General features: G+C 36.3%; 113 protein-coding genes, 4 pseudogenes and 1 riboswitch (1 of these 118 running past the window's edge). Of the genes and pseudogenes, 83 read left to right on the top strand and 34 right to left on the bottom strand.

Annotated features, from left to right (window positions below):
* The first annotated feature begins 195 nt into the window (after nucleotides 1-195).
* Nucleotides 196-849 (top strand): recombinase family protein, encoded by a 654-nt coding sequence (locus RK02_RS11195; RefSeq protein ID WP_016184354.1) that lies wholly within the window; start codon nucleotides 196-198, stop codon nucleotides 847-849.
* Here RK02_RS11195 and RK02_RS12190 read toward each other — a convergent pair.
* Complete coding sequence (locus tag RK02_RS12190) at nucleotides 811-1,509, bottom strand: prepilin peptidase (protein WP_016184353.1); 699 nt, start codon at nucleotides 1,507-1,509, stop codon at nucleotides 811-813. The two genes, RK02_RS11195 and RK02_RS12190, sit on opposite strands and share 39 nt — an antisense overlap.
* 242 nt (nucleotides 1,510-1,751) lie before the next feature.
* Between RK02_RS12190 and RK02_RS11190 the strand changes: the two genes are divergently transcribed.
* Nucleotides 1,752-2,237, top strand: a complete 486-nt coding sequence (locus RK02_RS11190; protein ID WP_016184352.1) for a Dps family protein — start codon at nucleotides 1,752-1,754, stop codon at nucleotides 2,235-2,237.
* A gap of 95 nt (nucleotides 2,238-2,332) precedes the next feature.
* On the opposite strand, the gene RK02_RS11185 is transcribed toward RK02_RS11190, so the two are convergent.
* Nucleotides 2,333-3,628, bottom strand: coding sequence for an ISL3 family transposase (locus tag RK02_RS11185; protein WP_016184099.1), 1,296 nt, complete (start codon nucleotides 3,626-3,628; stop codon nucleotides 2,333-2,335).
* Between the two features lie 231 nt (nucleotides 3,629-3,859).
* Nucleotides 3,860-3,967, top strand: a riboswitch (TPP riboswitch).
* A gap of 73 nt (nucleotides 3,968-4,040) precedes the next feature.
* Here RK02_RS11185 and cytX point away from each other — a divergent pair.
* Genes cytX through thiD form a run of 4 tightly spaced genes read left to right on the top strand, consistent with a single transcriptional unit; the run spans nucleotide 4,041 to nucleotide 7,469 of the window.
* Nucleotides 4,041-5,231, top strand: coding sequence for a putative hydroxymethylpyrimidine transporter CytX (gene cytX, locus RK02_RS11180; protein WP_016184351.1), 1,191 nt, complete (start codon nucleotides 4,041-4,043; stop codon nucleotides 5,229-5,231).
* Nucleotides 5,209-6,033, top strand: a complete 825-nt coding sequence (gene thiM / locus RK02_RS11175) for a hydroxyethylthiazole kinase (RefSeq protein ID WP_018451714.1) — start codon at nucleotides 5,209-5,211, stop codon at nucleotides 6,031-6,033. Before cytX ends, thiM begins: the two co-directional genes overlap by 23 nt.
* Nucleotides 6,017-6,652, top strand: a complete 636-nt coding sequence (gene thiE, locus RK02_RS11170; RefSeq protein WP_016184349.1) for a thiamine phosphate synthase — start codon at nucleotides 6,017-6,019, stop codon at nucleotides 6,650-6,652. Before thiM ends, thiE begins: the two co-directional genes overlap by 17 nt.
* A gap of 34 nt (nucleotides 6,653-6,686) precedes the next feature.
* Entirely contained in the window at nucleotides 6,687-7,469 is a 783-nt protein-coding gene (gene thiD / locus RK02_RS11165; protein WP_016184348.1) for a bifunctional hydroxymethylpyrimidine kinase/phosphomethylpyrimidine kinase, read from the top strand.
* 130 nt (nucleotides 7,470-7,599) lie between these two features.
* Here thiD and argH read toward each other — a convergent pair whose 3' ends face one another.
* Together argH and RK02_RS11155 are read right to left on the bottom strand one after the other, a co-directional pair.
* Complete coding sequence (argH, locus tag RK02_RS11160; protein WP_016184347.1) at nucleotides 7,600-8,979, bottom strand: argininosuccinate lyase; 1,380 nt, start codon at nucleotides 8,977-8,979, stop codon at nucleotides 7,600-7,602.
* Nucleotides 8,980-9,113: 134 nt separating this feature from the next.
* Entirely contained in the window at nucleotides 9,114-10,316 is a 1,203-nt protein-coding gene (locus tag RK02_RS11155; protein WP_016184346.1) for an argininosuccinate synthase, read from the bottom strand.
* A 417-nt stretch (nucleotides 10,317-10,733) separates the two neighbouring features.
* Here RK02_RS11155 and rplM point away from each other — a divergent pair, with 417 nt between their 5' ends.
* From rplM to RK02_RS12400, 31 genes and pseudogenes are all read left to right on the top strand, one after another.
* On the top strand, nucleotides 10,734-11,162 hold the full coding sequence (gene rplM, locus RK02_RS11150) for a 50S ribosomal protein L13 (protein WP_306298625.1): 429 nt from the start codon (nucleotides 10,734-10,736) through the stop codon (nucleotides 11,160-11,162).
* 15 nt (nucleotides 11,163-11,177) lie between these two features.
* Entirely contained in the window at nucleotides 11,178-11,570 is a 393-nt protein-coding gene (gene rpsI / locus RK02_RS11145) for a 30S ribosomal protein S9 (protein ID WP_016184344.1), read from the top strand.
* A 681-nt stretch (nucleotides 11,571-12,251) separates the two neighbouring features.
* Nucleotides 12,252-12,545, top strand: a complete 294-nt coding sequence (locus RK02_RS11135) for a WXG100 family type VII secretion target (protein WP_016184343.1) — start codon at nucleotides 12,252-12,254, stop codon at nucleotides 12,543-12,545.
* A 70-nt stretch (nucleotides 12,546-12,615) separates the two neighbouring features.
* On the top strand, nucleotides 12,616-15,702 hold the full coding sequence (gene esaA, locus RK02_RS11130; RefSeq protein WP_245555641.1) for a type VII secretion protein EsaA: 3,087 nt from the start codon (nucleotides 12,616-12,618) through the stop codon (nucleotides 15,700-15,702).
* A gap of 2 nt (nucleotides 15,703-15,704) precedes the next feature.
* On the top strand, nucleotides 15,705-16,175 hold the full coding sequence (essA, locus tag RK02_RS11125; protein WP_016184341.1) for a type VII secretion protein EssA: 471 nt from the start codon (nucleotides 15,705-15,707) through the stop codon (nucleotides 16,173-16,175).
* Nucleotides 16,175-16,417: an EsaB/YukD family protein gene (locus RK02_RS11120; RefSeq protein ID WP_016184340.1), complete on the top strand. Its 243-nt coding sequence runs from the start codon at nucleotides 16,175-16,177 to the stop codon at nucleotides 16,415-16,417. The genes essA and RK02_RS11120 overlap by 1 nt, the downstream gene beginning before the upstream one ends.
* Complete coding sequence (essB, locus tag RK02_RS11115; RefSeq protein ID WP_016184339.1) at nucleotides 16,417-17,673, top strand: type VII secretion protein EssB; 1,257 nt, start codon at nucleotides 16,417-16,419, stop codon at nucleotides 17,671-17,673. Before RK02_RS11120 ends, essB begins: the two co-directional genes overlap by 1 nt.
* A 13-nt stretch (nucleotides 17,674-17,686) precedes the next feature.
* Nucleotides 17,687-22,102 (top strand): type VII secretion protein EssC, encoded by a 4,416-nt coding sequence (gene essC, locus RK02_RS11110; RefSeq protein WP_016184338.1) that lies wholly within the window; start codon nucleotides 17,687-17,689, stop codon nucleotides 22,100-22,102.
* Nucleotides 22,103-22,111: 9 nt separating this feature from the next.
* Nucleotides 22,112-22,597, top strand: coding sequence for an MFS transporter (locus tag RK02_RS11105; RefSeq protein ID WP_016184337.1), 486 nt, complete (start codon nucleotides 22,112-22,114; stop codon nucleotides 22,595-22,597).
* Nucleotides 22,590-22,979, top strand: coding sequence for a hypothetical protein (locus tag RK02_RS11100; RefSeq protein ID WP_016184336.1), 390 nt, complete (start codon nucleotides 22,590-22,592; stop codon nucleotides 22,977-22,979). The genes RK02_RS11105 and RK02_RS11100 overlap by 8 nt, the downstream gene beginning before the upstream one ends.
* A gap of 12 nt (nucleotides 22,980-22,991) precedes the next feature.
* Nucleotides 22,992-23,324 carry a hypothetical protein gene (locus RK02_RS11095; protein WP_016184335.1) on the top strand — a complete coding sequence of 111 codons (333 nt, stop codon included), beginning with the start codon at nucleotides 22,992-22,994 and terminating at the stop codon, nucleotides 23,322-23,324.
* On the top strand, nucleotides 23,321-23,977 hold the full coding sequence (locus RK02_RS11090; RefSeq protein WP_016184334.1) for a hypothetical protein: 657 nt from the start codon (nucleotides 23,321-23,323) through the stop codon (nucleotides 23,975-23,977). Before RK02_RS11095 ends, RK02_RS11090 begins: the two co-directional genes overlap by 4 nt.
* Nucleotides 23,978-23,979: 2 nt before the next feature.
* The gene (locus tag RK02_RS11085) at nucleotides 23,980-24,399 is read left to right on the top strand and encodes a hypothetical protein (RefSeq protein WP_016184333.1); all 420 of its coding nucleotides are present in this window, start codon (nucleotides 23,980-23,982) and stop codon (nucleotides 24,397-24,399) included.
* Between the two features lie 11 nt (nucleotides 24,400-24,410).
* Entirely contained in the window at nucleotides 24,411-26,645 is a 2,235-nt protein-coding gene (locus RK02_RS11080) for a glycohydrolase toxin TNT-related protein (RefSeq protein WP_016184332.1), read from the top strand.
* Nucleotides 26,645-27,289, top strand: a complete 645-nt coding sequence (locus tag RK02_RS11075; protein ID WP_016184331.1) for an Imm59 family immunity protein — start codon at nucleotides 26,645-26,647, stop codon at nucleotides 27,287-27,289. The genes RK02_RS11080 and RK02_RS11075 overlap by 1 nt, the downstream gene beginning before the upstream one ends.
* A 115-nt stretch (nucleotides 27,290-27,404) precedes the next feature.
* A complete protein-coding gene (locus RK02_RS11070; protein ID WP_248623575.1) occupies nucleotides 27,405-28,097 on the top strand; it encodes a hypothetical protein in 693 nt (230 codons plus the stop codon).
* Nucleotides 28,094-28,798, top strand: a complete 705-nt coding sequence (locus RK02_RS11065) for a hypothetical protein (RefSeq protein ID WP_016184329.1) — start codon at nucleotides 28,094-28,096, stop codon at nucleotides 28,796-28,798. Before RK02_RS11070 ends, RK02_RS11065 begins: the two co-directional genes overlap by 4 nt.
* A gap of 275 nt (nucleotides 28,799-29,073) precedes the next feature.
* A complete protein-coding gene (locus tag RK02_RS11060; RefSeq protein ID WP_016184327.1) occupies nucleotides 29,074-29,328 on the top strand; it encodes a hypothetical protein in 255 nt (84 codons plus the stop codon).
* A 249-nt stretch (nucleotides 29,329-29,577) separates the two neighbouring features.
* Nucleotides 29,578-30,483, top strand: a complete 906-nt coding sequence (locus RK02_RS11055; RefSeq protein ID WP_016184325.1) for a hypothetical protein — start codon at nucleotides 29,578-29,580, stop codon at nucleotides 30,481-30,483.
* A 2-nt stretch (nucleotides 30,484-30,485) separates the two neighbouring features.
* Entirely contained in the window at nucleotides 30,486-31,100 is a 615-nt protein-coding gene (locus tag RK02_RS11050) for a hypothetical protein (RefSeq protein ID WP_016184324.1), read from the top strand.
* 187 nt (nucleotides 31,101-31,287) lie between these two features.
* Nucleotides 31,288-31,575 carry a hypothetical protein gene (locus tag RK02_RS11045; protein ID WP_018451719.1) on the top strand — a complete coding sequence of 96 codons (288 nt, stop codon included), beginning with the start codon at nucleotides 31,288-31,290 and terminating at the stop codon, nucleotides 31,573-31,575.
* A 2-nt stretch (nucleotides 31,576-31,577) separates the two neighbouring features.
* Nucleotides 31,578-32,273, top strand: coding sequence for a hypothetical protein (locus RK02_RS11040; protein WP_016184322.1), 696 nt, complete (start codon nucleotides 31,578-31,580; stop codon nucleotides 32,271-32,273).
* A 314-nt stretch (nucleotides 32,274-32,587) separates the two neighbouring features.
* The gene (locus RK02_RS11035; RefSeq protein WP_016184321.1) at nucleotides 32,588-33,232 is read left to right on the top strand and encodes a hypothetical protein; all 645 of its coding nucleotides are present in this window, start codon (nucleotides 32,588-32,590) and stop codon (nucleotides 33,230-33,232) included.
* A gap of 6 nt (nucleotides 33,233-33,238) precedes the next feature.
* Nucleotides 33,239-33,715 carry a hypothetical protein gene (locus RK02_RS11030; RefSeq protein ID WP_016184320.1) on the top strand — a complete coding sequence of 159 codons (477 nt, stop codon included), beginning with the start codon at nucleotides 33,239-33,241 and terminating at the stop codon, nucleotides 33,713-33,715.
* Nucleotides 33,716-33,717: 2 nt separating this feature from the next.
* Nucleotides 33,718-34,173: a DUF5085 family protein gene (locus RK02_RS11025; protein ID WP_016184319.1), complete on the top strand. Its 456-nt coding sequence runs from the start codon at nucleotides 33,718-33,720 to the stop codon at nucleotides 34,171-34,173.
* A 457-nt stretch (nucleotides 34,174-34,630) separates the two neighbouring features.
* Nucleotides 34,631-35,473, top strand: coding sequence for a hypothetical protein (locus RK02_RS11020; protein WP_016184318.1), 843 nt, complete (start codon nucleotides 34,631-34,633; stop codon nucleotides 35,471-35,473).
* A 21-nt stretch (nucleotides 35,474-35,494) separates the two neighbouring features.
* Nucleotides 35,495-36,301, top strand: a complete 807-nt coding sequence (locus RK02_RS11015; RefSeq protein WP_016184317.1) for a hypothetical protein — start codon at nucleotides 35,495-35,497, stop codon at nucleotides 36,299-36,301.
* 156 nt (nucleotides 36,302-36,457) lie between these two features.
* A complete protein-coding gene (locus tag RK02_RS11010; protein WP_248620861.1) occupies nucleotides 36,458-37,207 on the top strand; it encodes a hypothetical protein in 750 nt (249 codons plus the stop codon).
* Between the two features lie 2 nt (nucleotides 37,208-37,209).
* Complete coding sequence (locus tag RK02_RS11005; protein ID WP_016184315.1) at nucleotides 37,210-38,112, top strand: hypothetical protein; 903 nt, start codon at nucleotides 37,210-37,212, stop codon at nucleotides 38,110-38,112.
* Nucleotides 38,105-38,414 (top strand): annotated as a pseudogene (locus RK02_RS11000) (DUF4176 domain-containing protein). Before RK02_RS11005 ends, RK02_RS11000 begins: the two are co-directional and overlap by 8 nt.
* A gap of 258 nt (nucleotides 38,415-38,672) precedes the next feature.
* Entirely contained in the window at nucleotides 38,673-38,846 is a 174-nt protein-coding gene (locus RK02_RS12400; protein ID WP_016184313.1) for a hypothetical protein, read from the top strand.
* 205 nt (nucleotides 38,847-39,051) lie between these two features.
* Here RK02_RS12400 and RK02_RS10995 read toward each other — a convergent pair whose 3' ends face one another.
* Nucleotides 39,052-40,656, bottom strand: a complete 1,605-nt coding sequence (locus RK02_RS10995; protein ID WP_016184312.1) for an IS1182 family transposase — start codon at nucleotides 40,654-40,656, stop codon at nucleotides 39,052-39,054.
* Between the two features lie 755 nt (nucleotides 40,657-41,411).
* On the opposite strand from RK02_RS10995, the gene RK02_RS10990 reads away from it, so the two are divergent.
* From RK02_RS10990 to RK02_RS10975, 4 genes are all read left to right on the top strand, one after another.
* Nucleotides 41,412-42,350 carry a PRD domain-containing protein gene (locus tag RK02_RS10990; RefSeq protein WP_018451722.1) on the top strand — a complete coding sequence of 313 codons (939 nt, stop codon included), beginning with the start codon at nucleotides 41,412-41,414 and terminating at the stop codon, nucleotides 42,348-42,350.
* An 83-nt stretch (nucleotides 42,351-42,433) separates the two neighbouring features.
* A complete protein-coding gene (locus tag RK02_RS10985) occupies nucleotides 42,434-43,795 on the top strand; it encodes a PTS transporter subunit EIIC (RefSeq protein ID WP_016184310.1) in 1,362 nt (453 codons plus the stop codon).
* Nucleotides 43,792-45,204 (top strand): glycoside hydrolase family 1 protein, encoded by a 1,413-nt coding sequence (locus tag RK02_RS10980; protein ID WP_016184309.1) that lies wholly within the window; start codon nucleotides 43,792-43,794, stop codon nucleotides 45,202-45,204. Before RK02_RS10985 ends, RK02_RS10980 begins: the two co-directional genes overlap by 4 nt.
* Nucleotides 45,205-45,657 carry a PTS sugar transporter subunit IIA gene (locus tag RK02_RS10975; protein WP_016184308.1) on the top strand — a complete coding sequence of 151 codons (453 nt, stop codon included), beginning with the start codon at nucleotides 45,205-45,207 and terminating at the stop codon, nucleotides 45,655-45,657.
* A gap of 98 nt (nucleotides 45,658-45,755) precedes the next feature.
* On the opposite strand, the gene RK02_RS12175 is transcribed toward RK02_RS10975, so the two are convergent.
* The 3 genes and pseudogenes from RK02_RS12175 to RK02_RS12605 all read right to left on the bottom strand — a co-directional run bounded on the left by RK02_RS12175 (nucleotide 45,756) and on the right by RK02_RS12605 (nucleotide 48,752).
* Nucleotides 45,756-47,176 (bottom strand): IS3 family transposase gene (locus RK02_RS12175; RefSeq protein ID WP_143139393.1). Its coding sequence is split into 2 segments (ribosomal slippage): nucleotides 45,756-46,609 and nucleotides 46,609-47,176, totalling 1,422 coding nucleotides; the frame shifts between segments, so codons are not numbered across the junction.
* Between the two features lie 527 nt (nucleotides 47,177-47,703).
* A pseudogene (locus RK02_RS12610) lies at nucleotides 47,704-48,198 on the bottom strand (IS630 family transposase).
* 59 nt (nucleotides 48,199-48,257) lie between these two features.
* Entirely contained in the window at nucleotides 48,258-48,752 is a 495-nt protein-coding gene (locus tag RK02_RS12605) for a helix-turn-helix domain-containing protein (RefSeq protein ID WP_016184307.1), read from the bottom strand.
* A gap of 754 nt (nucleotides 48,753-49,506) precedes the next feature.
* Between RK02_RS12605 and RK02_RS12395 the strand changes: the two genes are divergently transcribed.
* Together RK02_RS12395 and RK02_RS10945 are read left to right on the top strand one after the other, a co-directional pair.
* Entirely contained in the window at nucleotides 49,507-49,680 is a 174-nt protein-coding gene (locus RK02_RS12395) for a hypothetical protein (protein WP_016184306.1), read from the top strand.
* 217 nt (nucleotides 49,681-49,897) lie between these two features.
* The gene (locus RK02_RS10945; RefSeq protein WP_016184305.1) at nucleotides 49,898-50,317 is read left to right on the top strand and encodes a hypothetical protein; all 420 of its coding nucleotides are present in this window, start codon (nucleotides 49,898-49,900) and stop codon (nucleotides 50,315-50,317) included.
* A gap of 55 nt (nucleotides 50,318-50,372) precedes the next feature.
* On the opposite strand, the gene RK02_RS10940 is transcribed toward RK02_RS10945, so the two are convergent.
* Complete coding sequence (locus RK02_RS10940; RefSeq protein ID WP_016184304.1) at nucleotides 50,373-50,918, bottom strand: biotin transporter BioY; 546 nt, start codon at nucleotides 50,916-50,918, stop codon at nucleotides 50,373-50,375.
* Between the two features lie 321 nt (nucleotides 50,919-51,239).
* On the opposite strand from RK02_RS10940, the gene RK02_RS10935 reads away from it, so the two are divergent.
* The 5 genes from RK02_RS10935 (at nucleotide 51,240) to RK02_RS10915 (ending at nucleotide 55,704) form a co-directional block, all read left to right on the top strand.
* Entirely contained in the window at nucleotides 51,240-52,991 is a 1,752-nt protein-coding gene (locus tag RK02_RS10935) for a sensor histidine kinase (RefSeq protein ID WP_016184303.1), read from the top strand.
* A 7-nt stretch (nucleotides 52,992-52,998) separates the two neighbouring features.
* Entirely contained in the window at nucleotides 52,999-53,739 is a 741-nt protein-coding gene (locus tag RK02_RS10930; protein WP_016184302.1) for a LytR/AlgR family response regulator transcription factor, read from the top strand.
* A gap of 153 nt (nucleotides 53,740-53,892) precedes the next feature.
* Complete coding sequence (gene lrgA / locus RK02_RS10925; RefSeq protein ID WP_016184301.1) at nucleotides 53,893-54,327, top strand: antiholin-like murein hydrolase modulator LrgA; 435 nt, start codon at nucleotides 53,893-53,895, stop codon at nucleotides 54,325-54,327.
* Complete coding sequence (gene lrgB / locus RK02_RS10920; protein WP_016184300.1) at nucleotides 54,324-55,007, top strand: antiholin-like protein LrgB; 684 nt, start codon at nucleotides 54,324-54,326, stop codon at nucleotides 55,005-55,007. Before lrgA ends, lrgB begins: the two co-directional genes overlap by 4 nt.
* Nucleotides 55,008-55,089: 82 nt before the next feature.
* Nucleotides 55,090-55,704, top strand: a complete 615-nt coding sequence (locus RK02_RS10915; RefSeq protein WP_016184299.1) for a hypothetical protein — start codon at nucleotides 55,090-55,092, stop codon at nucleotides 55,702-55,704.
* Between the two features lie 65 nt (nucleotides 55,705-55,769).
* Here the strand turns inward: RK02_RS10915 and RK02_RS10910 are convergent, their stop codons facing one another.
* Entirely contained in the window at nucleotides 55,770-56,408 is a 639-nt protein-coding gene (locus RK02_RS10910; RefSeq protein WP_016184298.1) for a YczE/YyaS/YitT family protein, read from the bottom strand.
* 132 nt (nucleotides 56,409-56,540) lie between these two features.
* Between RK02_RS10910 and RK02_RS10905 the strand changes: the two genes are divergently transcribed.
* Nucleotides 56,541-56,876, top strand: coding sequence for a nucleotide pyrophosphohydrolase (locus RK02_RS10905; RefSeq protein WP_016184297.1), 336 nt, complete (start codon nucleotides 56,541-56,543; stop codon nucleotides 56,874-56,876).
* Between the two features lie 58 nt (nucleotides 56,877-56,934).
* Here the strand turns inward: RK02_RS10905 and RK02_RS10900 are convergent, their stop codons facing one another.
* The 3 genes from RK02_RS10900 to RK02_RS10890 are packed head-to-tail and all read right to left on the bottom strand — an operon-like array spanning nucleotide 56,935 to nucleotide 59,079.
* The gene (locus RK02_RS10900; RefSeq protein ID WP_016184296.1) at nucleotides 56,935-57,603 is read right to left on the bottom strand and encodes a GDSL-type esterase/lipase family protein; all 669 of its coding nucleotides are present in this window, start codon (nucleotides 57,601-57,603) and stop codon (nucleotides 56,935-56,937) included.
* 15 nt (nucleotides 57,604-57,618) lie between these two features.
* Complete coding sequence (locus RK02_RS10895; RefSeq protein ID WP_016184295.1) at nucleotides 57,619-58,188, bottom strand: GNAT family N-acetyltransferase; 570 nt, start codon at nucleotides 58,186-58,188, stop codon at nucleotides 57,619-57,621.
* Between the two features lie 15 nt (nucleotides 58,189-58,203).
* Nucleotides 58,204-59,079 (bottom strand): DMT family transporter, encoded by an 876-nt coding sequence (locus RK02_RS10890; RefSeq protein WP_016184294.1) that lies wholly within the window; start codon nucleotides 59,077-59,079, stop codon nucleotides 58,204-58,206.
* Nucleotides 59,080-59,198: 119 nt separating this feature from the next.
* Here RK02_RS10890 and RK02_RS10885 point away from each other — a divergent pair, with 119 nt between their 5' ends.
* A complete protein-coding gene (locus tag RK02_RS10885) occupies nucleotides 59,199-59,912 on the top strand; it encodes an HAD family hydrolase (protein WP_016184293.1) in 714 nt (237 codons plus the stop codon).
* Nucleotides 59,913-59,989: 77 nt separating this feature from the next.
* On the top strand, nucleotides 59,990-60,703 hold the full coding sequence (gene treR / locus RK02_RS10880; RefSeq protein WP_016184292.1) for a trehalose operon repressor: 714 nt from the start codon (nucleotides 59,990-59,992) through the stop codon (nucleotides 60,701-60,703).
* A 149-nt stretch (nucleotides 60,704-60,852) separates the two neighbouring features.
* Here the strand turns inward: treR and pgmB are convergent, their stop codons facing one another.
* The 4 genes from pgmB to RK02_RS10860 form a co-directional block, all read right to left on the bottom strand.
* A complete protein-coding gene (gene pgmB / locus RK02_RS10875; RefSeq protein ID WP_016184291.1) occupies nucleotides 60,853-61,500 on the bottom strand; it encodes a beta-phosphoglucomutase in 648 nt (215 codons plus the stop codon).
* Nucleotides 61,501-61,511: 11 nt separating this feature from the next.
* Complete coding sequence (locus tag RK02_RS10870) at nucleotides 61,512-64,151, bottom strand: glycoside hydrolase family 65 protein (RefSeq protein WP_016184290.1); 2,640 nt, start codon at nucleotides 64,149-64,151, stop codon at nucleotides 61,512-61,514.
* Between the two features lie 220 nt (nucleotides 64,152-64,371).
* Complete coding sequence (locus RK02_RS10865) at nucleotides 64,372-64,863, bottom strand: glutathione peroxidase (RefSeq protein ID WP_018451709.1); 492 nt, start codon at nucleotides 64,861-64,863, stop codon at nucleotides 64,372-64,374.
* 61 nt (nucleotides 64,864-64,924) lie between these two features.
* Nucleotides 64,925-66,124 (bottom strand): murein hydrolase activator EnvC family protein, encoded by a 1,200-nt coding sequence (locus tag RK02_RS10860; RefSeq protein WP_016184288.1) that lies wholly within the window; start codon nucleotides 66,122-66,124, stop codon nucleotides 64,925-64,927.
* Nucleotides 66,125-66,460: 336 nt separating this feature from the next.
* Between RK02_RS10860 and RK02_RS10855 the strand changes: the two genes are divergently transcribed.
* The 4 genes from RK02_RS10855 to RK02_RS10840 are packed head-to-tail and all read left to right on the top strand — an operon-like array spanning nucleotide 66,461 to nucleotide 70,127.
* Entirely contained in the window at nucleotides 66,461-66,979 is a 519-nt protein-coding gene (locus tag RK02_RS10855) for a hypothetical protein (protein ID WP_016184287.1), read from the top strand.
* A 24-nt stretch (nucleotides 66,980-67,003) separates the two neighbouring features.
* Nucleotides 67,004-68,224, top strand: coding sequence for an efflux RND transporter periplasmic adaptor subunit (locus RK02_RS10850; RefSeq protein WP_245555644.1), 1,221 nt, complete (start codon nucleotides 67,004-67,006; stop codon nucleotides 68,222-68,224).
* Nucleotides 68,221-68,907: an ABC transporter ATP-binding protein gene (locus RK02_RS10845; protein WP_016184285.1), complete on the top strand. Its 687-nt coding sequence runs from the start codon at nucleotides 68,221-68,223 to the stop codon at nucleotides 68,905-68,907. The genes RK02_RS10850 and RK02_RS10845 overlap by 4 nt, the downstream gene beginning before the upstream one ends.
* Nucleotides 68,904-70,127 (top strand): ABC transporter permease, encoded by a 1,224-nt coding sequence (locus RK02_RS10840; protein WP_016184284.1) that lies wholly within the window; start codon nucleotides 68,904-68,906, stop codon nucleotides 70,125-70,127. Before RK02_RS10845 ends, RK02_RS10840 begins: the two co-directional genes overlap by 4 nt.
* Before the next feature lie 179 nt (nucleotides 70,128-70,306).
* On the opposite strand, the gene bsh is transcribed toward RK02_RS10840, so the two are convergent.
* From bsh to RK02_RS10825, 3 genes are all read right to left on the bottom strand, one after another.
* Nucleotides 70,307-71,284, bottom strand: coding sequence for a choloylglycine hydrolase (bsh, locus tag RK02_RS10835; RefSeq protein ID WP_016184283.1), 978 nt, complete (start codon nucleotides 71,282-71,284; stop codon nucleotides 70,307-70,309).
* A 27-nt stretch (nucleotides 71,285-71,311) separates the two neighbouring features.
* A complete protein-coding gene (locus RK02_RS10830) occupies nucleotides 71,312-72,610 on the bottom strand; it encodes a conjugated bile salt MFS transporter (protein WP_016184282.1) in 1,299 nt (432 codons plus the stop codon).
* A 382-nt stretch (nucleotides 72,611-72,992) separates the two neighbouring features.
* Entirely contained in the window at nucleotides 72,993-73,967 is a 975-nt protein-coding gene (locus tag RK02_RS10825) for a polyprenyl synthetase family protein (RefSeq protein WP_016184281.1), read from the bottom strand.
* A 97-nt stretch (nucleotides 73,968-74,064) separates the two neighbouring features.
* On the opposite strand from RK02_RS10825, the gene RK02_RS10820 reads away from it, so the two are divergent.
* The gene (locus tag RK02_RS10820; protein ID WP_016184280.1) at nucleotides 74,065-74,967 is read left to right on the top strand and encodes a prenyltransferase; all 903 of its coding nucleotides are present in this window, start codon (nucleotides 74,065-74,067) and stop codon (nucleotides 74,965-74,967) included.
* A gap of 112 nt (nucleotides 74,968-75,079) precedes the next feature.
* On the opposite strand, the gene RK02_RS10815 is transcribed toward RK02_RS10820, so the two are convergent.
* The 3 genes from RK02_RS10815 to RK02_RS10805 form a co-directional block, all read right to left on the bottom strand.
* A complete protein-coding gene (locus tag RK02_RS10815) occupies nucleotides 75,080-75,970 on the bottom strand; it encodes a hypothetical protein (protein WP_016184279.1) in 891 nt (296 codons plus the stop codon).
* Between the two features lie 443 nt (nucleotides 75,971-76,413).
* Complete coding sequence (locus RK02_RS10810) at nucleotides 76,414-77,361, bottom strand: alpha/beta hydrolase (protein ID WP_345917005.1); 948 nt, start codon at nucleotides 77,359-77,361, stop codon at nucleotides 76,414-76,416.
* Between the two features lie 51 nt (nucleotides 77,362-77,412).
* A complete protein-coding gene (locus tag RK02_RS10805; RefSeq protein WP_016184277.1) occupies nucleotides 77,413-78,135 on the bottom strand; it encodes a GntR family transcriptional regulator in 723 nt (240 codons plus the stop codon).
* Nucleotides 78,136-78,816: 681 nt separating this feature from the next.
* Here RK02_RS10805 and RK02_RS10800 point away from each other — a divergent pair.
* The 10 genes and pseudogenes from RK02_RS10800 to RK02_RS10755 all read left to right on the top strand — a co-directional run bounded on the left by RK02_RS10800 (nucleotide 78,817) and on the right by RK02_RS10755 (nucleotide 89,075).
* Nucleotides 78,817-79,377, top strand: a complete 561-nt coding sequence (locus RK02_RS10800; protein ID WP_016184276.1) for a chromate transporter — start codon at nucleotides 78,817-78,819, stop codon at nucleotides 79,375-79,377.
* Nucleotides 79,374-79,940, top strand: a complete 567-nt coding sequence (locus RK02_RS10795) for a chromate transporter (RefSeq protein ID WP_016184275.1) — start codon at nucleotides 79,374-79,376, stop codon at nucleotides 79,938-79,940. Before RK02_RS10800 ends, RK02_RS10795 begins: the two co-directional genes overlap by 4 nt.
* Before the next feature lie 303 nt (nucleotides 79,941-80,243).
* Nucleotides 80,244-81,671: pseudogene (locus tag RK02_RS10790) on the top strand (PTS mannitol transporter subunit IIBC); the annotation flags it as partial.
* Between the two features lie 164 nt (nucleotides 81,672-81,835).
* Nucleotides 81,836-83,911 carry a BglG family transcription antiterminator gene (locus RK02_RS10785; RefSeq protein ID WP_016184273.1) on the top strand — a complete coding sequence of 692 codons (2,076 nt, stop codon included), beginning with the start codon at nucleotides 81,836-81,838 and terminating at the stop codon, nucleotides 83,909-83,911.
* Nucleotides 83,912-83,964: 53 nt separating this feature from the next.
* A complete protein-coding gene (locus RK02_RS10780; RefSeq protein WP_016184272.1) occupies nucleotides 83,965-84,402 on the top strand; it encodes a PTS mannitol transporter subunit IIA in 438 nt (145 codons plus the stop codon).
* A 1-nt stretch (nucleotide 84,403) separates the two neighbouring features.
* Nucleotides 84,404-85,552 (top strand): mannitol-1-phosphate 5-dehydrogenase, encoded by a 1,149-nt coding sequence (locus RK02_RS10775; RefSeq protein ID WP_016184271.1) that lies wholly within the window; start codon nucleotides 84,404-84,406, stop codon nucleotides 85,550-85,552.
* Between the two features lie 130 nt (nucleotides 85,553-85,682).
* Complete coding sequence (gene nagB / locus RK02_RS10770) at nucleotides 85,683-86,390, top strand: glucosamine-6-phosphate deaminase (protein ID WP_016184270.1); 708 nt, start codon at nucleotides 85,683-85,685, stop codon at nucleotides 86,388-86,390.
* 122 nt (nucleotides 86,391-86,512) lie between these two features.
* A complete protein-coding gene (locus tag RK02_RS10765; RefSeq protein WP_016184269.1) occupies nucleotides 86,513-87,220 on the top strand; it encodes a Crp/Fnr family transcriptional regulator in 708 nt (235 codons plus the stop codon).
* A 71-nt stretch (nucleotides 87,221-87,291) separates the two neighbouring features.
* Nucleotides 87,292-88,284 (top strand): adenosine deaminase, encoded by a 993-nt coding sequence (add, locus tag RK02_RS10760; protein ID WP_016184268.1) that lies wholly within the window; start codon nucleotides 87,292-87,294, stop codon nucleotides 88,282-88,284.
* A 170-nt stretch (nucleotides 88,285-88,454) separates the two neighbouring features.
* Nucleotides 88,455-89,075, top strand: coding sequence for a YczE/YyaS/YitT family protein (locus tag RK02_RS10755; protein ID WP_016184267.1), 621 nt, complete (start codon nucleotides 88,455-88,457; stop codon nucleotides 89,073-89,075).
* Nucleotides 89,076-89,256: 181 nt separating this feature from the next.
* On the opposite strand, the gene RK02_RS10750 is transcribed toward RK02_RS10755, so the two are convergent.
* Together RK02_RS10750 and RK02_RS10745 are read right to left on the bottom strand one after the other, a co-directional pair.
* Complete coding sequence (locus tag RK02_RS10750; protein WP_016184266.1) at nucleotides 89,257-89,853, bottom strand: TetR/AcrR family transcriptional regulator; 597 nt, start codon at nucleotides 89,851-89,853, stop codon at nucleotides 89,257-89,259.
* 713 nt (nucleotides 89,854-90,566) lie between these two features.
* The gene (locus RK02_RS10745; protein WP_016184264.1) at nucleotides 90,567-90,782 is read right to left on the bottom strand and encodes a hypothetical protein; all 216 of its coding nucleotides are present in this window, start codon (nucleotides 90,780-90,782) and stop codon (nucleotides 90,567-90,569) included.
* A 228-nt stretch (nucleotides 90,783-91,010) separates the two neighbouring features.
* Here RK02_RS10745 and tnpA point away from each other — a divergent pair, with 228 nt between their 5' ends.
* The 4 genes from tnpA (at nucleotide 91,011) to RK02_RS10725 (ending at nucleotide 93,936) form a co-directional block, all read left to right on the top strand.
* Nucleotides 91,011-91,415 carry an IS200/IS605 family transposase gene (gene tnpA, locus RK02_RS10740; protein ID WP_016182587.1) on the top strand — a complete coding sequence of 135 codons (405 nt, stop codon included), beginning with the start codon at nucleotides 91,011-91,013 and terminating at the stop codon, nucleotides 91,413-91,415.
* Nucleotides 91,416-91,431: 16 nt separating this feature from the next.
* Entirely contained in the window at nucleotides 91,432-92,574 is a 1,143-nt protein-coding gene (gene tnpB / locus RK02_RS10735; RefSeq protein WP_016184263.1) for an IS200/IS605 family element RNA-guided endonuclease TnpB, read from the top strand.
* Between the two features lie 206 nt (nucleotides 92,575-92,780).
* The gene (locus RK02_RS10730; RefSeq protein ID WP_018451681.1) at nucleotides 92,781-93,035 is read left to right on the top strand and encodes a hypothetical protein; all 255 of its coding nucleotides are present in this window, start codon (nucleotides 92,781-92,783) and stop codon (nucleotides 93,033-93,035) included.
* Between the two features lie 142 nt (nucleotides 93,036-93,177).
* Nucleotides 93,178-93,936, top strand: a complete 759-nt coding sequence (locus RK02_RS10725) for a tRNA 2-thiocytidine biosynthesis TtcA family protein (protein ID WP_016184262.1) — start codon at nucleotides 93,178-93,180, stop codon at nucleotides 93,934-93,936.
* Nucleotides 93,937-93,998: 62 nt separating this feature from the next.
* On the opposite strand, the gene RK02_RS12540 is transcribed toward RK02_RS10725, so the two are convergent.
* The 3 genes and pseudogenes from RK02_RS12540 to RK02_RS10715 all read right to left on the bottom strand — a co-directional run bounded on the left by RK02_RS12540 (nucleotide 93,999) and on the right by RK02_RS10715 (nucleotide 95,496).
* Nucleotides 93,999-94,424 (bottom strand): DUF1905 domain-containing protein, encoded by a 426-nt coding sequence (locus RK02_RS12540; RefSeq protein ID WP_342662312.1) that lies wholly within the window; start codon nucleotides 94,422-94,424, stop codon nucleotides 93,999-94,001.
* Nucleotides 94,404-94,751: pseudogene (locus RK02_RS12535) on the bottom strand (DUF2200 domain-containing protein); the annotation flags it as partial. The pseudogene RK02_RS12535 and the gene RK02_RS12540, both read right to left, overlap by 21 nt.
* A 10-nt stretch (nucleotides 94,752-94,761) precedes the next feature.
* On the bottom strand, nucleotides 94,762-95,496 hold the full coding sequence (locus tag RK02_RS10715; protein ID WP_016184260.1) for a hypothetical protein: 735 nt from the start codon (nucleotides 95,494-95,496) through the stop codon (nucleotides 94,762-94,764).
* Nucleotides 95,497-95,673: 177 nt separating this feature from the next.
* On the opposite strand from RK02_RS10715, the gene RK02_RS10710 reads away from it, so the two are divergent.
* Nucleotides 95,674-96,585 (top strand): DMT family transporter, encoded by a 912-nt coding sequence (locus tag RK02_RS10710; RefSeq protein ID WP_016184259.1) that lies wholly within the window; start codon nucleotides 95,674-95,676, stop codon nucleotides 96,583-96,585.
* Entirely contained in the window at nucleotides 96,560-97,474 is a 915-nt protein-coding gene (locus RK02_RS10705; RefSeq protein WP_016184258.1) for a bifunctional helix-turn-helix transcriptional regulator/GNAT family N-acetyltransferase, read from the top strand. The genes RK02_RS10710 and RK02_RS10705 overlap by 26 nt, the downstream gene beginning before the upstream one ends.
* A gap of 59 nt (nucleotides 97,475-97,533) precedes the next feature.
* On the opposite strand, the gene RK02_RS10700 is transcribed toward RK02_RS10705, so the two are convergent.
* Complete coding sequence (locus RK02_RS10700; RefSeq protein ID WP_016184257.1) at nucleotides 97,534-98,556, bottom strand: NAD(P)/FAD-dependent oxidoreductase; 1,023 nt, start codon at nucleotides 98,554-98,556, stop codon at nucleotides 97,534-97,536.
* 310 nt (nucleotides 98,557-98,866) lie between these two features.
* On the opposite strand from RK02_RS10700, the gene RK02_RS10695 reads away from it, so the two are divergent.
* Nucleotides 98,867-99,397, top strand: coding sequence for a hypothetical protein (locus RK02_RS10695; protein WP_016184256.1), 531 nt, complete (start codon nucleotides 98,867-98,869; stop codon nucleotides 99,395-99,397).
* A gap of 130 nt (nucleotides 99,398-99,527) precedes the next feature.
* Here the strand turns inward: RK02_RS10695 and RK02_RS10690 are convergent, their stop codons facing one another.
* The 5 genes from RK02_RS10690 to coaA form a co-directional block, all read right to left on the bottom strand.
* Nucleotides 99,528-100,313, bottom strand: coding sequence for a MerR family transcriptional regulator (locus tag RK02_RS10690; protein WP_016184255.1), 786 nt, complete (start codon nucleotides 100,311-100,313; stop codon nucleotides 99,528-99,530).
* 605 nt (nucleotides 100,314-100,918) lie between these two features.
* Entirely contained in the window at nucleotides 100,919-101,218 is a 300-nt protein-coding gene (locus RK02_RS10685; protein WP_016184254.1) for a type II toxin-antitoxin system RelE/ParE family toxin, read from the bottom strand.
* Nucleotide 101,219: 1 nt separating this feature from the next.
* The gene (locus RK02_RS10680; protein ID WP_016184253.1) at nucleotides 101,220-101,468 is read right to left on the bottom strand and encodes a type II toxin-antitoxin system prevent-host-death family antitoxin; all 249 of its coding nucleotides are present in this window, start codon (nucleotides 101,466-101,468) and stop codon (nucleotides 101,220-101,222) included.
* 313 nt (nucleotides 101,469-101,781) lie between these two features.
* Complete coding sequence (guaA, locus tag RK02_RS10675) at nucleotides 101,782-103,347, bottom strand: glutamine-hydrolyzing GMP synthase (RefSeq protein WP_016184252.1); 1,566 nt, start codon at nucleotides 103,345-103,347, stop codon at nucleotides 101,782-101,784.
* A gap of 209 nt (nucleotides 103,348-103,556) precedes the next feature.
* Nucleotides 103,557-104,480 carry a type I pantothenate kinase gene (coaA, locus tag RK02_RS10670; RefSeq protein WP_016184251.1) on the bottom strand — a complete coding sequence of 308 codons (924 nt, stop codon included), beginning with the start codon at nucleotides 104,478-104,480 and terminating at the stop codon, nucleotides 103,557-103,559.
* A 212-nt stretch (nucleotides 104,481-104,692) separates the two neighbouring features.
* Between coaA and RK02_RS10665 the strand changes: the two genes are divergently transcribed.
* The 10 genes from RK02_RS10665 to deoB all read left to right on the top strand — a co-directional run.
* A complete protein-coding gene (locus RK02_RS10665) occupies nucleotides 104,693-105,301 on the top strand; it encodes a class I SAM-dependent methyltransferase (protein WP_016184250.1) in 609 nt (202 codons plus the stop codon).
* A gap of 247 nt (nucleotides 105,302-105,548) precedes the next feature.
* Complete coding sequence (locus RK02_RS10660; protein ID WP_016184249.1) at nucleotides 105,549-106,574, top strand: LacI family DNA-binding transcriptional regulator; 1,026 nt, start codon at nucleotides 105,549-105,551, stop codon at nucleotides 106,572-106,574.
* Between the two features lie 123 nt (nucleotides 106,575-106,697).
* Entirely contained in the window at nucleotides 106,698-108,005 is a 1,308-nt protein-coding gene (locus RK02_RS10655; RefSeq protein ID WP_016184248.1) for a pyrimidine-nucleoside phosphorylase, read from the top strand.
* A 14-nt stretch (nucleotides 108,006-108,019) separates the two neighbouring features.
* Nucleotides 108,020-108,682: a deoxyribose-phosphate aldolase gene (gene deoC / locus RK02_RS10650; protein ID WP_016184247.1), complete on the top strand. Its 663-nt coding sequence runs from the start codon at nucleotides 108,020-108,022 to the stop codon at nucleotides 108,680-108,682.
* 21 nt (nucleotides 108,683-108,703) lie between these two features.
* On the top strand, nucleotides 108,704-109,102 hold the full coding sequence (locus RK02_RS10645) for a cytidine deaminase (RefSeq protein ID WP_016184246.1): 399 nt from the start codon (nucleotides 108,704-108,706) through the stop codon (nucleotides 109,100-109,102).
* A gap of 67 nt (nucleotides 109,103-109,169) precedes the next feature.
* Nucleotides 109,170-110,267 carry a BMP family lipoprotein gene (locus RK02_RS10640; RefSeq protein WP_016184245.1) on the top strand — a complete coding sequence of 366 codons (1,098 nt, stop codon included), beginning with the start codon at nucleotides 109,170-109,172 and terminating at the stop codon, nucleotides 110,265-110,267.
* Nucleotides 110,268-110,454: 187 nt separating this feature from the next.
* The gene (locus RK02_RS10635) at nucleotides 110,455-111,996 is read left to right on the top strand and encodes an ABC transporter ATP-binding protein (RefSeq protein WP_211211281.1); all 1,542 of its coding nucleotides are present in this window, start codon (nucleotides 110,455-110,457) and stop codon (nucleotides 111,994-111,996) included.
* The gene (locus RK02_RS10630; protein WP_016184243.1) at nucleotides 111,989-113,137 is read left to right on the top strand and encodes an ABC transporter permease; all 1,149 of its coding nucleotides are present in this window, start codon (nucleotides 111,989-111,991) and stop codon (nucleotides 113,135-113,137) included. Before RK02_RS10635 ends, RK02_RS10630 begins: the two co-directional genes overlap by 8 nt.
* A complete protein-coding gene (locus RK02_RS10625; protein WP_016184242.1) occupies nucleotides 113,137-114,090 on the top strand; it encodes an ABC transporter permease in 954 nt (317 codons plus the stop codon). The genes RK02_RS10630 and RK02_RS10625 overlap by 1 nt, the downstream gene beginning before the upstream one ends.
* A 194-nt stretch (nucleotides 114,091-114,284) precedes the next feature.
* A protein-coding gene (gene deoB / locus RK02_RS10620; protein ID WP_016184241.1) for a phosphopentomutase crosses the window boundary here: on the top strand, nucleotides 114,285-115,343 show its 5' portion. 108 nt of this gene lie beyond the right edge of the window; 1,059 of the gene's 1,167 nt are visible here — the first part of the coding sequence; it begins with the start codon at nucleotides 114,285-114,287; its stop codon lies off the right edge, out of view.

Genomic DNA, 115,343 nt, shown 5'->3' with positions numbered 1-115,343 from the left:
CAAATAGTAATTATTACGTTTTACAATTTTGTATCTTAGCAAAGATTTTACTGGTTGTCAATCGGAAAAGTTACGATTTATATCGAAACGTGTGCTTCTTGCAATTTGCTATCAAGGTTGATGGTTACGAAGTTGTAGACTTAAAACAAGATAGGTTATTTAACTCATCTAATATAAAAGAAAAAGGTGAAAATTTTGAGAGTCGCTTATGCTAGAGTATCAACAAAAGAGCAGAATTTACAACGACAAATTGCAGAATTGAAGAAATTTGGAGCAGAGAAAATTTTTATTGAAAAAGGATCAGGGGCATCGATTGAAAATAGAATTGTTTTTCAAGAAGCTCTGCAATTTATCCAAGCAAAGGATATTTTCATTGTTGAAGCGATTGATCGCTTAGGGCGAAATTATAATGAAATTATCGAAACGGTTCATTTTTTAAAAGAAAAAGAGGTAAATTTAATCATCACTAGCTTACCAATGATGAGTGAGGTAATTGGCCATCCATTGCTCGATCGTTTTATTAAAGACTTAATCATTCAAATTTTGGCGATGATTGCCGAACAAGAGCGGATGGAATCTAAGCGTCGACAGGCACAGGGGATTAAGCTGGCCAAGGAAAAAGGTATTTATAAAGGTAGAGGTAGAATTTATCGTCCGGATGCTGAAGATAAAAGCTATCGCAGGATTTATTTAGCGATTGTTGAAGATTTAAAAATGGGCAAACGCATCTCTGATATCGCTCGAAAACGTGGGGTCACTCGCCAAACCATTTATCGCATTCGTGAGGATATTTGTGTAAAACCTAAAAAATTAACTAAGAAAGTACACCCAAAACAGACCAAGACTTAAAAAGGGAATAAAGGGTAGTCGCAAATCAAGGCGCCGATTATTTAAAAAGCATAGTCCATAGCCGATTAAACCCAATCCGCTGGCGATAAGTAATAATAAATTGATTTGCTGATAGCTTAGCCACGGGAACCAAGCGCAAGCTAATAATAAATCACCATTACCTAAATAGGTTTGTTTGAGCAGTAAGCTAATTAGTAAAGCTGCACTGCAAACCAGCAGATGGGAGAGAAAAAAGGGTTGTTGTAAGGAAAATAGCACGAACCATAAGAGCAGATGGGTATAAAAGAATAGCTGTAAATCAATACTTAAATATAAACAATCAGCGACACTTAGGATAAGGGCTAATGAAAGCCAAACTAAGGCGAGACATTTCTGCGATAGACTTGCTGGATAACCGTAAAAGACATAGCTAAACATAATCCCACTAAGTATTTCGGTGATAAGACTACTGACAGGGATTTTTTGATGACAAGTATGGCAACGAAACCGTAGACAGCAAATAGAAAGAATAGGAATCAGTTCCCAAATAGTTAAACGATGTTGACAATACGGACAATGTGATGCAGGAAAAAGAATCGATTGTCCTAGCTGTCTTCTAGTAATAATTAAATAGAAAAAAGAACCAAAACAGGCCCCCAGCATAAAGATGATGATAAACATTTTAAACCTCAATTTTTTTATTTTATTAAGCCGCTCATCTATTAAATACGTAAATTTTTTCCAATAAGCTGAAAAAAATAAGAAATAGTTTTTTGTTTGATTATATAGACATTTTTATTTTACTTTTCACTCTTTTTGACTTATCCTTAATACTGTAAGAGGTTTAAGAAAGAGGCATTATCGATTAGCTGTTTGTTATTACTTTAAGCAATCGATAGTAGCGCTAAAGGAGGAATTTGTTTATGGTACTAGAAAAGACAAAAGATGTGTTAAATCAATTGGTGGCAGATTTAAGTCAGTTTTCAGTTGTGATTCATCAAGTGCATTGGTACATGAGAGGTCCTGAGTTCTTAACTTTACACCCATTAATGGATGAATATATGGATGAAATGAACGAACAATTAGATGAAGTCGCTGAACGCTTGATTACATTAGGTGGTGCTCCTTATTCTACATTGAAGGAGTTTGCCGAAAATACTGGGATTAAAGATGAAATCGGCAGCTATGAATTAACCATTCCTCAACAAATGGAAAAATTAGTCGCTGGTTATCGTTACTTAGCAGATCTTTATCAAGAAGGGATTGATGTAGCTGGTGAAGAAGGCGATGATGTAACCCAAGATATGTTTATCGCTTTTAAAGGCGCTATTGAAAAGAAAATCTGGATGGTTCAAGCTAAGCTTGGTCGTGCGCCAGAGCTTCATTTACATGATACTGTTCATCACTAAAATAGATTTTAAGGCTCTTTGTCAAATTGGACTGATGAGTTTTACAAAAGGAATAGGCAGAGATAGACAGCTATTTGCTATCTCTGCTCTTTTTGTTATTTCGATTCAATTAAACCATTCATCAGAAATAGTCTTAATTTCATGTTCACAAATGATCGAAAACCATAACTAACCCGTTTTAAAGTTTTAATATGTGTATTCTTGGCTTCTATTTTTCCGTTAGAATAAGGATAAATCAGTGCATTTCTTATTCCTTCTTCATAGTTTATTAAGTTTTGTAACTTCTCTTTCAGTACTTCATCTAGTGTATCTGGTAACGTTTTTAATATCTCAAAAAATGTATCTGGATCTTTATTATCAAAAGCTTCTAATAAATCATGGACATACTGATAGCCTAATTTGAGTTTAGGAGAAAAAGCCAATAACCGGTCAACCATCATTTCTTCTGTTAAAAGTGGAAATTTAGGTTGGCGAAAACTGCGCCAGGATTTATATTCTGTAACATCTAAGTTTGCTCTTTTCTTTAGGATATAGCGCCAATTACTTTTTAATTTTGCAGCTTGGCTTCTTTTTTTCTCTTTGATTAATCCTTTCATTTCGCGTACGCGACAGTCATTGAGTGCTTGATTGATATGTTTGACAATATGAAAGCGATCAATGATTAATTGGGCATTAGGAAAGTGACTCGCAATCAATTGCATATAACTCGCGTTCATATCTGAAACTAAAAATTGTACGTCTTCCTTATTTTTGGCGTTTTGAAAATAGTTTTTCAAATAAGGTAATTTACGAGTGGGTAAAACATCCAACAATTTCCCTGTTTCACCATCTACACAAATAAAACTCATTTTATCTTCTAAAGAAGTATGTGAGCGGAATTCATCTACTAGTAAAACTTTCGGTAAGTATAACTGTTTTGCTTTAGGCAACTGAGGTTTAAATGAGCGCAAGACACGAATAACCGTAGAAATAGAAACCTGACATTGTTTAGCGATAAAAGTAAGCGACACTTTTTCTTTTAATAAATCCATCATTTTAAATCGCACCTGCTCAGAGATAGCATGATGGGGGCGAATAAAATAGCTTTGGGCAGTCCAATAGTGTCTACACTTTTTACATACATAGCGTTGCTTATTTAAATGCATGACCATTGGTAAGTGGTTGAAAGCTTCTAAGCGTACAGTGACTGTTTTCTTGCCGTTTTTGACTACAGCGAACTTTCCATCATCATCTATCACATTGGCACCACAACATTTACAAGGTGAAGGTTGAGGGGAAAGATTCGCTTTAATGACAAGAGTCATCTGATGGTTGATTTTCTCCTGAGTAATTTCAAGAATTGTTAAATTTGGGTCTATTAATCGTAACATTTTTTTGATAGAATGATTCATATAGCATACCGTCCTCTCTTGGGTTATTTGTGGTAATTTAATCATATCAGAGAACGGTATGTTTTTTTATACCTAAAATGAAAAATTGGACTGAAGAATCGATTTTGATTCATCAGTCCAATTTATTATAGAGCCGATTTTAAAGGGACCAAGGTGACTTGGCTCCTTTTTTATTTGCATTTTGGCCTATCATTTGTTGAAATTTGTGATAGAATGAAGGTGAAAAAATAAAAGAATGTACAGGGGAGCTCATAATGGTGGGCTGAGAGGAAGTCATCAACTTCGACCCTTCAACCTGATTTGGATAATGCCAACGAAGGGAGTATGCGCAAAACTTCATTATGACCTTTTGTGGAGAGTACCTCGTTGCTTGAGGACTCTCCTTTTTTTGTACATTAGAGAGGAGTTATAGATGGCAAATAAAGAAACATCGGTGTGGGCTAATGGTTTTATTTGGTTTGGAGCAGCGGTATCGATTGCCGAAATTCTAACGGGAACATTGATTGCTCCATTAGGCTTGAAAAAGGGAGTGCTGGCCATTTTGCTAGGGCATTTTTTAGGAGGCGTTTTACTCTATCTAGCCGGGCTAATTGGTGCTGATACGAAAAAAAGCGCCATGGAAACAGTCAAGCGGACCTTTGGCGAATATGGAGGACGTTTTTTCGCTGGTCTGAATGTTTTGCAGTTAATTGGTTGGACCGCAGTGATGTTAGTTAGTGGTGCACAAGCTGCTGAAGCCCTTTTTCCGTTAGGGCATTTATGGATTTGGATCGTTCTTATTACGGGTTTAATGATGCTATGGATTAGTCTAGGGATTACAAATTTGGGCAAAATAAATAGTGTGGCAATGGTTGCGTTATTGCTTTTGTCGATTGTTTTAAGTGTAACGATTTTTAATCAGGCAAAGCCAATGACGCTTCCTCCGACGCTTAGCTTTGGGGCGGCAGTGGAATTAAGTGTGGCGATGCCGCTTTCTTGGTTACCGTTGATTGCTGATTATACCCGCTATGCTAAGAAAAAACGAGCGAGTGTTGCTGTAAGCACGCTTGCTTATAGTTTAGGGAGTAGCTGGATGTTTTTTATTGGCTTAGGCATGGTTTTATTTTCAGGACAGTCTGATTTTTCACAAATCTTAGCACACGCTAAATTAGGCGTGCTAGGCTTAATCATTGTTATTGGCTCAACGGTGACTACTACGTTTATGGATGCTTATTCAGCTGGCGTGAGTGTAGTCAGTATTTACAAGCACATAAGTGAAAAGCTTTGGGCATTACTGGCTTGCGTGCTAGGGATGCTTCTAGCGATTTTTGCAGCAAATCAGCATTATGAAAGCTTTTTGTATTTAATCGGTTCGGTTTTTGCACCGATGATTGCCATTCAAATCGTTTCGTATTTTATCTTAAAACAAGATTTTTCAAACGAAAGCTTTGTTGGGCTAACTAGTTTTTGTTGGTTAGTTGGTTTTATCTGTTATCGTATATTGCTAGCTCAATCGACTATCTTTGGCATTACCTTCCCAGTGATGCTCTTTACCGGTCTTTTTTATTGGGGATTACAAAAAATTTTAGGAGGAAAAAATGATGTTTCAAGTTCTAATAAATGAAGTCAAAGCCAAAAAGCCATTAATCCATAATATAACCAATTATGTGACGGTCAATGATTGTGCCAATATTTTACTTGCTTGTGGGGCTTCTCCGATTATGGCAGATGAAATCAAAGAAGTAGCTGAGATTACTAGCTTATGTGCAGGGTTAAATCTAAATATCGGTACGTTAAATCAACGGACGATTGAGACGATGCTAGTAGCCGGTCAACAAGCCAATCAATTAAATTTGCCAGTTGTGCTTGATCCAGTGGGGGTGGGCGCTTCTAGTCTTAGAAATCAAACGGCTCAACGTTTACTTGATACGCTACATTTTACAGTAATTAAGGGCAACATTTCTGAAATAAAGGCCTTAGCTTTGAAAAGTCAAACAACCCAAGGAGTGGATGCGGCCACTTTGGATTTAGTGACAAAAGAAAATTTACATGAGGTGGTAGCTTTTGCTAAAAAATATGCACAAGCGTTGCAAACTATTTTAGTCATTACTGGCCCCATTGATTTGGTGGTGGATGCTAATCGAGCTTTTGCGGTTTACAATGGGCATCCAATGATGGCAAAGATTACCGGAACAGGCTGTATGCTTAATGCCTTAATTACGGCTTACTTAGCGAGCTATCCACAAGATTATTTGTTAGCTACGCTCAATGCGGTTTGTCTGATGGGTTTAGCGGGTGAATTAGCTGCTAAACGATTACAGTCTTTTGAAGGCAATGCTAGTTTTCGGACCTATTTGATTGATGCCGTTGATTTGATGACACCAGAAGTGTTGGCTGGAGGCATACGATATGAAGAAATTGAATGATCAGTTGAAATTTTATGCGGTTACGGATAGTCGTTGGCTAGGTGAACAAACCTTATATCAACAAGTCCAAGCGGCTTTAGAAGGTGGGGTGACCTGTGTTCAGCTTAGAGAAAAACATATGGATAAGATGAAGCTTTTGCAAATAGCTCAGGAAATTCACCAATTATGTCAAAGCTATCAGGTACCCTTTATTATGAATGATTATGTTGATTTGGCGATTGCTTGCAAGGCAGAGGGGATTCATGTTGGGCAAAAGGATATGCAGGCAATGCAAGTCAGAGCACAAATTCCTAAAGACTGCCTTTTAGGTGTATCTGTACAAACCGTTGAGCAGGCTAAGCTCGCACAAGCACAAGGCGCAGATTACTTAGGAGTTGGTACGATTTTTCCAACTATGACTAAAAGTGATGCGCTGACGGTCTCCAAGCAGACGCTTACAGCAATTTGTCAAGCAGTACAGATTCCAGTAGTGGCAATCGGTGGGATTGAGCAAACTAATATACAACAATTAGCTGGTACAGGAATCGTTGGTGTTGCTTTAGTCAGCAGTATTTTCGCTCAAGAAGATATTACGCAAAGCTGTATCCAGTTAAAAAAAGAAATTTGGCGACATTTATAAACGGATTCATTAATTGAAAGGAGTGGTAGCTAGTATGAAAACTGTTTTAACGATTGCAGGTTCAGATTCAAGTGGAGGAGCGGGCATTCAAGCGGATATTAAAACGATTACGATGCATGGCCTTTATGCAACAAGTACGATTACAGCCCTTACAGCCCAAAATACATTAGGGGTGACGGCGATTTTGGAATGTACGCCCGAGGTATTAAAAGAGCAATTGGACTGCATTTTTACTGATATTTATCCAGATGCTGTCAAAATAGGGATGGTAGCCAATAGTCGTTTGATTGAGGTGATTGCTGAACGACTGCTTCATTATCAAGCTAAAAATATTGTCTTAGATCCGGTAATGGTAGCGACAAGTGGTGCACGTTTGCTAAGTGAAGAAGCTCAGCTTACTTTACGTGAGGTGTTAATGCCGATTGCCCAAGTGATTACGCCGAATATCCCGGAAGCTAGTCTGCTTAGTGGCGAACACATTACAGATAAAGCGAGCATGCTAACTGCTGCTAAAAAAATTGCGCAGGACTATTCTGGAGCGATTTTATTAAAGGGAGGTCATTTAATAGAGGATGCGACGGATTTGTTGTTTGCTAATCAACAGGCTTCATGGTTTGTCGGTCAGCGTATTTTAACGGATAATACGCATGGTACAGGCTGCACACTTTCCTCTGCTATTGCTTGTCACTTAGCTAAGGGAGAAAGCTTGGCTAATAGCATTCAGCAAGCCAAGGCCTATCTGTCACAAGCATTAGCTTATGGGTTGAATTTAGGACAAGGTAGTGGGCCGATGAATCACATGTTTGCCTTAAAATAAAAAAATAAACTAGCAAAAAAAAAAAGACTGAGAGAACTCAGTCTTTTTTAGCTCTAGGCTGTTGGTTAACTAGCGCTAGATTATCATCAACTGACTGGCTAAACAGGGGATTAAACCAATTAAGTTGCAGTTAAGAGTGTTTTAAGGTCTGCTTAGCCAGTTCAATTTGATTGCTAACTTGATCAAAACCTGTGCCACCTAGTGAGTGACGGCGTTTGACTGCGGTATAGGCATCTAATTTTTCGTAGATATCTTCCTCAATTAACGGGGTAATCGCTTGATAGTCGCTTAAAGCAATATCCTGTAAATAATGCCCATTTTGGATACATTGTAAGACCAATTTACCTACGATTTCGTGGGCTTGTCTAAAGGGTAGGCCCTTACTTGCTAAATAATCTGCCAGTTCGGTGGCATTAGAAAAGTCTTTTTGGGTGGACTCTAGCATCCGGTCTTTATTGACCTTCATCGTTGCAATCATCCCACTCATAATATCCAAGCTCGCTAAAATCGTTTCAGCTGTATCAAACATGCCTTCCTTATCTTCTTGTAAATCCTTGTTATAAGCTAAAGGCAAGCCCTTCATCACCGTAAGCAAGCCAAATAAATCTCCGTAGACGCGTCCTGTTTTTCCACGAATCAATTCAGCCATATCGGGATTTTTCTTTTGAGGCATAATCGAGCTACCCGTTGAAAAAGTATCCGTCAATTCCACAAATTGATATTCATGACTACACCATAAAATGATTTCCTCACAAAAACGAGATAAGTGCATCATTAAAATAGACGCATTACTTAAAAATTCCAAGATAAAATCACGATCGCTAACGGCATCCAAGCTATTTTGATATACTTGAGCAAAGCCTAATTCTTTAGCGGCAAACACACGATCAATTGGGAAAGTGGTACCAGCTAGAGCCGCAGCTCCTTGGGGTGAAATGTCTGTTCGCTGGATATTTTCACTAAAGCGTTGTTCATCACGCGTTAACATTTGATAATAAGCCATTAAATGATGAGCAAAGGAAATCGGTTGGGCATGCTGCAGGTGCGTATATCCTGGCGCAATCGTTTCGATGTGTTCCTGCGCTTTTTCAACCAATACCTCTCTAAAATGATGGATTTTTTCAATGACTTCGGTTAATACTTCTTTTAAATATAAATGCATATCGGTGGCGACTTGGTCATTTCGACTGCGAGCGGTGTGCAGCTTGCCAGCTACCGGCCCAATTTCTTCGTGTAAGAAGGTTTCCATATTCAAATGAATATCTTCATTTTGTACGGTAAAGGTTAAGGCATTTGCCGCTAATTTTTGTTGTAGCTGCTCTAGGCCCTGTATGATTGTTTGTCCTTCTTCTGCTGAAAGAATGCCGGTTTTAATCAACATTTTTACATGAGCAAGGCTGCCAATTAAATCGTGTTTTGCTAATTTTTGGTCAAAAGCAATCGATGCGCCAAATGCATCAATCCATTCTTCGTTTTTACCGTCAAAACGGCCTCCCCATAATTTTGCCATAATTTTGTTCTTCCTTTTAAATTAATCTTTACAAGAAAGGATCGCGCCAAAAGCTTGTAGTAAGCTTTAGCGCTAGCTTTCTTATTTACCAAGCAAAAGAACCTTTTTCCTTTTTTCGCTAGGACTAGAGCCACTTATTTTTCAGCTAAGCTAGCTTGAACTTCGGCATGAACTTTACTTGGTAAGCCCCAAAGTTTGATAAAGCCGATTGCCGCATGCTGATCAAAGGTATCTGCTGAAGTATAGGTTGCTAAGTTTTCATCGTATAAGCTATTGGTTGATTTACGTCCTTCGACAATGATATTGCCCTTAAATAATTTCACTCGCACCACACCATTGACATAGACTTGGGTACTCTTGATGAATGCTTTTAAGGCATCGGTTAATGGATTAAACCATAGGCCATCATAGATAACTTGGGCTAATTGCTGTTCGACAATGGGCTTGAAGTGAGCTAGTTCACGTACGAAAACCAAATCCTCTAATTCCTTATGGGCTTGCATTAAGGTTAGGGCAGCCGGACATTCATAAACCTCACGAGATTTAATGCCGACCAAACGATTTTCGATATGGTCAATTCGACCTACCCCATGTTCGCCAGCAATATGATTTAATTCCATAATTAAATCAGCTAGGCTGTAAGCTTTACCGTCTAAGGCGACTGGTTTCCCTTGTTCAAAGGTAATCTCAATAATCGTTGGGGTATCAGGCGTATCTTCCAACTCTTTCGTTAAGGCATAAGCCCCTTTAGGCGGAGCAGCCCAAGGATCCTCTAACACGCCACATTCACAGGCACGTCCCCACAAGTTCTGGTCGATAGAATAAGGATTATCCAAATTCATCGGAATAGGAATATTATTTTTGGCTGCATATTCGATTTCTTCTTCACGAGACCATTTCCATTCACGAACAGGCGCTACAACCTTCAAATTAGGATCTAAGGATTGAATAGCAACTTCAAAACGAACCTGATCATTTCCTTTACCCGTACAACCATGGGCCACAGTAGTAGCGCCAACCTGATGCGCTAATTCGACCAATTTTTTAGAAATTAATGGACGAGACAAAGCAGAAACTAATGGATAAGAGCCTTCATAGAAAGTGTTGCCTTGTAAAGCAATTAAAGCAAACTCCTCAGCGAATTCTTCTTTCGCATCGATTGCATAAGACTCAACAGCGCCCACCTGTAAAGCTTTTTCTTTGATTGCCTCAATATCTTTTTTCTCACCCACATCTAAACAACAAGCAACCACATCATAACCTGCATCAGTTAACCATTTAATTGAAACAGAGGTATCTAAACCTCCAGAATAAGCTAATACTAATTTTTCTCTCATCATTCAAAGTCCTTTCTGAGTATTCTCAAATTTCTTGCATTCATCTTAACAAATAAAATTTCAATTTTCAACCCCTAAATTAAATATTTATGCAAAAATATATCAAAAAAACTAAAAATATACAAAATCAACAAACGAAAAATTTATTAGAAAAGTTATTTGATTGATGAAAAAATAAGCTAAAAGACCTGTCTAAACCAAAAACATTAATGGATAAAATTTATTTTTACTGGTTACAGTGTGAATGAACATTTTTTTACAAGAAAAATGCATTTTTCGATGAGTTGTTGTTGACAAGGCTTGAATTTACCGATATTATATTAAATGGTATTGTTTGCCCCACGAGAGCCCCGGAAACTCAAGTGTATGTCAAACATTCAAATCGAATTGGAGGAAAAATAAGTGCGTACAACATATATGGCCAAACCAGGCGAAGTAGAACGTAAATGGTATGTAGTAGATGCTACAGATGTTCCTTTAGGACGTCTTTCAACAGTGGTAGCTTCAATCTTACGTGGTAAAAATAAACCAACATTCACACCACATGTGGATACAGGTGATTTTGTAATTGTTATCAATGCTGATCAAGTGAAATTAACTGGTAAAAAAGCAACTGACAAAGTTTATTACCGTCATTCAAACTACCCAGGAGGATTAAAATCAATCACTGCTGGTGAATTACGTGCGAAAAACTCTCGTCGTCTAGTTGAAACTTCTATTAAAGGTATGTTACCTAAGAACACTTTAGGTCGCAAACAAGGCATGAAATTACATGTTTATGCAGGTGCTGAACATCCACATGCTGCACAACAACCAGAAGTACTAGATATCACTAACTTAATTTAATAGGAGGGAATTTCATTGGCACAAGCACAATATATCGGCACTGGCCGTCGTAAAAACGCAGTTGCTCGCGTACGTTTAGTACCAGGAACTGGTAAAATTACTGTTAACAAAAAAGATGTTGAAGAATATATTCCACACGCTGACTTGCGTGAAGTAATCAACCAACCATTCGCTGTAACTGAAACAAAAGGCGCTTACGATGTATTCGTAAACGTTAATGGTGGTGGTTACGCAGGACAATCAGGTGCTATCCGTCATGGTATCGCACGTGCATTGTTACAAGTAGATCCTGACTTCCGTTCAGCATTAAAACAAGCTGGCTTACTTACTCGTGACGCTCGTATGGTTGAACGTAAAAAACCAGGTCTTAAGAAAGCTCGTAAAGCTTCACAATTCTCAAAACGTTAATGTTGGAATCGTTGCGAATTTATTCGCTTACGAATCCAATATGGGACGGAGATTTTTCAAAAATCGAGTACCATACCTTACAACGTTTCAAGGCACTTTGCAGTTTTGCAAGGTGTCTTTTTTTTATCTTTTGACCATGACTTTGACCAAGAGTCTAAAAATTAACATAACAAGCGAATTTATCGGCTGTTTGATTTTTGGCTCTTTCAGTAACATGAGCATAAATATCCATCGTAGTTTTGCTTTGTTTGTGGGGATAGAGTTGTTGGTGTGTTTTTTGGTGTCGATAAAAGTGTTAAGTAGTTTGTTGGGACTTTTGTTGAAGAATCGGATGAAAAACTTTGAAAAACAAACTATTTTTTTGTTTTTTAAAAATATATGTAAATATATTAAATATATTCTTTTTAAAAACAAATACAAATATATTTTATTGGGTATTTTTTATCAAAAAGAACAAGATAAAAAAGGGTGAATATGATAAAAACGATTTATTTTCATTTGTTTTCCTTTTTTATAGCTTTTTTAAGTGGTTTATATTATAACTGAAAAACAAATTTTTTATCAATTGATATGTATTTTAGTTATTTATTTAAGATTATTTTTTAAAAAAATACACTTGTTGTATTTGTCTGTTTGTGATAGAATCTTAACAAAATTAGTTTTAAAAAGGAGAATTATTTTATGGCACAAATTAAATTGACACCAGATGAGCTTCGTACGCAAGCACAAAGTTATACAGAAGGAGCAACTTCAGTTCGTGATGTTTTAGCTCGTTTGACTAATACACAAGCAGAGATTGATGCTAACTGGGATGGTAACGCGTTTGATAGTTTTGAACAACAGTTTAATGAATTGTCTCCAAAAGTAAGTCAATTTGCTGATTTATTGGACGAAATTAATCAACAGTTGAATCAAGTGGCTAATACACTAGAAGAAACAGATGCGCAAATTGCGTCACAAATTGGGTTTAAGTAAAGTAGATGAATGAAACATCAAAGCGGGTTGATTGCCCGCTTTACTATTTGAGGGTTTAAATATTAGAAATATGAAAAAGTTAATAAAATATATTGTCAGTATAGGTGCGGTTGTTTTGTTACTGGTGGCTGTCGCGGGATTAAATATAGCTATTCAGGATAATAATGAAACAGCAGCAACATCATCATCAGAAAAGGCAACACGTCTTAATGTTGCTATTGTTAATGAGGATAAAGCTGTTGTCTCTGGCGATCATACCTATAGCTTAGGAGATAGTTATATTCAGAAATTAGAAAAAGACGATCGACAAAACTGGTCTGTTGTTACTCGTGGCACAGCAGATAGTGGTAAGTATCAGTTAATTGTCATTATTCCAAGTGATTTTTCATCTAAAATTCTTGATTTAAATAGCTTAAATGCTGAAAAAGCGACTATTAGTTATGAAGTAAAGGCCAATGGTAATCAACAAATTGAAACAGAAGCTACTAAGGTTGGGAAAGATATTGTTTCAGATTTGAGTAATCAGTTGGTGGATATGTATATGGCTAGTATTTTAAGCAATCTTTATACAGCTCAACAAAATGTGCAAGTTATTGCTAACCGCCAATCAGATAATATTTACAATTATCGCACAAATTTACTTGGCTCAGCGATTGATTTTGAAAATAATTTGCCTACATTAGTAACAACTGCAAATGGAAGTTTAACCGCTAATGATGCACTAAAGCAATCGTTGTCGGGCTTCTCCTCTACATATCACACATTGGATTCATCCCAACAATCGTTCAGTACTGATTTGATGCGTTTAGTTGAAAAGCGCGCTAATGATAGCCTAAGTTATGATGACTTTGTGAGTGCATTGATGGCTGTGGATACTGATGACTTGGCGACTGATTTGACTACAATGACAGAATTGTTGCATGACGTACAAGGTCAATTAAAAACGACGCTTTCTAACGTATCTTCATCTGCTGATAGCGCAGTAACTGATGAGGTTCAAAACCAAGTTGATTCACTAACTGAGCAAATTAATGTTTTAGAGAATCAATTTTCTCAACAATTCAAAGGTTTGCAGAAACAAACAGATAATATTGAGCGATTTGCAGCAAAAGAAGTTTCAAAGTTTTATAAAGACAAGGCAAATTTAACGGTAGCAGATTTGTTGAGTAAGAAAAAAGCTCGTAGCGGCAAGGCTTATCTTGCTGTGACGGGGGAAGATTATCGCAAGAATTTAGCGTTAGCAACGTCGATAGCTCTCAATCAATTACCAGCGATTAATCAAAGCGATATTAATGAGCTTGCTAATCAGATGACTGATTTAGATGCCAATGCGGCAAATAGTCTTTCAAATTTTCGTACGGATTTAGCGGCTAAATTCAGTTCCCAAGTTCCCTATACACCATCTGCGCTTTCAAGTGATTTGGTAGCGGCTAAATTAGCTTTAGAAAAAGCTAAAAATGATTTTGAAACTGAAAAGCAGATTTATACTCATTCAATGGATTCAGTAGCAACAGTTAAAGCAAAGGTGAATTTGATTTTACCGAGTCGTGCAGGCTTTGTGTTGGACTCTTGGTCGTATAACGGAGTGAATTATAGTGGGAATGATACCGAAAATGTAACCATCACGTTAGCTGATTCATCGTCTTCAGATAATCGTTTTAACTTTACCTATCACTATGTTACAGATGCTGCAGATACAACTAATCACAGTTCAGCTAGCGATAGTATTTCTGTGAATATTAATGGTGTGACGGTTACATCTGCCGCAACCATATCTGATATGACCGATTATCAGAATAAAGCACAAGCTTATCGTACGGCGGAATCGGCTTATTCAGCTAAGGTTCAAGAGATAAAAGATGTTTATAAAAATGCACAAACGCTACTTAACCAATACTATACAACAGATGAATTTCTTAACCAATCTGTAGGTGACTTGTTAACGGATATTGTGACGGCAGCTATTATGGATAATCTAACCGGTTATACCAATGATAATTCGTCTATGCCGAAGTTAATCCAACAGCAGATTGAAAAGCTAAAAGCCACACGCGATAACCTTGCTAATCAGTTGGCAAGCCTTCAAAGTTCAAATGAAGCTATGATGAATAGTTTGAATGCTGAACTTGATAGTGTTCAAGCATTACAAGAGCAGATTTCAAATTTGAAAACTCAAGAGAATTCAGTTTCCTCTACCCTTAAAGAGTCTGATTCAAACTTGAAAGCCTTAAGTTCAACCTTTTCTGATTTGATAGCATCCACATCAGAATTGAAAGCAACATCAGAATCGAATGCTGATAAAGCGAACCAAGTGAACACACTGTTAACTTCTTTTAATAGTGATGTAGAAAGTGCTCGGAGCAATAGTAGTAAATTAGCCAAAGATGCCCAAGATTTAATGACGCAGTTTGATAAAGAATTATCAGAAAGTGGCGATTTTGTAGGTTCGTTTGTTAAAGTATTGAACAATGCTTATAACAACGGCGTTCCTAATGCAGCCCTACTTGATTTTCTATCCAATCCAGTAACCGAATCAGCTTCGTCTGTAAAAGGCACAGTCAATGTCTATCGTCCATTTACTTGGATCCTTCTTTTAGAGGTTGTGACACTTTTTGCCGCGTATATTTTTTCAACTTATAACGTTATTCAAAGATTGAAAAATAAATTTAGTATGAATAAACTTCAAAAAACAGATATTTTAAATACGACGGTTATCGCATTCTTAGCAATGGCTATCGGTGTAGTTCTAGGCAGTATTTCAGCATCTAGATTATCAGTTGAACGTGAGTTAATACCATCATGGGTACTTGTCATTACCATGTTTAGCTTAGCCTTAACGCAAGGACAGTACTTATTGATGAAGAATTTTAAAGCTGTTGGTATGGGATTAAATCTCTTTATGACAATCAGCTTTGTCTATCTTTCAAATGCGATTGGGACAACAGCGACTTTATCAGGAATACCTGCTGTTCTTAAAAAAATGAATGTACTTTCTACCTTAGAAGGGACTTTATCGGCTTATTTTGATGGTCGATCAGCTAGTGTATTTTTATTGGTTGTTGTCTTTGTAGTCATTCTTTTATTGAGTGTAGTCAATGTTTTTATAACAATGAATTGGCAAAAATTGCTTCAACCAGCATCTAAAATTGAGGGTTAGTTATGAAGAAATATTTCGTTTTTATCATTGGTGTATTGGCTTGCTTTTCTTTGAATGTTTCAGCAGACGAAGAGATCAAGGATAATCGTTTACAAATTGACAGCAGTCTTTTAGAAGAAAACAAGACGGCTGAGGTCAATAATTCTTTAGAGTTGACCAACAATTTATTTTCAAATAAAGATAGAATGCTCTTGGAAAAAAATCAAAAAAATGTTGCCAAGAATTTTAAAAAGCAACAAGATCAACTTTTTAAGCAAAAAACAATGGCAACAGATCCTTACCATGTAGATGCTTTGTTTTCTGCGCAAACAACAGTTGGTCAATATACAACCAAAGTTAATACGAGTGTAGATACAACTAGCCAGACAAATAATTTTAGTGGTTTCTTAGCAATCTTATATGGATTAGCTAGCCTGCTACTTATTTGTGGGGCTAGTTTTGCTACCTACGTAATAAGCAGAGGTGAAGAATAGTGGATAATCATATTAATGTTACGCTGATTTTTAAAGGAAAAGAAATGGATGTATGTATTCCTATAAAAATTGAAGTTCGTAAATTCATACGAGAGCTTGATAACATTTTTGAAAATGGCGATTTACGCTACAAGTATCAGCTACGAGTTGTGAATAAAGGTCTAGTACTAGATGAAGGAAAATGGTTAGCACATTATCCAGTAACGACAGGTGATGTGATTGAGGTAGAGGAGATAATTTAGTGAGTGATGTAAAGATAACATTTTCAAATCAAGATTTTATATATAAGAAAAATGAATTAAATTGGGAAGTTCATTTAAAACGTTCAGATGTCGCTACGCAAGATATTGATCGTTTACGAGTGCTTAATCTGCATCATCCTATGTTTTTAGAGCAAAGCATGTCTTTTGATGATGACACGATACAATTTAACTATGAGTTAGAAGCAGACGGTCTTAATTTGGCTACTATTAAGGCACGTTCTTTTTCAGAACAGCTTCGTTTGGCATTAAACGTATTGGATTTGGAACAATGCTTACAATTACCAGTAACTTTTTTCTTGCATCCTGAAAATCTTTTTATAACAAAAGATGAGCGCGTAAAAATCGCTTATCGAGCAGTGCCGGATATTATGGTACCTGCTAGCATGGATAGCGAAGAATTTTTAAAACAAGCTAAATGCTATATCATTGCTATTTTTACGAAGCATTCGTTTGCTAGTTTGTACGAGGGTGCATTGGCTATTGTCGAAGTTCCTGAATTTCTTGATAATATCCGTAATTTATCAAGTGTTGAAGAAGTTAGAGAAAGCTTGACGATATACTATCGTGAAAAATGTAAGCAAGAATCTGCTAGTCTGGCGATTGTCAAGAAAAATCGTTATAAGCTTTACAAATTTGCCTCTATTTGGTTATCTACGCTGTTGGTGTTTTTATTGATTCCATTAATTTATTTAGTATTTATTCGTAGTCCTTTTAAAGAGAAAATGTTAGATGCAGATACGGCATTTATCAAAGTTGATTATTCAGCAGTCATTAGCGAATTAAAAAATATTGATGTGGAGGAGTTACCCTATACCCAAAAGTATGAATTAGCTTATTCTTACATCAAAAGTTTGGATTTTTCAAAGGATAAAGAAGAAGTGATTATGAATAATATTACTTTAAAAACGGAGGATCTTTATCTAGAATATTGGATTAAAATTGGTCGCGATAATGCAGCGGATGCTTTGGATATCGCCAAACGTTTAAACGATTCGGATTTGATTTTATACGCGATTGCCCAAGAAATGGAAAATGTTCGCAATAACGACTCCATATCTGGTAGCAATCGTGAAAATCGATTAGATAAATTACAGAGTGAATATGATAAATATTGGAAGGATCGTACGAATGCCTTGACGGATGCTTCAGGTAAAACAGAGGATTCGTCAGATAAAAGCTTAGGTAGTAAATCTACTAGCACAGCTACTAGTACATCTAGATCAAGCGATAATTAAGGGAAGATAAAAAATGAGCAAAGATTTAGCAATTTATAAACAAGGGTTGCGTTATCAGCTGTCGTTATCAGAAGATAGGCCGCAATTCCTTTCTGATACTGATAAAGCTACCTTTCATATTCGAGGCTTATCATCTGCTATTCAATTGAATTTACAGGACGATCAGATTACTTATGAACATAATGGATTGACAGGATATATAAGCGATGGAATGGAGCTAGAGGGAGTATCTTTTTATCATTTAGCAAAGACTTATCAGATTTTTGATTTGTTAGATAAAAAAGAAATTTACATTAGCCCTAAACAGGGAAGTGATTGCTACTTGGAGCATGCTCAAGTTGAAGTAATTCTGCAAAAAGTAGCGTCAAATTGGTATCTTACACTTCTAGATGGTTCGATTTATGTGAATAATATTCAATTAGCTCAAAAAAGTATTTCGCTGGCTTTTGGCGATGAATTGAGTTTTGGCAATGTCTGGTTTAAGTTTTTTGGTGATGAAATTTGGGTTAAAGGGCCAGTTGTTGTTACATCAGCATTCATTGCAAAGGTAGAATCTAACCATACTTTTTACGAGGGGTATCCTGATTATCATCGCTCACCTCGAATGATTTATAGGAGCTCAGAAGATACAATTACCATCAATGCACCTGCAAAAGAGCCAAATAAACCGCAAGATGGAATTTGGCGCATGATTGTACCACCCCTTGTCATGGTGGCGGTAACGATTCTTATTTCTTTGATTCAACCACGAGGTATTTATATCTTAGTTACTATGGCGATGTCAGTAGTGACTATTATCTTTTCAATCGTCACTTATATAAAAAATCGTAAACAATATAAGGCTGACTTGCGTGAACGGATAGCCTCTTATCGCCACTATCTATCAGATAAGGCGATTGCGCTTCATGCATTGGCACAAGACCAAAAGCAGGGGCAGTTGTATCATTATCCTGCGATTGAGACTTTGGATGAGTTATCTGCTCATTACAATCATCGGATTTATGAAAAAACACCGCTACACTTTGACTTTCTTTACTATCGGTTGGGTTTGGGAAAGGTTCCCACGACATATACGTTAAAGTATACGCAAACCGAACGTAGTGGACAGACAGATCCCTTGGAAGCACAAGGCTATGCACTTTATCGCCGTGAACGCGAAATCTCAGGGATGCCAATTGTTGCCAATCTGGCGCATGGTCCGGTTGGGTATATTGGTCCCCGTCCGTTGGTTTTAGAACAGTTACAATTGATGGTCAATCAGCTAGCCTTTTTCCATTCTTATCATGATGTGCAATTCATTACCATTATGCCGGAAGAAGAATTATCACAATGGGAATGGATGCGTTGGTTGCCGCATGCCACTTTGCAGGGTATAAATGTGCGAGGCTTTGTCTATAATCAACGTACAAGAGATCAGGTGTTAAATAGTTTGACGCAAATTTTAAAACTGCGTCGTAGCCAACAAGAGTCAAAAGAAAGTGCAGAGAGTACCTTATTTAGTCCGCATTATGTGGTGATTGTGACCGATGAAAAATTGATTTTAGACCATGTTATCATGGAATTCTTTACGGAAGATCCGACCACTCTTGGTTGTTCGATTATCTTTGTGGAGGACGTGTTGAGTTCGCTGTCGGAAAATATCAAGACGATTATCAACATCAAAGACCGTAATCATGGGCAATTGGTCATGGAAGAAGGGGAGCTAAGAGAAGTTGACTTTGCCTTAGACCATTTTCCAGCAGACTATGACAAAGAAACGATAGCTAGACGATTGGCGCCGCTGAATCACTTACAAAACCTCAAGTCCTCTATTCCTGATCGTGTGACCTTTATGGAGATGTACCATGTTGAAAGTGTTGAAGAGCTGAAAGTGCCTGAGCGTTGGGACAGTCATGCGCCTTATAAGAGTTTGGCGGTACCGCTTGGCTTACGTGGGCAAGATGATATAGTGTCGCTTAACTTGCATGAAAAAGCGCACGGTCCGCATGGGCTGATTGCAGGGACCACGGGTTCTGGGAAATCAGAGCTGATTCAGTCTTACATTTTGAGTTTAGCGGTTAATTTTCATCCACATGACGTAGCCTTCTTGCTTATTGACTACAAGGGTGGGGGAATGGCCAATCTCTTTAAAGACCTGCCTCACTTGCTTGGAACGATTACCAACTTGGATGGGGCGCAAGCCATGCGTGCTTTGACCTCAATCAATGCCGAAATTCACCGCCGTGAACGCTTATTTGCGGCAAATGGGGTTAACCATATCAATCAGTATCAGAAAAAATATAAACTGGGTGAGGTTACTGAGCCATTACCACATTTGTTCTTGATTTCAGATGAGTTTGCGGAATTGAAACAAGAACAACCAGACTTTATGAGTGCCTTGGTGTCAACGGCACGGACAGGACGTTCTTTAGGGATTCATTTGATTTTGGCAACGCAAAAACCTGCTGGGGTGGTCAATGACCAGATTTGGTCTAACTCTCGCTTCAAGATTGCATTGAAAGTGGCTGATCGTCAAGATTCAAACGAAATGTTGCACACGCCTGATGCAGCAGAGATTACTCAAACCGGGCGAGCTTATTTGCAAGTCGGGAACAACGAAGTCTATGAACTCTTCCAAAGCGCTTGGTCTGGAGCGGAGTATCAACCGGATAAGGACGACCAAGGCATTGAGGATCAGACCATTTATGCTATTAATGCTTTGGGGCAATACGATATCTTAAATGATGATTTGTCTGGGCTTGAGGATGTGGAGGACATTCGCCAAGTGCCAAGTGAGCTGGATGCCATTGTGCGCCACCTCCGCGATTTAACCCACACTCTTGCGCTTCAGCCAATTGCTCGCCCATGGTTACCACCGTTGGCAGAACGGATTTCTTTGGATGAACTATACTTTGAAAAACCTCAGTGGACAAGTGGAAAATCTAATTTGGAGATTGCGTTTGGAAAAATTGATATTCCAAGTCGGCAAACTCAAATTTGTGCAACACATTCTTTTTCAAAAGATGGTAATATTGCCTTGTTTTCAGGTCCAGGTATGGGTAAAACCAACTTTTTATTAACAGTAGGTCTTGATTTAGCAAGACGCAATACCCCAGAACAATTGAATATTTATTTATTGGATTTTGGAACAAATGGTTTACTACCATTGCTTAATCTTCCTCATGTTGCAGATATTATTTACGCAGATGATAATGAAAAAATTCCTAAGTTCGTTGCCCGCCTTAATGATGAGATGAGGCGAAGAAAATCTTTATTTGCTTCGCATACTGTCGCTACCTTAGAAGCTTATGAACAAGTTAGTGGAGAAGTTCTTCCTAAAATTGTTCTCTTTATTGATAGCTTTGAGGGCTTACGAGGAACACCGAATGAGTTAGCTTTGGAGGGAATTATTACGACTATTTCTCGTGATGGAGCAGGTTTCGGACTTTATTTGGTACTTACAGCCGGTCGATTAGCTGCATTAAGAGCAAGTCTTCAATCTAATATAAAAACTAAGTTGTCATTGAAATTGACAGATGATTCAGAGTCTAAGACAATTGTCGGAAGAACTCAATTAGTAATTGAAGATTTACCAGGACGTGGTTTAATTAAGGTTGATAGTCCTGAAATTTTTCAGGTAGCATTACCAAATAAAGGAATGGACGCTTTTGAGATTACAGAAAATTTAAAAGAGGAAATTCATACATTAGACCAACAATGGAAAGGAAGTCGACCAAAATCTATTCCAGTTGTTCCAGAGAATTTAACAAGTTCGTCATTTATTTCAATGAATGATGTTCGAGAAGAAATGGATAAAAATGCTTTACCAATTGGACTAGATATTGAGACAGTAACCCCTATCTCATTACCGATTGCACAATTCAAACATTTATTAGTACTTTCAGATAAGGAAACCAATAGAAAAAATGCCTTTACTCACATTTTTGAAGTAATTTTGGCGTTAGGACAAGTAACTAATTATTCTATTGAGCTTTTTGACATGAGAGGTGACTATCGTGATTTTGAATCAAAAGTTACAAGTTATCATGTTGTAGGAGAAGGTCTGTTTGATATTGTTAATACCTTAAAAAATGAAACATTAGAACAGCGCCGAAAACATGAATATGAGGAGAAATATATCTTAATTTCTGATTTATCTGAATTTATGAAACAAGAAGGTATTGAGGATAATGATTTTGCTTTACTATACGAAGAAGGTCCAAAAGTTGGTCTGCATCTAATCTTTAGTGCCACTAAAAATTTCTTTACTTCTTCAGTTGGATTGAGTGGCTACTTACGTGAACGTATGGACACAGCTTTGATAGCAATGAAAATGGTCAATCAAACGATATTTACACGCAGTTCAAATGTAAAAGAAAAGGAATTGCCTATTGACCAAGCTTACCTTCACTACCACGATGTGCAAACGCGTATCAAGATTACAAAATAGGAGAATTTTATGAAAGAAAATAAACAAATTTCAGTAGAAGAATACAAGCAGTTACGAAAAGAAGTCGGCAATTGGCAGATAGCAATTATTTTGTTTGGTGTGTTTATCCTCGTTCTAGGAGGATTATTAATTGCTCAGGGAAGTCGCTATTTTATTTTGATGTATGCCTCTATTGCTATTATGTTTGGTATGGCAAGCATAGGACTCTTTCCGCTTTCGAGAATTGTTCAGTCTTGTGATAAGGTAGATCCTAATTTGCGAAAACTAAAATTAAATGATGTTAAAGTTCCTAAGCAATATCGCAACAAACGTTTATTGATTTTAGGAGGAGGTTTTCTGATTGTTTTATTAATTTTTTGTAGTCAATTTGACTTTGAACGTGGCTTAAATAAACCCGAGAGAGTACAAACTCCATCTTCTTTAATTAATCATTCAACGAGTTCACGAATTGATGACGCCAAGGATGTATTAGAGGAGGGCAATGCTAATGAGTGATGCTGGTTTGAAAATAAGTATCAATGCCAATAAAGCAAAACGTGATAAATATAGGCGTGTTCGTGATAGTATATCTTCACATCAGTTAAGTACACAACAGAATTTATCAACAATTGAAGATTTTATTGATGAGTGTCAAGATGTTGTTGATAAGATTGATGAACATACAGGTTATGGCTATCTCTCTAACTTAAAAACAAAATTGGTTGAGGATATTAAGACAATGGAAGAGTACCGTGATTTTGTACGGGATTCAAATACTTCTTTTATTAACTTATATAATGATTTAGGTGATTTAATTGATGATCTTAACGAGCAAATTACTGCTGATCGAAATGCCTATAATAAGGATAAAGAATGGTGGGAAAAACTTTATTGGTAAGAGGTGGAGAATATGGATACTGATATTAATTCAATTGATTCAAGTTATACTAGAGATACAATAACCTATGATGATTCTAATATCGATACTATCATTTCAGATTTAAATAGTGTTATTTCCAAATTAAATAGCATTTCTTCGCATATTGGAACTATGGAAAGTCTTGATGTAAAGTGGGAAGGGGAAGCTAAAACACAATATAATGAGTTAAAAACTTTTATGAAGACTTATAAAGATGATTATAAGACAAGTGTTAAAGCGTTGAAAACAGCCGTTGTCGGTTTAAAAACATTGTTAGGTAGTATTCCTAGTGCTAATGTAATAAAGGAGATAGATAACGCATGAAGTTTACGATTGAAGCTATTTATACCGTACACTTGATGAATAATTTTTCGGATGATTTGATATTTTTGCCTTGTCCTCATAGTGATTTAGATCGTAAAGAACAACTAACATTGACAATTAAGCAAGGTTATGAAGACTTAAAAGCAATGGGACTCATTAGTCAGGAGAATGAACCAACGGATGAATGTGTTCGTTATGGGTCCTATTTAGCAGAGTATCACCAGTCTTTTGAGCACATTCGTGTTGATTTAGGGTATTTTTGTGCTCCAGAAGTAGATGACTTAGGGTATCAGTCTATTGTTATCCGAAAAGTAGATGACAATCATTATGTAATTGAGCGTCTCTTTAGTCATGTGTTTCTATCACTATTAATAACTACTCACCCTATCTTAAAGGGATTAGAAGACAAACAGAAACAATATTTACATTCTGATTGGGAACTTTATTCCTATATACGCCTAATGGCTTATTATGGTGATAGAGAAGCGATTCATGTGACTATTGAACGAGATAAAAAAGTAATTCATGATACCTTATATCTGGATATGGATAAAGGGATTTATGAATATAATCTGTTAAAAGAACAACTACGCTCAATTGCAGGAGTTGATTTACAACATTATTTAATTAGGGATTTAAAAGTGAAGGAGTAGAAATGGGAAAAAAAATAAGTGTTGATTTGGATGAACAACAGACTCTTTACTTGACCGCAATGGAAATATCAGGATATGCCCAAGAGATTGTGACTCTTATGAATCAAATTAGTGATAATCTTTCAACACTTTCTAGTAAAGGATATTTTCATGATCGGATGAGTCCTGAGAGTGATGAAGGGGATGGTATGGCTCGTTATATTCTTAAAGCTCAGGAATTTGAGACACTTTGTGAGGTTACTGCTCAACATATTCAGAATACTTACCAATCCATGACAGACACAGATAAAGCCTTAGCTGTTTATGTTCTAAATCTTATGCTTCAGGATTCAAGTACAGATGCAGCTAAGAAAGAGGAAATTCTTAATAATCAAGAAGCTTATGTTTCTCTGGTTGAAGAACAATTGAAATCATCAAAATAAGGAGGACAGGAATGACAGAGTATTATTCTAATAAATCAGACTTTTCAGGACAGTCCACCTCAGTTTATTCAGGAACAATGGGTACTGGGTATTATGGAGCAATAACCAGTAACTATGATCCTGGAACCAAAGTGACTAACATGTTGGACGATATTAGTACTGTTACCATCAAGGTTCAAAGTGAAGGTGTCTCTCATTTGTATCGTCGAATTGGAGATGCAGCCTTGGGAACTGAAAAAAGCAGTTCTACCTTTACAAACGCTGTTGATCGCTCTCAAACACTTCTAGCGGCAGCTAAACGTATTCATCGTGAAATCATGCAAAACATTGATAGTAAGTTTGTCAAGGGTCTAGATGAAGCTTACACTAGTTTGAATGAGATTAATGGGAGTGAAACAACTTATCAAACGACCAATATGACCTATGGTGTGACAAAAACCTATCAATTAGGCTATAGTACTATCTATGGAAGTCAAACTAAAACGATTACAGTTCAAGAACACTATACTTTGGCAGAGATACTAGGAGCTGATAGCCCTATTCTAGCCGCACAGGATATTTATACCCAACGCTTAGCTGCTATCAAAGAAATGCTTAAAACAGGGGATAACTTAACGGCTAAGCAAATTAAAGAACTCAAGGGCAAAAGTAATCAAGAGTTGATGGAGACATTCTACCCAACACTTCAAAGTGATTATGAAAAAATCAAAGGGAGTAGTTTTCAAGAGGACCATAAGAAAGTGCTTCAGTATCTTGAGATTGGTTTGACGGTTGCAGCAGGTCTGGTTGCCATAGTAGCGACTGCAGGAACAGCAACACCAGCTATAGCAGCTGCAGCGACAGCATCTAATGCTTATCTGCTTGGTAGTACAGCCTATTCGGTAGCGACAGGAGAGACTTTAATAACCGGAACGAAGTTAAGTACTGAGGAACGATTATGGGCAGCAGCCGATCTTGTGGCAACTGGTTTAAGTGCAGGGTCAACGAAAATATTAGGTTTGGCAGAAGCTGGCAAACTCTCTACTAAAGCAGCCGATGTTGTCGAAGGTAGTAGCTCTTTGTTAAAAGTGACGAAGCATACAGATGATGTGATGGACGCGATTAACATTGGTAAGGATGTTGTGACAGGAGATGTGCAGTCCTTAGTAATGGACGCGGGTATGGCAGGATTATCAGCAGTGGTTAAAGCCCGAAATAACACAATAGTGAAAACGGGTGGAGATTCTGTTAACTCAGATTATCAAAACTATGTTGCTCGCAAGAAAGCTAATGGTGAGTCTTACCTTTCAGAAGCTGATTGGACACAAAAAGTTAGCACCCTTAGCGCTAATACTGCGGCATACTCTGACTTTAAAGCAAGTGCATTAGAATCGTTCAAGGGAACAGCAACAGATGTGGAATCCAATATCACGATTGAGACACGAAATACAGCAGGTGATGTCCAGCGTGTTCAGGTGAAGGCGATAGGATTTGATGAAGCGGGTAACGTCCGTATCCAAGACTACACGACAGCAGCAAATGGGTTATCAGTCAACCGACAATCGCTCCTTGAGGACTTGTCTAAGTATGGGGGCACAATTGTTGGTGAAGGTAAAGGAGCTTTCACTGGTGGTACCGAAATTAATCCAGGAACACAGATTGATGTGGTGTCTCAAAAGAGAACTAATTATTTTTTGGATGGTAGTGGTAATAAAATTATTACTTTAGATAATGGAGAAAGAGCTTATCTATCTGAAGATTTATACAACGGAGAAAATATTCCAGTACGTTCCCCAGAGTTCTTAGATGACAATGGCCATATTGATTGGCCTAAAGCAAATGGTTTTATACTAGATTCCTCTGGTAATCCTATAACTAGTGATGCCAACTTGACAGCTGGGAGTACAATTGATAGATACGGAGAGTCTAGTGGTACCTTTGTCAGTCCAGTTGTTAATGGAGAAAGTTATCCCTACGAGTCTAGAGGATTACCTTATCCAGAATCTTATCAGCAAAAGCATACTTATGAAGTTGTTAAGGATATTAATAAAACAAATTATGAAGAAGCTTTTGCCAATTTAAGTTTTGATGAACAACAAGATTTATTAGGAGATATGATAGACTACCATTTCACGGCCGAAGATATTTATAATCCTCAGATTGGAGAAATTTCAGAGGTTTTTGGAGCAGGTGGAGGTCAACAGATAAAATTAGGAACAAGTGTTTCTATTTATGAAAAACTTGGTTTTTTGAAAGAGGTTAAATAATGTCAGATTTGTTACAACAAAGAAAAGAATTACAAGAGGAAATAAATAAACGGAATTATCAGTCTTTACGTTACTCTATTTTAGGTGAAAAAAGACCTGGTGAATGGGAAGTGCGTATTGATTATGATAAAAAAATGGGAAAATATTTTGTTTATAAAACAATGGATCAAGCCTCAATAATGGGAAAATATGAGTATTCAGATTTTAATTCAGCAAAAGAAAGATTTTTGGCTATATTAGATTCTACTGTTCAATCTAGTAGACGTAAAGTTTTGCGTGGAGAGCTACCAAACTATTTTTCTCCCTTATGGGATCAAGTTAAATCTATTACACTTAATTCCAAAGTAATTGATTCTATTGGTATTGTAGATAATAATTTGGAACTATTATTAATTGATGATAATCTTTGGAATTCAGATACTGAACACGACCATCTTCTCAAACTTCAAGAAAAAATCAATAATTATATTCACTTTCTTGAAAGCAAGCAATATGTTGAAAGGTATGGCGATAACTTCAAAGAAAAGGTCATCCATGTTACCTTCCAATATGCTCTTTCAGATAATGGTCTTGCTTTTCTAGTTCAAGTTCAAAAGGTTTTACAATCAACTGATATGAGCTTGAGGGTAACTTTACCAGATTGATTTTAAGGCGCTTTTGCGTCTTTTTCAATTCTTCAATCGTAATCTTCTTTCACTAGTGAACTATTTGTAAAACACTAGCTGAATTGTAATTTCTTTTTTCATCTCTTGATTGCTATTGATAGATACATTCTCTTTAAAGCTCTGCGATTTTCAAAAAAGGTCACTTTTGGTTGTTCGATATCTCTATCCAGAAGTTCTTATTAAAGACCATCCAATCAATTTGCAAGCCGTTAAGTCTAACTTAAAAGCTATGACGATTGATAAAGGCCTTGAAGCAATGAAAGGGAACGTATTAAAAAAAATAACTTTTGGACTAAGTAGTTTAGTCTCAGATTTTAAGGCAATTAAGAATGCTAAAGGGCTTGGTAAAGTGATTCCAGGAGTTAATTTGGCGGCAGACCTTTTTGAAGTTGGGGAAGGAGCAATGCAGACAGATGATTTGGCAGAGAAAAATGGTCTAAAACAAGGGAGTGCTGAATATATTGCCTCACAAGCAGCAGGTATCGGCATTGATTCTGCCAAAGTTGGAGTGGATGCTGCTGCAGCCACGGTTGGTTACTCGGTTGGAGTGACAGCAGCAACTGTTTTAGGGGTAACCGCAGGTGTTGCAGCTGCTCCGGTATTAGTAGGAGCCGGTGCTGTAATAGGTGGTTTAGCGATGAGTGCTGTAGCTGTTAAGCTTGTTTCATTTGTCGATGATCAATTGAATCTAACTAAAGGAGCAAAAAAAATGGCGGTCAAAAGTATAAAAGCCATTTCAAATGGTATGAAAAGCTTTGGGAAAACATTAAGGAAGGTGTTTGGATGAGTAAAATCAAACGATTTATAAAGAGATTTTGTACACGTCCTTTATACACTGAAGGCTCTTTTGCGTATGGCGTACAAGGCTGTCTATTTTTGGCATTCTTGGGTACCGCAGTGTTTTTAGGAACATTTAGTAACTATAACGAATTTCATCTTTACGCAGGTATCCTGACAACAATTTTTTTGCTACTTGCTATATTAAATCGGATAGGAAAGAGATATTGTGGGAATTTGCAATCGCATTGGTTAAAATTACCATATATAACGACTATGATAACGATTGTTATCGCTTATATAACGCTGGTATTAACTAGTAGTGATACAGATAGGATGTTTGTTATTTGGTATCCAATTATAGTTCCTTTATTATCTTGGATCTGGCAATTTATATTTATGGATAAATTTACTGGAGAAGAACAAAAGAGAATGAAAGCACTAATCTTAGGAGTACCTCTGTTTATTGCACTTTTGGCGATGGCAGGTAGTGTTATTCTAAACACTTTTAAATTTGTTACATTGTCTGTCACTGCAGCTATATGTCTTGCTTTTATAAATACGGTATGTCCTATGGATTTTACTAGAACTTCAGAATATTGGCATCCAGAATTGAAACAATCTCGTTATGATGGGAAAGCGATGGCGGCTTTACGCCAAACAAAAAGTATAAAGAAAACTGATCAGCAAAAAATGAAGTTAAGGAAATAGATTAGGATGAGTAAAATCAAACGATTTATAAAGAGATTTTGTACACGTCCTTTATACACTGAAGGTGCTACGGTGTTAATCCCTTTAATTCAGGGCGCGATTTTACTGTCAGAAGCAATAAACCACGCAGTCAATCAATAAAGAGGATATTAATAGTGTTATATTTTTAGGCTACGTGGACATTGAATTTCAAAATTTTTTAAGAGAAGCAAAAACGTTTGAAGAGAGTACAAAACTAAGTAAACTAAAAGCAAAAAAACTTAGAGGAGATCAACATGAGCTTTAAATCAAAAAGGTGGAAGTTTATTTTTTTACTTATTCCCATTCTTATGGTCTTTGGAATAATAGAATCGAAGATTGATTCAAAATCTTCAAAAGATGGTATATACTATTTGGTTGTTGAAAATCAAGCCACAAAAAAAGCTTCTATAGATAAAACATCATGGATAAAAGTTGAGGGAACGACGTTGACAATTAATGAAAATGGTACGGAAATTTCTTATAAGTATGATGTAGATAAAAAAATTTGAGAAAGATTCAATGACTTACGTTTGTTTATTTAATAGTGGAATACTGACAATTGCAACTAATGATGAATCAGTAGAGTTTATTACATATGTTAGTCCTAAAAGTAAGATGTATTCGGGATATGAGGACGGAAACGTAGAGATAACTAAATAAGTATAGAATGATAATTAGTTTATAACTCGATTGGCAAATAAAAATCAGTAATCATTATTTTATTGAATTATAAGATATAAAATTTAAAAGCAATAAAAATGGCGTTTAACGCTAGCTCCCCTAGTCTTTTTGATGAGATTTCAGGCTTGTACTCAGCTGTGTTACAAGGGTTCAGCCAAGTGACTTCTGATTATAACAGTTTCAACAAGACAAAAAATTTTCCAGAGTATAATAGTGCTAACTTATCTTGGGTGCAGATCATTAATGCTCGAGTTAGTACTTCATCAGATAAAAATAAAGAGATATTAGATAAAGCGGAAGAGGCTTGTAAACGTGGGTGGATTGATGAAAATACTTTAAACTCAATTAAAAGTGGTATTTTATCAGGAACAGGAGCATTTACCAAAGAACTTATTAAGTCCAAAATTACAGATGAGGCTGTCGATAAATTTACCGAAGCTTCTTGGAAGACACTTTCTCAGAATATTAACACGATGCAGTATGGTCTGGTTGGATCACTTGCTGGTGGAGGAAGTAGTAGTATAGTATCTTTGGATGTTAATCCAGGATATGCAAATCTCATCAGAAGTGCATCCCCATATGTTAAATATGCTCCAGTTGGTATTGGGGCGGCAATAGATTTTGGTAGTCAGGTGGCAGACGGTGAGTCTACTACTGATGCCGCTATTAAGACCGGTGTCCATGTAGCAATTGGGGTTGCGGGAGCAGCTGCAGGAAAGATTGCAGGAACAGCTGTTGCGGGTGCTTTAGCTACATCTGTTATTGGTGCTCCTTTAGCACCAATCGCTGGAATTGCAGTAGATTTTGTGGTTACATCAGCAATTTCTGTCGGCGGTTCACTGATATTTGATGCTGTTTATGATAACAAGGAAGAGATCATTGATTGGAGTTCAGATAAACTTATGGAAGCCAAAGAAGGTCTAGATAATATCGGAGATGCAATTTCGGATATTTTCAGTGGATTAGGAAGTGTTTTTAATTAATTATGGAAAAAGCAAATACAGATATTTTATCTAAAATTGAACTCTTTCATGATAGCGAAAGAACTTATTACTATGATATGAATGAAGGACAGTTGTATCTTCAAAATCAGAATACTTTGAAATACAGAGAACAATCTAAAAAATTATTAGAAAATGCCACAGGAATATCATTAACGATTGGGTTGATTTCAATAATTATCAATAAGTGGTATCGTTCTATTGCAACATTTCAAACTCAGTTTATGGTCTTGTTTTTGGGATTAGTCTTATTTCTCTTTTTATGGAAATATTTAAATGATTTTATCAAGAAACATATGAGTGACTATTCCATTTCTATCCCACTTCATTTACAACTAGCAGAGGTTGAGGATTTACTTGATAAGTCTACTAAAACAGCCAATAGTTTCAAAAATATTTGCTTAATATCATTTTTATCTGCAGCTGTTGGCTTAGTCCTATTTTTAAAATTTTCCATACTTATTGGTTTAGCGCTCACAATCATTAGCTTACTATTGTCTTTGGCAATACTCAAATACTTAAATATTTCAGGACGTTATAAAGCTATTAACCATTTACGTAATCGAATCATTGAGGTTACTAACCAAAAAAATGAATAGATTATTTAGAAATTTACTGATTGATCTTCAATGATTTAATTTAATCAATTTTTAATTGAGTTTTGAATAATTGAGTTTTGAAATTTCTAATATGTTGCTATTGGAAGTGTTGTTAAATTAAAAAATGGAAAAACTAAACTAATGATTTTAAACTGTTTTCCATTTTATAATGACAGCTGGTACAGCCATGACAGTTATAAATAATGTTAACGCAGACTTTATTAATGCTGATGGCGGCATCAATAGTGTTAAAAATTGGAAAAATTTTGCCATAGATATGAGTGTTGATTTAGTTTCGGGAGCTGGAGCAACGGGAGCGGGAGCGGCATTTGGATCACTTTTTGTCCCACCTATTGGTACTGTTGTAGGTGCAGCGGCAGGTATGGGAGTGTCTTGGGGTATGAACCAAGACTGGTTCGGTGGAAAATCAGCAACCACTTGGGTAAAAGATAGTTTGAAAGGGTTATTTAATTGAATATGAAAAGAAATGAGAAAACATTTACAAGATATTATCTTCCTTTTTTAAGTAGTGCCATGTCTCTTAGTCTTATCAGATTTTCTTGGCTATCTGCCATATTATCGCTATTTCACTACGCAATAACATGTTTTAATGATCAAAGTGGATATTATAAGGCGATTTTTCAACTGTTTATCATTGTGAATGCATGTAGTATCGTTCTTTCGTTTATAAAAAGAATATATTACAAATTTCAGGTAGCAACTTTTATCCTTATTGGAATAAATTTTTTAATAATTTTATTAGATCTGGATTTTCTTGGCCTTTTAATGTTTACTAATGCTAATGTAAATTACAACAATGTGTATTCTTGGTATGCTTTGCTTTATATTATTGTAATGTTAGTTACTATCATTGTTTCGAGCGTCTATTATGGGTATTGCTATAAGATCAAAAAAGAGCGGGTCCTTGGTTGCGGAGTTGAAGCCAAGAAAAAAGAAAATTCTCATTTATTAAGCTATGGCATTATCTTTGGATTAGTGTTGCTAGCTCCATCTCTATTAACAGGTCATATTCAAAATTTATTTGGTGTACTATTAGGACTATTATTTTCGGTAGTTTCCCCAGGTCTTATTGTCGACTCGTTTTATGCCGCTTATCTCATTCATAAAGATCCAGAATATAAGGAAACGAGGGAGACGATGAAGTCTAAGTGAAAAATATTTACCTCTAAAAATTTGAGAGGCTAATTTCAATGAATTTGAAATAAGCGGCATCAATAGTGTTAAAAATTGGAAAAATTTTGCCATAGATACGAGTGTTGATTCAGTTTCGGGAGCTGGAGCAACGGGAGCGGGAGCGGCATTTGGGGCAACAGCAGGATCGTTATTTGCTCCACCTCTAGGTACTGTGGGTGGTGCATTGTTAGGGCAGGTAATGTTTTCATTTATGCTTAATGATGTGTCATTCCGGGATGGAAAATCAATAACTACTATGGTAAAAGATAATTTGAAAGGATGGTTTAACTAACATGAAACAAAGATATTATCTTCCTTTTTTAAGTGGCGCTATGTCCCTCAGTATGATTGGTTTTTCTTGGCTAACGGTTATGTTATCGTTATTTCACTATGCTATAACATCATATGAGATTCAAAGTGAGTATTGTAAGTTGATTTTTCAAGTATTTGTAATTATGAATGTATGTAGTATCGTTCTTTCATTTATGAAAAGAATATATTACAAATTTCAGGTAGCAACCTTTATCCTTATTGGAATAAATTTTTTAATATTTTTATTAGATATGAATTTTATTGGATTCTTCATGTTTGCTGAAAAAAATGTGTATTCTTGGTATGCTTTGCTTTATATTATTGTAATGTTGGTTACCATCATTGTTTCGAGCGTCTATTATGGGTATTGTTATAAGGTCAAAAAAGAGCGGGTCCTTGGTTGCGGAGTTGAAGCCGAGAAAAAAGAAAATTCTCATTTATTAAGCTATGGCATTATCTTTGGATTAGTGTTGCTAGCTCCATCTCTATTAACAGGTCATATTCAAAGTTTATTTGGTGTACTATTAGGACTATTATTTTCGGTAGTTTCCCCAGGTCTTATTGTCGACTCGTTTTATGCCGCTTATCTCATTCATAAAGATCCAGAATATAAGGAAACGAGGTAACTATTAATGGAACTTACAACGAAAAACTTGACAATTATTAATCAAATCGGTTATGAGACAACGATACCTGAAAAATGGACAAGTGAACAACTTTGTCAAGAGGTATTTAAGTCTTCTCAAAATTTTATTTTCGAAATGTTGGAACAAGGTTTTTACTCTGATGGGCCGGTATATTTTGCTATAAATCCTTTTAAGGCAGGTGAAAGAGGATTTTTCTCAAAGAAAAAAAGCATAACCATCTTTACAACATTTGGAAATGCTTTTCAAAAACTGGGTGAGAATAAATCTTCTATCATTTTTACAGAGCATAAATTAGTAAAAAGTGATGATTATACTCGCCTATCACTTGCGGAATTAGATCAGTATTATAGAGAATTATCTAGTAAATATAACGAGGAACAGTTGGAAAATATTTTAGTTTATCATGTTTTATTTTATCAAGATGATGAATTATTAATCGATGTCTATAGTGAGGTAGTGTAATTATGAGATATAGAGTAGCTGAAGGAGTTGGAAATCGAGATTCTTTCTTTGTTGAAAATGTTGTGAGGAGACGCCAGACTTTTCATTTTAGCGAGATGACGGAACGACTTGATTCTTTTATGCATGCTGTTCAAGCTTTGGGGTTACATCCCAACGATACACTGTTTTATAGCTTGAATAACACGCCATATGATGAGAATGTGGACATAGAATTCTTTTTACCTGTAAAAGAAACCTATGTAGAAAGCGACGAGTTTATTTTCTCATCATATTTTGAAATGAATAATATGATTTTGACAACGGTCGATAATAATTATGAAACTTTAACGGAAGTTGCTTATGCTCGTCTTTTATGGACATTGGAAGCCAATAATAAGGAAATGAATACACCATTTTACCATATCTTACCAGCAGATGGTTCTGGACAAGTCATAGTATTTCTTGGTTACGCTTATTAAATAGGATATTGAAAACTGAATAGTTAATGTAATGTTAGGAAAATAAAATCTAACTTTGAATACGGGTTCGTACATCTTTTTCTCTCATTCTTCAATTGTAATCTTCTTTTACTAGTGAACTACTTGTAAAGCCCAGCTGAATTACCATTCTTTTTTTCATCTTTTGCTTGCTATTGATAGTTACATTTTCATTAAAGCTCTGCGATTTTCAAAACGCCATACATCAAAAATCGGAAACAATATAAAGCTGGTTTTCGTGAGCGGAATAAATCATGTCAATCAATACTAGAAAAAATGTAAACCAGGTAAGATTGATGATCCAGTTGAAACGACTAAAAATATTGGAAAAGCTATCTCAAATACAGCCAACAATGTTATATCATCAATAGGTGGGAACATATCGAATAGGATAAATTCGACAACATCAAGTTTAGGTTGGTTGGGATAGGAGGTTATGATGAAAAAAACACTATTTAATACTTCACTAGAAGAAAGCATGAATCTGGTGACGGATAAGTATATCCAGACATCAATGGAAGATATTAACGAAAAAGGTTACTGGCGAAAAATTATTGGATTTTTTACTGTATTGTTTTTTATGCTATGTATATATTGGATAGGTATTTATACTGACAATCATGCAGGGAGACCTTATTTTATTAAAGCTGCTACTCTAATGTTAATTCCTCTACTCATTGGAATTCTACCAACGTGTTATTATCTTTTGGAGACGCGAAAAATTAAGAATAATCGGGTTTTATCTTACTATTATTTTAATAAGAGTATGTTTGTCATAATGGGGTGTCTTCATATTCAGGGAATTATTTTTAGTATCATTGGAGCTTCCTTAGTTTTGGGAAATATTTTAGGAACTGCAATCTATGTCTTACTATTTTTATTTGCCGGACTTGAGCGCTATCAATGGTTTAAACAAGATGCCTTAAAAGCTCTTTATGGTCAACAGTCTTTCAAGAATCCTCTAGCCCGCTTTTTAGATTATTTTGTGACTTTTTCTAAAAAGTATGGTGGGAAAGTTGTTCTACTTCTCTTTATTCTACGTTTATTTTTACCAGGAGGAGGTGATATTTATCGTAATGATCTATTTAGAACCTTAGGGTTGCTAGGTTTCCCTTTAGTTATGTTATTAGGATTTTATTTTTTAATTGCTTTAGGAGCAGATAATTTCCAAGGTTACTATTTACAAAAATACTTAGAAGATTATCGTCAATTATCTGATTACTCCATTGAAGAATGGTACGGAAAAAAATCCAAAATGTACAAAGAATCGTTGAAAAAATGATATCTTGGATAAGGAGGATACATGCAACTATTTAAATTTAGTTTTGAAGAAAGTGAATATATTGTAGATGAAGCCTATGTTAAGAGAACATATCAGCCGTCTAAAAAGAAACGATTCATAGGAATGTTTTTATTAGCATTGTTACTATATATTGGTTTAGTGATGCTTCCAATGCTTATGCAAATTTTGATGATAAATAATCCTCAAAATTTAAAACTTAATTTTTTAAACATTCCAATCTTAGTTTTAATAGTACTATTTTATAGTAGCTACGTATTTTTATCAGTTAAAAACTTTAGAAGAAATTTTATAAAAAAATATCTAACATATTTTTATATAACTCTTTCTTTAATTGTGCTAATGTTTATTTTTGAAATTGTAGAGCTATCACAATTTCTAGAAGGGGGAGTATTTGTTCCTGTTCTCTCTTTTTCTATCTTTATTATTACAATTTATTATACACAGTATAGGCTTCATAAAGGGATAAAACAGAGTGTAAAAAATAAAGAAATGTTTAATTCAATCGCCTATATTTTATCAGAAAAAGTTGGTATTATTTTATTGATTCTAGGAAGTAGTGGACTCCCTGCATTAATTGCTATTGCCAATATTTATTCAAATGGAAGTGTAAACAGAGGTATAGATGCTATACTGGAACCTTTTATACCGACGATAATCTATTTAGGGGTATATTTTCTGATGATAGAGTCATATAAGGGTTATTATGTAGTCAAGTATTTTGAACAATACCGTGTTAAATTTGACTACTCCATTGAAGAATGGTACGGAAAAAAATCCAAAATGTACAAAGAATCGTTGAAAAAATGATACCTTGGATAAGGAGAATGTATGTAACTATTTAAATTTAGTTTTGAAGAGAGTGGATATATTGTAGATGAAGCCTTTGTTAAACGTTCAATGGAAAAGTCTATCAATAAGCGTTTCTTGGTTTTATTCATTATAGCGTTTCTTGATTATTTCTTGATGAGTTTTTTACCTGTTATTATGGGTATTCAAACAATCAAAGAATATCATTTTATCAATTATCCTTTATTGATAGCAGTTCTTATTATTTATTTAGTTTACATTATATTTTCAATAAGGCATCATCACCGAAATATTTACAAAAAATACTTTAGCTCATGCTATCTAGTTTTAACCCTTTTTATACTTTTCTTCTCTGGTTCAATTGCTATCATTTTTTTGATTTATCAGAAAAATCCAATTGTAGCTATTTTGGATTTGATACTAACAGTAGGTTTTATTATCAATTCTCAAATTAGAATGTTTCAAGGAATAAAATCGAGTGTTCAAAAACATGAAAAATTTAATAGTAGAGCATATCTACTATCAGAAAAAATAGGTTGCATTTTGTTAGTTGTTGGCGGAAGTGGTATTACAGCTCTTTCTGCTATCATCAATATTCGAACAAATGGAGCATCAAATGGTGGAGCAATTGGTACTGCGATTCCAGTTCCTATACTAGGAACAATTTTAGGAGCTGCGGCAGGGGCAGTAGTCGGATTTGCTGTCGGTGGAGTCATTTCACTAGCAAAATGTGTAAATCCAGATTTTGCAAGTGATGCTAAAGAATTTGCTTATACAGTATATGATAATACTACAGAGAAAATAAAAAAAGTAGGTAAAGTAGTAGCTTCTTCAGCATCTGAAACGGTGAAAACAGTTTTAAATTATATTAGTGGTATAGGTAAAGCAATAGATTTTGGAGGGTGACAATGAAGAAAAATATATTTAACGCTAAATTTGAAGATAGTCTAAATTTACATGATGATGCGATAATTTCATTCGCTTTAAATAACTTCTTAAAAGAAGTTGAAACAGAAGAGAAAATGGCACTTAGAGGAACGTTAAAATCAACCATTTGGGTAATTATTTTAGCAATCATCTGTGTTTTCGGTTTAAATTTATTGCCTGCTTTTTTATCGGATTTAATATTTAGAAGCGGTAGTTTTAACGATTTCTTAGTACCACCTGCTACTAACTTTATGACATATAAGCTTTATTATATTTTTGCTATCGTATGGTTAGGAGTAGTCTTTTTGGGAAAATTATTAAATCAACGTTTCATTTTGGGATATCGAGGGCATTTTCATATATTTGTGACAGATATCTTATGGTTCTTGATTGAGGTTAATTTATTTTTTATAACATTTATTTTTCCAACTTTGGGCAAATTAAATGCAATACTATTTTCTGCGCTGAATGTTTTTATATTTATTTTGCTATTTTATTTTAGGTATCAATCAATAAAAAAATGTTTGTATGGTGATGCTGAAAAGGAGTCAAAAAGTGTTCGTGTCTTAGGGGAAGGACTTCAATTTCTGAAAAAATACGGTGGATTTATTATATTCATTCTAGCTTTTACTAGCTTCTTTCTGAGAAATAGAACTATGGAGCTATCAGATAATATCACTTTTTTAAGCTTTTTAGTTCTTTTTTTAGCCTTAAATAGTATCGTTGCAGTATTTGAAATCTATTTGATATTCCCTTACCTACTAACTGGTTATTATAAACTAAAGTACCCAGAAGAATACCGAAATTGGGAAGGTAAGACTAAAACTGAGTTTTACGGTAATTCTTATTTGAAAAAACACAAGGAGTTAACAGAAAATGAATAAATCAAAAGAATTATTAACCACTAGGAAGTATTGTTTATCTTGAAGAGGAAACACAAAAGTTAGTTATTGTTGGTCGTGGGGCTATTTTTGAAGATCCTGATACCAAGGAGCAGGTCTTTGTGGGCTATATGGGAGTTCTCTACCCCGTAGGATTGCAAACAAATTCAACGTTATTTTTCCAACATGAAAATATTGATGAAGTTGTTTTTGAGGGCTATCATGATGATGAAGAAGATAGATTTTTAAAAGTTTATCATGAGTGGGAAGAAAACTTGGAAATTCCACGAAAGCAGATTGACTAATTGATTTTAAGGCACTTTTGCATCTTTGTCTCTCATTCTTTAATTGTAATCTTCTTTTACTAGTAAATTATTTGTAAAGTACAGCTGAATTACCATTCTTTTTTTCATCTTTTGCTTGCTATTATCAATGGTGTAGAAGGAATCTGGATAAGGAAAATTACAAATGGGTAAAGTAATGATATAATCAAGTCGTATAAGTATATTCTAGTCACTGAAGATGGAGAAAAACCAAGCATCATACTAGATGGAGGAATCAGAATGAAAAAATTTAGTGACCCAAGATGGAACGATACAACGATTCCTGAAGTTGTCGGCATTCGAGAACTTACAGAAGAAGAAAAAGAGCGAGAAAAAGCATTTAATGAACAATTTGAAAAATGGTTAAAAGATAGGTACCCAAAACAACAAGCAAAGAAAAAACAAGAGGATTAACATGTAAATGAAAAATCTAATTGGCAAGGATTCTTATGCTTAAAATTAGGAAAATAGTCTATGCAGCGATAAAACTAAGAAGCGCTTAAGCTATTTATCAAAATGGGCTGACCCATTAGTCCCTTTTGAATCCAAAAATCGAAGGCACCCTTGAAAGATGTCTTCGATTTTTTTGTTTTTTGGATGAAATATAGAGGATTTCCCCCTATATTTGGTTTTGTATGATTATTTTTCCCTCATATTTCCTTACTCTAGTTACTAATTTCCTAAAATTGTGCGCAAGAAATACAAGTCCCATTTCCTTAAAAATTTTTTCAGCTCCTCGGACATGGAATCTTCTAAAATTCATATTTTGTTTAATATTCCCAAAAACAGTTTCGACATCTGTCTTTCGCTGCGCATAGTATAAGGCTGTTTCTTTGCTTTCTATCTTTTCTTTCGCTTTTATTTTTATATATTCCCAGGTTGGATTGATATTCAAACGTCGATTTTTTCCTTCTTTTGCTTTGGTACATTTCTCTCTCAATGGACATCCTGTACAATCTTCACATTCATAGATTTTGAAGTTTCGAATAAATCCATTTCTATCTTTACGTTGTGAATAATGTGAGAACACTACTCTTTTCTGATTGGGACATATATAGTAATCATCCAACTCATTGTAAGGCCAATTATCTCGATGAAACTGATTTTGTTTATGGGCGCGTTTCTTCTCTTTTAAGTATCCTTGATGGGGGATAATTGGTGTAGATTCTGTTTCGTCTAACACATAACAATAATTTTCTTCACTTGCATAACCAGCATCTGCGACAATATTTTCTGGTAAACCTACTTTTGATTCAATCTTTTCAAGAAATGGGATAAATGTTCGTGTGTCTGTTGGATTTGGATAACAATCATAAGCAAGAGCAAATTGATTTTCTGTCGCAAGTTGAATATTATAACCGGGTTTTAGTTGACCATTAAGCATGTGATCTTCTTTCATTCGCATAAAAGTAGCGTCATAATCTGTCTTTGAGAAACTATTACGCACCCACATAATCACCAATTGTTCTTCGTAGCGCATTTTTCTTTGGACGAAATCATCAAATTGCTTTTTCTGCTTATGAACTTCAGATTTTTCTTTACGAAGTAATTTTCGTTCTTCTACCGTTTCGGTTTGGTCAATCGCTTCAATTAATTGTTCTTCCTTTTCTTCCAAAGATTGACGAATCCTTTCAATCTCTTCTATGGAAAGTTCATCCTTTAAATCATCTATTAACTCAGGTAAGATTTTTGTTTCCACCATTTGTTGGTAGTTTTCAAGGGCTTTTTGATCAAGGTTATCCTTATACTTTAAAATACTTTTTTTCCAAACAAAAGAGTATTTATTCGCATCCGCTTCAATTTTTGTACCATCTATGTATAAAGCACTCCCGCTGATTAAGCCACTTTGAACCAGTAGCTCACGAAATTGAATAAACGAATGGTCTAGAATATCGTTCATAATCGGATGAACGCGAAAACGATTAATGGTACGAAAGTTAGGGATTTGGTCTTGAGATAAGTAGCGCATCCGAATACTATCTATCAACATATTTTGTATTTGGCGGCCGGAATAAACACCTTGAATATAGGCACAAAGAATAACAGAAAGTAACATACGAGGGTGATATTGAGGTCTACCCATAGATTGATAATAAGGAAGGAAGACTGCATCGGGAATAGAGTCAACAAACTGCACAATGGCATGAGCGAAATCATTTTTTTCTAATTTAATTTCAAGATCTATAGGCAAACAAACTTGTTTTATGTTATAATTTTGATACATGATAAAGCACCTCTCTTAAATGGATTAGTCACCTATATTATAGCAGAGTGTGCTTTATTTTTGTATTCACTTTCAAAAGATAAATAGAGGTCTTTCCACTACTATCTAAATGGAAAGACCTCTATTTTTTCATTTAGGAGCTACTTTTGGGTCAGCCCCTTAACTTCAATATCCAAATGATATATTTATCTAAAAAGGTAGAGTTTTTATTGATTTGTAGCTCAATGTAATGAATTTCGAAAAATCAAAAATCGCTTCAAATCAATATTTTGACGTCTATTGACGTGTACTGAAACCCTTACTTAACCTCTGTAAAAATTAACTTCTACACCTATAAAGCTTATTCTTGCAGACTTTATAACAGTCTAAGAAAAAAAGGTAGAGAAAAAGGTAGAGATTCATACAGTATCTAGATTTTCCAAAAATTCTTTATAAACTTAAAACCTAGTTTGGAAAGTATGGTTTTCAGTCGGACTAAATACAGCGTATTATCAAGGTTTTTCAGGACGATATCTACTGATTAATTTCATAAAATTTGAATCAATAGATTATAAATAGGGGTATAGTTTTTGTGGACACGAATTGGTAAACTAATAAAAATCAGCTCCAATATTGAATTCAACTTTTCTATAATTTAGCGATTTCGAAAATATCCAAATTTTGATAATGCAAAAATTTTTTTATAAATGTATTGACAACGATTTCAAAAGGAGGTATCATCATTATGCAAGGTGTTATCGTAATAAGAGCATTACTTGTTAAAAAATTTAGGGTGTAATGAAAAGCAATACCTAACAGACGCTATTAAGCTGTTTTTGTTGGGTATTTTATTTTTATTATCTGAAAGGATTACAATGACATACACAATTACTAGCATACTCAATAATAGTGCACTGACTGCTGTTGATACAAATGGCAGTGAGTATGTACTGATTGGAAGAGGCATTTCATTCGGAAAAACTATTGACGAAACTGTTGATGAAACGAAGATTGAACGTCAATTTGGTAATGCAAATGAAGAATCAAAAAAAAATTACCATCTGTTGAAACTTATTGAGGATATTCCAGAGGAATATTTTGAATTAGCAAACGTTATAATTCGTTATGCCACCAAAAAATTGAATATTCAGTTAAATACTTCTGCGTATATCAATATGGCTGATCATATCAATAATTCAATTGAGCGTTACTATGATGATATTCAATTAAATTTCAGTTTACTAGACGAAGTCAGAGCTTTTTACCCTAAAGAGTATAAAGTAGCAGAATGGATTGTTGATTTTCTTAATGCTCAGATAGATATTGATTTATCAGAAGATGAAATTGGCTTTATTGCAATGCATCTAATTAATGCCGGAGGGGATGATTTTCAGCAGGTATCTCAAGTAAAGAAAGTTCTAGAATTAACTCGCTTAATCTCTAAACAGGTATTGGAGTTATTACCTGATACTGATGTTGGGTCCTTGGACTATAGCAGATTTCTTACACATTTAAAATATTTTGGGATTCGCTACTTTGGTAAGGAGCAGTCTAAGAGAGATGAAGTAGAAATTCTACTGAAAACTGATAAATCAGTTGAAATCGATGATATTATTAATAAAATTGAACATCTATTGGTTGAGTACTATAACAAATCTTTAGATCAGCATGAGAAATCATATCTAAAACTACATTTAAATCGCATTATTTATTAGGAGTGTTACAGTAAGGCTGGCAAAATCCAACAAAATCAATTTTGATTTGTTGGATTTTTTTGTTAATAAGAAAGGAAAATATTATGAGACATTCAGAACTTACAAAATCAATTATTACAGAAATTGGCGGCTCAAATAATGTTTCTTCACTTGAGCATTGTTCAACACGCTTACGTTTTCAGCTGAAAAATCTTGAGTTAGTAAAAAAAGATAATTTAAAAGCTATTAAAGGCGTAGCTGGGGTTAAAGACCAACAAGGTGGAATTCAAGTCATTATAGGGCAACATGTTGATGAGGTATATGATGATATTATGGAACAATATACTTTTACTGAAGAGCAGGTATCACATCAACCTCAAAAGGATCAGAGTATAAAGAGTAATCCTATTGTCAAAGTGATGAATACTTTAGCTGATTGCTTTGTACCATTGATTCCAGCGCTTATAGCTGCGGGTCTTATGTCTGCAGTAGTTTCAATGATTAGTTCATTCAAATTGATGGATCCAGAGAGTACGACATTTCGGCTGTTAGAACTGATTGCCGATGGACCACTTTACTTTATCGCATTTATGGTTGCTAATAGCAGTGCAAAACGTTTTAATGTTAACCCATACATTGCAATGAGTGTTGTGGCAACATTTATGATGCCCGAGTTGTCTGGATTGGTAGAAGAAGGAAGTAAATATTTCTCATTTTTCGGACTTCCATTCCGTTTAGTTACTTATTCAAATTCAATTGTGCCAATTATTTTAACAGTACTTGCTCAAGTTCATGTTGAGAGAGTCATGAAGAAAGTAATTCCAAAAATGTTTGCTACTTTCTTAGAGCCGCTATTGACCTATTTTGTATTAGCTGTGTTGACTCTTGGTATTTTTGGTCCTATTGCATCATATATTAGTGATGGACTTGCGTTTTTGATGAATTCAGTTGTTGGTCAATATACATGGTTAGTTTGTGGAATTCTTGGAGCAAGTTTAATCCTGTTGATTTCTACAGGATTGCACTATAGCTTGATGCCAATCATTATTGCAAACTTTACAATGGTCGGACATGATACTTTCTGGGCAGGTCCATCCTTCTGTGCGAATTTGGCACTTGCAGGTGCAGTACTAGCTTATGGATTTAAAACAAAAAATAGCAATAATAAACAAGTATCAATTGCAACTGGTCTGACAGCATTACTTGGTATTACAGAACCTGCTATTTATGGTGTTGCATTTGTTAATCGTAAAGTCTTGCTAGCAACAATTATTGCTGGTGGTGTTGGAGGTTTCTTATCAGGTTTGCTAGGAGTTAACTCATATGGCATGTCTCCGGCTGGTTTACCATCAATTCCAGTATTGGCAGGTCCTACGTTTGTTAATGCTATTATCTCTATTTCAGTATCGTTTATTTTAGCATTTATTATTTCATACATAATTACAGATAAGGAGGTGGAAAAATGAGACAATTATTATGGGGGGTAGCTTCAGCAGCAAATCAGATTGAAGGAGCCTATGATGTTGATGGGAAGGGACTGTCAACTGCAGATGTATTGCCTGGTGCAAAAGATAGGCATAAATATATTTTCAATCCCAAGGAAATGATAGATAAATCATTTGATTATTATCCTTCTTATAAGGGGGTAGATTTCTATCATAGATATAAGGAAGATATTGCTTTATACGCAGAGCTAGGGATTACTTGTTACCGTATGAGTATTGCTTGGTCTCGAATTTTTCCAAAAGGCGATGAAGTCACACCCAACGAGGCTGGTTTAAGTTTTTATGATGATGTTTTTGATGAATGTTTAAAATTTGGCATTGAACCTATTGTAACATTGTCTCACTTTGAAGTTCCACTACATTTAGTTAAACAGTATAATGGATGGGCAGATAAGAGATTAATAGCCTTTTTTGAAAGGTACTGCAAAGTTGTTTTCGAACGTTACCGTGATAAAGTTAAATACTGGTTGACATTCAATGAGGTAAATTCAGCAACTAAACTTCATTTTCATAGTGGTGCAACAATTCCTGAGAAAGACACAAATTTAGAGGAACTGGGCTATCAACTGCTTCATAATCAAGCAGTAGCTGCGTCCAAAGCCAATAAATTGTGTCATGAAATTTGTCCTAAAGCCAAGATTGGATGTATGGTTCAATATTCTCCAGTTTATCCTTATTCTGCACACCCAGAGGATGTTTTGGAAGCTAATAATTTTGAACGTGATAGAGAACTATTTGCTTTGGATTTATTTGTCAAAGGGAAATATCCTTTCTATAGTAAACGGTTGTTTAAAGAAAAAAATATTAACCTCGACATAACGCAAGAAGAGCTTTCTCTACTTGTGGAATTTCCAGCTGATTTTATTTCATTTTCATACTATATGAGTTTGTCCTATGGAAGAAAAGAGATAATTACTGAGCTGACGAATGGAAATATTTTTTCGGGATTAAAAAATCCTCATTTACAGTCATCAGAGTGGGGGTGGCAAATCGATCCGGTTGGACTCAGATTTGCTCTTAATCGATTGTATGAACTATATCAAGTTCCATTGTTTATAGTTGAAAACGGGATAGGTGTAACAGAAGAACTTATGGATGGGACAGTTGATGATGATTATCGTATTGAATATCTTAGACAGCACATTGAACAGCTTGAAGAGGCAGTTTCGGATGGAGTAGATGTCATAGGATACTGTATGTGGGCTGGTACTGATTTGATTAGTAACTCAACTGGAGAGATGAGAAAACGTTATGGGCTTATCTATGTTGATACTGATGATAATGGAAATGGAACGTATAATCGTTATAAGAAAAAAAGTTATTATTGGTATCAAGCATTTATCAATGATTATTTAACAAGGGAGAAATAGATGGAAAATATTATTAAGGCACCAGTTTCTGGATTTATTCAAGATATTACCGCTTGCAGCGACTCAGTCTTTGCAGAGAAAATGTTAGGTGATGGTGTTATTATTAGGCCATCACAAAACCAAATTTTTTCTCCTATAACTGGGAAAGTGACCCAATTTTCTGATACCAAACACGCCATTACCATTCAATCAGATGATGGATTAACGATTTTACTTCATATCGGCATCGATACTGTTGAACTCAAAGGGGAAGGATTTAGCTCTTTTGTTGTGTTAGGGCAAGATGTAAAAGCTGGAAGTTTATTGCTAGATTTTGACAGAGACTTGATTTCAGAGAGAGGGTATGAGGATACGGTCATTTTAATCAATTTATCTTCAGATTCTTCTATTACAAAATTGCAATTAGAAAACGAAGTTTCTGTTCAAAGCGAGATAATAAAAATTATTTTCTAAACTATATAAACGAAAAAAGGAGTAGGTTCATATTTGAATTGAGGTGACCCCCAAAAGTTAGACTTTTTTACGAGACGACTCCGGTCGTCTCGTTTTCATTATGCAGCTAAAAGATGGAGCCTATATTGAACAGGACTCATCCATCCTAACTTTTCTTTTATTCGTTGTTCATTATAATACTTTATAAATCGTTCTATTTCCATTTTTAATTCCTCATAGCTATAGTAAGTAACGCCATAGTATATCTCTTGCTTAAGCAGACCGAAGAAATTCTCCATTACGGAATTATCTAGACAGTTGCCCTTTCGAGACATGCTTTGAAATATTCGTTCTTCTTTTAGCCTTTGAGAGTATGCCTTCATCTGGTATGCCCAACCCTGGTCAGAATGGAATGTTCGTCTATAAGGGCAGTCTGAAGTGATTTCAATGGCTTTATCCAAGGCATTCATTACATTCTTTGCTGAAGGTTTCTTATCGATGCTGTAACTTAGTATTTCTCCATTACACATATCCATAAATGGATCTAAATACAGCTTATGCATTGTCATATGTCCTTTGACATCAACTTCATAATACTTAAATTCAGTCGTATCCGTTGTGATTTTTTGATGGGGTATGTGCGTATTAAAGCGTCTGCGAATTCTGTTGGGTGCAATGGTACCAATCCTGCCCTTATAGGAACTATATTTCCTACTTTTGCGTGTGTAGGATGTCACCTGCAAGCCAAGTTTTTGAACTATTCGCTGAACCTTCTTTTTGTTGATGAGATATCCTTGATTATGAAGCTCTCCATGTATTCTACGATATCCGTAATCCTTATTATTCTTACGGATTTCTTGGATTTTTTCTTCAAGTTCTTTGTCAGGATTTTCTCTATCAAATCGTTTTTGCCAATACATATATGTTGCTTTAGGCATGCCTGTATAAGAGAGAAGGTCTTTTAGTTTGAATTCTCGTCGGAGACTGTTGATGACGAGTGCCGTTCTCTCATTTTTTCCTCGTCCTCTAAACGCAGCCTCCTCAGTTCTTTTAAAAAGGCATTCTCAATTCTCAATTTAAGAAGTTCATCTTCTAGCTCTTTTACATGTTCTGCACTTGTATCAACAGAAGATTCTTCAACTGGTTTGTTTTGTGTATTGCCATTAGTTGTATTCAATGTTTTCTTTCGTCCCTTCTTGCGTGGTCTTAGGGCATCAGGACCAGCTGCACGAAAGCGACTCACCCAATTTGTGATCATACTTGGATTAGTAATTCCTTCTTGCAGAGCTAAATCTTGATATGAGATTTCACTTGATAAATATAACTCTACTATAGAAAGCTTCTTTTCAAAAGAATAAAAATCTTTTTTTCTAGAACGTTTTAATCCTTCATCACCAAATGCATTGTAATTATCCACCCATAGTTTAACTTTATTATCAGATGGAATGCCGAACTTATTTGCAAGATAAGTATAACCACCTTCGCCATTAAGATAAGCATTTACAACTTGCTTTTTAAACTCAAAAGAATATTTGGACATAAAAATACCGACCTCCAATTGTTAGATTTTATGGTCTAACTTTTGGGGGTCGGTACAAATCTACTCCTTTTTACTCGTAATGATTCTTTGTCACAGATGAAATATGCTAGAAGTAGACTTGCACGTATAATTGTAGAACTACTAAGAACCCAATTAAACAAGGCTGAAGAAAGAGGAAAACCGAATCTGAATCTAATATTTTTATATAATACACCTTTTTGTGAACTAGCCAAGACTGGAGGTGCGATAGATTTATCTATGGTAGAAGGCATTTTAACTATCGTAAAGGGAAAACTATCCCGTGGATTAACTCAGACTTTTTCAGCATACCTTCAAAAATGTCAACGTGAAAAAGTTAGAATCGAATAGAAATAAGTCAATAACCTCAAAATGGTTAACTCCAAAATAAGATATTCCAAAGCATATCTTTGTAAAATAACATGACCGATAAAATTAGTAATAAGTTTTAACATGGGAGCAGTTGGTGTCATACATATAATACTAAATAAACTTCAAAAATTCTGATATTAACCAGTTAGCCATTTTCTAGCACAAATTGATTTTACAACTTCTTTTGTAAGATTATTTATCGTCTCACACAAACGATCTATCACATGTTCTAACGTTAGGAATACCTTGTTCGCAAAACCTTTTTCACGTATTTCTTTCCATATCTGCTCAATAGGATTTAGTTCCGGAGTATATGGCGGAATAAACATTAATTCAATGTTTTCGGGGATTTCTAACGTTTTGGATTTATGTCAAACTGCGTTATCCATGATTAAAATCAAATAATCGTCTTTGTACTGTTGGGACAGCCTTCTTAAAAACTCGTTCATCCAATCTGTATTACAATTTCCAGCCACAATAAAGAAACTGTCACCGCTAATCGGATTAACCGCACCATAACAGTATCTATACTCTCTCACTCGATGACACGGGACTATAGGTCGTTTCCCCTTGACGCTCCAACATCTTCTAGGACGGTTGATACGACCAAAGCCTGCTTCATCTTGATACATCACGCGTACATGTTTATATTTTGAAGATTTACGAAAGCGTTTTTTCTGAGATTGAAATCTTAAGTTAATTTTTTTGACGACTCTTGAACAGACTCGTCTGCGGCCTTTGGATGTTTAGGTCTAGGTGTTTGTATAGACCATCCATGGCGTTTTAATAATCTCCAAAACCCTGAATAGGTCATTTCTACTTCATAGGTTTCGAGAAATAAGTGATACAATTCCTTAGCAGTTTTAATTTTATCTTCTTGTGCGGAGGCTAATTGTTCTTGTAAGAATTTTTCCTCCTCTTCTAAACTAATTCGATTACTTCTGCGTCCGCCACGCTTCTCAGTTGTAATGTATTCAATGCCTTCATTTAAATAATTTAATACGTTTTTTCTAATACTCACTTGAGAAAGACCGGTAATTTCAATGATTTGAGAGACTGGATATCCCTGTGCACGTAAAAGAACTGATTGTATTGTTTTAAAGAATTTTTTATTTTCTGTTAGCTTTAATGCTTGTTTTAATTCGTTAATTTGATTTTCTGTGAAATTATATTTTACTCTACCCATATTGTTATTGTATCAAAATTTATGCTCTCAAACAAGTATAAGTATTTAGTGAAATATAAAAAAGAGCACTTCACATTGTAAAGTGCTTCTTTTCATCATCTGCATGTTCTACTTAAATTTTATTATCTAAAAAATGTAGAGTTTCAATTAACTTGTAATGCAATGTAATGAAAGTTCATCTTTCAAAAATTGCTTCAAATCAAGGTTTATAAAGTCTTGTGACGTGTACTGAACTCTTACTTCACTTCTGTAAAAACTAAATAAGGTAAATTTTTGATATTCTGGTTCGATTTTTGCTTATTTTTTATGAAAGTTTACCTTATTTTAATGAAACTGATTGAAATTAGTTAAAATTTTATTTTTTGAAAAGTTATGAAAACGTTGATTTTAAAGTACTTTGAAATTAGATGAAATAAGTGGTGCCCCAACCAGGTCTTAAGAAAGCTCGTAAAGCTTCTCAATTCTCAAAACGTTAATGTTGGAATCGTTGCGAATTTATTCGCTTACGAGTCCAATATGGGACGGAGATTTTTCAAAAGTCGAGTACCATACTTACAACGTTTCAAGGCACTTTGCAGTTTTGCAAGGTGTCTTTTTTTGACTTTTGACCAAGACTTTGACCAAGGGTGTAGAAGGAACATGGATAAGGAAAATTACAAATGGGTAAAGTAATGATATAATCAAGTCGTATAAGTATATTCTAGTCACTGAAGATGGAGAAAAACCAAGCATCATACTAGAAGGAGGAATCAGAATGAAAAAATTTAGTGACCCAAGATGGAACAATACAACGATTCCTGAAGTTGTCGGCACTCGAGAAGTTACAGAAGAAGAAAAAGAGCGAGAAAAAGCATTTAATGAACAATTTAAAAAATGGTTAAAAGATAGGTACTCAAAACAACAAGCAAAGAAAAAACAAGAGGATTAGCATGTAAATGAAAAATCTAATTGGCAAGGATTCTTATGCTTAAAATTAGGAAAATAGTCTATGCAGCGATAAAACTAAGAAGCGCTTAAACTATTTATCAAAATGGGCGATATCGCCTTTTATGCTTTTTGTTATTAATTATAATCAAGTAATCGTGAACGGAATTGTAACAAAGAGATTTGGATTAACTATTCCAAAGAAATCGTGGTGATTGAAGATGTTAGTGGATAAAGAAAGGTTTATGCTGGTAGAAGAAGAACTTCGTAAGCAAGGGGTATTAGCTAGATTTGAAGCTGAAAATGGCAAGATTCTCGGACATATGATGATTACTTTTATAGAAATACCACCGGAAATTGAGATAGAATCGTTTAGTGGTAGTGTGCGTGCTTTTGGCGCTTCCTTTGATTTCTATGATATGATAATAGGAATTGCAATTGATCTGGCTACCGGAAAACCAGTTTCTAAAGCTTGGCTAACTCCACAGGTAGACAGCGCTGTTGAACCATCAGAAGAATGGCTAGAATTTTTTTTGAAAACGTTATTTGAAAGGCTTGCTGAGGATGGAATCGGGATGCCAATCTATTGTTTTGTAAATGATCATAGTGATATTACTATCGTTCCAACAATTAATGAATAAAGAAAAACCTCTTTATCCATTCTGCAAATCATGCAGGTAGATAAAGGGGTCTTTTTTAACGCATGCGTTTTTTCATGACTTTGTCTAAAGCGACGACAATGGTTGTATAAATAACAATCTCACCTAAAACAGGCAAGACAAAAGGAACCGTTCCGGCCATTAGCGCAGCTTTGACAGGCATGCCAGCAATAAATGGTAGGCATAGCCATAGGGAGCCTAAAACAAGGTAGATAAGGCTTGCTACTGTATTGGCAATGAAAACATTTCGCCAATTTTTTTCGCGGTTTTTAAGAAAGAGTGCAGTTAATACGGCATAAACTAAGAAGGCTGGTAGATAGCCACCACTAGGGGTTAAAAAGGCGCTCGCACCTCCATAGAAACCAGCGAATACCGGTAAACCGACTGAGCCTAAAAATAGGTAAGCTAGAATCGTTACACCTGCCCAAAGTGGACTGAGTAGGCTACCAATCATTCCCACACCTAGTGGTTGTAAGGTTAGTGGAATCATGGGTAAAGGAATGGTGATTTGGGCACAAATGATTAATAAGGCCAAAAGAATGGCTGCAAAAGCTAAATGAAAATTTCGTCTTTGTGATTGCATTGAAAGAGACACTCCTTTTTGTTTTTTCAAAAATGAGTATAGCACAGTGAAAAATGAATGCTCAAAGAATATGCTTGTGATAAATAGTTATTTATTTCGTAAATTATTGTAAATTACATCCTTTCAAAAGAGCGTTTATTTTTCAGTTTTTATCCTAATTGAAGCAGGAGTTGTTCTTTTATCTAATGCTTGTGCAGGATCATTTAGGGGGTGGTTTTGCTTCGTTTTTCACAAACGAATTGTTTATAAAAAGAGAACAAACATAGACAAATACTTGAAAAAAAACTATGATAAAAGCATTAAGATAAAGGCGGGGATTACATGTTTGAACTATCTATTTTGATGATGGAGCGCGTTGGTTTGATGATTTTAATGGCTTTTATGCTAGTAAATATCCCCTATTTTAAACAATTATTGCTCGATCGTCAGTCTTTTAAGGCTAGATTGTCTTTGGTTTTCATTTTTGGCTTTTTTGCAATTATTTCTAATTTTACTGGTATTGAGATTACTAAAAATACGATTTTGCCAGCCAATTTTTTGACCTCGATTAGTAATCATGCGGCGATTGCCAATACGCGGACATTGGTTATTACGGTAGCTGGCTTAGTAGGTGGACCGATTGTGGGGGCAATTGTTGGTTTAGTGGCTGGCTTTCATCGCTTGCTACAAGGCAATATTGCAGCCTTTTTTTACGTGCCTTCTTCTATTTTAATTGGCGCATTGACCGGTTATTTAGGCAGTAAGCTAAAAAAAAGGCAGCATGCGTTTGTTTCGACTGTTGATGCGACGATTATCGCGGCTGTGATGGAAATGATTCAAATGCTATTTATTCTAGTATTTAGCGATTCATTCGCAAGTGGTTTTACGCTGATTCGTTTTATCGGTTTGCCGATGATTTTATTAAATAGTGTCGGGACTTTTACCTTTATGTCCATGCTATCGATTACTTTGCAGCAAGAGGAGCAGGCTAAGGCGGTGCAGACTCATGATGTTTTAGAATTAGCTGCGCAAACGCTGCCCTATTTTCGTGAAGGGCTGCATCAAGAATCTTGTCGAAAAGTGGCCAGTATTATTCAGCGTTATACTAAGGTGAGTGCGATTAGTATTACGGATACGCATCAAATTTTAGCGCATGTGGGGATGGGGTGCGATCATCATATTCCAGAAATTGAGGTCATTACCGAGCTGTCTAAACGTGTATTAAAAACAGGTCAGTTAACCATTGCGCGTAGTAAAGCAGAGGTTGGTTGTTCGCATCCGGATTGTCCTTTGCAAGCAGCGATTGTGATTCCTTTGTTTTCTAAAAAACAAATTGTTGGTACGTTGAAGATGTATTTTGATAATCCTGATGATTTAACGCATGTTGAAGAGCAATTAGCAGAAGGCTTGGCGTTGATTTTTTCTACGCAAATCGAGCTAGGCGAAGCCGAAGTGCAATCTAAGCTGTTAAAAGAAGCGGAGATTAAATCATTACAAGCTCAGGTTAATCCGCATTTCTTCTTCAATGCGATCAATACGATTTCGGCCTTGATGCGTAAGGATGCGAATAAAGCACGAGAATTATTGCTCCAGCTAAGTAAGTATTTTCGTGGGAACTTGCAAGGGGCAATTGCTACGACAATAGGGGTAAAGCAGGAATTAGATCAAGTAAAGGCTTATTTGTCCTTAGAGCAAGCCAGATTTCCCAATCGCTATCATGTGGTTTTTGATGTCGAGCCAGAAGCTTTAGCGTATAGCTTGCCTCCTTATGCGATTCAAGTGTTGGTTGAAAATACGATTAAGCACGGATTTAAAAATCGTAAAGAGGATAATCAGGTTTATGTGCAAGTTCATTTAGAAGAAGGGCAACTAATGATCGATGTCTATGATAATGGGGAGGGAATCCCTGAGGAACGTTTGCAGCTGTTAGGCAAACAGGTGGTTGATTCGGAAAAAGGAACGGGCACGGCTTTAGATAATTTAGCGCGAAGGATTCATACGCTTTATGGCGAGGCCGGTCAATTTTTTATTGAAAATAATGTAGAAGGTGGGAGTCATGTCGCTTTGACTTTACCATTAGCGATAAAGGAGTGAATGAGTCATGCATGTATTAATTGTCGATGATGAACCGTTAGCTAGAGAGGAATTAGCTTATCTAGTCAAGCAGCATCCAGCTATTACTAGTGTTGAACAGGCTGAGTCAGTTGAGCAGGCGATTGCTAAAATGCTAGATCAAAAACCGGATATTCTATTTTTAGATATTCATTTAACTGGCGAAAGTGGTTTTGACTTAGCAGAAAAATTAGTGCATTTAAAAAAGGCGCCCTACCTAGTTTTTGCGACAGCTTATGATCAATATGCACTAAAGGCCTTTCAAGTCAATGCAAAGGATTATATTTTAAAGCCTTTTGATCAAGAACAGATTAGCCAAGTAATTGAAAAAGCGATTAAACAAGGAGTTCCAAGCAAGCCACCTAAAGAGCAGCCGACTATTCTAAAGCAAGGTGAGGAGCAGTATGAGGCGATAGCGATTCAAGGGGATGATCGCATTTATATGGTTTCGCCTAAGGATATCTATTGTGTTTGGGTCGAGGAGAAGACCTTAAGTATTTGTACGGAAAATCAAGTGTATGAGATGATTGGTCGCTTAAATCAGCTTGAACAAAAATTACCCAAGGAGCTTTTTATCAAAACCCACCGGAGCTATTTGCTTAATCGTAAAAAGGTTCAAGAGATTCAGCCGTGGTTCAATCATACCTTGCAAGTCATCTTAACGAATGGGCAACGTGTACCGGTTAGCCGCTCTTTTGTGAAGGATTTTAAAGAAAAATTTGGTATTTAAGGCAAGAAAAGCTGCATTTTAGATGCTTAGGGCATTTGAGGTGCAGTTTTTTGCATTTCGTGTCTAACTTAGGCTGTTTAATGTTGAAAACGCTTTTTATTTTATTTTTGTGCCTATAATAAAGACAAGAAAACGATCAAGGGAGTGTTCAATATGAACAAGAAAGAATATTCATTTTGCCAACAAGCGATTATCTTTGCAATAATTATCTTTATTTCTAAGCTGATTGTCGGTGTCTTACCGATTCCTATTCCTTCATCAGTTGTGGGGATGATTTTATTATTTGTCGCGTTATGTGCAGGAATTGTTAAGCTAGAGCAGGTCGAAGGTTTGAGTAATAGCTTATCGAAAGTGATTACCTTCTTGTTTGTCCCTTCAGGTATTTCATTAGTTGATTCATTAGATTTGATGAAAAATTATGGTGTGCAAATTGTTTTAGTGATTTGTGTGGCAACCTTAGCTTTATTGGTCATTACTGGCTGGTCAGGAATGCTGTTGTTAAAATTGCGCAGTGCCCACAAGCTTCATTTGCCTCAATGGTTATCTGCTAAACGTCCAATTAACAATAAAGGAGAGGTAAGATTATGAACGCATATGTCGGTATTATCATTTCATTAATTGTCTTTGAAATAGGTGTCTTTTTATTTAAGAAAAGTAAAGGTTTCTTCTTATTTACTCCGTTATTTGTGGCGATGGTGCTAGGGGTAATCGTATTAAAGGTTACGGGTATTTCTTATAAGGAATACAATGAAGGAGGTCAATATATCAGCTTCTTTTTAGAACCGGCGACCGTGGCTTTTGCGATTCCGCTTTATAAAAAACGCGAGGTATTGAAAAAATACTGGCTTGAAATTTTCTTAGCCTTAACCATCGGCTCAATTGGTTCTTTGTTTAGTGTGGTAATGGTGGGTAAATTGATTCATATGCATCCAGCGATTATTGCTTCGTTATTACCACAAGCAGCCACCACAGCGATTGCCGTTCCGCTTTCACAATCTATTGGCGGTGTGGCTTCGATTACTGCCTTTACTGTCATTTTTAATGGGGTATTGACCTATGCTTTAGGGAAAATGGCGGTTCGATATTTTAGAATCAATGAAGAGATTTCACGTGGTTTGGCTTTAGGTTCAGCAGGTCATGCACTTGGGGTGGCCGTAAGTATGGAATTAGGTGAAACCGAAACAGCGATGGCTAGTATTGCGGTAGTTATTGTTGGTTTAGTGACTGTTTTAGTGGTACCTGTTTTTGCCGCTTTTATAGGTATTTAGATTTTATTTAAACTAATCTGTTTTTTGGCTAAAGTGAAAAATCTTGCTATAATAATAGAAAAAGCAAGATGGTGGTGTTGAGATGTTTAAACAAAATAAACGATTTATGACTATTGTTACAGTTTTGGTTTTATTGATTATTTTAGTACCTATTGTTGGTATGTTATGGGCTAAGCATGAAACGGCATCTGTTCAATCAACCGTTTCTTCGACGAGTCAAACATCGGCTAAAAGTACTAAAGCAACTAAGAAAAAGACCAAAAGCTCGACTACTTCAACCCAGTCTGCTGCGGCCACAGAAAAAACAAATTCGTCGGTAGCAACCAATCCTTGGGCTGAGGATAATCAGACAAGCACCTCTAAAGAAATAGAAGAAAGTACGACTAGCACCAGTCAGTCGGCTCAACAAGTAACACCAAGTCAGACTCAGACTACGGCTAATTATACAGCTGAAGAAGCGGTAGCGATTGTCAGTGCGTATTATGATCGTAGTGGCTTGTCACCAACCAATGTGACCTTTGCAGTTAGTGATCCTAGTCAAGTGTTGGTCGGTAGCGATGGCCAGTATTATTGGCATGTGATTGGTAGTGTAGACGGTAGCCCATATATGGCTTATGATATTCAATTAAATAATGGGACGATTCATGAATCCTATTTATATGGTGAAGGGCAAGCAACCTTCATCCCAGCTCCCTAGTATTTCAATTAGCCTCCCCACTAGTTCCTGCACGTAGCATGAATTAGTGGGGAGCATTTGTTTATTTAGCATTTGCAGTATTTAGCCAAGCTTTGATAGCAGGTTTTAGCATTGAAGGGTACTTTTTGCATCAGGTAATCAATGATGGGGCCATAGCTAACGACAGCAATTATACTACCGATACCAAAAGGGGCCTGAAAGGGTAAAGAGGCTAAAAATAATCCCGCATAGACGATGATTAAGGCCAGACTATAACGTAATTTAGCCCATTCCATCAAGGATAAAGTCAGAATGTCGGATGTTTGATAGCCAAAATTTAAAGGAATATAAAAGGCTAAGGACCAACAAATGGCTAAAGTACCAGTGATTAAATAAAAAGCTTGCCAAAATAAGCCACTTGGATTGCCAAGGGTGCTTTGCAAAAAATGTTCACTAAAATCAATGGCTGGTCCAATGCCAAAAGCAAATAAAAAGGTTCCCATATGGATTAATTTTCGATTGAAAAAGAAAAAAATAAGAAAGACCAAGCCCTCAAATCCAAGCGCTGCCTGTCCTAAGCTAATGGAAAAGAGGTTGGTTAGGGCAATTTCAAACATGGTTACTGGATCGCAGCCTAGATTGGCTCGCACGAATAGGCTAACACCTACTCCACAGATCAATACAGCTGGAAGTATACATAAGGATTTTAAAAATAGGGATTTCATCAGTAGCATCCTTTCAAGTTTGTTCATAGCTATTATAGTGAATCCCCCTTAGAAAACCAATAGCTAAATGAGTTAAATGCTGCTAGTCAATATATGCTATAATTAGAAAAAAAGTAAAAGTCAGGTGATTAGATGGAAATTCAAGCACTCATTGATCAAATTAATCAATTTAGAGATGAACGGAATTGGCGACAATATCATAATGAAAAGGATTTGGCGATTTCGATTTCTCTGGAGGCTAGTGAATTACTTGAGCTTTTTCAATGGTCAGCAGCTAAAGAGGTAGTCGAAAATAAAAGCGAACGCTTGGCTGAGGAGTTGGCGGATGTTTTGATCTATGCGTTCATGTTGGCGGATAATTTACAGTTTGATGTGGGCGCAATCATTGAAGCGAAGCTAGAGAAGAATGCGCTAAAATATCCTATTGAAAAAAGTTATGGTTTGAATAAAAAATATACTGAATTATAAATTCGTTGAAGCCAAACAATCCCCAAGCGCATTTCGGTTGCTTGGGGATTGTTTGGTTTTATTGGTTTTTAAGAATTTGGCGGTATTGTGCAAGTAAAATTTGGCTAATTTTTTGATAACCGGTCTCATTAGGATGCAAGCCATCGGTATAATCACTGGCTTGTAGGTAGACTTGATTGTTTGCATCATGAAATAGTTGGATGAAGTGTACTTGCGTAGAATGAATGCATGTTTGCTCTTCTTTAAAAATCATTTGAATGAGATCATTACTACGCATCCCTTTTCCTTGAGCACTATAACCGTGTAGGGCCTCTAAGCAAGGTAAGCAGCTAAGAATAAAAATTTGCGCTTGAGGTAGATTGTTTTGAATAATTTCGACGAGCTCTTTGACCTGTAAGGCAATTTGGCGTGGACTAGCCATGACGGTATCACCTAAGTCATTAGTCCCGATCATTAAGAAGACCTGCTTGGGTTGATATTTGATTACCGCCTCATCGACAAAATGCAACAACATATCCGAGGTAATACCGGCAATACCACAGTTATAACAGGTTCCTAGCTCGGGCAAGTATTTGGCTAAATCAAAGTATTGAACGATGGAATCGCCGAAAAAGACCGTTTGGAGGGCCTTTGCGCGTTTTTGTTGCTGAATGATTTTTTGCATTCTTTGTAATACAAAGCTCCGTAGCTGATAACGATTGGTATCGTATAGCATGCCTTCTTTCATACAATCACCTCCTCGTTAAATAATTGTGAGTTGATAAGGTTTAGGTTGAACATGATGAAATAATTGCTCATAGACCATCGTTAGCTGTTGATAGATAAATTGATCTGAATGGACTTGATTTGCGTAATACATAATTTGGTAATCCACCCCATAAAGATAAGCGCAGACCTTAGATAACTCCAGTCCATTGCGTTGGTAAAAGTTGAAACGTCGCTTTCGCAATCGTTGCTCGGTTTGATTGGGTGCTTTTTGAATGTCTTCAATTTCGACTAATAAGCAACGTTGCTCCATAAGAGGCAATAGCGCCTGCAATAGCTGACTACCATGTCCTTCATTTCGGTGCGCAGCTACTACCGCATAGTAATCCAGTAAGTAGCTTTGTAAGCCTTCATGGGCAAAAGTAGCCAAGAAAGCGTAGGCTAATAGCTGCTCTTGTGCATCGAATAAACCAAAGCAACGGTATTGTTTTTGTTGATTCAGCTTTTCGATGATCAATAAAGGTTTGACTTCATCTGCTGGAAAATCATGAATCAAATGTTGTTGATAGGTTTGTTTAATTTCACTTAAGGTTAGTTCACGAATCATTACATCCTCCTGTGGCTAACTGCTTTGTTTGTTTGCTTGTAGCTGGGTTAATAAAATAGCAAGCATAATCATTATACCACCAAAAAGCAAATGTAGGCTAAATGGTTCAAAACCAAATAATACGGATAGAAGACTACCAAATAAGGCTTCATTCATCAAAATTAAGCCAGCTGTACTCTCATCGGTATAGCGTTGCCCTAATAGCTGAAGACTTTGACCAATAAAAGAAGAAAAAATCCCTAAAAAGACAATTGGTAACCATCCTTTGGCAAAATTGGCTTGTGAAAATTGAGCATGTTCAAACAATAGGCTCCAGATAAAGCCCATTGAACTTTGACAAATTGCCAACATAAACGAAAGGCGCCAAGGATGCAATAACTTAGCAGAGATACCAAAATAAATAATTTGTACAGCATAGATTAACGCACAAAGTAAGGTTAAAGCATCGCCTCGTTGTAGATGGAAACCGGTTTGTAAAAAACCAGTCAAAAATAACATACCAACCAATGAAAGGATGATTGGCAAAATCAGTTGTTTACTGGGCACTTTTTTAAAGATAAGCCAACCGATTAATGGAATCATTAAAATATAAGTAGCAGTTAAAAAAGCGCTATTTGCTGGCGTGGTTTCTTTTAAACCAATCGTTTGGACCTGATAGCCTAAAAAATTGATCGTACCCGCAGTTAGACCGATTTTCCAGTCGGCTAATTTTAATTGTCGAACTTCTTTATAGAAAATCATCAAGGTGAATAAGGCGAAAATAAGTCCACGAAAGCCATTAATTAAGCCGGCAGGAATTTGAGCATCGGTCGCTTGTTTGGAAAAGATAAAGCCGGCTCCCCATATCATCGCGGCAGTTAATAAGAGAAAATTGGCTTTGGTTTTTGTCACAATTGTTCACTTCCTTAGTCATTTTATTTGAAATGCTAGTGTATTTAGAAGAAAAAGTCAAGATAGGTTTATTTTTTGATATAATGAAAGAGATGATTTGGAATTGGAGGGAAGTATAGATGTCCGCTTTTATTTTTGACCTGGATGATACCTTGTATGATCCACTAGAACCATTTAAAAAAGCTTATCAAAAGCATTTAACGATGCTACATCCAGTAGTTGCTGTGGAAGATTTTTATAAAGTGAGCCGAGCCTATAGTGATGCTTTATTTGAAGCACAACAAAACGGGGAAATTCCGATTGAAGAGGTTAGAAGGATTCGGATTCAATCAGCCGCTAAGGATTTTGGTTTTCATCTTTCTGCCGAGCTTGCAGATGCTTTTCAAACGACCTATGCCAAAGGTCAAGGCGAGTTAGTTTTATTACCTGGCTATGAAACATTTTTCAAAGAATGTCAAAGTAAAAATATTTTCTTAGGGGTGATTACCAATGGTCCAGGGGATTTGCAGCGGAAAAAATTAGCCAGCTTATCTCTAGAACGTTATATTCCATCTACTCATTGGTTGATTTCAGGTGAGGTTGGTTTGATGAAGCCACAGCGTGAAATTTTTGCCTATTATTATCAACAACATCAAGCTGCACTAACAGATAAAAAGATTTATTATATTGGGGATTCTTTTGAAAATGATGTTGTGGGTGCTAACCGGATGCATTGGCAGGCATTGTGGTTGAATCATCGCAAACGACAACCGATAACAACTGATGAAAGCTTGAGCTACAAGGAATTTACGACCCTTGATTCATTATTAACCTACTGTAAAAATCAAGCGTAGTATTTTGACAATCTTTGTTTGAAAGCTATTTACAGTAATTGGTTGCGCCGTTATAATGTGGAAGAGGAGAGCCGAAGATGAATAAATTTAAAGAGATTTTTGCCGATTTAGAACAAAAAATCTTGAACGGTGTCTATCCAGCAAATTCATTATTACCAAGTGAAAATCAAATGATGGAACAGTATCATGTTTCGCGTGAGACGGTCAGAAAAGCCTTAAACCTATTAAGAAACGCCGGTTACATTCAAAAGAAACAAGGGAAAGGCTCTATCGTGCTAGATTTGCATCGCTTTGATTTTCCTATTTCTGGATTGACTAGTTTCAAGGAATTACAAGAAAAGTTTAATATGGATAGCAAAACCGAAGTGATTGAGATTAAAAAAATCGCGGTATCACCTAATCTTAGTGAGCGTACAGGTTGGCCAGTAGCTGCAGAGGTGTGGAAGCTCGTGCGTAGACGGGTCATTAATGGTGAGCCTTCCATTTTAGATGTGGATTATCTCGATGCACAGATTATTCCGACTTTACCTGAAAAGAAGGTAGAGGAATCTTTATATCGTTTCTTTGAGGAAGATTTGGGCTTAGAGATTTCCTATGCCCAAAAAGAGATTACGGTGGATAATGCTTCTAAAAAAGTGCGTGATTTATTGAATTTAACAATGGATGATCATCATGTGGTAACGGTTCGCAGCCTAGTCTATCTTTATGACATGCGTTGCTTTGAATATACTGAATCGATTCACCGCTTAGATAAATTCCGCTTTGTTGATTTTGCTAGACGGACGAAATAAAATTCGACTATTGAATATTCAATTTATCCAAACAGCATAGGTTATTTTCTTCAACTAAGTAAGGTTGATGGAGATAACTTGTGCTGTTTTGTTTATGCTAAAAAAAACAGCTATCCTCGCCTTGAACTAGGGCGGATAGCTGTTTTTTATTATAATGCGATTAATTCATCCATGTTTAATTCAGCTAGTGAATGCACGGTACGATCTGCTTGTGTAAGAGGTTCATCGGCTAATACACCGATTGCATACATTCCACAAGCTTTGATACCAGCGATGCCGGCTTGAGCATCTTCAAAGCCAATCGCTTCTTCCGGTTTAATCCCGATACTTTCTGCTGCTTTGACAAAAATTTCTGGATCGGGTTTTCCTTTAGTTAGTGTTGCTGGATCGACAATGGCATCGAATAAATCGATAACGCCTAGTTTTTCTAAAATGAATGGTGCATTTTTAGAAGCTGACGCAATCGCACAAGGCATTTTTTTAGCTTTGGCTTCTTTTAAGAATTCAGCGACACCAGGAAGTAGGTCGGCTGGCGTTAAATTTTGTAATAATTGAACATAAGCTTCATTTTTTTGAGCTGCAAAAGCTTCTTTTTCTTCCTGCATATAAGCGGATTGTTTGTTGCCATGAGCTAGGATACGTTCTAGTGAATCCATACGGCTGATTCCTTTTAGTTGCTCATTAAACTTTAAATCGATACTGATACCAAGCTGATCAGCTAATTCTTTCCATGCTTCATAATGATATTTGGCAGTATCGGTAATTACTCCGTCTAAGTCAAAGACAAATCCTTTCATGAGAGGACCTCCTAATATTGAATTGTTTGCAATTGATTTGCCGTTAATTGCACTTTTTGATTTTTTACATAGACAACGACATCTTGACTCGCTTGTAGACTAATTTGGTTTTTATCGACAAATACTTGATAATCCACTTTGCGAATGGTTAGGTTGAAACGAATGCTATCCCAAGCAGCTGGTAGATTTGGTTCAAAATGAAGTTCTGGACGACGAATGTCCACTCCGGCAAAGGTTGTTAGCGGGATGAATAAAGTTGCTGCCATTACCCCTGCGTGGATTCCTTCAGCAGTTGTACCACCTTGAATATCCCGATAGTCTGAGTTCAACGCTTCTTTGTATAGTTTCCAGGCCAAATCATTTTCGCCAATCATCGCTCCAAGCTGAGCATGCACAATTCGTGATAGGGTAGAACCATGTGAAGTTCTTGCTAGGTAGTAATCTAAATTGCGTTTTACATAGTCAGCAGGTACTTGATAATTCAAGTCTTTTAAAATACCGTCAACGGTTTCTTTAGAGAAGTTATAGTAAATCATTAAGCTGTCCGCTTGTTTCGCCACCTTATAGCTGTCGGCTGATTTTCCTTCTGCGTTTAGGATGCGATCCATACGATAGATGTTGCCATATTTTTCACGATAATGCTCCCAATCCACTTCTTCTAGCTTGAAGTAGTCTTGGTATTGCGCAATAATCCCATCTTGGTCGATTTCTAAAGCTAGTTGGTGACGAATTTCAGCCATATGAGCGATTTGTTCATCGTTCACGCCGGTTTTGGTTTGTACTTTAGCAAAGACATCGGCTGGGAGTTGTTTTTGTAGCTGATTGATTTGTTCAAATAACCATACGACCATCATGTTGGTGTAGGCATTATTTTTTAGTCCGCCCTTATCAGACCAAGGATAAGCTTCGTGGAATTCATCTGGTCCCATTACCCCTTCAATTGAGTAGCGTTGTAAGCTTTCGTCAAAGAAGGCTAGGCTTTCCCAGAAGTGAGCAATTTCAAGCATTAGCTCTAAACCGTATTTTTCCATAAAGTCTAAATCTTGGGTGTTGTTAAAGTATTGCCATACGTTATAAGCAATCGCTAAGGAAACGTGACGTTGACGACGGCTATGATCTTCCTTCCATTCGCCGCTGATCGGATTTAAGTGCAATTCTTGAGACTGTTCATCTCCATAAAGGCCAGCTTGCCATGGGAACATTGCCCCTTTTAGGCCAAGCTTTTGGGCATCTTTTTTCGCTGCAGCTAAGCGACGATAACGATACATTAATAGTTCACGTGCAGTTTCAGGGAAGTGCACAATGTAAAATGGTAAGATGAATAATTCATCCCAGAAAATATGTCCACGATAAGCTTCTCCATGTAATCCACGAGCGGTAACCGAGGCATCTAGATTTTTATTTCCATTTGGACTAGCTGAAGCTAAGATATGGAAGGTATGCAGGTTTAACATCTTTTGTGACATTAAATCGCCACTTACTTCAATTGCTGCTGTATCCCATAGTTTTTGCCATTGTGCTTTTGATTGTTCAAAAGCTGCTTCAAATGTAGCAAAGCTTAAATTGGCTAGCTCGCAGACTTTTGGTGTTTCTTCTACTCGATATTGATCGACATAGACGGCTTTAGTTAAGGTATAGCTTTCACCTTGAACAGCTTGGATAGTTAGACTTTGACTGACTTTTTCATCCTCAACAGCTTGCTCTAAGCGGGTTAAATCCAATTGCTCACTACTTAGTTGAGAGGCTTGTACAATCGTAATTTTTGATTGCTTTGTTTGCGCGATTAACAAAGCTTTATTATCTAATGCTTGTGTTTTGACTATATCTAAGTGTTGGCTATTTAAACTACGATAACGGGCTACGTTATAGTTATAAACGGTACCATCTGCTTCACTAACAAGCGTCACTTCACCTGAGAAGTTTAATGGAGTAAAACGATAGTCAATTTGGTATTCATGGACATTTTCCATGCTTGCAAATTTTTTCGTTTGAATGTGTACTTGTTTGCCATTGTCTAAAGCGACGATTGCCTCAGAAGAGAATAATCCTGTCTTTAGATCTAAATGACGTTTGAAGGCAAGTAATTGGTTATTGGCTATATGGATTGCTTGGCCATCAATCACTAAATAAATTTTTTGTAAATTCGGTGCATTAACAAAATCTTCATTGACAATATCTCGTCCGCTTACTCTAGATGTAGCAGCGTTATATAGACTGGCTAAATAGGTAGCTGGATAGTTTTCGTCTGCAATTTCCATTTCAGGAGTCGTTCCACGTAATCCCATAAAACCATTACCGACTGTTAAAAGTGATTCTACTGAATATTCATCTTTACCTGGTCGATAACCGTAATAATCAAGTGACCAAACAAGTGCTTGTGCTTTTTCTGCGAAGCTTTCTTCGGTGCCATATACAAAGGGCACATTATAATTTTCAGTAATCCATTGTGCTAACGACATCAAGCCAAAAGGGGTATCGACTAAAATTTCATCTGTACCTGTGATGTATCCACCTTCAAAAGAATGTTGTGCTAATACTGGCTGTAAATTTTTAAAGTTTTCTTGGATAGAACCTGTTAATGTAACGGTAGTGTCATTTGGGAATGTAACGGTCCATTGATTTTCGTGAATAGCAATCGATGCTAATTGCATAAAATCTCTCCTCCTGTTCATGTATATACAAGATGATTATAAACGAAAAATCATGAATATACAAGTGGGAAAAGTAAATGTTCAACTAATATAGAAAGCGTTAACGATATTGGTTTATAAGAAAAAAGCGCGAGATGTTCTTTTATCTTTTAAACATCTCACACTTATTAAATGGCTATACAAGTTGATTGATTAGGTAGTTATTTACTGTAGCATTTTGCTAAGTAATTTTTTTATTGGCAAGCAGCTGTTGAATCTCTTTTTTTATTGCTAAAGGAGTGGTAGTTGGTGCGTAGCGCTTGACCACTTCTCCTTGTTGATTGATTAAAAATTTAGTGAAATTCCACTTGATGTCTTTGATTAAAAGGCCACCTTTTGCTTTTTTTAGATATTCAAATAACGGACTGGCATGTGGGCCATTGACGTCGATTTTGGCAAAGGTGGTAAAGCTAGTATGGTAATTTAGCTGACAAAAGCTTTGGATTTCAGCGTTACTTTCAGGAGCTTGGTTGCCAAATTGGTTGCAAGGAAAATCTAAAATATCAAAGCCTTGCTGGTGAAAGGTCTGATAAAGCTGTTCTAATTGTTCATACTGAGGGGTAAAACCACAACCAGTTGCGGTATTGACAATTAGTAAGACCTTCCCTTGATATTGACTGAGAGAAACAGGATTGGCTTGACTATCCATAACACTAAATTGATAAATACTCATCATAAGCACTCCTTATCTTTTATTAAAAAAAGCTGGTCAAGTAAATGACCAGCTTTCATTTTTATACGCCTAAAATAGGGCCTGGATCAATAAAGCCACGCCAATTTGGGGTTGTGGCGATACCAAAGTGTAGGTGCACACCCGTAGAATTACCAGTTGTCCCCATGAGGCCGATTGTTTGACCGGCACTAACTGAACCAGAGCCGACTAAAATACTACTTAGATGTAGGTAATAAGAATAGTAGCCGTCTCCATGATTGATAATCACATAATTTCCGGCTGAAGGATCATAGCCACTATTAGCGATGCTTCCTGAGCGTGAAGCATAAACAGGGGTACCATAACTACCCGTGAAATCAATGCCATCGTGACGAGTACCAGAATAACCAGTTGGATCTTCACGATAACCAAAGCGACTAGAAACATTTAAAGAAGCTAATGGTGGATTCCAACCACTAGAGCTAGCAGGTCGACTAGCTGGGACAGATCCAGTGCTAATCGTTTGAGTAGATTGGGCTGCCTGCGCTTGTTTTTGAGCCGCCGCTTGGGCTGCTTGTTGCGCCTTTAATTTAGCTAATGCTTCTTGCTGAGCTTTTTCAGCCGCTTCTTTTTGTTTGATAAATTGCGCTTTTTTAGCTTGTTCTTGCGCTAGACTAGCATTTAATTCATTTTGTTTTACTTCAAGACTAAGTTTTGCTTTTGTTAATTTTTCACTGGTTTTTTGTAAGCTAACTACCTGTTCATTGATTTTTTCTAATGCTTGGGTAGCGGCTGTTTTCACCTTTTCCAATTCATTTTTATCTGCAATTTGTTGATCCAATAGATTTTGATTAGCTTGGACAAAGGTATACATCGCAAATGATTTAGATAAAAAATCACCAATGGACTCAGCTTCTAGTAAAGCGGTTAATACGGAATCGGATTTTTGATTCATTTGTGTACTACGCGCAAGATTGCGAATTTTATCTGAACGTTTATCGATTTTATCTGTTAAAACAATTGATTTTTGAGTTAGTTCATTGACTTCGATTTCTTTTTTATTCTTTTGTGATAAGGTTTGCTCATATTGCGTTTGGTATTGTTTTATATCGGCAGCTAGTTGAGCGACTTCTTGGCTTAATTGTTTTTGACTTTGCTCAATTGCTTGAATTTTTTGATTTTGATTTTGGATGTTTTGATCAATGGATTCGGCATGAACGCTTGAATTAGACAAGGCAAATCCGAAAATAAGGGCACCGGCTAATAATAAGTGTCTTTTCATAAATAAATTGCTCCATTTCTTCATTCTACCAACAACTATATGCTACCGTAATAGAAAATGCAAGTTAAGGATTGATTACAACTATTGCAAAGAAGTCTTTACTGAAATTTTAGCGCTGTATCTTTCTTTGTATTCCCTAGTATTTGATAACAGGTAAGGGATAGATTGCATTAAATAGGCGGTTATTTTTTTGTTCAATCTAAGGAGTAAAAGTCAATATTTTTCAATGAAGAAAAACCTACAACTTGCGACTGATTTTAAAGAGAACTGCTATTTTTATATAGCATAGTTGTAGTATAATGAGACTAACAAAATAAATGAGGAGTGAAATGATTGATGAAAGAACAACGAATGAAAAAATTGGGTACCTGGAATCTGGTTGCTTTAGTTTTAACCAGTATTGGGGCTGTTTTTAGTGTAGTTTCTTTACCAGGAACATTATTTCCAAATAAAGAAGCGTTAGTTAGTGTGGGTGGTGAGGCTTTATATAACCAAGTAAATTCATGGACGCATAAAGTGCCCGCCGTCCTTGAGGTGGTTATTAGTTTGGTTTTTGCTGCATTATTCTTTATGGCTTATAAGCAAATTAAGTCAGGTAAACTGCCGAATAAATTGATTTATTTTCTGAATATTGGCTATTTTGTTTTATCATTGATTCTTGATCAAGTCGTTTTACATAGTGCTAGTACCGATGCTTTGGCTGGCTTAGATAGTCAAACTGCGGGAGTTGCATCGACAGCTATGGCGATAGGCTCAATTGTAGGTATTTTATTTGCTGTTTTATTACATTTACCACAAATTATGTGTTTGATTCATTTGTTTAAGTTGGAAGATCCTACAGTAGATAACGAATAATAGGGGGGAGTTTTTGTGAAAAAAATGAGCCGTAAGCGCCAAATTCAATTAGCCATTGCTTTTGGCGTAGTTTGTGTCTTAGCGATAGGAGGCGTGATTGTCTTTAACTTGACTAGCTCTAAAAACAATGCACAAGCAACCAAGGGCGATTATCAAGTGGTGACTGTCACCAAACCAGATCCTTTGACCTTTAATGGTGTGGCCGAGCCTAAGGAAAGTCGTACCTTTAGTTTGGATGCTTCATTAGGCACTTTGGAGAATATTGTGGTACAAAACGGACAACAGGTTAAAGCGGGGGATGTGATTGCGACTTATCAAAACGCAACGATTGCTGATCAAGCCAATGAACAAGCCCAATCATTGAATAAATTAAATTTAGCAATTACAAATGCGAAAAGTAATTTAGATAGTGCGGTACAAAAGCGCAATCAGTTAGCCAATCAGTTAGCTCAAGCTAAAAAGAATGCCCAAGCCTTGCAAGCAGCCAATGATCCAGCAGCTAGTGAAGCTTTAGCGCAAGTCGAAGCTGCACAACAAGCCTATGATGCGCAAGTTGAAGCGGTGAATCAAGCCCAGCAAGCTTTGGCGAGTGCGAACTTAGATTTTTCTGATGCGAATGCTGCGGTTGAACAAACGAGAAAAAAAGTCACTACCTCTGTTACCGCCCCTTTTGATGGAACGGTATATATTGATGAGGCTGGTAAATCTTCAGCGACGACCCCTTATGCAACCTTAGTTTCGCCAGGGACGATCGTGCAGGCAAGTGTAACGGAATATGATTATGGTAAATTAAAACAAGGCCAAAAAGTAGAGATTGTTCCAGTAAATGATGCTAAAAAAGTTTTAGGGACGATTACTACGATTGCTACTTTACCGCAAAGTGCTACTCAGGCTGCGCCAGCCACTGCTGCTTTAAGTGGTGCAGCTAGCTCATCAGCCGGTGGTACCACCATTTCTAATTACAGCTTTACCGTTGAAGCCCAAGAAGAAATTCATTATGGCTTTAGCGTTCAAGTATCCGTTCATTTATCTGATATCACCATTCCTAAAGAAGCGGTGGTGAAAAAAGGTGAGAACACTTATGTTTATACCTACAAAAATGGTAAAGCGCATTTAACCAAAGTAACCATCAAAGAACAAGCGGATGGATATGCTGTAGAGAAAGGCTTAGCTGTGGACGATCAATATATTGTTGATCCCGATAAACGATTAACAGACGGCAAAGAAGTGGCGGTGTTTGAATGATCGATTTAATTGGCATCAATAAGTATTACAAAAATGCTGAAGAAACCTTGCATGTCTTAAAGGATGTAAACCTACATGTTGCAAAGGGCGAAATGATTGCGATTATGGGTCCATCTGGTTCAGGGAAATCAACCTTGATTAATCTATTAGGTTTTATTGATCGAAAATTTGAAGGCACCTATTTATTCGAAGGGGAATCTCTAGTTGCTAGTAGCGATGACCGCTTATCCAAGGTTCGGAATCAAACGGTAGGTTTTGTCTTTCAAAATTTTAGCCTGATTGAAAATAATACGGTTTATGAAAATGTCGAATTACCGTTACTTTATGGAGGTTATAGCTTTTCCCAGACTAAAGAAAAAGTGATGGCCGCCTTAAAACGGGTGGGTCTTGAAGGAAAAGAGGATAAATATCCTAAGCAATTATCTGGTGGTCAACAGCAACGGGTAGCTATTGCTCGCTCGATTATTAATAATCCAAAGTTTATTATCGCAGATGAGCCAACCGGGGCTTTAGACACACATACTTCAGAAGAAATCATGCGCTTGTTTGAGGAATTGAATCAACAAGATGGCGCAACGATTATTTTGGTTACCCATGATCCAGAGGTGGTACCATACTGTCATCGCCTGATTCGTATTCGTGATGGGGCAATCATTGAAGATAAGGAGCTGAGTAAGGAATGAATTTATATGTAAATTGGCGCTCAGCTTTTAAGGCGATTGCGAATAATCGGAAGCGCAGTATTTTAACGATGCTGGGAATTGTCATTGGGATTGCTGCGGTGATTGCGATTTTGGCGATTGGTCGAGGTTATGAACGGGATTTAATTAAGAGCTTAACCAAAAGTGATAATGGACAGGTGGAGGTACAAGTCATCTTCAACCCCAATGATCCAGCCTTTTATGATACCAATCGTCCTTCTTTCCAAAGTGGCGACTTGGCCTTAATTCGGCAAATTAAAGGGGTAAAAAGCGCAGACTTTGAAACCATTGATTTAAAACAAGCCACCTTGCAAACGCCGGTTAAGGCAGAACAAAAAAATGTGACGGCTGACTTGGTGAAAAAGTCAGATGTATCACTAATTGAAGGACGTAATTTAACCGTTGCCGATAATCTAAATAAAAATAAAGTGGCGGTGATTAATCGAAGCTTAGCTACTGATTTATATCAATCACCTGAAATGGCGTTAAATCGAGGCGTTTTATTAGGTGCGCAGGTTTTCACGATTGTAGGGATTTATGAAGATGAAGCAATGAGTGAAGAGGATGCCCAAATGTCTGGTTTATTCGGCTCTGATACCGATTATCAAGTCAAAATTCCTAAAAAAACCTATTATCGCTATTATGAAAATGGCAAAAATACCGCCAGCGTGACCGCTGTCTTAGATAAAGGCACGAAGCCTGATGAGGTGGCTAAGAAAATTTTAGATAAGCTGAAAAAACAAGGCAGCCTACGGAATCAAGGAACCTATCAATCCTTTGACAGCAGCTTTTTAACTAAAGGTGTGGGCAAGGTTTTAAGCACGATTACTTACTTTATTTCAGCAGTTGCGGGTATTTCATTGTTTATCGCCGGGGTAGGGGTGATGAATATGATGTATATCTCTGTTTCCGAACGAACGAAAGAAATTGGGATACGTCGGGCTTTAGGTGCTACGCAACGCTCGATTATGACGCAATTTTTATTAGAAGGTGTGATGCTGACCTTTAGTGGGGGCGTTATTGGTTATCTGTTAGGAATGATTGTCGCCTACTCAATTGGTGCTATCATGAAGATTGGGATTCAAATTGATTTCTTCACCATCAGTATTGCCATTGGCGTATCGACCTTCATCGGCTTAATCTTTTCGGTGATGCCAGCCAGAGAAGCGGCGAAGAAAGATTTAATTGATATTTTACGCTAAAAAAAGCTTTGCGATGTGTAGGTCGCAAAGCTTTTTACTTTTTGTGAAGAAAAAATAGATTGTTATAGGGTGTGTAAAATGTTTTATTTGGTTGATGTTTCGTCTAATTATAATTTAGTAATTGATAGAAGTAACTCGTCTATCAGAATACAGTGAAAATAAGCTTAGGGGAGAGCAGCTTAATTGACTTGACGGAATTGTTGTTTATCTTCCATTGGATAGATAAATAAATTGGTGGTATCTAAATCAACTTTAGACATGGAAACACGAGAAATTTGATTATTGGTATAGGTTTTATAATAATAGTCACCGGTATTAGCATTTCCACAGGATGAGTACATTGTAATATCGTGTGTACCTCGATCTGAAGTAGTACAACCTTGAACAAAAGCGACAGAGTCTAGTATGTGGAAAAATTGTGTCACATTTGCTACCTCGTTTTGATCACAAGTAGAATGTTCTTTAACGAAGGTAGCTTTGACCAATCGTGAAGCTGGTGACCAATCACCAGGTAAGCCGATTGCACCAAACCCTTCACCATAGGGCTTTGCATCCCAATCTGGGGAATAATGATTGTGAGGTTGTTTACTGCTTAGATGACGATAATTATGTAGATTCATCAAATGATAGTCAAAAGAAGGACTATTAGTTAAAACGCCGACCGGATTATCGTAAATTACAGTTTTTCCATTGATAATTTCCACTACAATCGCTTCCTCTTTATCTGCAATAAGCCAATGTAGGGTCGTATTTGGTACGTTAGGTTTAAAGGGGACGTCGACCATATTTAATTGTTGTAAGGCATTTTTTGTTTCCTTGACGGTTGAAAATTGAGCTAAGACCCAAGGAACCAATTCATAAGGAGGAAGATTGAGCTTGTCATCGATTGTTTTATCTGCATACTTTGAAAATCCGGGGAAGTTTAAATTAGCAATCCCTAAGCCTTTTTCATTAATTGCATCGGCATAAAGTGGATAGTTGTCTAAAACCATAGCGACTCCGATGAAAGCAAAATGTGATTTTTGTGAAGGAACAAATTTATAGTTGATTTCATAGTTGCGTGGAGTAATAACGATTTCTTCGCCAAAATGATAATCTAAATCCAAATTTCGTCCAAAGTAAAAATCACCGTTAACATATTTTAATCCTGTACACATGAATATCATGCACTCCTTTCAAATATTTTAAGCAGTTTGTTCAGCAAATTGATGTTTTTGAATATCGGTGATAAAGAATAATAATCCTGAAAAACCGATAACGACATAACATAATATGCTAATCCAGGCTGCAGTAAAACCAAAAGTATCGACAAAGAAGCCAAATACAATGTTACCTAACGCAAATCCTACGGCAAAGAAAATACTGAATACTCCAAGAATTTGGCTAGTATCTTTCATTCCGAATAAGGTTTGCATCATGACTGCTGGTGCACTCATATAAGAATAAACATTAAATCCATAGAGCAGTGCCCAAGCAAAAGCTGAGAAAATTTTGATTGCCGGGATGAAGATGCTAGCAATCAGAAGAATAACGGTAACTAGTTGTAAGATAAAGGCTAAAAACATAGCATTGCGCACACCAATTTTTGAAAATAAAAAGCCGCCGCCAACATTACCAACTAAACAAGCGATAGCAAATGTTGAACCAATCGTACCAATTAAGGTTGTGTTGATATGAATGGCTGCAAAGAAATTAGCATATTGACTAGATAACGCAGAAATCGCTAAGCCAATAATCAAATAAAAGCAAGATAATGCCCAGAAGCTTTTTTGATGGGTCGTTTGTTTATAGCCAATTCCTGATTGAATATTTGCCGGATGAGTATCATTTGTTGGTTGGGTATTGGTAGTAGAAGTACTTGATTGTTTATTCGAAGTAGTATTTTTAGTGGTTGATAGAGGTTGTTTGTTAGGGTGGATTAAGAAGACACCAATCAATACGCCCACAATTAAGGAAGCAAGTGCACACATAAAGTAAACTCTATGTAACTCATAATGATTCAATAAATTGGTGACGATCGGTTGTAAGAAGAAATTGCCGATTGATCCCCCGGCAAAGGCAATCCCTAGCGCGCTAGCTTTAGATTTTTTATCAAACCATGTAGCAATCAAAAATGGTACACCTAGGCCTGAAAACGTCACCGTTCCCATTTGAGTGATGGCACTAGCTACTAAAAACATCCATAATTTGGTTGAAATTGCATTTAACATAACCCCACAGGCAGATAAAATCAAACCGCCTAACATCATTAGTTTTACTGGAAATTTACTATACATTTTGCCGGCCATTGGTGAAATCAATGAAGCTGCTAAGGCACCAATCATAAAGATATAACCAACGCTTTCGACGCTAAAATGATATTCCTTTTCCAAATAGTGGATGAATAATGGAGGGATGTTTTGTGCAATGCCATAAGGGATCGCTTGCAGTAACATACAAGCAAAAATAATTAAATGTTTACTACCTTTTGATGCATTTGTCATAAATTATCACCTCAAATTTAATATATAAAACATTGACCTTAAAATAAAAAATAACAAATACTCCTTTCTGTGGATATTTTCTTTTTTTAAAAAAAGAAGATGATGATAATGATTTAATCATTTAAGGTATCAATGAAATATCAAATTGGAAAAAATAGAGTTGATTGAATAAAGTTTTTATCTAAGATGATGAAAGATAAATAATTTTTATAGAAGTTTAAAAGAGGAAATTTAATTTCAATAGCATTATACAACTAATTAAAAAAAATAGTCAAAAGAAAGCATTAGAAAAAAACAGGTTGTTTTTTGAGAGACTGTTTCATTGATTAAATTGGTAAAAAGATAATCAGTCGTAAAACAGCAAAAGCTGTTTTACGACTGATTAATAGTGACGTTGCAATAATTGCAAGGTTAGTGTTTGGATGATTTCCTTAGCAGGCGAGGCTGGCAAAGCTTCGATATCTTTTAATGCCTTTTGTGTAAAGGCTTGGGCCATTTGTTTGGCCTGGGTAACGCCACCTAATTGGACGACTAATTTAGCGACTTCAGCGATTTCTTCAGGGGTAATCGCTGCTTTTTTATTTAAGTAGGGAAGTAGCTTTTCGGGAGCCTTTTGCTTAGCTAGTAATAAAGGAAGGGTGTAAATTCCTTGTCCTAAATCTTCTAATACCGGCTTTTTCAATTCACTACTATCGGCTGTGTAATCCAAAATATCATCATAAATTTGGAAGGCTAACCCAATATTACGACCGATTCTACCAGCTAAGCGGACTGTTTTAGTATCGCATCCACCAAAATAGGCCCCTTCTTTACAGGCTAACCAAAATAATTCAGCCGTTTTGCCTTTGATGCTTCTTAAGTAGTCATCAATCGTTTCATCTAACTTGAAACGAATCGTCATCTGATTTAACTCACCTAATAAAATCCGCTTCATCGTTTGCGCATTATAGGCTAAGTATTCTGAGCCGTTCATTACGCTAATTAAGACCTCAAAAAATTTAGTAAATAAGACATCACCAGTATAAACCGCTACATCTTTCCCATACTTGGATTGAATGGTGATATTTCCACGTCTTAATGGGGAATCATCGATGATATCATCATGAATCAAGGTAGCCATATGTAGCATCTCTAAAGAAGCAGCCACCTTAATTAAGTCGCTTTGTTTTTGATTAGAGCCAAGCTCAGCAAATAGCAAACAAAAAGCCGGGCGTAATAGTTTGCCTCCCGACTGTGCTAGTTCAATTAAGGTATTTTGAATTGTCGGATTATTTAAGCGAAGTTCTGCTTCTAAAAATGAGCAAACAGCTTGGAGTTTATTTTGAATCGTGGGATAATTGTTCCAGTATGTTGTCATGACGTATTCCTTTCAGCTAATTCTTATAGCTACATTTTACATTATAATTGTGAGAATAGGAAATGACTGAACTGAAAAAAATGAATGGAGTGAAAATGTGTCTGTAAAAGTTTTTTTAGAGTTGGTCGAATTTAAGGCTAAAACAGCTAGTGTATTGCCTTTTTTAATCGGTATTTGCTATAGCTGGTATCATTATCATACAATTCATCTAGCCTATGTAATCATTTATTTTATCGCGATGTTTCTGTTTAATATGGCAGTGGATATTTTGGATAACTACAATGATTATCACCATGCGACTGACGTTCATGATTATAAAGAGAAAACCAATATTATCGGTCGCGAAAATCTATCTTTAAAATTAGTTTTTAATTTGATGGTCGGGTTGATTGTTGTTTCAGCTTTGATGGGCATTGGTTTATCCTATTTTGTAGGCTGGCCGTTATTAGTGATGGGGTTGTATTGTTACTTGGTAGGTATTTTTTATTCTTCAGGTCCAAGGCCGCTCTCTAGCTTGCCGTTAGGAGAATTTTTCTCTGGCTTTACCATGGGCTTTATGATTAGTTTGATTTGCGTGTATTTGAATGCCTATGAACAATTTGAATGGAATTGGCCAACGCTTAGTGCAATTTTTCTAATTTCATTACCAAATACGCTATGGATAGCCAATCTGATGCTAGCTAATAATATTTGTGATTTAGAAGAGGATGAAAAGAATAATCGCTATACGATTGTTCATTATCTAGGTAAAAAGCAAAGCTTACATGTATTTGTTGGGCTAAACATTCTTGCTTATTTGGCGATACTTACTTCCGTTGTGTTACATTTAGCACCAGTTACAACATTGGGTGCTTTATTTAGTTTATTTGTCGTTTATCCGCAGACCAAACGATTTTGCCAAAAGCAAGTCAAACGTGAGACATTTATTTGTGCGGTCAAAATTTTGGCTGTCGGTTCGTTGGTCTATGTTTGTTTTTATGCATTGGGATTATTTTTATAAAAATATCGATTCATTCAAAAGTCATTTTAAAGAAGAAAAGAGCTCTTGCCAATCAGTCTGTTGGTGAGAGCTCTCAGTTTTTATATTAGAAGCTATTTAGTTCAGTCACTTTTTATGCGGCAAACCAAAGTGTTAAGGTAGCTAAGCCGTTAGCGCCATAAGTGGCATCACAGCTTTGCCAAGTAACTGTTGCACCTTGTGAAGTTAAAATATTCCAAGCATTTTCATCATTTTGAACATGTGATAAGACTTTAAAGACGGTATAAGTCTGGCCATCAATTACAACCTTAGAGCCGACACCTAATTCACGAATCGTTGCCCCTGCGCTACCAGCACGTTCGATTAAGTAATGATTAGGTAATTCTTGCCAACGATAGATATTGCCATCTGCTGGTACATAGCCTGAGCCTGAAAACCAAGCAAGTGGATAATGATGACCATTAAAGTTAAACCCACTGTTATCCGGTTGGCTTTCTTGACTAGCTGCTACTTGTTGAGCAGGAGTTTGTTGATTAGCCACTGGTGTAGTAGTCACCTGTGTATTGGCAACATTTTGTGCAGTAGTTGATGAAATCATTTGTTCGCCATTGACCTCTTCAACAGCTTGGGTTTGACCGGTATGGGCAACATTAGTTGTTGCTGTGTTGATCGGTGTTGCTTGTTGTTTGGCTTGCGCTTGTTGTTTTTGGGTTTGGACTTTGGTTGCAGCTTTTTGTACTGCTGCTACCTTTTCATTTGATTGTTCGAATACTTCAGCTAATGTATGTTCTAACGCTTTTTGAGCAGTTGCTGCCTTTTCTTTCGTAGTTGTTTGTTCAGTTGAAGAAGTAGCGACTTCTTTTGTTTGTTTTGAATTTGTAGTCTTTTCACTTAAAGCAACGATATGATTATCCGCTGCAATTTGCTTGGTGTTTTGTGGCAATCCAAAGAAGAATTGTAAGCCAATTGCCACGCTAAAGCATAGACCACTTGCTAAAATCCATTTTTTCGTTTTGTTGTTCATCTTAGTCACCTCTAAATGTTCAATTATTTTCCCATAGTATGTTTACAAATAGCTCTAGTATGTAAACCTATTATTATAGGGGGTGGTTTACATACTAAGCTAAATACATTAATTATTATCGTTAAAAAAAATGGATATTCAAGTATTTCGCATTTATATAATGCTTGTTAGAACGTTGATATACCAATGATTTTTAGGTTTTTTTAGAATAAAAATATTCTTTTTTATGTTTTGATAATGTTATCCTTTTTTAATAACGATATTATCATATCAAGGAATAAGTTTTACATATGATGTTTACAAAGTTTGGAAAAATAAACTTTTTTTACTAGGTTACTTAATGATGAAAAAAAACAAAAAAAAGACTCAAAATGACAAAAAAATCCGACTTTGCTGAGTGCAAAGTCGGAGAAGGTGGAAAAGTTGAAAAAAATGAAGAGTAATTAGGAATTGTATTTTGCTAAAAATTGTTGCACCCTTTGTTGATAAGCTGCTGGATTGGTTTTGTACGCACTAGCATGGGTTGCCTTTGGGACAATGTATTTTTCTTTAGGAGCAGAGGTAGCTTGATATACCTCATTTAACATCTTAAACGGAACGAAGGTATCTCTTTTCCCATGAATAAATAGCATAGGGGTTTGATTTTTGGCTAATTGTTTTAGTGCATCGGCTTGTTCAAATGAATAGCCTGCTTTCCATTGAGTGATCAGACTAGTTATGGGAACTAGAGGAAAGGCAGGTAAGTGAAATAGTTGTTTTAATTGATAAGCTAATTCATCTGTCACCTTGCTATAACCACAATCCTCTATAATGGCGCGGACATTTTTAGGCAAATGTTCCCCACTGGTCATCATAACGGTGGCAGCGCCCATACTTACCCCATGCAAAACGATATGAGATTGTGGATTATTTTTTATAATTTTTTGAATCCACTGCAGATAATCCTTGCGTTCAGGCCAGCCAAAGCCAATATAGTTTCCTTGGCTTTTTCCATGACCACGTGCATCGGGCATCAAAACGTGATAACCTAAATCGTGATACATTTTCGCATAATCATACATATTTTTAGCTTGACTCATATAGCCGTGTGCAATAATGACATAATTAGGGCTATGAATATCTTGCGCGGGTAGATAGATTGCATGTAATTTTAGCTGATCTTGACTAGTTAGATACCAGTTTTTCTTGGTTTGCTGAGTAAACCAAAGTTGGTTACTTTGTTCCAGCTTACTTAATTTAGTTGAGTGGTGAAGAAAGCTTTTATCAGAAGGAACGACTGCGTAATTATAAAAATAATTGCCGGCCCAAAATAAGCCACAAACAACTAGCAAACAAAGGATGCTTACTAGGTAAAGTAGTTTCTTTTTGATAGAATCATCTCCTTTTTGCAAAAAAAAAAACAGGTGAAACTGTTGATTAGACGCGTTTTCACCTGAAATCTATTATACTGAATGAATGGCGATGAAACAACCTTTGTCATAGCGATAACGAATTTCGGATAATTCAAATGGTCGACCATCCGCAAAGGTTACTACTTGTTCGATTTCTAAAACTGGATCAAATAATTGGCAATCTAAATACTTTTGATCATAACGATCAGACATATCTGCTTTAATTTTACGGATAGCTGAGCCTACAGCCTGACCAGTTGCTTTTTCAACATATTGATAAAGTGAATTTTCTAAGACAGCGGTATTTAGCTCTGGCAAGGCACCTACTGGAATGACGGTATACTCAATTCTAAAGGGTTGATTGTCTAGATATCTCACTCGAATGATGTCGTAAACATTATCTACTGGTCGAATTGCTAATTTTTCACATTCCTCATCTTCAGGTGTTCTCACATGAAAAGAAACTACCTTGCTCGTTACCGCTTGTCGTCCATTGGCTTTTTGTGAAAGACCAATTGGTTCAGTGGCATCAGATTCATAAAGTGAGTTTTCATCCGCTTGATTTTTCACGAAAGTCCCGACACCTTTTTTGGAAGCAATATAACCTTCTAAAGTTAGGACATTCAAAGCTTTTTGGACAGTCACCCGACTAGTTTCATAAAAATCAGCCAGCTCAGTTTGTTTAGGTAATTTTTCACCTGGCCGAAAAGTTCCACGTTGAATTTTATTCATAATATCATTGGCAATTTTACGATAGCCACTTGTCTTCACCATGTCGGCACGTCCTCTCTAGAAATTTTGTTCTGAAATTTTCTCTTTTTAATTATTTGAATATCCCTTCCACATCTTTAATTATACATTTTTTTATTAAAAAATCAATTGACATATACTGATATGATAAGGATTTTAGATTCATAACTAATGCAATTTAATTTTAAGCGAGTTATTTTAAGTGTAATGAAATTCTAAATCGACGTTTCGGGTTTTAGTTATTTTATAGTTAGGGAACGCTTGAAGATTAGCTTTTTTGAATAATTCTAATTTTAAAATTGTTTTTTTAGATAAAAAAATAAATGCAATAAATAAAATTTCCCTTGGATAAGCAATAGGAATAATGCTAATTATGTAAAGATACTATCTTTACATGAGTTTTTTTTCTGGAAATAGCATATTTTGTTAAAGCGTTTTATTCATAAGAGGAAACTGATTAGAATTTTTATTTTATTTTTGATAAAACCTATATATAAAAGTTTTTTAGCAATTTGTTTAATAGTTTTTATTTTCTTTTTCGAAAATGAAATAACCAAAATAAACAGAAAACATCTATTGCTTGAATTATCTTAAAAATATTTTGAAAAAAAACAGATAATTTTTGGCTATTTTATAATTTATGCTATGCTTAAAGAGCATTTTTAGCATTTTTCAACAATTTTTCATAAAGAAAGGAACAGACAGATGCAAAAAATATCCCTTTCACGTTTATTTTGGGCAACTTTTTATTTAAGTGCCTTAACCTTTGGAGGCGGCTATGTGATTATTTCTTTAATGCAGCAAAGATTTGTTAAAGAATATCATTGGTTAACAGAAGAGGAGATGCTGGATTTTGTCGCCATTGCCCAATCAGCACCAGGAGCAATTGCTATCAACGGTGCAATTGCAGTCGGCTATAAGCTTGCTGGCTTTAAGGGGATTCTAACGACCGTTTTAGCGACCATTTTTCCACCACTAATGATTATTTCGATTTTAGCCTATGTCTATGAGACTTTTATTCAAATTCTCTGGATTCGTTGGCTATTAGCCGGCATGCAATTAGGAGTGGCTGCTCTGATTGTTCAAGTGGTCATCAATATGGTCTATCCTTATATTAAAGATAAAAAATATTTTGAGCTATTTATTTTTATCGGCGCAATCCTGGCGAATCTGATTTTTTCGATAAACGCAGTAACGATTATTCTCATTTGTTTAATGTTCGGGCTTATTCGGGCGCTGTTAGCGAAAAAGGAGGCTTCTGAATGATTAATTGGCAATTATTTTATAGTTTTATTAAAGTTGGTTTATTTAGTTTTGGGGGAGGATACGCAGCGTTACCTTTTATTCATGCAGAGGTTGTCAGTACCCATCATTGGCTTACAGAAGGCGAGTTTAATCATCTGATTACCATTTCACAGTTAACGCCTGGTCCGATTGCTATCAATGCCGCTACCTTTGTTGGTGTAAAGGTTAATGGTGAAGTGGGAGCAGTGATTGCTACTTTTGGTAGTGTTCTGCCTTCTTGTATCATTGTTACTTTGCTTTCCTTATTCTATATGAAGTATCGATCCTTGCAGACCATGAAAATAGTGTTAGCGACTTTGCGGCCAGCGGTGATTGCTTTGATTGCTGTTGCCGGCTGGAGTATCTTGCAAAGCGCTTTTAGTGTAAAAGTCGCAACCTTTGATGGCAAGATTACATTTGTTAGCTTTATCCTACTATTTATGGCTAGCCTTTTTTATTTGTTCAAGTATCAAAAACGACCAATTCTAGTGATGTTTGTAGTTGGGATGATAAATGTCCTCTTGCAATTCTTCCTTTTTCATTAAATTTGAACCTTGTTTTTTAGCTTAAAAACTTTGTGAATATTTTTTCGTTATATAGAAATGAAAGACAGAGCTTTGCCGCTATCTTCTGATATTTAGAGTAAGTAATCCTTTTTATCTCAAGCCTTCATTGGCTAATTGTTCTGTGATCTTCTTTTCGTTCAATTAATTACAAAGTGACACTTCACAAACTTTGGCACATTTCTTTGTGCCAAAGGTGTATGTAGAAATTATTGAAAGCGTTTGTTTTAGGGTTTATTATCGTAATGTAAACAATTACATAAATAAATTTGGGAGGAAACAGAAATGGAAACAAATGTTCAAAGTACTGGGTTTAAAGCAAAAGTACAACGTTTTGGTAGCTACCTATCTGGTATGGTAATGCCAAATATCGGTGCCTTCATTGCTTGGGGGGTAATTACGGCACTATTTATTGATACAGGTTGGTTACCAAACAAAAACTTATCCACACTTGTGTCACCAATGATTACTTATTTATTGCCATTATTAATCGGTTATACTGGTGGACACATGGTTCATGGTCAGCGTGGGGCAGTTGTTGGTGCGATTTCTACTATGGGGGTATTAGTAGGTTCATCTGTACCAATGTTTATTGGGGCAATGGTAATGGGTCCTTTAGGTGGTTGGTGTATCAAGAAATTTGACCAAGCTTTCCAAGATAAAGTACCTGCTGGTTTTGAGATGTTAGTCAATAACTTCTCTGCTGGTTTAATTGGTTTTGTACTTTCAATTATTGGTTATCTAGGAATTGGACCAGTTGTACAATCATTAACCAATGCAATGGCTAGTGGTGTAGAAGCAATTATCAATGCACATTTATTACCATTAGCAAATATCTTTATTGATCCTGCAAAAATTTTATTCTTAAACAATGCAATTAACCACGGTATTTTAACACCACTTGGTACTGAGCAATCATTACAAACTGGTAAATCTATTCTATTCTTATTAGAAACAAACCCTGGTCCTGGTTTAGGGGTATTATTAGCCTTCATGATTTTTGGTAAAGGTTCTGCTAAATCTTCAGCTCCTGGTGCAATCATCATTCAATTCTTAGGAGGTATTCATGAAATTTACTTCCCATATGTAATGATGAAACCATTATTATTCTTATCTGTAATTGCTGGTGGTGTATCTGGTACATTCACTTTCCAATTATTAGGTGCTGGTTTGAAAGCTGCTGCTTCACCTGGTTCAATCTTTGCTATCTTAGCAATGGCGCCTAAAGGTGGACATCTACCAGTTCTTGCTGGTATCACTGTAGCAACAGTTGTTTCATTCTTAGTTTCAATGGTTATCTTGAAAGCTGATAAGAGCGATGACGAAGATTTTGAAGCTAGCCAAGCTGCTGTAAAAGCTGCTAAAGCTGAAAGTAAAGGTCAAGCAACATCTACTACAACACCTGCTGCAACAAGTGCACCTGCATCATTTGCAACCGTAGATAAAATTATCTTTGCTTGTGACGCTGGTATGGGTTCAAGTGCAATGGGTGCTTCTGTATTACGTAACAAAGTGAAAAAAGCTGGTTTAGATGTACCAGTAAGCAATTCAGCTATCAATAACTTAAAAGACGATCCTAAAGCTTTAATCGTTACACAAGTAGAATTGAAGGAACGTGCAAGTCAAAAAGCACCAAGCGCAATTTTCGTAACTGTTGAAAACTTTATGAATTCTCCAAGTTATGATGAAATCGTTACTCGCTTACAAGCTGAAAAGAAATAACTTAAACTACTCATTTTAAATATTCGTTTGACAATGTAAAAAAGCTAAATGTACTGGAAAATAGGGAATGCCTATTTTCCAGTCATGCATTTAGCTGTTTTGTTGAGGATATGACAACACTTCTTATATAATAAATAATGAAAGGGGTGGCTAAAATGTATTTTTCTGGTAGAGAGAAGACGATCTTGTCATTGATGCTTGAGTACCCAAATGGGATTACTTTGGATGAGTTGCAGTCGCAATTACAGATTAGTCGACGGACGTTATATCGAGAAATTGCAAGTATTGAAAAAACCATTCAGACTTTGGATATTCAAATCATCAAACCAAGAGGAGCTGGCTATCGAATTGTTGGCGAAAGTGACAATCTAGATAAACTCAGACAGCAGCTGTCGCAAAAGCAAGAAGAAATTTTTGCCGATAATGTTAAGCGGCAAAGTGCGATTGTCTGTTCTTTACTGCTACAAGATGAAGAGGTTACCATTGAATCTTTGGCGATTGATTTTCGGGTAAGTATTGGGACGATTGTTTCTGATTTACAGACCATTGAGCTTAGTTTACAGGATTATCAATTAAGCTTATTACGCTTAAAGGGACGAGGAATTAAAATTGATGGTCAAGAAAAAGCCAAACGACAGATCTTAGGGAATCTGATTTTTAATGGGGTCAGTGAATATGATTTTTATCATTATTTAGACACATTAGAGGAGCATACTTTAAATCGACCGAGTCAGCATTTTTTCTTAGATCTGTTATCAGCCGATAGTCTTTATTTAGCCAAAAAAAGCTTTTACCAGCTACCACAAAATATTTTAAAAAATGCTACGGATAATCAATTGCAACGAGTCTTGATTTTATTAGCTCTTTCGATTGATCGGATGCGGAGTAATCACTGGTTGAACCTAACAGAAGGGCAAAGTCCCAGAACAGATAGTATCCAGTTAGCCAATCAATTGATGGTTAAGGTCGCCCAGCATTTGCAGTGTAGCATTCCTAGCCAAGAGGTGAACTTATTTGCCTATCAGCTAGAAGGAATTAATTACAAGCAGCCACAAAATATCTTTTTGGATGCTTATGATGTGGAATTATCTTATAAAATAAAAGAATTTATCCGTTTTGTATCGCAAGACAGTGGTTATGATTTTCGTAAAGATGAGCAATTATTCAATGATTTAATGGCCCATATGAGTGCAGCGATTAAACGGGTAGCCAATACCTTAAATGTAGCGCCCAATCCGTTACTGATGAAGGTGACGGAGAAATATCAATGGATTACTAAGGCTGTTGAAGCACAATTAAAAAATGTGTTTAGTCAGTATCGTTTTTCTTTTGATGAAATTGGTTATATCGTGATACACTTTGCTACTTCGCTAGAAAGATATCCAATTAGTAAGGATTTATCCGTTTTGGTCATCTGTTCTAGCGGGATAGGGACGGCGCGAATTTTAGAAAGCCGGATTCGTAAATATCTACCGGAATTTAAAAAGGTCCAAATAGGAAAAATTTCTCAGATGAGTCAAATCAATTATAAAGATTATGATTTGATTTTAGCCACAATTTTTCTACCCGGCTTTACCTTACCTTATAAGGTTATTTCACCGTTGTTATTAGAAGATGAAATTAGTGAAATTCGCAGTCAGCTTTATCAATTAAAGCCTGCGCAAACAGTCACTATGACTGAAGTGACCCCGATAAATATGGAGTCACGGCAAATAACCGAGCTTTCGTTTCAAGAGGTTTATGAAACGATGCGTGTGGCTAATCAGCTATTAAGTAGCTTTGATTTAAAGAAGGTACAATCACAAGCAACGATTGAAGCAACTTTAGCGCAAATTATCACTGAACTAACTGGGACAATCGTTAATGATGCCGCTGAGGTGACACAACGAGTGATTGATCGCTATTTGATTGCACCGATTGGCATACCACAAACCAATATGGCCTTGTTCCACTGTGCTGATGAGGAAGTAAAAGAGCCGCTGTTTGCGATTTATGAGCTAGATCAAACCTTTAGCATTCCAAGTATGGATCGTAAAGGAATAAGCTTACAGCGTATTTTATTGATGTTAGCGCCAGAGCCAATGCCAGAAAGTCAAAAAGCATTATTAGGGAAAATCAGTAGCTCAATCATTGAGAGCGATTTGAATACTGAAATCTATATGACCGGCTCAAAAGAAAAAATTTATGAGCTATTAAGTACATTATTTGTCAATGAAGTAAGGAAAAAATAAGTGAATCACCCTTTAATTAAAAAAGGGTTTCTAATATTAGGAGGAAAAGAAATATGGAACTTACAGAAAATATGGTGTTATTAAACCAAAGCTATGCGAACAAAGAAGAGGCAATTCGTGCATGTGGTCGTTTGTTAGTTGACAATGGCTGTGTTGATGAAGATTATATCGAAGCGATGATTGAACGCAACAATTTAGTTTCAACTTACATGGGTAATTTCATTGCCATTCCTCATGGTACAGATGAAGCTAAAAAATATGTGAAGAAAACAGGGATTTGTGTGATTCAAGTGCCGCAAGGAGTGCAATTTGGCGAGCCTGATTCAGAAAATCTAGCAATGGTTTTATTTGGAATTGCAGGTATTGAAAATGAACATTTAGATTTATTACAAAAAATTGCTATCTTCTGTTCAGAAGTTGAAAATGTTGTAAAATTAGCAGATGCAAAAACGAAAGAAGAAATCATTCGTTTATTAGAGGAGGCAGAGTAGCATGAAAGCAACTCATTTTGGAGCAGGAAATATTGGTCGAGGCTTTATTGGAGAAATTTTAGCAAAAAATGGTTTTGCGATTGATTTTGTTGATATTAACGAAACCATTATCGATGCCTTGATTGAAAGAAAAACCTATACCATTGAACTAGCTGAAGAAGCGAAACGTCAGATTGTAGTAGAAAATGTGACGGGAATCAATAATCAAAAAAATCCAGAACAAGTCATTGACTCTATTGCAACAAGCCAAATTGTAACAACAGCAATTGGACCAAACATTTTACCATTTATTGCTGAGTTAATTGCTAAGGGAATCCAAAAACGACGTGAAAATGGTAGTACCGAAGCGCTAGACGTGGTTGCTTGTGAAAATATGATTGGTGGTAGCCAGTTCTTATTTGAAAAGGTACGTGCATTTTTATCAGCAGAGGATTTAGCTTATGTTGAACAATATGTCGGTTTCCCTAATGCAGCGGTTGACCGAATCGTGCCAATTCAACATCATGAAGATCCATTATTTGTTTCAGTAGAACCATTTAGTGAATGGGTGATTGACCGTACTCAAATGAAAAACCCTGAATTAGTTTTAAGCGATGTGGAATATGTGGAAGATTTAGAACCATATATTGAACGTAAATTATTCTCAGTCAACACTGGACATGCTGCTGTAGCCTATACCGGAGCGGCCTTAGGGTATCAAACGATTGATGAAGCGATTGCTGATGAAAAGGTATTAAGCACTCTACAAAATGTGTTAAAAGAAACGGGTAGCCTTTTGATTAACAAATGGCAATTTGATCCAGAAGTCCATGCCGCTTATGCCAAAAAAATTGTGGCACGTTTCCAAAATCCATATATTTCTGATGGGATTAATCGGGTGGCCCGTACACCGATTCGTAAATTAGGCTATGATGAACGTTTTATTCGTCCAATTCGCGAATTATATGCGCGCAATTTAAGCTATGAAAATCTATTGCGCGTTGTGGGCTTAATCTTTAATTATAAAGATGACCAAGATCAGCAAAGTGTTGAATTGCAAGGATTATTAAAAGAAAAACCAGTTGAAGAAGTGGTCAAAGAAGTGACTCAATTAACTGATGAAACACTAGTACAAGCAATTGTTGCTAGTTATGAAGATGCTGCCGAGTAGTTCCTTACTTTTCCATAATTCTTTTTGAGGCGAGGAGTGTTCCTCGCCTTCTTTTTTGAACGTTAAATTGGTCTAGACAAATTATGAGGCTTGTGTTAGAATTGGTGTATACCAATTAGGAGGGGATCGTATGAAAATTATCCAAGTACAAAATGCAGTTGAAGGTGGCCAACAAGCTTTTGAATTGTTAAAGCAAGCTTTTTTAGCTGGCAAAAAGACCTATGGATTGGCGACTGGCGGTACCCCAGAAACCTTGTATCAAGTAATGATTCAGAGTGATTTGGATTTTTCTGATTGTATTTCAATTAATTTAGATGAATATGTTGGGCTTAGTGGAGAAAATGAGCAAAGCTATCGCTACTATATGAATCAACATTTATTTGACCATAAACCATTTAAAGAAACTTATGTACCTAATGGTTTAGCAAGTGATCTAACTGCTGAATGCGCACGCTATGATGCGATTATTCAAGCTAATCCAATTGATTTTCAAATTTTAGGGATTGGGGAAAATGGCCATATCGGTTTTAATGAGCCAGGAACGCCATTTGACCAAACGACTCATGTGGTTGCTTTAACCCCTTCAACCATCGCAGCCAATCAACGCTATTTCACAAGCAAAGAAGAAGTGCCAACTCATGCCTTATCGATGGGGATTGCTTCAATTATGCAAAGTAAAGAAATTGTCTTATTAGCCTTTGGCGAAAAGAAGGCCCAAGCCATTCAAGCTATGCTAGAAGGTGAAGTAACAGAAAGCTTACCGGCTAGTATTTTACAAAAGCATCCGAATGTTACCGTAATTGTTGATCAAAAAGCGGCTAGCTTATTAAATAAATAAATGACAAAAGCATTAATCAATCGGACCAGTCATTGATTGATGCTTTTTTGTTGCAATTATTGTAAAACGCTTTTTTTTAATGATATACTAATAACAAATGAGTCGTAATGGAGATGAAGGATATGGATGAACTACTCTCTTTGTGGCAACAATATCAACTAACTGGACATTTCAATGTGCATGATTTGCCCCCTGAATTACTTAAACAAGGAACAAAGTTAAGTTTTCAGCCGAAGCAGACGGTGGTTTCTAGAGGAGATTTTCCTAGTGATGTCTATTTCGTCTTATCTGGTGAGGCGGTTGGCTTAAGAGAATATGCGGATGGAAATGAATATAGCTATTTTCAATTAGATGAAAATAAAGGAGTTGTAGGTCTTTTAGAAGTTATCGCCCAAAAGGAGCATGCGATTGCCACCGTGATTGCTAAGACACCCTTGGAAGTCTTACGTTTACCTGCAGCTGCAGTTTATCGTGCGTTGCAAACAGATGTGGATTTGATGCGTAAATGTATGGCTTGGTTAGCCCAAGATTTATATACACGCTCAGGCAATGATGGGTTATTTTACTATGCCAAAGCTATTGATCGTGTTCGTTTTTATTTGGTTACTTATTACGAGCAAAAAAGTCACTTACTGGCGACGACGAAAGAAAGTGAATTAGTTGTTGCCGCTTCTTATCAAGAAATTGCTAAACAACTTGGTATTAGTGTCCGCACCGTAGGACGAGTGATTCAAAAATTACGATTAGCAGATGAGGTTTCTACAGATAAGAAAAAAATTTTCTTATCTCCACATCAATATAAACAAATGCTGTTAAAAATTGAGTTTTAATCTTTCCCTTGATTTTTGAGCTAGATTTGCTATAATTCGCATAATATCTATCTTGGGAGGATCAATCAAGGATGAACGCAGAATTAATTCAAGCATTACCAAAAGTTGAGTTGCACTGTCATTTGGATGGTTCCGTTAGTATGGCTACTTTAAAAAAATTAGCAATAAAGGATGGCTATCCACTTGAAAATTTGCAAAAGGCACAGGCACCGAAGAAATGTGCTAATTTACAGGCGTATTTAGATAGCTTTGATGCAGTTTTACCCTTACTGCAAAGTGAAGAAAATCTAACTTTAGCTGCTTTTGATTTAATTGAGCAGGTGGCTAAGGAGAATGTCCGTTATATCGAGATTCGTTTTGCGCCATTACTCCATACACGAGCAGGCTTGAGCTTAGCGCAGGTGATGACAGCCGTGCTCAAAGGGATTCGCTTAGCACAGGAACAATATGAGGTGAGGGCCAATCTGTTAGTTTGCGCTTTGCGTCATCATGAGAATGAACGGAATTTACAAATGATTCAAGAAATTGCTGCTTTACAGCAAGCGCAGATTGTAGGCTTTGATTATGCAGGTGATGAACGCGATGCTTTAGGCCATCGAAAAGCGGTTGTTCAAGCGGCTAAAGCTCATCAGCTACAAATCACCTTACATGCAGGTGAATGTGGTTGTGCACATCATGTAGTGGAAGCAGTTCAGCTTGGGGCAACTCGTATTGGTCATGGGGTGGCGATTAAAGACGATTTAGCAGCGATTGAATTATGTAAGGCGAAGAATGTATTGCTTGAGTTATGTCCAACGAGCAATTTACAAACGAATGCGATTGATTGTATCGAACATTATCCTTTTCCTTATTTTCTAGCCCAAGAGTTAAAAATGGCAATTAACACAGATAATCGGACAGTTTCTAATACAACTTTAACCAAAGAATATCAACTATTAGTCACGCATTTTCAGCTAACCTTAGCGCAGATGAAACGGTTAAACGTAGATGCTATCAATGCTTCTTTTGCTGATGAAGCGACTAAAAAGGCTGTAAAAGACTTAATAGAGCAAGCCTATCATTAATCCTTGAAGAAAAGCCAGCAGCTAATTTTTAGATGCTGGTTTTTGACGTTAAAATTAAGGTTTAAAAAATAGATGAGAAAAGGACACTTGACCTTTTTAGCTAGCTAGCAATTTTGTATACTATTTATAGTCAAAAAAACTATAAAATGGCAGAAAAGCGAGGCGTACGCATGAAAAGAAGAATTGAAGGCCATCAAATACTAAAAGTAGTGGTAGGTACGTTGTTAGTTGCACTAGGAATTACTTTAATGATTGCTAGTACGTTAGGTGTTGATACGTTGAGTGTTGCATTATTTGGATGGATGAATTTTGTTCCGTGGCAGTTTGGGTATTTAAGCTTGACCTTTAATTTGATTGTTTTAGCCTTTGCTTTGATATTTGATCGTAAGCAAGTGGGCCTAGGTAGCTTTGCTAATGCTTTTGGTGTGGGCTTAACGGTGAATTTTTTAAGTCCCTATATTTTAGCTAACGAATTTATTGCTAATCATCATTGGCTGGCTGCGATTGTAGGCATTGTTGTTTATGGTCTAGGTGTGGGCATTTATGTTTCTGCTCAGCTAGGCTCAGCGGCTATTGAATGCTTAACGATGATGTTGGTCAAAGCGACTCGTTTTCCATTAAGATATATCCGAATTGGCTTGGATGCGGGAATGGTTATTTTAGGTTTACTATTAGGCAGCCAAAACTTTGGGGTAGGGACGATTTTGTGCGTATTGACCACTGGCTTTTTCATGGAACAAGTGTTAAATTTCTTTGAACGTTTAGCGTTAAAAGAAGGAAAAGTTGCGTAGTTTCTAATGTTTAAATAGATAAGTCTTTGCGAGGTAAAACATTTTACCTCGTTTTTTTTATATTTAGCTACTTGTTTAGACCTAGAAAAATTTCGGTTTACTCAATCGGGAAGAATGAGCTAAAAACATAAAAATAGCTACCCTCTAATGAGAAAGTAGCTATTGGTCTATTTGGCATTCATTAAATATTTTCACTAATTTTAGGATCGACTTTTACATCAAATTGGAATTTTTTGCCTTGCGAAATATCGTCGATTAATTTTTGAACGAGGTCAATTAATTCTTCATGGGATAGGCTGATGATACCGGCAAGTAACATCGTAATTAAACCATTAACGACAATCCAAGCTTCCAAATGTAATAAATTAAAGGTTTCGTCTGAGATACCGTTAAAGCGACGACTTTGTTTAGATAATTCCTTGTAGAATTTTACGGAATATTCATACATAATCGGTCCGCCACCTTTAGGATCGACATACAATGCTTTGAATAGCTTCGGTTTTTTCATGGCGAATTCAATATAATGTACGGGTGCATCGACGATTACATCTCCAGTAATAGGCTGGCTCATAAACTTACGATGCATGTCAGTTTCGATCTTTTGCAACAAGGTACGTTTTAAATCTTCCATATTTTTAAATTCTAAATAGATGGGTTGTGTGGAAATGCCCATTTTTTTTGCAACATTACGTGCGGTAAATTTTTCAAAACCACTTTCTAAAACAACTTCATGTGCAGCTTTCAAGATTTGATCTTTTGTATAAACTTTACGACGCATTACATTCACCTCTCAAACTCTTTTTATTTATTTTACCCCAAAAACAATAAACTTGTAAAGAGAAAAGATGCAAAGTGAAGTTATTTTAAAAAAAAGAAAATACTTGAAATTATCCGATTTTTTATCGAAAAACACAAAAATAAATTATCTTGAAATCATTTACAAATAACAACTTATCAGAATGCGAAATAAAACAAAAAAATAATTAGTTTTTTATCCTCTTCAATAAATAAATTATTCAAGAATTTAAGGCTATAGATTGGGCAATGAGCAAGCTGTTTTTATCCTCCTCTTTAGCATGATATGTTATGGTGTTTATTTTTAGTTTGTATTTTTATGTCGTTGTTTTTTTATAAGTGAAAAAGCAATAAAAAGCTTGATAGATCAACGAAAAAGCTCTTTGTAAATTTTGGGATTAATTTTTTTAATTTGGTTATGTAAATTTTTTTGCTAAAAGGATTAAAAATATATTATAATAGCCGATAAGGAGTGAATCATCATGTCAAAATATCGCGAATTGTTCGTCACTGCTTGTATTCTAGTGTTGGTTATTGTCATATGTTTCGTATTTTTTCGAGAATTAGCAGTCGGTTTGGTTGTCGCGTTAATTATTTTCCCCACTACTCAAGATCTTGTTCATCAAATACTGTCCAATCTCACTTTGCATAAGTAGTCATCTAGCTCGCTGTTCGTTTTTTTCATTTTAGTACTTGCTAAGGAGCAAATCCTTTTAGCACAACCTCGCTCCATTCTTTTGTATAGGCTAAGGCTTGTTGATAGATATGTGGTTGGCTGAAGCCTTCAACTAGGCATTGAAAATAAAGCAGTAGGAATTCATCCGTGTATTTGGAACTGATAGCGCCTTCTTTACGACCTTGTTGAAATAAAGTTTTCATTAAATCATACGCTTGTTTGGTATAGTCCTCCATCGCTTTAGCAAACGTAGCGTCTTTTTTTTAGGAAAAGTTTATTCAGCTAGCATTCAACATATTTTAACGTAATTCAGGTAGAAGTCGACCATCCTCTATAGGTGGGTGATGAATGCCGTTCGGTATGAGGGTTACTGTTGGTAACTCGAAGACCGACAATACATTACATTGTCTTTTTATTTCGTTCTATGTTATAATCAGTATATATTAGAAATAAGTTGATATAAAATGGAATTAGATACAAATAAACATTCAGTCTTTCTTCTTTATTACCATCTTATTTTAGTAACGAAATACCGTAGACAAGTGATTGATGATGAAATATCTGATTATGCTAAAGCTACTTTTGAAAGAATTTCAGAATCGTATCACATTACTTTAGTGGAGTGGAATCATGATAAAGACCACGTTCATATTATGTTCAAAGCTCATCCTAAAACAGAATTGACAAAATTCATCAACGCCTATAAAAGCGCTAGTTCAAGATTGATAAAACGTGATTTTCCGAGAGTCAAACAGTTTCTTTGGAAAGAAATGTTTTGGTCTAAAAGTTTTTGTCTGTTGACGACTGGTGGAGCACCAATTGATGTGATAAAGAAATACATCCAAAATCAAGGAAACAATCATAAATAGAAAGCAGGTGAACTTTGTGGAACGACTAAAAGCGTACAAATTCAGAATCTATCCAACAGAGGAACAAGAAATCTTCTTTGCCAAAACTTTCGGCTGCGTTCGTAAGGTCTACAATCTAATGCTTAATGACCGAAAAAAAGCATATGAAGAAGTTAAAAATGATTCTTCTAAAAAAATGACTTTTCCAACACCGGCTAAATATAAGAAAGAATTTCCATTTCTGAAAGAAGTCGATAGCCTCGCTTTGGCCAATGCCCAACTTCATTTAGATAAAGCATACAAGAATTTTTTTCGGGATAAATCTGTTGGCTTTCCACGTTTCAAAAGTAAGAAAAATCCTGTTCAGAGTTATACAACGAATAATCAAAATGGTACAGTTGCTTTGATTGATAGTAAATTCATAAAAGTTCCTAAATTGAAATCATTAGTAAGAATTAAGCTTCATAGACAACCAAAAGGGATGATTAAATCTGCTACAATATCACGCCATTCTAGCGGTAAATACTATATTTCTTTGTTATGTAAAGAAGAAATTAGCGAGTTACCTAAAACCAATTCTGCCATTGGTATTGACTTAGGTATTACAGACTTTGCGATTCTTTCAGATGGACAAAAAATTGATAATAATAAATTCACTTCAAAAATGGAGAAAAAGCTTAAACGTGAACAACGTAAACTGTCTAGGCGTGCATTATTAGCTAAAAAACGAGGTGTTAAACTCTATGAGGCTCGAAACTATCAGAAACAAAGACAAAAAGTGGCACGTCTCTACGAAAAAGTAAAAAATCAACGTACTGATTTTCTGAATAAACTGAGTACAGAAATTATCAAAAATCACGATATTATCTGTATTGAAGACTTAAACGTAAAAGGTATGTTGCGTAATCATAAATTAGCAAGAAGTATTTCTGATGTATCTTGGTCTAGCTTTGTGGCTAAGTTGCAATACAAAGCGGACTGGTATGGACGTGAAATCATCAAAGTGGATCAGTGGTTTCCGTCTAGTCAGATTTGTTCAGAGTGCGGACATAAAGATGGCAAGAAATCGCTCGATATTCGAGAATGGACTTGCCCTATTTGTCATACTCATCATGACCGTGATATCAACGCTAGTATCAATATATTGATTGAAGGTCTAAGAATACAAACTTCAGCTTAGGCACAATCAAAAAAACCGTAGGAACTACGGGGATAGCTTGGTAAATAAGAGAAACCGCTGTTAGTGAAGAAATAAGCTATCAAGTACGCTCTATTCCCAAGAAGCTCCCACTTCAAGCGTTAAGAACCGTTAGGTTTAGCTAAGTGGAGAGTAGTTCACTCGCCACTTTTCACCAATTACCGCTCATGCTATTCTTTATAGGTGCGATGAGCCTTTGTTTTGGTTGGCTGCCACAGCTGAGTGGAGTCGTTTATGGTTATCTAGGTTATAGCTTTGTTTTAGCCTATTTTCAATCGTTATTGCATTTACCTAAATGGTTGGTAAAAACGAGTGCGTTTCATTTTTTAGCGAACTATCCCTTACATGCAATTCGTTGGCTACCAAGCTTATTAGTTGGTTTACTTGGTTTGAGCTTTATCCTTATCGGTTGGCTGGGTTTTAGAAAAAGAGATCTTCGCTAGCTGTATTTTTAAGATGATGTCGAGTAAAAGTATCCATTATTGTGTTTTCTGTAGGTAAAATTTACCTACAGTCTTTTTTTGTTAAAAAATCTAGTTATAATAGATAGTGAAATAGTTAACGAGTAAGAAATGAGGAAAGAAAATGGCAATCATGCACAAAAAAGATAATCAGCGCTATTATAATCCAATACGTAAGGCGATTTTAAATTATGGGATGATTCAACCAGGTGAAACTATTGCGATTGGCCTTTCAGGAGGCAAGGATAGCACCACCTTGCTTTATTTATTAGAAACGATTCGTCAGCAGGGACGGTTAGGCTTTGATTTTACGATTCATCCAATGATTTTAGACATGGGTATGGAGATGGATCTAACCCCTTTAAAGGATTTTTGTAAGGAGCTTGGCTATACGTTAGATGTAGTTCCGACTGATATAGCGAAAATTGTTTTTGATATTCGTCAAGAAAAAAATCCTTGCTCTTTATGTGCAAATTTACGGCGAGGGATTTTGTACCAAACAGCCAAAGAGCGTGGTTGTAGTAAGGTGGCTTTGGGACATCATTTAGATGATGCAATTGAAACATTTATGATGAATTGGTTATTTCATGGTGAGTTTAGAAGCTTTGAACCGATGACTTATCTTAGTCGTAGTGATATTTCGATTATTCGACCATTGTTATATGTTGAAGAGATGGCGATTAAGCACTTTGTTCAGCGCGAAAAGCTGCCAGTAATCTTTAATCCCTGTCCGGCTGATAAGAAGACTAAACGTGAGGAAATGAAACAATTAATTACGCAGCTAAGTAGTCAATATCCAGAGATTCGCCAAAAGTTCCTCAAGGGAATGGAAGGCGGTCAAGCCGATCATTTTTGGCGTGAAAAACTGATTCAAGAACAATAACTTCAAAGACAAAAAAGCTACTAAATTGGCTGATTAATCCTCTTTAGTAGCTTTTGTTGATTTTACACTAATTGGAAAGTGACGGTGACACTATCGCCAATATTTTTAGCCAATTGCTGTCTAATGGCTTTGGTCATGCCTAATAAATAACAAATAGATCCGTCTGTGTATTTCAGTCCCATATTGACAATACTTCCGGAATAAGCAACCTGTTCAAAATAGGCCTTTACTTTCAAGCGACCCTTGCCAAAAGTCGCCTTGATATCACAAGGAACTATTACATAAGCGCCGCCACGACCGATTTGTGCAGCCTGAATGCTAGCTTGAAATTGATAGCATTCTTGATTGGACGTAAAATCAGGGTAATCGGTTGATGACCATTGATTATCAGCTAAGGTTTGTAACACTTGCTTAGGCAAGTCGATCGGCTGCAAGGGAGAGGTTGATTTTTTGTCTGTTGTTTTCGGCTGACGTAAAATCTTTTCCATTTGCTTTCCCTTGGCTAGTTCATCGACTAACTTATCTAAATAACGAATTTTTTGCATTAAAGGATCTTCAATTTCTTCTACCCGATAACCACAAATCACCCCTGTAATCAGGTGCACATTGGGGTTGATTTGCGGAGCTTGTGCGAAGAATTCGCGATAAGAGACCTCATTAGTTAGTTGAGTAGAAAGTTGTTCTAATGTATAGCCAGTTAACCAAGTGATAATGGTATCTACTTCTTCTTTGGTACGTCCTTTACGCTCGGCTTTTTTGACCAATAAAGGATAAACACTGCTAACACTCATATTAAATACGCGTTCATTTTTCATTTATAAACTCCTATTCTACACGACTATATTCATCAAGGGTCTTGCCATTTTCATCTTTTAAAACTAGCCAGCTATTCGTACCGGCAAAATAAAGGAGATGACCGACCTCATTAACACTTTTTAACACAATATCTTCAATGGTTTGGTTATCCTTGATTTTCTCTTTTTGTTCCTCACGTAAGGTTAAGGCAAAACGTGCACCAAAACCTAGTGAACCATCCTTGTTCAAAGGTGCATCCGGCAATAGCCTAGCGCCTTTTTCAATCCGCAATTCATTTCGCTTTTGCCAGTAGATGGTTGCTTTAGCCCCAAAATCATCCACATAAAAAGGAATCTCTGCTAAGGCTTTTTGCCAACGATGCTGCGCTTTAGCACTTGGCGCTTTTTTAGGCTTAGCGGTCAGTTCAATGGCAAAGGCTTGTAAAATTTGATTTATTTGTTGACATAAGCTTTGATAATCCTTTATTAAATTACGTGGAATCACATGATTGCCTTCAAAAAATTCATTGGCTAAACAGCGAGCTAAAATTTTTTGTTCGTATTCAGGAGCTTTGATTAGCACACATTTTTGATATTTTTTGGGCAGTTGTTCTTCAACTAATTGCCATTTGTTTTTGCTATCTTGAACTAGCGCTAAACGATCAGACATATCTGGTTCACCGGTTGTTTGAATAGTTAACATTAGCTGTTGATTTAAAGGATGAATGATGGTAGCTTGGTTAGTTAAGGTAACAATTAATTGCATAAAGGTACTCCTTTCTTTTTGATTGTAACAAGTTTTGGTAGTGGTTGCATGGAATATGCTTGCTAATTTTTACTAGGTGTAATCAGATAGGATCATTCTAGATTCACTAACTAAAAATAGTTGACTAAGTCCACAATTGGTGTAGAATAACTATAAAAAATTAATTGGAGGAGTCAAATGAAAAAGATAAAGGAAGCTAGGTTTTTGTTGATTATTTCGATGGTTATTTTTGGAACATTAGGGCTTTTTGTACGGAATATTCCCATTTCTTCTGGTGAGCTGGCGCTATATCGTGCCATACTAGCAGCGCTTTTAATCGGGAGTTTTTTGGTACTTACTCGGCAAAAAATTCCTTTTGGCGCAATCAAAAAAGAATTGCCCTTGTTGCTATTTTCAGGTATCGCCATGGGGTTTAATTGGATTTTATTATTTGAAGCTTACAAATATACGACTGTCTCGGTGGCAACCTTAAGCTATTATTTTGCGCCAGTGATTGTGACAATAGCCTGTCCGTTTTTATTTAAAGAAAAAATGGGCTTCAAACAATGGTTATGTTTCATTATGTCAACTGTCGGGATTGTTTTGATTACCGGTTTAGGTGATTTAGGTGGAGGGAAAGCGCATTTGACAGGTATTTTATTTGGCTTAGGTGCCGCCTGTTTTTATGCTACGGTTATCCTGTTAAATAAATTTATCAAAAATGTTGGGGGTATTCATCGGACCTTTTTACAATTTATTGCAGCGATTATTGTTTTGATTCCTTATGTGGCGATGACTAGTCATTTTTCGTTAGGGCAGCTTGCGATGAAGGGCTGGATTTATCTATTAATTGTTGGTTTGGTACATACAGGGATTACCTATTGTTTGTATTTTTCTGCTTTAAAAGAATTACCTGGTCAAAAGGCAGCAATTTTGAGTTATATTGATCCATTAGTGGCCGTATTTATCTCGGTGTTTGTGTTAGGAGAGGCGATTAGTCTATCACAAATGATTGGCGGCTTGTTTATTTTAGGTTTCACGTTATGGAATGAAATCAATCCAACCGCGCCGATGGAGGAAAAATATGTTAAGTCAAGATCAAATCACTGATATTCAAAGCTTTCATAAGGTTTATCAGCATGTTTTTAAACAAGTCGATCAAGTAGTATTAGAGGCAGGTTATTCGTTAACTGAACGAGATCTTTTAATGGAAATGAGTAAAACAAAACGCTGTATTGCTAATACCTTGATTACCCAGCTAGCCATTGATCGAAGCTATGCTAGTCGAATGTTAAAAAAATTTGAAGCTAAAGGGCTGATTCAAAAGGTGACTTCAAATAATGATAGTCGAATGAAATATATTCAGCTAACGACTTTAGGTCAGCAAGAGGTTCAACGTTTAACGGATTGTCAGCGTGAACAAATTAGCCAGCTTTTTAGTAAACTTACCCCAACTGAAGTGGAAGCGTTGTGTCAAGCGCTCGTGCAAATACGTAATCAATTGACTAAGGCGAATGATGTCGTGACTATCCGTTCTTTTAAGCCAAGTGATATTGACTATATTATTTCACGACACAAGACACTATATTACGCTGAGCGCCATTTATCAGAAACTTTTTTTGTCTATGTGGATCAAATTGTTTATGAATTTGTCGACAGTTATCATCCGGAGACGGACTGTTTAAAGATTTTAGTTTGTAATGAGATTCCAGCAGGGAGTATTGCCATTAAAAGGCTAGATGATCAGCTAGCGCAATTACGTTTTTTCATGCTAGAGCCAGAAATGCGTCAGCGTGGCTATGGTAATCAATTGATGGATTTGGCCTTGAGCTTTTGTCGAGAAAAAGGCTATCGGCAGGTTTGTTTATATACCATCACTGCTCAAGTAATTGCTAGGCATATTTATGAAACGCATGGCTTTTATCTGACGGATCGTTATGCTAAAGAGGAGTGGGGACAAGGAGTAGTTGAAGAACGCTGGGTATTGGATTTAGTTTAACCAAAAATGGCACAGCACATGAGCAGTTTGCGCTTATGTACTGTGCCATTTGTTTTTTGTCATTGCTCAGGCGGTTTGCTTGCCTGTTGAAAGAGTCTTTGATTTTTTTCGTCGAATTTATGGTTATGAGAAGAAACCATAGCAAAGGGTTGGCTATGATAATCGAGGTAAACTTTAATTTGATTGATGGCATAAGCGGCATCTTGAAAGGCACCGGCTAATAAATTCAGCTTACCTTGAAAATATTGGACATCACCCGCTGCAAAAATTCCGGGCTGATTAGTGAGACCAGGATGCGCGCAATTGAGATACATGTGCTCATGTAAGCAAAAGGCGAGATCTGCTTGGTGTAATAAGTCCGCCTCGTGATGATAACCATGTTGTACCAATAGATAGTCACAATAGGCAACTTGCTGATTGGTAAAGGTAATCTGTAGTTGCTGATTAACTAGTTGAATGGTTTGAATGGTATGATTTAGTAAAATTTCGCCACCTGATTGTTTAAACTGTTTGCATTGGGCTTCGTGCGCCTTTAATTGCGCTCCTCGGTAGCATAAGCTAACCTTACTTTGATAATTTAAGGCTTCCAAAGCATAATCAATGGCGCTATTACCGCCTCCAGAAACTAATAGGCGCTTATCTTTTAAAAGCATAGGATTTGGAAAATGCGTGTAAATACGTGATTGAGCCGCCGAATCAATCGAGCATTGCAGCATTTTTGGTCGATAAATTCCCCCACCGATACAAAGTAGAATCGTTTTACCTAAGAATTTTTGGCCATTTTGCGCAGTCACTTGAAAAAGGGCTCCTTGTTTTTCGATGTGGATGATTTTAGTATTTAAAAAGATGGTAGGCTTGAAAAGTTGTGCCTGCTCAATTAGATTTTGTTGGATTTGCTTGCCCTTGGTTGGTGGCATCGCTCCAACATCCCAAACCATTTTTTCGGGATAAAAGTGTAACTTGCCTCCAAGATGGTCTTGCGCTTCCAAAATAGCAACGTTTAAATCACGTAAGCCAGCATAAAAGCTAGCATATAAACCGGCAGGCCCCCCACCGATAATTAAACAATCAAAAATTTCCATGGAACCATCCTTTCTTATGCCCTAAGCTATTGGTAAAATCAAGATTGATGAAAATCATTCTCAATTAGTTAGTAGCATTATAAAAAACTTTATTTTGTTCGTAAAGCAGAAGTTCTTAGATAAGAATAAGTCTAAAAAAGTAAGCAGTCTTCGATAGTCAAGGATCAAGCTTTTGTTTTTGCAAATAGAAGGAAACGCTTTCTGAAAAGTACGAAAAATGCTATAATATAAGTGAAGAAGATGTTTAAAAGGAGTATTAGTGTATATCGTTTGGTCTAGGTCGCTTTCACTTAGAAAGGATTGATGAGCGATGAGAAAATTAACTTGCTTATTGATGTTGCTAGGCTTTATGTGTGTAAGTAGTGTAGGTATTTCGGAGGTAAAAGCGCATAGCACCAGTGATTATGAGGTCGCTTATCGGATTTATTCACCAAAGACTGGTCAACATCGATACATGATTGATTTGACTAGGATGAATCAGTTGGTCATTGATCAAGGGTGGCATTTAGAAAAAGGTCACTTATTATTTAGCAAATCTGCCGAGGATTATTTGCCAGCAGCAACGGTACTTACCTTATTCTCACCAAATAACCAAGATATTGTATATACAGCGAATCCTGTTGAAGTTGATGTGCTTTTGAAGGCTAATTGGCAAATTTTGTTGTCCTCAGATGTCCCACTTTCTGCTTTGAAGCCTGAAAAAGGGGTGCCAGTTTATCGTTTGTATCAGCCTGCATTAGGCCGACATCACTTTACGGCTATTTTCGCTGAGAGAAATCAATTAATGCAAGCTGGCTGGCAAGCAGAGGGAATCGCTTTTTATGCTAGTGCAGTGAGGTAGTGGTAGCTGAAGGCATTGTCAGCATTTACAAATCATAAAAATAGCAAACGGAATTGCCATAAAAGAGTGCTTGTTGTCATTTATGTTCAACTAGCATGTCTTCTTTTGGCAATTCCGTTTTTTTAGTGCGCTAGGTTAAAGCGATTATTTGTGCGCATGGATTAATCGTTGCTCGTTGCTTGAGATTAGTTTTTTTCTTTCTTATGATAAGTTTTTCGACACAAAAGCCTTTATGATGACAAATAGGGCAGGTTAGCTTCCTAAGTGTTGGCGTATGTCTGGCAAAAATGGCTTCCTTTAGCTTAGGTTTAAATACCTCATGACAGTGAGGGCAGATGTAAGCAACTCGCTTAAAATAAAAATTTGTTAGCCAAATAGCATAAATTATAGCCCCTAGTAGACATGCTAAAGCTGGCCACCAGATTTGTGTAAAGAGGCCGAATATAATGAAGCCCCATTGGACGATGCTAATCGGAATCGCCGTAAAAAGTATCATTAGATGTAGCTGGTGTAGTTTTTTCTTGTTTTCCATTGTGTAAGCTATATCACCGATGGATTCAACGGAGAAATGCTCGAAGTTTTTTAATTCCCGTTTGATGCCTTCGATAATTGCTAGCTGGTTTTGTCTTGCATTTATTTCTTCTTTTAATAACTGATTTTGTTGGTCTAATAAAATAGAAATAACATTTTCTGGATTTTCTCCATTAAGCAGCTCGCCAATACTATTAATCGAAAGCCCTGCATTTCTTAAAAAGCAAATAATCTTTAATCGTTTGAGTTCATTTTCTGAGTAAAGCCTTCTACCACCTTCTGAGAGTTCACTAGGAGTTAGAATTCCACGAGTGTCATAATACTGGACGGTGCGCACAGATACGTTGCAGTATTTAGCCATTTCTCCAGTTGTGTATTTTGACATAGCTGTCACCTCCTCTGATGCTTATTTTGCCTGATTACGTAGGGTTACAAGCAATAGGTAACGTAGGATGATTTTTAAAATTCGCTTTAATTTGATGAAATTTTTACTTCTTATAAAAAATCTATGCTTCCTTTGCCAGCGTGCTTCTAGGTCTTGTTGTAGCTGAGTGATTAGCTATAGTCTTTCATTGTAAATCAGTTTAAAAAATAAAAGGGCAATCAAAATCCGTTAATTAAAAATGACAAAAATACGCTTGTTTTAGCCGATTGATTGTTCCACTCCTGAATCTGTTTTTAATCAGTTGAGGTCAAAAATTAGGATGATGACTAGGGTAAACTGCTAAATTAGGTGAAGATTATTATCAGCTATAGTATAACAGAGAAATAGAAAGATTGAAGGGGGGATGTAATAAAGAAAAAAATAATAAAGAGGTCATTCCTTTTTAAGGAATACCCTCTTTATATCAACTAGAATTATTTTCTCTCGTAAATAAAATCTTATGACTATTCTTTTGGTTTAGATATTATGGGTTGCTTTAGTTTTGTATGTGTTTCACTATCCAAAATCCCCAAGCTATACTGAATAGTGTTATCATAATTGTGATATCAATCAAAGATTCTTGTAATATCCTGATATCGGTTAATTACACGATAAATCTCTACGTATTCGTCTCTAACCTTGTATATAATCACATAATCTTCCCATATTGCATATTTATAGTCTGTTTGAAAGCTGATACGTTTTGAAAGATCTGAACCCATTCCTGGAAATATCTGAAGATTTTCAAATTTACTATAAATTTCTTTTATCGTCTTTGTAGCATATTTTTCGTTATCTTCAGCAATATAATTCCAGATATTTTTCAAATCCTTTGCAACAATCGGATTGATCCGCAGTTTTAACATCTTACTCCCCCAAAAGTGCCTTCAGTTCGTCTAAATTCAACCATCCTTCACCGTCTTTTACTGCTTCTTCGGCTTCTTGTAACTTTATCAGGAGCTTTTTCTCAGCACGATCACGCTCGTAGTCTTCAATATCCATAACGACAAAACGTCCTCTGCCATTCTTGGTCAGGTATACTGGTTCTCCTTTATGACAGTTTTTCAAGACTTCATTGTAATTTCTCAAATCAGATACTGGTAAAATAGTTGCCATATTCTTTCAGCTCCTTTATTGGTTGCGTATTGTTTCAGCTACTTTTAGTATACACAAAAAGCTGTAAAATTCAACGTGAAATTTTACAGCTTTTCAAAGGTTCTGTTTTCTTTTTTTTGTTTTAGTCTAAAAAATCATAAATGCTTAAAATTATAGGGTGGATTCAAAAGCAGCTTCTACATAAGGAGAGGAAGAATTCTCTCTATTGAATATAAAAAAGCAAAAAAATCGAAGGAATTTTTTTAGAGCTTCCTTCGATTTTTTGCTTTTGCAGGGACTGACTTTTGGTTTAGCCCCTTTAAATCAACTAGAATTATTCCCACTCTACTGTTGCAGGTGGTTTAGAAGTAATATCGTACACAATGCGGTTCACGTGAGCGACTTCGTTAACGATACGTACAGAAATTTTTTGTAATACGTCCCATGGAATACGCGCGAAATCAGCAGTCATACCATCAATTGAAGTAACCGCACGGATGCCGACTGTATAATCGTAAGTTCGACCATCACCCATGACACCAACTGAACGGATACCCGGTAATACAGTGAAGTATTGCCAAATATCACGATCAAGGCCAGCAGCGGCGATTTCTTCACGTAAAATAGCATCGGATTCGCGGACGATTGCTAGTTTTTCTTCGGTAATTTCACCAAGTACACGAATGCCTAAGCCAGGACCTGGGAATGGTTGACGCCAAACAATACTATCTGGCATGCCAAGCTGAGTACCTAAAGCACGCACCTCATCTTTAAATAAAGTATTTAATGGCTCGATTAATTCAAATTGCATATCTTCAGGTAGGCCACCTACGTTATGGTGTGATTTAATCGTTTGAGCTGTTTCGGTACCTGATTCAATGACGTCGGTGTATAGGGTTCCTTGAGCTAAGAAGGAAATACCTTGTTCACCAGCTAGCTTAGCTGCTTCGTCATCAAAGACATAGACAAATTCATTACCGATAATTTTACGTTTTTGTTCAGGATCGCTCACGCCAGCTAATTTAGCTAAGAAACGTTCTTTAGCGTCGACTTTAATAATATTTAAGCCAAATTTGCCCCCAAGACTTTCCATGACTTGATCAGCTTCGTTTTTGCGTAATAGACCGTGGTCAACAAAGATACAAGTTAATTGATCGCCAATTGCTTTTTGTAAAAGCACCCCAACGACACTGGAGTCTACGCCACCAGATAAACCAAGCAAGACTTTTTTATCGCCAACTTGTTTTCTGATATTGGCAATTTGCATATCGATGAAGTTTTCCATGCTCCAGTCGCCTTTACATTGGCAAATTTCTAAAGCAAAGTGTTTTAGTAAATCATTTCCGTATTCAGAGTGACGGACTTCTGGGTGGAATTGGACCCCATACATTTTACGGTCGGCATTTTGAATCGAGGCAATTGGACAATCCTTACTTGTCGCTACAACCTCAAAACCAGCTGGGGCTTGTGTGACCAAGTCGCCATGACTCATCCACACAATTTGTTTTTCAGGAGTGCTGGCAAATAATTCAGCTGCTTTAGTTGTTACCTCTAATTCAGCTTTTCCATATTCCTTATTTACAGCAGGCTCGACCTTACCGCCTAATTTATGCGTAATCAATTGCATCCCGTAGCAAATACCCAACACTGGAATACCTAAGTCAAAAATAGCTTCGTCAATTCCAAAGGCGCTGTCATCATAAACACTATTTGGTCCACCAGAAAGAATGATTCCTTTTGGTTGGATAGCTTTGATTTCTTCAGCAGTAATCTTGTGGCTCAGCAATTCAGAAAATACGCCAAATTCACGAATACGGCGAGTAATTAACTGATTGTATTGACTACCGTAGTCTAACACGATGATTTTTTCAACGTTTGGCAGATTGTCAACGTTTTTCACGATTCTTTACCCCTATTCTATTAGATTTATTGAAAAAGTTTTTTCAACAGCAAGTTATTTAAGTAATAATATTACTCACTTTGGTTTCATTTTACAAGTAAATCTAGCAATTTCCTAGTTTTTTTAATCAAAATATTAGGGAAATTTCTTTTTATGTTCGGCTTTTAGGTTAGATTTCTTTTTTAAAATAAAAAATGTTCATCTTTTACTTAATATTTTTTGAGATAGAGTTGGTCAATTTCGTGATTTTTGGTTTTATGTAAAATAATATCGGCTCGATTTCTAGTAGGTAGAATATATTCTTTTAGATTTTTAAGATTAATTTTTTCCCAAGTCTGTTGCGCCATTTTTAATGCATCTTCGCGATTACCGATTGCAAATTTATAATAATAGTTATTTGGCTTGCGAAAGGCCGAATCTAGTAGCGACTCAAAACGTTCTAAATACCATTTTTCAATCAATACGGGATGCGCATCGACATAAATTGAAAAATCAAAGAAATCGCTCACATAAATTTGCTGATTCGCTGGTAATTGTAAGGTATTAATTCCTTCGACAATTAAGATATCTGGCTGATGAATTGTCTGAAATTGATTTTCGACAATGTCATAAACCTCATGAGAGTAGGTCGGAATTTGAATGTTTTTCTCACCAGACTTCACGCGATTTAAAAATTCAATGAGCTTAGCCATATCGTAGCTTTCAGGGAAGCCTTTGCGATCGAGAATCTTTCTTTCAATTAAGACCTTATTTGGCAGCAAAAAGCCATCCGTAGTGATTAATTGAACGCTCTTTCTAGGAAATAGCTTGGCGAGTAAATGTTGCAATAAGCGCGCAGTGGTGCTTTTACCTACAGCTACACTACCAGCAATCCCAATGATAAATGGTGGGGTTTTGACATAGCGATGCAAAAATAACCCCTTAGTTAAGGTAACTGATTCAAACGCTTGCATATATAATTGAATTAAATGACATAAAGGAATATAAACATCCTCCACATCTTGCATTGAGATACGGTCATTTAAGCTTTTGATATTATCGAGCTCGCTTTGTGTTAAAGACATTCGGCCGTTGGTATAGAAGCCCTGCCATTGCTCACGAGGAACTTGATAGTAATTCATTAATTCTTCCATTATTCGGAACTCCTAGGTATTTACAATCATTTAATTAATGTATAAAGCATACATTGTTTTTATAGTTTAACATAAATAAAGGAATAATTCTTTGCCTAAATACCTAAATGCTAAAATTGCGTAATTCTAAATAAAGGGTGTAAAAGATTTTTTGCATTCTAGTCTCAAATTCAGTATGATGAAGTTGAAATTAATGTAAAGGATCGAACAGGATGAATCATTATTATAGTAAGCAACCAGATAGCGCACATCAATATGCGCAATTTTCTTTTGAATTAAAAGGTAAGACTTTTCGCTTTACAACCGATAGTGGCGTTTTTTCTAAAACAACGATTGATTATGGATCAAGAGTGTTAATTGATACTTTTGATGCGACCAATTTGCCAAAAGGAGCTATTTTAGATGTGGGCTGTGGCTATGGACCGATTGGCTTGGCTTTAGCCTATGCAAGTCAACGAATGGTTGAGATGGTGGATATTAATGAACGCGCTATTGATTTAGCTAGAACCAATGCTGCAGCTAATCAATTGACTAACGTAGATATCCATCCGTCGAATATCTATGAAAACTTACATCAAGCCAGCTATGCAGCCATTGTAAGTAATCCACCGATTCGGGCGGGGAAACAGGTTGTTCATGAGATTTTAAGTAAAGCGTATGAATATTTATTGCCTCAAGGTAGTTTAACTATCGTCATTCAGAAGAAGCAAGGTGCGCCGAGTGCTCAAAAGAAAATGCAGGAAATTTTCGGCAATGCGACAATTTTGAAAAAGGATAAGGGCTATTATATTATCCAAAGTATTAAAGAAAATACTGAATGATGGTGCGATAGCTAGTTATTTTTACTGATTTCCCTCTTGATTGAGGGATTTTTGTCGCTTTGTTTTGAAAACGCTTAAAATTTCAGTGAGAAAATAGCTTTAAAATTAAAACGCTTTAATCTTTGAAAGCGTTTCTCTAAGATAAAATCCGAACATTTCTCATTTTAGTTAAAAATACTATAAAAGAACAATAGGCTTTTTTTTAGCTTTTTGATACACTTTAATTGTAATGAAGGGGGCGTTACCTATGAAATTGACCATTCGCCAAATTGCAGAAATGGCGGGCGTTTCGATCACTACAGTATCTCAAATTCTCAATAATAAAGGGAGCCGTTTTAGTGAAGAGACGAGACAGCGAGTCTTAAAAATTGTCAATGAATATCAGTATAAACCTGATTTTTTTGCTTCAAATTTAATCAATCGTCATTCGAAAACAATTGGGATGATTATTCCGGATGTCACGGACTTTTTCTTTTCAAAGATAGTAGAAGGTGCGGAAAGTTATTTAAATCCATTGGGTTATATGTTGGTTTTATGTAATTCTCAGCAAAAGCTAGAAAAAGAACTTAAGTTTTTGGAAGAATTGGCGCATCGTTCAGTAGATGGTGTTCTTTTAGCAACCCCCAATTTGATTGATGAAGCCTATCGAAAAAATAATTTATACCAAAATAAAATGCCGTTAATTTTGATTGATCGTGGGATTAACCAGCGCGATCATGGTCGGATTATTGTCAAAGAGTATGAAGCGAGTTATCAAGCGATTCAATATTTGGCTCAACAGGGACATCAAAAAATTGGTATGCTACAGGAAATAACAGGCTATTATCAATTGGAAGAACGAATGAATGGTTATAAGGATGCGCTAAGAGACTTGGATTTACCATTTAAAAAGAACCGAGTAGTGGCTGGTGAATTAACTGTTTCTGGTGGCTATCAAGCTTGTAAACAATTACTGGCACAGGATGATGAAATAACAGCTATCTTTTGTGGTAATGATGCAATGGCAATTGGTTGCTACCAAGCACTATACGAAAATGGATTGCGGGTACCAGAGGATATTTCGGTGATTGGCTTTGATGGCATTGCTTTGAGCGAGGCTTTAACGCCACCTTTAACCACAATCGCCCAACCGATTTTTGAAATTGGTTATACTGCAGCAAAATTTTTAGTAGATGCGATTGAGTATAGTGATCGAGTAATTCCGAATAAAGTTTTTAATACTAAATTAATAATTCGTGAGAGCGTCCGACCTTTGACAAGTGAAAAAAATTAGGATATAGTGTGTTTGTAAAGGTTTTCATAGTTTATCTTTAAAACGTAAACTGTTTTACCGGTAGGGATGCTACCTACGAAATTTTGTTGTATAATAAAGTATTGTGGAAGGATGGGATTTGCTATGCGAATGGTCGATTTAATCGCCAAGAAGCGTGACGGAAAAATTTTATCAAAAGAAGAAATCAAATGGATTATTGATGAATATACGAACAATCGAATTCCGGATTATCAAATGAGTGCTTTGACCATGGCTATTTTTTATCAGGATATGACTGATCAAGAAATAACTGATTTAACTTTAGCTATGGCTCATTCTGGAGAGGTAGTTGATTTATCCTCTATCGAAGGAATCAAAGTGGACAAACATTCGACCGGTGGGGTTGGGGATACAACTACTTTGATTTTAGCGCCACTTGTAGCAAGTGTGGGTGTGCCGGTAGCTAAAATGTCAGGTCGTGGGCTAGGTTATACTGGTGGTACGTTAGATAAGTTAGAAGCAATCCCAGGTTTTAAAATTGAATTAACAGAAGAAACCTTTATTCGTTTAGTGAATGAAAGTAAAGTCGCTGTTATTGGCCAATCAGGAAATCTAGCTCCGGCTGATAAAAAGCTTTATGCTTTGCGTGATGTAACTGCTACGGTGGACTCTATCCCACTGATTGCTAGTTCAATTATGAGTAAGAAAATTGCTGCTGGTGCAGATGCAATTGTACTAGATGTAACAACTGGTGATGGTGCCTTCATGAAAAACATTGAAGATGCCAAACGCTTGGCTAAAACCATGGTAAGGATTGGGCGCTTAGCAAATCGTCAGACTATGGCCGTTATCTCTGATATGTCACAGCCTTTAGGTGAAGCTATTGGAAACAGTTTAGAGGTAGTAGAAGCAATTGAGACTTTGCAAGGCAAAGGACCAGCTGATTTATTAGAAATGTGCTATGCTTTAGGTAGTCAAATGGTTGTACTAGCCAACAAGGCCAAAACAGTTGAGCAAGCTCGATTGATGTTAGAAGAGGCTTTAAGTTCTGGCAAGGCTTTAGCTAAGTTTAGAGAAATGATTCAAAATCAAGGCGGCGATGATTCAGTGATTGATCATCCAGAAAAAATCCTAACCGCTAAATATGTCTTTGATTTACCAGCAAAACAAAGTGGTGTGATTACTAAATTAGTTGCCAATGAATTAGGCATTGCGGCGATGATGTTAGGTGCCGGTCGTAAGACGAAAGAAGATGCGATTGATTTTGCGGTTGGCTTGAAACTATGTAAGAAGGTTGGCCAAAGCATCGAAGCTGGTGAACCTATCTTAACCATTCATAGTAACCAGCCAAAAGAAGAAATTCAAGAAGTCATTGATTTACTTTATAAGAATATCGAAATTGGTGAAGATGGGGCAGAACCGCCATTAATTCACGCAATTATTACAGAATAGGAGTGTTTCATAAAATGGAATTAAATCGAATGATTGACCATACAGTCTTAAAAGCAGATAGCAAGAAAGCAGATGTATTACGTGTGATTGAAGAAGCTAAAGCACATCACTTTTATTCAGTATGTATCAACCCTGCTTGGGTGAGTTTAGCAGCTAAAGAATTAGCTGGTAGTGATATCCAGGTTTGTACAGTAATTGGTTTTCCTTTAGGTGCTAATACTTCAGCAACAAAGGCTTTTGAAACAAAAGATGCGATTGCTAACGGTGCGACTGAAGTAGATATGGTGATTAATATCGGTGCTTTAAAAGATGGTGCGGACGAATTAGTTCAAAAAGATATCGAAGCAGTGGTACAAGCCGCGGAGAAAAAAGCTTTGGTAAAAGTGATCATCGAAACAGCACTGCTAACGAAAGAAGAAATCGCTCGTGTATGTCGTTTAGCTAAAGCAGCAGGTGCGGACTTCGTTAAAACATCAACTGGTTTTTCAACAGCTGGTGCCAAGGTAGAAGATGTTCGTTTAATGCGTGAAACGGTAGGTGCTGAAATGGGCGTTAAAGCTTCAGGAGGCATTCATAATGCTGAGGAAGCGCAAGCCATGGTTGATGCTGGTGCCAGTCGTTTAGGAACTAGTGCAAGTATCGCTATTGTGACAGGAACTACGGGAACTGGTTACTAGTAAATAAAGAAGGTGTTAAATATGAAGGCAGAGCAAGAATGGATTGATTTAGCTATAGCAGCTTTAGATCAAGCTTATGTTCCTTATTCACACTTTCCAGTAGGAGCTTGTTTAGTAGCTGCAGATGGTACCCTTTATCAAGGGATAAATATCGAAAATGCTTCTTATGGTTTGACTAATTGTGCTGAGAGAACTGCTTTTTTTAAAGCAATATCAGAAGGCAAACGTCAGTTTAAACATTTGGTCATTGCTGGACATACACCTGAACCGATTTCGCCATGTGGCGCATGTCGTCAGGTGATGGCAGAATTTTGTACACCAGAGATGCCGGTAACCTTACTTGGGGATAATGGTGTCGTTAAAGAAACTACGGTAGAAGGATTATTACCATATACTTTTACCAACAAAGATTTCCATTAATCATGGTTATCCGATCAATTGATCGATGACATAAAAAGACTTATCTAATTTAGGGGGCTTTACAGAAATGAAAAAAGCAAAATTATTTGGATTGGCTGCAGTTGCAATGACAAGTACATTGGTGTTAGCAGCATGTGGTAGCAAATCAAGCGATAGCTCTGCAAAGAAAGATTCTAAAGAGAATCATAGTGTAGCTATCGTAACTGACGTTGGTGGGGTAGATGACCGTTCATTTAACCAATCAGCTTGGGAAGGATTACAAGCTTGGGGTAAAGAACACGATATGAAAAAAGGTGTCGGCGGTTATCAATACTTCCAATCTAATGATGAATCTGCATATGCTACAAACTTAGACACTGCAGTACAAAATGGGTTCAAAACAATTTTCGGTATTGGTTATAAACTAGCACCTGAAATTGAAAAGGCAGCAAAACAAAATCCTGATTACCAATTTGGTATCGTGGACTCTGTAATTTCTGGTGTAGACAATGTAGTATCTGCTGTGTTTAAAGATAATGAAGCTTCTTACTTAGCAGGAGCTGCTGCTGCGGCATCAACAAAAACAAACAAAGTCGGCTTCATCGGTGGTGAAGAAGGCGAAGTTATCGACCGCTTTGAAGCTGGTTTCGTTCAAGGGGTAAAAGATACTGCTAAGAAATTAGGTAAGACAATTACAGTTGATGTACAATATGCTGGTTCATTCGGTGACCCTGCAAAAGGTAAAGCTGTAGCTGCACAAATTTACCAAAACGGTGCTGATATCATCTTCCATGCATCAGGTGGTACTGGTCAAGGGGTATTCCAAGAAGCTAAAGCTATCGACGAACAATTAACTGAAGCTGAATTAAAAGACAAACAAGTTTGGGTAATTGGGGTAGATAGTGACCAACAAGCTGAAGGTGCGTTCAAAACTAAAGACGGTAAAGAAGCAAACTTAACTTTATGTTCAACACTTAAAGGTGTAGGGGCTGCTGTTGCCGATATCGCTCAAAAAGCAGCTGAAGATAAATTCCCTGGTGGTAAAACAATCGCTTACGGTCTAAAAGACGGTGGGGTTGATTTAACTGATGGTTTCTTATCAAGCGATGCGAAGAAACAAGTCGAAGATGCGAAAAAAGCAATTTTAGACGGTAAAGTTGAAGTTGCTGAAAAACCTAGCAAATAATTAGGAAATAAAAAGTTGGTCTGTGATCTTATCGATAAAAAGATAAGATCACAGTTTCTATCAATCTACAGGCAAGTGCTTTAAGTTAAAACACTTGCCTGTGGAAATGGATATTTCCTAAAATGCATCATCAAGAAAAGTAAGGAAGTGAAAGAAGTTGACTCAAGGACAACCAAATGTCATCGAAATGCGCAATGTAACGAAAATTTTTGGCAGTTTTGTTGCAAATGATCAAGTGAATCTGCAAGTACGTCGTGGAGAAATTCATGCCTTGCTTGGAGAAAATGGTGCAGGAAAATCAACAATGATGAATATGTTAGCGGGCCTTTTGCAACCAACATCTGGAGAAATTCTATTAAATGGTGAGGTTGTAAATATTACGAGTCCGACCGCCGCTAATAAGTTGGGAATCGGAATGGTTCACCAGCATTTCATGTTGGTAGACGCTTTTACTGTTACAGAAAATATTATTTTAGGTAGTGAGCCAAGTCATTTTGGTATTTTAGATCGTAAAAAAGCAAAACAAGAGATTGAAAAAATCTCCAAACAATATGGATTGGCCGTTGATCCTGATGCTTATGTTCGTGATATTTCAGTTGGTATGCAGCAACGGGTAGAGATTCTAAAAACCCTTTATCGTGGTGCCGATGTTTTAATTTTTGATGAACCAACTGCCGTTTTGACTCCTCAAGAAATTGAAGAACTTATTGAAATTATGAAAGAATTAATTAAAGAAGGAAAGTCAATCATCCTAATTACGCATAAATTAGATGAAATTAAGGCCGTTGCTGATCGTTGTACGGTTATTCGTCGTGGTAAATATATCGGTACGGTTGATGTGAAGGATGTATCCTCACAACAATTAGCGGATATGATGGTTGGTCGTGCAGTTTCGTTTAAGACACCGAAAAAAGAAGCTAATCCACAAGAAGTTGTGTTAGCTGTTGAAGATTTAGTGGTTAAAGAAAATCGGGGTCTAGATGCAGTTAAAGGCTTGAGCTTAGAAGTTCGTGCAGGTGAAGTTCTAGGGATTGCCGGAATTGATGGCAATGGGCAGTCTGAATTGATTCAGGCGTTAACCGGTTTACGTAAAGTAGAAAGTGGTCGTATTACCTTAAATGGCGATGAAATTACTAACCAACGTCCACGTAAGATTACGCAACAAGGCGTTGGCCACGTACCAGAAGACCGTCATAAATATGGTTTGGTCTTGGATATGACTTTAGCAGAAAATATTGCTTTACAGACTTACTTTATGGAGCCGTTAAGTAAGCATGGTGTCTTGGATTATACAGAAATCAACGAGCATGCTCGTGAATTGATGCAAGAATTTGACGTTCGTGCTGCGAGTGAAGTAGTACCAGCTAAGGCATTATCTGGTGGTAACCAACAAAAAGCGATTATCGCACGTGAAGTCACTCGTGATCCGGATTTATTAATTGTTGCAAATCCTACTCGTGGATTAGACGTTGGTGCGATTGAATTTATTCACAAACGTTTAATTGAACAGCGTGATAAGATGAAAGCTGTGTTGTTAGTAAGTTTTGAGCTAGATGAAATTTTAAATGTATCTGATCGTATTGCCGTTATTCACGCAGGTAAGATTGTCGGTATTGTTGATCCAAAAGAAACAAATGAACAAGAACTTGGTTTATTGATGGCAGGTTATTCTTTAGAGGCTGCACGTGAAGAATTAGCAGCAAATAAGGCGGGTGAAGAGGTTGAATAGTCGTACAGAAAAAATTCAAAATATTATTGTACCGATTATTGCGGTATTTCTAGGCTTTATTTTAGGCGGTATCATCATGTTGGCTTTTGGTTTTAATCCAATTGATGGTTATGCACAAATGTTTAAAACAGCCTTTTTAAATCCATTAACTGGAGAAATTAATCCTCGAAATATTGGAGAAATTTTTGTATCTGCTGCACCCTTAGTTTTTACAGCTTTAGGTTTTGCCGTAGCGAATACAGCTGGTTTCTTTAATATCGGGTTATCTGGTCAAGCGTTATGTGGATGGATTACAAGTGTATGGATTGCTTTATCTATGCCTGATGCACCACGTTTGGTTGTGTTATTCGTGGCTATTGTTGCTGGGGTAATTGCCGGTGCGATTGCCGGTGCGATTCCAGGGTTATTAAGAGCGTTTTTTGGTACAAGTGAAGTAATTGTGACGATTATGATGAACTATATTCTTTTACAAGTATCTACTTACTTGGTAAATGATGTCATGAGTCCAAGTATTATCCAAAGTAAAGGGATGACCAAATCAATTAGCGAAGCTGCTTCTTTACAAACTGGTTGGATGGCAGCGTTGACCAATAATTCACGATTAAATCTAGGAATTATTTTTGCTATTATCGCTTTAGTGGTTGTCTGGTTTATGATGAAGAAGACGACTTTAGGTTATGAAATCCGTGCGGTAGGTCTAAATCCATTTGCTTCTGAATATGCCGGAATGTCAAGTAAACGCACAATTGTCATTTCAATGATTATCTCTGGAGCTTTAGCAGGTATGGCCGGAGTGATTTTAGGACTAGGAACCTTCCAAAACTTTACTTCGCAAGGGTCATCTTTATCTGTAGGTTTTGATGGAATGGCGGTTTCACTACTTGGAAATGGTAGTTCAATTGGAATTTTTGCTTCAGCTATTCTATTTAGTATCTTGAAGCTTGGTGGACAAGGAATGCAAGTTGCAGGTATTCCATCTGAATTAGTCGATATTGATATTGCGATTATTATTTTCTTTGTTGGTATTAGTTTTGTCATTCGTTTTGTTTTAGCTAAGTTCTTTGGCAATAAAAAAGAAGTAGTGAAGGTCAAAGAAGCATCTAAACCAAATGAAGAAAGTCAGGAAGGAGGAAACATCTAATGAATCTAGATGCTATTGCTTCAATTGTTACGCAAACCTTGATTTATGCAGCACCTTTGATTTTGACTGCACTAGGTGGTGTTTTCTCAGAACGTAGTGGGATTGTTAACGTGGGACTTGAAGGAATCATGGTAATGGGTGCTTTCAGTTCAATCGTATTTAATATCACTTTTGCTGCTAAATTTGGTAATGCTACGCCTTGGTTAGGGTTATTAGTCGGTGGGTGTGTAGGGTTAGTTTTCTCAGCTTTGCACGCGGTGGCTACTATTAACTTTAGAGCAGACCATATCATTAGTGGTACGGTAATGAACCTAATGGCACCTGCCTTAGCCGTCTTTTTAGTCAAAGACTTTTATGGCAAAGGTCAAACTGATAGTATTCAAGAATTCTTTGGTTATTTCCGTTTCCCAGTTTTAGCGGATATTCCAGTGATTGGTAAGCTATTCTTTGAAAAGACTTCACTGACTGCTTACTTAGCTATTTTGGTTTCAGTTATCGCTTGGTTTATTATTTTCAAAACGCGTTTTGGTCTACGCTTGCGTTCAGTAGGGGAACATCCACAAGCTGCTGACACATTAGGGATTAATGTTTATCTAATGCGCTATTCTGGTGTGTTGATTTCAGGTTTCTTAGGTGGTATGGGTGGTGCCTTATTTGCTCAGTCAATTGCTGGTCGTTTTGCGGTAACAACGATTGCTGGTCAAGGGTTCATCTCAATGGCAGCGATGATCTTTGGTAAATGGAATCCATTAGGTGCGATGGGCGCTGCTGTTTTCTTTGGCTTCTCACAAAACCTAAGTATTGCTGGTAAGGCAATTCCGTTTATCGCTTCTATTCCAGATGTGTATCTATTGATTGCACCATATGTGTTAACCATCGTCATCTTGGTAGCCTTCTTTGGTCAAGCAGCTGGACCTAAAGCAAATGGTCGTAACTATATTAAATCGAAATAACAAATCAACAAACGGACATTTGTCCTTTTGTTGCAATGGAATGCTTGCTATAATCATGATGTAAGCATATCCAAGAAAAAGGGTAAGGGGAGGACAAAAACAGGTATGCTGAATGTTCTTCCCTTTTCTTATGGAATAGTCATAATCTAGTCTTAACGAAGGCTGGGTGAATATAAACAGAAAGCAGGGGTATCATGTTTAAACGTGTACATTTAATTGTTTTGGATTCAGTAGGGATTGGTCAAGCACCTGATGCGGACAAATTTAATGATGTAGGAGCTGATACGTTAGGACATATTGCCGAAGTAGCTGGATTAACCATTCCTAATTTAGAAAAATTAGGTCTAGGTACCATTGCACCCCTAAAAGGTGTACAAGCAGTTGAGGATCATCTAGGCTATGCTACTAAGCTAGAAGAAATCTCTGTTGGGAAAGATACGATGACTGGCCACTGGGAAATTATGGGACTAAATATTACCAAACCATTTAGAGTTTTTCCAAATGGCTTCCCACAAGAATTATTAGATAAAATCGAAGCTTTTTCTGGTCGCAAAGTTGTTTGTAACTTGCCTTATTCAGGGACTAAGGTGATTGATGATTATGGAAAACACCAAATGGAAACAGGAGATTTAATCGTCTATACTTCAGCCGATCCAGTTTTACAAATTGCAGCGCATGAAGAAATCATTCCATTAGATGAATTGTATCGTATTTGTGAATATGTCCGTGAAATTACCCGCGATGAACCATATATGATTGGTCGGATTATCGCGCGTCCTTATGTTGGTACACCAGGTAACTTTACTCGTACAAGCAATCGTCATGACTATGCATTAAATCCTTTCGGTCATACTGTTTTAAATTCATTGAAGGATGCCGGCAAAGATGTGATTGCAGTAGGCAAGATTAATGACATCTTCAATGGTCAAGGAATTACCGAAGCAATTCGGACTAAGAGCAATATGGATGGCGTGGATCAATTATTAAAAGTGATGGCAAAAGACTTTGATGGCTTAAGCTTTACGAATTTAGTGGATTTTGATGCTTTATATGGTCACCGTCGTGATGTACAAGGCTATGCCGATGCCATTGAAGCATTTGATGCACGTATTCCAGAATTATTGGCGGCTATGCAGGAAGACGATTTATTATTAATCACAGCTGACCATGGTAATGATCCAACCTTTACGGGAACGGATCATACGCGAGAATATGTTCCATTGTTGGCTTATAGTAAAAAAATGCAAGGTCAA

The sequence above is a fragment of the Enterococcus columbae DSM 7374 = ATCC 51263 genome, assembly GCF_000406925.1.
GTDB classification, from domain to species: domain Bacteria; phylum Bacillota; class Bacilli; order Lactobacillales; family Enterococcaceae; genus Enterococcus_E; species Enterococcus_E columbae.
The sequence above is the reverse complement of the archived record's forward strand: the minus strand, read 5'-3'. Positions and strand labels throughout refer to the sequence as shown.

Coding starts and splice junctions, on each gene's coding strand:
- RK02_RS12190 (WP_016184353.1), bottom strand. CDS start 1,509: ATGTTTATCATCATCTTTATGCTGGGGGCCTGTTTTGGTTCTTTTTTC.
- RK02_RS11190 (WP_016184352.1), top strand. CDS start 1,752: ATGGTACTAGAAAAGACAAAAGATGTGTTAAATCAATTGGTGGCAGAT.
- RK02_RS11185 (WP_016184099.1), bottom strand. CDS start 3,628: ATGAATCATTCTATCAAAAAAATGTTACGATTAATAGACCCAAATTTA.
- cytX (WP_016184351.1), top strand. CDS start 4,041: ATGGCAAATAAAGAAACATCGGTGTGGGCTAATGGTTTTATTTGGTTT.
- thiM (WP_018451714.1), top strand. CDS start 5,209: ATGTTTCAAGTTCTAATAAATGAAGTCAAAGCCAAAAAGCCATTAATC.
- thiE (WP_016184349.1), top strand. CDS start 6,017: ATGAAGAAATTGAATGATCAGTTGAAATTTTATGCGGTTACGGATAGT.
- thiD (WP_016184348.1), top strand. CDS start 6,687: ATGAAAACTGTTTTAACGATTGCAGGTTCAGATTCAAGTGGAGGAGCG.
- argH (WP_016184347.1), bottom strand. CDS start 8,979: ATGGCAAAATTATGGGGAGGCCGTTTTGACGGTAAAAACGAAGAATGG.
- RK02_RS11155 (WP_016184346.1), bottom strand. CDS start 10,316: ATGAGAGAAAAATTAGTATTAGCTTATTCTGGAGGTTTAGATACCTCT.
- rplM (WP_306298625.1), top strand. CDS start 10,734: ATGGCCAAACCAGGCGAAGTAGAACGTAAATGGTATGTAGTAGATGCT.
- RK02_RS11135 (WP_016184343.1), top strand. CDS start 12,252: ATGGCACAAATTAAATTGACACCAGATGAGCTTCGTACGCAAGCACAA.
- esaA (WP_245555641.1), top strand. CDS start 12,616: ATGAAAAAGTTAATAAAATATATTGTCAGTATAGGTGCGGTTGTTTTG.
- essA (WP_016184341.1), top strand. CDS start 15,705: ATGAAGAAATATTTCGTTTTTATCATTGGTGTATTGGCTTGCTTTTCT.
- essC (WP_016184338.1), top strand. CDS start 17,687: ATGAGCAAAGATTTAGCAATTTATAAACAAGGGTTGCGTTATCAGCTG.
- RK02_RS11105 (WP_016184337.1), top strand. CDS start 22,112: ATGAAAGAAAATAAACAAATTTCAGTAGAAGAATACAAGCAGTTACGA.
- RK02_RS11100 (WP_016184336.1), top strand. CDS start 22,590: ATGAGTGATGCTGGTTTGAAAATAAGTATCAATGCCAATAAAGCAAAA.
- RK02_RS11095 (WP_016184335.1), top strand. CDS start 22,992: ATGGATACTGATATTAATTCAATTGATTCAAGTTATACTAGAGATACA.
- RK02_RS11090 (WP_016184334.1), top strand. CDS start 23,321: ATGAAGTTTACGATTGAAGCTATTTATACCGTACACTTGATGAATAAT.
- RK02_RS11085 (WP_016184333.1), top strand. CDS start 23,980: ATGGGAAAAAAAATAAGTGTTGATTTGGATGAACAACAGACTCTTTAC.
- RK02_RS11080 (WP_016184332.1), top strand. CDS start 24,411: ATGACAGAGTATTATTCTAATAAATCAGACTTTTCAGGACAGTCCACC.
- RK02_RS11075 (WP_016184331.1), top strand. CDS start 26,645: ATGTCAGATTTGTTACAACAAAGAAAAGAATTACAAGAGGAAATAAAT.
- RK02_RS11065 (WP_016184329.1), top strand. CDS start 28,094: ATGAGTAAAATCAAACGATTTATAAAGAGATTTTGTACACGTCCTTTA.
- RK02_RS11060 (WP_016184327.1), top strand. CDS start 29,074: ATGAGCTTTAAATCAAAAAGGTGGAAGTTTATTTTTTTACTTATTCCC.
- RK02_RS11055 (WP_016184325.1), top strand. CDS start 29,578: ATGGCGTTTAACGCTAGCTCCCCTAGTCTTTTTGATGAGATTTCAGGC.
- RK02_RS11050 (WP_016184324.1), top strand. CDS start 30,486: ATGGAAAAAGCAAATACAGATATTTTATCTAAAATTGAACTCTTTCAT.
- RK02_RS11045 (WP_018451719.1), top strand. CDS start 31,288: ATGACAGTTATAAATAATGTTAACGCAGACTTTATTAATGCTGATGGC.
- RK02_RS11040 (WP_016184322.1), top strand. CDS start 31,578: ATGAAAAGAAATGAGAAAACATTTACAAGATATTATCTTCCTTTTTTA.
- RK02_RS11035 (WP_016184321.1), top strand. CDS start 32,588: ATGAAACAAAGATATTATCTTCCTTTTTTAAGTGGCGCTATGTCCCTC.
- RK02_RS11030 (WP_016184320.1), top strand. CDS start 33,239: ATGGAACTTACAACGAAAAACTTGACAATTATTAATCAAATCGGTTAT.
- RK02_RS11025 (WP_016184319.1), top strand. CDS start 33,718: ATGAGATATAGAGTAGCTGAAGGAGTTGGAAATCGAGATTCTTTCTTT.
- RK02_RS11020 (WP_016184318.1), top strand. CDS start 34,631: ATGAAAAAAACACTATTTAATACTTCACTAGAAGAAAGCATGAATCTG.
- RK02_RS11015 (WP_016184317.1), top strand. CDS start 35,495: ATGCAACTATTTAAATTTAGTTTTGAAGAAAGTGAATATATTGTAGAT.
- RK02_RS11010 (WP_248620861.1), top strand. CDS start 36,458: ATGAGTTTTTTACCTGTTATTATGGGTATTCAAACAATCAAAGAATAT.
- RK02_RS11005 (WP_016184315.1), top strand. CDS start 37,210: ATGAAGAAAAATATATTTAACGCTAAATTTGAAGATAGTCTAAATTTA.
- RK02_RS12400 (WP_016184313.1), top strand. CDS start 38,673: ATGAAAAAATTTAGTGACCCAAGATGGAACGATACAACGATTCCTGAA.
- RK02_RS10995 (WP_016184312.1), bottom strand. CDS start 40,656: ATGTATCAAAATTATAACATAAAACAAGTTTGTTTGCCTATAGATCTT.
- RK02_RS10985 (WP_016184310.1), top strand. CDS start 42,434: ATGAGACATTCAGAACTTACAAAATCAATTATTACAGAAATTGGCGGC.
- RK02_RS10980 (WP_016184309.1), top strand. CDS start 43,792: ATGAGACAATTATTATGGGGGGTAGCTTCAGCAGCAAATCAGATTGAA.
- RK02_RS10975 (WP_016184308.1), top strand. CDS start 45,205: ATGGAAAATATTATTAAGGCACCAGTTTCTGGATTTATTCAAGATATT.
- RK02_RS12605 (WP_016184307.1), bottom strand. CDS start 48,752: ATGGGTAGAGTAAAATATAATTTCACAGAAAATCAAATTAACGAATTA.
- RK02_RS12395 (WP_016184306.1), top strand. CDS start 49,507: ATGAAAAAATTTAGTGACCCAAGATGGAACAATACAACGATTCCTGAA.
- RK02_RS10945 (WP_016184305.1), top strand. CDS start 49,898: ATGTTAGTGGATAAAGAAAGGTTTATGCTGGTAGAAGAAGAACTTCGT.
- RK02_RS10940 (WP_016184304.1), bottom strand. CDS start 50,918: ATGCAATCACAAAGACGAAATTTTCATTTAGCTTTTGCAGCCATTCTT.
- RK02_RS10935 (WP_016184303.1), top strand. CDS start 51,240: ATGTTTGAACTATCTATTTTGATGATGGAGCGCGTTGGTTTGATGATT.
- RK02_RS10930 (WP_016184302.1), top strand. CDS start 52,999: ATGCATGTATTAATTGTCGATGATGAACCGTTAGCTAGAGAGGAATTA.
- lrgA (WP_016184301.1), top strand. CDS start 53,893: ATGAACAAGAAAGAATATTCATTTTGCCAACAAGCGATTATCTTTGCA.
- lrgB (WP_016184300.1), top strand. CDS start 54,324: ATGAACGCATATGTCGGTATTATCATTTCATTAATTGTCTTTGAAATA.
- RK02_RS10915 (WP_016184299.1), top strand. CDS start 55,090: ATGTTTAAACAAAATAAACGATTTATGACTATTGTTACAGTTTTGGTT.
- RK02_RS10910 (WP_016184298.1), bottom strand. CDS start 56,408: ATGAAATCCCTATTTTTAAAATCCTTATGTATACTTCCAGCTGTATTG.
- RK02_RS10905 (WP_016184297.1), top strand. CDS start 56,541: ATGGAAATTCAAGCACTCATTGATCAAATTAATCAATTTAGAGATGAA.
- RK02_RS10900 (WP_016184296.1), bottom strand. CDS start 57,603: ATGAAAGAAGGCATGCTATACGATACCAATCGTTATCAGCTACGGAGC.
- RK02_RS10895 (WP_016184295.1), bottom strand. CDS start 58,188: ATGATTCGTGAACTAACCTTAAGTGAAATTAAACAAACCTATCAACAA.
- RK02_RS10885 (WP_016184293.1), top strand. CDS start 59,199: ATGTCCGCTTTTATTTTTGACCTGGATGATACCTTGTATGATCCACTA.
- treR (WP_016184292.1), top strand. CDS start 59,990: ATGAATAAATTTAAAGAGATTTTTGCCGATTTAGAACAAAAAATCTTG.
- pgmB (WP_016184291.1), bottom strand. CDS start 61,500: ATGAAAGGATTTGTCTTTGACTTAGACGGAGTAATTACCGATACTGCC.
- RK02_RS10870 (WP_016184290.1), bottom strand. CDS start 64,151: ATGCAATTAGCATCGATTGCTATTCACGAAAATCAATGGACCGTTACA.
- RK02_RS10865 (WP_018451709.1), bottom strand. CDS start 64,863: ATGAGTATTTATCAATTTAGTGTTATGGATAGTCAAGCCAATCCTGTT.
- RK02_RS10860 (WP_016184288.1), bottom strand. CDS start 66,124: ATGAAAAGACACTTATTATTAGCCGGTGCCCTTATTTTCGGATTTGCC.
- RK02_RS10855 (WP_016184287.1), top strand. CDS start 66,461: ATGAAAGAACAACGAATGAAAAAATTGGGTACCTGGAATCTGGTTGCT.
- RK02_RS10850 (WP_245555644.1), top strand. CDS start 67,004: ATGAGCCGTAAGCGCCAAATTCAATTAGCCATTGCTTTTGGCGTAGTT.
- RK02_RS10845 (WP_016184285.1), top strand. CDS start 68,221: ATGATCGATTTAATTGGCATCAATAAGTATTACAAAAATGCTGAAGAA.
- RK02_RS10840 (WP_016184284.1), top strand. CDS start 68,904: ATGAATTTATATGTAAATTGGCGCTCAGCTTTTAAGGCGATTGCGAAT.
- bsh (WP_016184283.1), bottom strand. CDS start 71,284: ATGTGTACAGGATTAAAATATGTTAACGGTGATTTTTACTTTGGACGA.
- RK02_RS10830 (WP_016184282.1), bottom strand. CDS start 72,610: ATGACAAATGCATCAAAAGGTAGTAAACATTTAATTATTTTTGCTTGT.
- RK02_RS10825 (WP_016184281.1), bottom strand. CDS start 73,967: ATGACAACATACTGGAACAATTATCCCACGATTCAAAATAAACTCCAA.
- RK02_RS10815 (WP_016184279.1), bottom strand. CDS start 75,970: ATGAACAACAAAACGAAAAAATGGATTTTAGCAAGTGGTCTATGCTTT.
- RK02_RS10805 (WP_016184277.1), bottom strand. CDS start 78,135: ATGGTGAAGACAAGTGGCTATCGTAAAATTGCCAATGATATTATGAAT.
- RK02_RS10800 (WP_016184276.1), top strand. CDS start 78,817: ATGCAAAAAATATCCCTTTCACGTTTATTTTGGGCAACTTTTTATTTA.
- RK02_RS10795 (WP_016184275.1), top strand. CDS start 79,374: ATGATTAATTGGCAATTATTTTATAGTTTTATTAAAGTTGGTTTATTT.
- RK02_RS10785 (WP_016184273.1), top strand. CDS start 81,836: ATGTATTTTTCTGGTAGAGAGAAGACGATCTTGTCATTGATGCTTGAG.
- RK02_RS10780 (WP_016184272.1), top strand. CDS start 83,965: ATGGAACTTACAGAAAATATGGTGTTATTAAACCAAAGCTATGCGAAC.
- RK02_RS10775 (WP_016184271.1), top strand. CDS start 84,404: ATGAAAGCAACTCATTTTGGAGCAGGAAATATTGGTCGAGGCTTTATT.
- nagB (WP_016184270.1), top strand. CDS start 85,683: ATGAAAATTATCCAAGTACAAAATGCAGTTGAAGGTGGCCAACAAGCT.
- RK02_RS10765 (WP_016184269.1), top strand. CDS start 86,513: ATGGATGAACTACTCTCTTTGTGGCAACAATATCAACTAACTGGACAT.
- add (WP_016184268.1), top strand. CDS start 87,292: ATGAACGCAGAATTAATTCAAGCATTACCAAAAGTTGAGTTGCACTGT.
- RK02_RS10755 (WP_016184267.1), top strand. CDS start 88,455: ATGAAAAGAAGAATTGAAGGCCATCAAATACTAAAAGTAGTGGTAGGT.
- RK02_RS10750 (WP_016184266.1), bottom strand. CDS start 89,853: ATGCGTCGTAAAGTTTATACAAAAGATCAAATCTTGAAAGCTGCACAT.
- RK02_RS10745 (WP_016184264.1), bottom strand. CDS start 90,782: ATGGAGGACTATACCAAACAAGCGTATGATTTAATGAAAACTTTATTT.
- tnpA (WP_016182587.1), top strand. CDS start 91,011: ATGGAATTAGATACAAATAAACATTCAGTCTTTCTTCTTTATTACCAT.
- RK02_RS10730 (WP_018451681.1), top strand. CDS start 92,781: ATGAGCCTTTGTTTTGGTTGGCTGCCACAGCTGAGTGGAGTCGTTTAT.
- RK02_RS10725 (WP_016184262.1), top strand. CDS start 93,178: ATGGCAATCATGCACAAAAAAGATAATCAGCGCTATTATAATCCAATA.
- RK02_RS12540 (WP_342662312.1), bottom strand. CDS start 94,424: ATGGAAAAGATTTTACGTCAGCCGAAAACAACAGACAAAAAATCAACC.
- RK02_RS10715 (WP_016184260.1), bottom strand. CDS start 95,496: ATGCAATTAATTGTTACCTTAACTAACCAAGCTACCATCATTCATCCT.
- RK02_RS10710 (WP_016184259.1), top strand. CDS start 95,674: ATGAAAAAGATAAAGGAAGCTAGGTTTTTGTTGATTATTTCGATGGTT.
- RK02_RS10705 (WP_016184258.1), top strand. CDS start 96,560: ATGTTAAGTCAAGATCAAATCACTGATATTCAAAGCTTTCATAAGGTT.
- RK02_RS10700 (WP_016184257.1), bottom strand. CDS start 98,556: ATGGAAATTTTTGATTGTTTAATTATCGGTGGGGGGCCTGCCGGTTTA.
- RK02_RS10695 (WP_016184256.1), top strand. CDS start 98,867: ATGAGAAAATTAACTTGCTTATTGATGTTGCTAGGCTTTATGTGTGTA.
- RK02_RS10690 (WP_016184255.1), bottom strand. CDS start 100,313: ATGTCAAAATACACAACTGGAGAAATGGCTAAATACTGCAACGTATCT.
- RK02_RS10685 (WP_016184254.1), bottom strand. CDS start 101,218: ATGTTAAAACTGCGGATCAATCCGATTGTTGCAAAGGATTTGAAAAAT.
- RK02_RS10680 (WP_016184253.1), bottom strand. CDS start 101,468: ATGGCAACTATTTTACCAGTATCTGATTTGAGAAATTACAATGAAGTC.
- coaA (WP_016184251.1), bottom strand. CDS start 104,480: ATGGAAGAATTAATGAATTACTATCAAGTTCCTCGTGAGCAATGGCAG.
- RK02_RS10665 (WP_016184250.1), top strand. CDS start 104,693: ATGAATCATTATTATAGTAAGCAACCAGATAGCGCACATCAATATGCG.
- RK02_RS10660 (WP_016184249.1), top strand. CDS start 105,549: ATGAAATTGACCATTCGCCAAATTGCAGAAATGGCGGGCGTTTCGATC.
- RK02_RS10655 (WP_016184248.1), top strand. CDS start 106,698: ATGCGAATGGTCGATTTAATCGCCAAGAAGCGTGACGGAAAAATTTTA.
- deoC (WP_016184247.1), top strand. CDS start 108,020: ATGGAATTAAATCGAATGATTGACCATACAGTCTTAAAAGCAGATAGC.
- RK02_RS10645 (WP_016184246.1), top strand. CDS start 108,704: ATGAAGGCAGAGCAAGAATGGATTGATTTAGCTATAGCAGCTTTAGAT.
- RK02_RS10640 (WP_016184245.1), top strand. CDS start 109,170: ATGAAAAAAGCAAAATTATTTGGATTGGCTGCAGTTGCAATGACAAGT.
- RK02_RS10635 (WP_211211281.1), top strand. CDS start 110,455: ATGCGCAATGTAACGAAAATTTTTGGCAGTTTTGTTGCAAATGATCAA.
- RK02_RS10625 (WP_016184242.1), top strand. CDS start 113,137: ATGAATCTAGATGCTATTGCTTCAATTGTTACGCAAACCTTGATTTAT.